The sequence below is a fragment of the Salisediminibacterium halotolerans genome (assembly GCF_003814815.1).
GTDB classification, from domain to species: domain Bacteria; phylum Bacillota; class Bacilli; order Bacillales; family Salisediminibacteriaceae; genus Salisediminibacterium; species Salisediminibacterium halotolerans.
In genome coordinates, this window is sequence record NZ_RKQQ01000004.1 from 57,052 (window position 1) to 172,394 (window position 115,343).

The following is a 115,343-nucleotide window of genomic DNA, read 5'->3' on the forward strand; positions in this document are numbered from 1 at the left end:
GCAACGATTCTTGCCCGGCAAATCGGCGCGAAGCATGTAGTGACCGGTGTGTGCCAAACGGACTTCAGCGGGTATCCGGACTGCCGCGATATGTTTATTAAATCGCTGAATGTCACGCTGAATTTGTCGATGGACGACGAGTTTGTGCTGCATACCCCGCTGATGTGGCTCGACAAAAAAGAGACGTGGGCACTTGCTGATGATCTCGGCGTCTTAGAGACGGTGCGCGAACAGACACTGACTTGCTATAACGGCGTTCCCGGCGACGGCTGCGGCGAATGCCCGGCGTGTGAACTGCGCAGACGCGGCTTGGAACAGCATTTAGCGGCAAAGGAGGAATCGCGGTAATGTACGGCTTTGAGATTGTCGATAAGCTCGAGAAAATCGATGAAGATATTCAGCGCGATCAGCTGAAGTATCATTCGAAACGCGTGCTTGTCAGTAAAGAATTTACCTTTGATGCAGCGCACCATTTACACTGTTACGAAGGGAAGTGTAAAAATCTGCACGGCCACACGTATACCGTCGTTTTCGGAATCAGCGGCTATACCGAAGCGACCGGTCTGATGATGGATTTCGGCGATATTAAAGAAATTTGGAAAGAAGAAATTGAAATCCATCTCGACCACCGCTATTTAAACGACACGCTGCCGAAAATGAATACGACAGCGGAGAACATGGTCGTCTGGATTTATGAAAAAATGTCTGACGCTCTCAAACGGCGCGATACCGGGCAACAAGAGCGGGTCGAATTCGTCCGGTTGTTTGAGACGCCGACAAGTTATGCGGAAGCGCGGCGGGAGTGGATGGAACTTGAGTAAACTGCCGGTCTTAGAAGTGTTTGGTCCGACGATTCAAGGCGAAGGCATGGTGACAGGACAAAAAACGATGTTTATCCGCACAGCCGGCTGTGATTATGCCTGTTCCTGGTGCGATTCCGCGTTTACTTGGGACGGCAGCGCGAAAGACGATATTAAGCAGATGACGCCGGAACAGATTTGGCAATCACTCAAGGAAGCAGGCGGCGTCCGGTTTTCACACGTCACCATCTCCGGCGGCAACCCGGCGCTTTATCCGCAGATGGGCGACTTCGTGCGGCTTTTGCACGAACAGCGGATCGACGTTGCCCTGGAAACACAAGGGAGCCGCTGGCAGGATTGGTTTGTCGAGGTTGATGATTTAACCCTTTCGCCGAAACCGCCGAGTTCGAACATGACGGCAGATTTCGAAAAACTCGATCTGATTGTCGCTCGGCTTATCGATGCGGGGCGGCAAGCGCATGTGTCGCAAAAGATCGTCGTTTTTGATGAAGCGGACTACGATTTTGCCAAACAGGCAGCGAAACGGTATCCGCAGCTGGATACGTATTTGCAAACCGGCAATCCGGACGTCGAGACCGCTGATGATGAAAAGCTCCGAACAGATTTACTCAGCCGCTATGAAGCGTTGGTCGACCGGGTGATGGCAGATGAGGAGATGAACGATGTCCGCGTTCTCCCGCAGCTTCACACGTTGCTTTGGGGCAATATGCGCGGGGTGTAACATAGAAACAGTTTCCACTGAACAGAACTTGCAAATTCATGACGATTGCAGTATGCTGACACGTAACAGGATATCCACTAGGGGAGCCGATAAGGCTGAGACAGATGAGATCTGGACCCTCTGAACCTGACCTGGGTGATACCAGCGGAGGAAAGTGGCGCATACGATACGGCCGTCCGGCCTGTAACGTTGCTTCTCTTTCTCCGGAAATGAGAAGCTTTTTTCGTTTCCGGAGGTGGGTGTCCTTCATATTATTATGAAGGAGTGAAGGAAATGAAATTTTCTGAACAGCTGCGAAAGGAAGCCGATCCGATTTTTGAAGCGATTTTTAAGCACCCGTTTATCGAAGGAATCGCCCGCGGCGACGTGCCGAAAGAAGCGCTCATTCACTACGTCAAACAAGACTACGAGTATTTAAGCACGTTTTGCCGGATTTACGGGCTCGCCGTGTCACAGTGCGAGTCGCGGGAAGACATGATGTTTTTTCAAGAACAAATCGCGTTTGTTTTAAACGAAGAAGTTCATCCGCATAATAATTTTTGCGAGGTTGCCGGTGTGAATTATGACGATCTCCAGCATGCGCCGCTTGCCCCGACGGCGCATCACTATACGCGTCACATGCTGGAAGCGGCTTCGAACGGTTCGCTCGGCGAGACGCTGGCAGCCTTGGCGCCGTGTCCGTGGACGTATTGGGAAATCGGCGAGCGCCTCACAAAAGAAGTCAAACCGGGAGCGGATCATCCGTTCGCTGAATGGATCTCGTTTTACGCCAATGACGAAGTCGCGCAGATCACGCAGACGTTCAAAGACAAAATCGATAAGTGCGCAGAAAAAGCGAGTGAAAAAGAGCGCGAACAGATGATGGCGCATTTTTTAAAAAGCACGCAGCTAGAGCACCAATTTTGGACAATGGCGTACGAGCAGGAAACGTGGCCGGTTGAGACGAAGCATCCGACGCTTGCGATAACGTCAGAATAAGCCCTCTCCCCCTGAACAGCCGATGTTCAGGGGTTTTTGTGCAAACTGCTCATTCCGGAAGTTGAAAATTGGAGCATTTGTTCATGGCAAACGAGCTGTCCTGCGGTAAAATATGGTTCACATTATAAGGAGGTGCCTGCATGAAAACGGATATGAATTTTAGTACACCAGCGTTGGCAGACTATATTGCGAAACTGTCTGCGATCGGCCGGACACATAATCACGGAACGACACGGCTGTTGTACAGTGAATCATGGATGCAGGCGCAAGAACAGCTCGCCGCATGGTTTGCCGAGAGCGGACTGACGGTATCGTATGATGATATCGGCAATCTTTACGGTCAAATCGCAGGAACAAGGGAAGCTGATCTGCAGGGCTTTCGGGGCTGCGTGTGAATTTCACATCAAGATTTACGATTTTTACATCTTTTCTTAACATGTCCTTAACAATAAACGGGTACAGTGGAGATGTACGATGCACGATGTGAAAAAGGAGGGATCTGCAAATGATGGAAATGCGCGCATTATTTCTCGATGTTGACGGCACGCTGTTAGCGCCGGACGGAACATTGAACACGGTGACAAAAGAGGCGGTGTCTCAGCTTCGCAATCAGGGCGTGAAAGTATTTTTGGCGACCGGGCGTCCGTATGAAGGGACGGTTGCGCTTCATAAAGAGCTCGGGTTAATGACGCCGATGATCTGTTTAAACGGCGCAGGAGTGTACAGTCCGTCATCGATTATTCCGGCAGCATCCCGTTCGATTAAAATCAATCCCAACGCTGTCCGCGGCTTTGCGAATACGCAGACGGACAACGTGATGATTCATACAACGAAAGGGCTCTACTGCCGGAAAATCGATGACGAAATCCGCACTTGGACCGAATCGAGCGGCATCTCACCGCTCGGCGTCGGGCCGATCGATCAGCTGCCGGACGAACCGATTTTGAAATACAGCTTTCGTACGAAACAAGGGATGTCCCCGCTCGCGGAACCTTACGGCTACGGCAACAAGGTGATTCAGTGGCAGGACGGCTTTGAAATTCTCGCTCCGCACGTATCAAAATGGTCGATGATTCGCTCGGTGCTGCATGCATACGGCATCCGCCGCAGCGAGACGGTCGCGATCGGCGACGGTCCGAATGACGTGGAGATGCTTCGGTTTGCCGGCACAGGTGTGGCGATGGGCAATGCGGCTGAAAAGATTAAAGAAGCGGCTGATACGGTGACGCTGTCGAATGCGGAAAATGGCGCAGCTGCGTACATGACGAGCCGGCTCGTGCGCAGCCGGGTTGTGTAAAAAAACAGCGGGCAGTAAGAGGAAAAGCACTGCTGTTCCTCTTAGCTTGTTGATTAACAAAATTTTGACGTAAGCCATACAGCCACTAACCTCCGCTTGCTTTTCCTAGAGGCGTCGGAGGAAGTGGCTGTATGGCTTCTTTTTTATCAATACACTCGCTTCAAAAAAGAGGATGACCTAGCATCCCGGATTTCTCCTGCGGAATAGCGGTGTTATTCTTCTTTGTCTTCGGCTTTTTGTGCGAGCGCTTCGGGGATCATTTCGAAGCCTTCGATCACGGTGTTTTCCGGCACTTCAAGCATGAGGTGGAGTTTGCCGTTCATCTCGATTTGCTTGACGTATTTTAAATCTTGCGGGCTGATGGCGATATCGGCAACTTTCGTTTTGATTTTAATCGATTTTGACGTGTATTTCGGCACGACGTTTTCGGCTTTAAGCTCATATTGCTCGTCATCGATCACGGTTTTAAACGCGTCGCGGACTTTTTCGCTGTCGACTTCTTTGACGCCGCTCGATTGGAGCACGTTTTCGACGTCGCGGCTGTCGAGCGTGCGCGGTTCATCTTCCTCGTGTTCTTCGACGGCGCGGTGAATTTCTTCATACACGTTCGCGAGCGTCTCGGTGTTGATTTTTTCGCCGGCGGCTTCTTTGACGATTTCTTCAAAGACAGCTTTGTCTTCTTGCGCAGTCATCACTTCTTCGGCTGTTAACACGTCGGCGATGAAGTCGGTATCCGGTTCATTCGCTTTCGCCGCAGCGTAAAGAATCCGGTTGACATCGGCGGTGCCTTCGTGAAAAACCGGGAAGAGAAAGCCGGCGATCGGCGCTTGCAAATTGATGATCGGATCGACGACGATATTGTATTTGAACTCTTTTTCGACATAGTCGAAGAGGAGTTCTTTTTTTGGATCCAGGGTCTTATTTATGCTGCAGAGGATAAACGGATTGGCATACACCGCGTCGCGGTCGCTTTCTTCTGTCATCCCGCCGCCTTTTTTCACCGGCCGGTTGTATTCGCCGCGAATGAACGTAATGACGATATCGAAGTCGTACGTTTTGTTCGCGAGCATTTTTTGGACGATTTTCTCCATCTGTGCGGTCCAATCAGCGGACGCATCGCTTAACAGCCCTTGGTGGAGCGTGAGCTGACTGCTGTCGTCAGCGTCTTTTTGAAACGCGAGTTCAAACAGTTTCTCATCGAGCTGGCCGGTGAGCACCTTTTTGAAATTCGTCATAAACATCTCTTTTTGCTCATCTTCCAACAGTTCAAACGGCATCGTTTGCTGATGGTAGATTTCATCCGTCTCTTTCATGACGTAAGCATTGGATATATCCGTGACGGTTAATAAATCGTTATCAAGCTTAAACTGATTGCGCATATGCGCGATATCTTTTTTGTTCAATCCACTCACTCCAACTTTTAAGTAACTTTTTCTGACGTAGTGATTTTAACACACGATAGGCTGCCGGCGAGAAAATATTGATAGTAAATTTTTCTTTAGAAGTGTTTGACATATAAATAGTAATATATTATTATTTAGGTATCTCATCGCAACCGACGGGTTGTGTATCTACCAAAGACTGCAGGATCTACTAAAACAAGGCCTTAGTGCCGGAATTGATCCTGCGGGATCAAAAGGGAGTCACTTTTTAGTGACTCCCTTTTTTCATACATATAAAAGGAAAAAATAGTATTATCACTGTGTATAAAAGATTAATTAGGAGGGTTTCGGATGGCGAATTACACGTTTGGGTTGGATATTGGGATCGGTTCCGTAGGTTTTGGAGTGATTGATGAAGATATGAATATTATCGAATCAGGAGTGAGGTTGTTTCCTGAAGCGGATGTTTCAAACAATGACGGCCGTCGAGCGAAAAGAGGAGCAAGAAGATTGCAGCGCCGGCGAAAACATCGAAAAGAACGCCTAGTGAGGCTTTTGCAGAATTACGGTTTTGATACGGAGCAAGTATCGGAAGAAAACCCTTATGAACTGCGGGCAAAAGGTTTGTATGAACCCTTGAATCAAAATCAACTGATAGCAGCATTGTACCATTTAATTAAACGCCGCGGCGTACATAATGTTACAGCCGATTTAGACGATGAAAAAGCCGCTGATGATTCGCTGTCGACAAAAGATCAAATCAAAAACAATGAAAAACAACTGCAAGAAAAATACGTTGCTGAACTTCAGTTAGAACGATTACAAGAAGATGGCGAAGTTCGCGGACACAAAAACCGGTTTAAAACAGAAGATTATGTAGAGGAAGCAAAAAAACTGTTGGAAACGCAGCAAACAACGCATGGAAAAATTGATGATGCTTTCATAAAACAATATATTGAGCTGCTGGAAACCCGCCGTGCTTATTATGAAGGACCTGGATTCGGCAGTCCGTTTGGCTGGGAGCAAGATACGGAGAAATGGTTCCGGCAAATGATGGGGAAATGTTCATACTTTCCAGAAGAAACCAGGGCGGTTAAAGAGTCTTATAGTGCGCAGCTCTTCAATGTGTTAAATGATTTAAACAACTTAAGTATTACGCGTGACGAGAATGACAGGTTAACAGAGGAAGAAAAAGCAGAGCTTTTGGAAAAAGTATTTAAAGCAAAAGGGAATCCTACCTTAAAAAAGATTGCAAAAATCGTCAAAGTTAAGGAAGAAGATATCAAGGGATACCGAATTGACAAGAAGGGCAAGCCGGAATTTACGGTGATGAAAATTGCGCAGGAATTAAACAAGATTGATGCCAATTTGATGCAAGAACCTGCAGAAACGTTAGATCAATTGGCGGAAATCGTCACAGTTTGGCAAGATTTTGACAACAAGCTCGAGAGAATAAAGACATTGGATTTGAACTATTCGGAACATACATTGGCAAAGCTAGCCGAACTGAATTTTGGCGGAACTCATGCCCTTAGTTTGAAAGCGATTCAAATGCTGCTGCCTGATCTCTGGGCAACGAATAAAAATCAAATGGAGCTGTTTACTGAGTACGGTTTGAAACCGAAAAAAATTGAACTGAAAGGCAAGAATAAAATCCCGCATGATTATATTAACGATTTGATCTTATCTCCGGTAGTTAAACGAGCGTTTGTTCAATCGATCCGGATCGTTAATGCATTGATTGAAAAACACGGTGAACCGAGGGAAATTGTCATTGAGCTTGCGAGAGAGAAAAACAGCAGTGATCGAAAAACATTTTTGAATAAAATGCAAAAACAACACGAGGCGATTAACAAACAAGTTCGCGAAAAACTCGATGCGATGGATCTAGTAGAAAGGGGCGGGATGTTTGATAAATTGCGCTTATGGCATTTTCAAGACGGACAGTGTCTGTATTCGCTTAAGCCAATTGAGCTTGAAGATTTAATCAACAACCCTTCTCGTTATGAAATCGACCACATTATTCCTCGTTCGGTATCTTTTGACGATTCGCAAGCAAACAAAGTATTAGTGCATACAGAGGAAAACCAGAAAAAAGGGAACTTAACCCCTTATCAGTATTTGAAGTCCGGGAACGGCGAGATTACTTACGAAAAATATAAATCGCATGTACTGCAGCTGGCAAAATCATCGGAAAAAATGTCGAAGAAAAAGCGCGAATACCTGCTCGAGGAACGAGATCTAACGAAATATGACGTACAAAAAGAATTCATTAACCGTAATTTAGTTGATACGCGTTATGCGACGCGCGAGATTATGACACTCTTGAAAGCTTACTTCAAAGAAAATGAGAAAGACGTGATTGTAAAACCGATCAACGGTTCATTTACAAACTATTTACGTAAATTGTGGGGCTTAAATAAAGATCGGGATGAAGATTTTAAGCATCATGCTCAAGACGCACTCGTTGTTTCGATGGCTGGTTATTTACTTGAACATAAAGATGATTTCAAACAACAAAACTTGATGATTGACGAAGAACGAATTATTGATAAAGAAACGGGCGAAATTATGAATGAGAAAGATTTCGCTGCATCATTTACAGAACGCATGAATAAAGTGAAAGAAATTAAAGAGTATCCGCATTATAAATATTCTCACCGTACCGATCAAAAACCGAACAGACAGTTGATGAACGATACGATTTATTCGACGCGTGAGACAGATGAGGGAGAATATATCATAGGTAAAATGACTGATCTATATGACCCTGATAATGATAAAATCAAAAAGCAGTTTCATAAGTCACCAGAGGCTTTCTTAATGTTTGAGCACGATGAAAAAACCTTTGAAAAACTGACGACCATCATGAAGCAATACGATGAAGCGAAAAATCCATTAGCTGCTTATTATAAAGAAACTGGGAATATGCTGACGAAATACAGCAAAAAGGATAACGGACCGCCGGTGAAATCATTGAAATACCGGTCAAAAAAGTTAGGGGAACACAAAGATTTGTCGCATAAGTTTGATGGAAATGACAAACGAGTCGTTACATTGTCTTTAAAACCTTACCGGATGGATGTTTTTTATGAAGATAACCGGTATAAATTTGTTACAGTTCGGTTTGATGATTTACACGAGTTAAAAAACAAATATTTTATTCCTGAGAAAATCTATCAAGAAAAAATGGCTGAAAAATCTATAGAGGATTGGGGAAGTTTTCAATTCAGTGTGTTTAAAAATGATATTTTGCGATTAAGCGGACAAGTATATAAGTTTATTGGAGTGAATGAAGATAAGCGAAATGTAATTGAGTGCGATCTTATCAATCAGAAGTCTGATAAAAGGTTAAGAATGACGGTTAAAAAAGAAATTGCCGATTTTCGAAAATTTAATACTAACGTGCTAGGTGATCATTATGTATCAAACAATGAAAAACTCAAGTTAGAAATCCAAAAATAGTTTGGAGAGGAGGGAGTCAATGTCTTGGAGGGTAGTTCATATCACGAATGTTGAGCAGATGTCCCTTCATTTAGACAGTTTGAAGATTAAGCGCGGTGATGAAGAACTGAAAATTCCATTGGCTGATATTTTTTCCGTGATTATTGAAGATTTAACTTGTAAGTTGACGAGTCGTTTGATGGTTGAATTGTCGAAAAACAATATTCTTGTATTAATTTGCGGCCAACAGCATTTGCCGGAATCACAAATCCTGCCGATATCCGGGCATTTCGGCCAGCATAAACGAATGATTCAACAGTTAAACTGGAATGAAGACCAACAGGCGGAGTTATGGGGAAAAATTATTGGTCAGAAAATTTATAACCAAGCGAGAGTGATGGAACGTAACCAGATTGAACAGCAACGTGTGAATCGGATGTATAATTTAATCTCTGAAATACAGCCTTGGGATCAAGAGAATTGTGAAGCGCAGGCCGCGAGATTGTATTTCAACTCATTTTGGGAAGGTGAGTTCAGCCGTAATGACCCTGATAAAATCGAGAATGCGGCTTTGAATTACGGCTATGCGATTTTTCATGCAGCCTTAGGTCGAACGATTACGGCAAAGGGCTTGTTACCGGGGTTGGGGATCTTTCATAAAGGGGAACGAAACCCGTTCAACCTTGCGTCAGATTTAATTGAGCCATTGCGGCCGATTGTTGATGCTTTTGTTCTTGATAACCCGCCAGAAGATTATTTAACTAAAGAGTACCGATTGCAATTAATTAATTTGCTACACGCGAGAGTTATGATCGACGGAAAGCTGCAAACCGTCATTCGAACGATTGATATTTATCTGGGCTCAATCATCGAATATTTCGATACAGGCGGAAAACTGGAAAAATTGAAAATACCGAACACCCATAAGATGAAACTGTATGAGTTATAGATTTATGCGTGTATTTATTATGTTTGATCTGCCTGTAGAAACGAAAGCCCAGATTAGAACGTACACGAAATTCCGCAAACAATTGATACAAGACGGCTTTTTAATGATGCAGTATTCGATCTATATCAAATCATGCATCAATAAAGATGCCGCGAATCAAACCGTCGCAAAAGTCAAAACGTATTTACCGAAGGACGGTCACATTCGCGCGATGATTATTACGGAGAAACAGTTTGAAAAAATGATGATTCTTGTTGGTGAGGAAGATAAAAATATCGAGCTTCTTGGAGATAATCGCACGATTGAGTTTTGAAAGGAGTTGACTTTTATGCCTTGAAAGATTCGTTATGCCGAGCAAGAATTAGATATCAATATCTCCTCGTACACGTGTATATTGGATAACTATACGTTCAATGAAAGAGGCATGCTCGATTTGTTGACGGAATACTTTCAGCCTCGGAGCAAAGTGAAAGAAGAGATGCGTGTCTCAGATTTAACATCTGACCAGGATTTGACCCATCATCAACATCAAATATTTAAAATGAGCAATATGGAGTTGCTGGAAGAAACGCAGCTTGGTGCAAAAACGTTGCTGAAAACGAGACTGAAAGAAGATTTATTGAATGAATTAGAGTTTGAAGGGTACGTCCAAACAGTTAACAGCTTGTTAGAAGATTTGGTCGAATTAACGTCTTCTGATTTGCCCTTATATGTCAAGAAATTAGATGCGGAAGCGATCATTAAACTTCTGGGTGTCGATTTTGGCCTTGCTGAAGATGAATATGATTACGGTTTTTTGTTCAACCGTTTAACAGTCATTCTTCCTGTTATTGAAAGAACAATTTTAACAAACGCGAAAACATCACCAATCTTTGTTTATTATTACCCCGAGCATTTATTGAGTCCCAGGCAGCAAGTAATGTTCAAAGAGTATTTACTGCAAGTTTCTGAAAAAATGAACGTTCTTGTTTTGTCTAAATCGCGATATTTTCTATCCGATGAATTGATGGGAAACAATGTGATTGCGAACGGAAAACAAATTATAACCGAAGATTTTCTCGAAGAGCTGGAATGGCGTGCTCCTGTTAACTATTCGATCGATCAGCTAAAGCAATCATGTACCGATTTACTAAAATCCTATGCGATGAATTTTGAAACGTTTCCGGTTATATCTAACTGTAAGTTAGCTGATATTCATGTCTTTGCAGAAGCGGATCTTTATGTAATTATTGAGTTAATGGAAGAATTTAATTTTGAATATGCTCTGGAAATCAATTATCAAAAGCTCTCGCGGCCGGTTTCCAAGTATGTTCAACAATTTGAAAGGAGGTGATGAAAAATTTTCACGGCAGGTTTTAGTACCCTGCAGTTTTAGGTAGATATGAGATTTTATGTTGGATGAGGATATGTTTCAGGACGTTTTAGTACCCTGCAGTTTTAGGTAGATATGAGATTCACAGGCGCTAGACGGATGCACAACGGTGGTTTTAGTACCCTGCAGTTTTAGGTAGATATGAGATACATTGTCACCGTAAGCTTTCTCCACTTCTGTTTTAGTACCCTGCAGTTTTAGGTAGATATGAGATTTCCGGGTGGAGATAATATTACTCTAAGCAGTTTTAGTACCCTGCAGTTTTAGGTAGATATGAGATTCTGCACTTTCGTAAGTTTTTAATCATGATGTTTTAGTACCCTGCAGTTTTAGGTAGATATGAGATACCGGAACGTGAAACAGGTGATTGCGAAAGGTTTTAGTACCCTGCAGTTTTAGGTAGATATGAGATCATCATCGAAGGCTTCTTGAAACTCCTGTAGTTTTAGTACCCTGCAGTTTTAGGTAGATATGAGATGTATTCCGATTCCTTTTCCTGTTGCGACCCGTTTTAGTACCCTGCAGTTTTAGGTAGATATGAGATCATTTTCCAGCGCCTCCAATAACAACGCCGGTTTTAGTACCCTGCAGTTTTAGGTAGATATGAGATCCGAACTTGAGTGTATTTAATGATCTGGAGTTTTAGTACCCTGCAGTTTTAGGTAGATATGAGATAACGTGAAACAGGTCATCGCGAAAGAGGGTGTTTTAGTACCCTGCAGTTTTAGGTAGATATGAGATACCAGTCTAACTGGAATTTAGTGCTCGAAAGTTTTAGTACCCTGCAGTTTTAGGTAGATATGAGATACAAATACATGTTCTTCCTTTTCCTTCTTTGTTTTAGTACCCTGCAGTTTTAGGTAGATATGAGATATATATCGAACTTAGAGATGAATTTGTCCAGTTTTAGTACCCTGCAGTTTTAGGTAGATATGAGATAAAGTTTGTGCGCTTGAATACGCGGCTCAAGTTTTAGTACCCTGCAGTTTTAGGTAGATATGAGATTCGCAATCTCACCGGCCCGTAACGAAAGCGTTTTAGTACCCTGCAGTTTTAGGTAGATATGAGATAAAATAAACTCGAGATTCGTATAATAAGTAGTTTTAGTACCCTGCAGTTTTAGGTAGATATGAGATATTTAAACGCTGATTATACGTTTGAAATTGGTTTTAGTACCCTGCAGTTTTAGGTAGATATGAGATGAGTGTTCGTGCAAAAGGAACGACACACGGGTTTTAGTACCCTGCAGTTTTAGGTAGATATGAGATTCTCTTGCCGCCTCTACTAATTCCCCTTTAGTTTTAGTACCCTGCAGTTTTAGGTAGATATGAGATGAAAAACTTGCGGGGTTGCAACGGAAATCAGTTTTAGTACCCTGCAGTTTTAGGTAGATATGAGATACGTAAAACTAATGCCTCGCAAACTAAACGGTTTTAGTACCCTGCAGTTTTAGGTAGATATGAGATCACCTGCCTTTTTTGTACGCTTCGAACGCAGTTTTAGTACCCTGCAGTTTTAGGTAGATATGAGATTCGTGTTAAAAGTCTTTGAGTTGATGGATGGTTTTAGTACCCTGCAGTTTTAGGTAGATATGAGATCTCAGATGCATAATGGCATCTTTAGAGACGGTTTTAGTACCCTGCAGTATTAGGTAGATATCAGATTTAAGTGTTGAAATTTAAAAAAGACGTACATTCAGTTTTAAGACGATGACCTTCTAATACAACGGTCATCGTCTTTTCTCTATCTGCTTCTCTGAAAAAACACTTGGTCATCGATATTCCGAGTGCGTTTTCACAATCTTTTTTTCCAAAAAATGATATGATTTTTACATGAAGTTTTAAATTGGGGTGAGTGTGATGAAGCGTATTTGGGTGAATGGGTTGCTCGCTGTGTCGGTCGCGGGGTTGGTTATGTTCGCCGGCAGTTTCGTATATGCATTGGCGGACGAGGCGTTAGCGGGCAACAATCCGTCTGCTGAGGAGCGTGTCGGAGGTGCGTTGCCGGAGCGGCAGTTTGCGATGCAGCCAATGGCGATTGGCGATAATGACGGCGATGCTAATGCTGAGACAGCAGAGGACGGAACGGTGCAGCTTCTCGGCCTCGGCGATTCGCTGACGAGCGGTATGGGCTCTTCAGACGGCGAGGGTTATCTTCGTTATGTCGAGGAATCTTTTTTTGAGAGCAATGACTTGGAATTGACGGTGACGAATGCAGCCGTTGACGGTCACCGCACGGAAGATGTTTTACGGGATATCGAACAAGCGGATTTAAACGGGCAAGTGCGTGCTGCGGATGTGATCGTAATGACGATCGGCGGCAATGATTTGTTTCAAGGCGGACAAAGTTTACTTAATGATGATCCTGAGTTGAATGAAGATGCGCTCGACGATTTTTTAGTGAATCTTGACGATCTTTATGACGAATTAATCGAGCTAAATCCCGAGGCGCGCGTCTATCACATCGGGATTTACAATCCGTTTCGGGAATTCGGTTTGTCTGCAGCCGATGACCAATTTGTCCGCGAATGGAATTATGCGACGCTTGAGAGCGCCGCGGAGTATGATCAAGTCACGTATGTTCCGGTGGAAGACATGTTCGAAGAAGACGTCGGAGCTTACTTATCAGGAGATTTCTTCCACTTAAACGATGACGGCTATCAGCGCGTCGCGGACCGGTTAATGACTACTTTGCGCTGGCCGGAAGAGGAGGAAACGTCATGACGGAAGAACGGCCGGTTTTGTCAGTGCAAAACGTCAGTAAAACGATCGAAAAGACGCCGATTATTCACGATCTGTCGTTTGATTTGTATCCGGGCGAAGTGTTTGGGTTTCTCGGTCCGAACGGCTCGGGGAAAACGACAACGATCCGGATGATTGTCGGGCTGATCAAACCGACGGAGGGGGCCGTCACGATCAGCGGGCACGATGTGCAAAAACAGTTTGTCCAAGCGATGCAAAATATTGGGTCGATCGTCGAAAACCCGGAGATGTATGATTATTTAAGCGGCTGGGAGAATTTGAAGCAGTATCAGCGGATGATTCCGGGGATCACAGAGAAACGCATGCATGAAGTGATTAAACTCGTCGGCATGACCAACCGGGTGCACGATCTCGTGCGGACGTATTCGCTCGGCATGCGCCAGCGGCTCGGGATTGCGCAGGCGCTACTGAACGAACCGAAAGTGCTGATTTTAGATGAGCCCGCGAACGGTCTCGATCCGAAGGGGATCCGGGAAATGCGCGAATTTATCCGCACGCTTGCGGAAGAGGAAGGCTTAAGTGTGCTTGTCTCGTCGCACTTACTGAGTGAAATACAGCTGATGTGCGACCGGGTGGCGATCATTTCGAAAGGGAGGATTTTAGCGGTTGACCATGTCGATGCGCTCCTGGCAGAAAAAGGCCGGGTTATTTGGCAAGCGTCGCCTGCAGAAAAAGCACGGCCGATTATCGCAAAGCACCTGCAAGTGATCGAAACTGCTGAACAGCAGCCGGAAGCCGAGCAAATCGTGACGCTCGATGATCAATCCGATTTGGCGATCGTTAATGAAGCGCTCGTCGCGGCCGGCGTGAAGGTACATTTGATCGAACGCCGGCTCCCTTCGCTTGAAGATTTATTCCTCGATCTGACAGGCGGTGAATCGATTGATTAACTTGATTTATAATGAATGGATAAAGCTTGTCCGAAAAAAACGGTTTTACGTCGTCGGACTGATCGTTATTTTATTTATCGGCATGTTTGCGTACGCGCAGCTCGTCCAGGAACGAAATGCGGAAGAGCGCTTCGGATCTGACGTTGCTTGGGAAGAGCAATTAGAAGAGGAAATCGGCAGTCTCGAATCGCGTCTGGAAGACACAGAAATGCCGGAAGGGTTTGCCGAGAACTTTGCCGCGCAAATTGAACAGCAGCGCGTGTACCTAGAAGAAGGCGTGAATCCGAACGAAACCGGGGCGGCGATGTTTTTGCGGATGTTTTTAGATAACTCCGGGGATCTGTTCATCCCGCTTCTCGTCGTCGTCGTTACTGCTGATCTTGTCTCTTCGGAGCGGAGCAGCGGAACGATTAAGATGCTTTTGACAAGACCGGTCGAGCGCTGGCGGATATTATTAAGCAAGTATTTGACGATGGTTTTATCTGTTTCGTTAATCGTGTTGTTTATCAGTTTGGTCTCCATCGTGATCGCTGGCAGCCTGTTCGGTTTCGGCGGCTGGACGCAGCCGATTATTACCGATTTCAGCCTGAGCTCAGCGGAACTGACGATGATTCCGCATTGGCAATACATTCTCACGGCCGCGGGGCTGACGTGGTTTGCCGCTGTTGCGGTCGGCTCGCTGACGTTTTTGTTATCCGTGTTATTAAAGGGGACAGCTGCTGTGATGGGATTTATGCTTGCAGCTCTCATTTCCGGGACGATTTTATCCGTTTTCGTATCGAATTGGGAAACGGCGAAATACTTGTTTATGGTCAATTTAAATTTAACGAATTATTTAAGCGGGCAGCCGCCGCCGGTCGAAGGGATGACACTGCTTTTCTCCATCGGAGTTCTTTTCGTGTGGGGTGCCCTAGCAACGTTATTAGCGTTCCGGCGTTTTCAGACGATGGATATGCTGTAAACAGGTTGATCGAGTGCAATCCCTCTGAACTGCGCTCAATTGTGACAAAATTAAGAACAGAATGGAAAGAAAAAGTGAAATCAATAATTATATGAAGCGCTTTCATTAAGAATTGTGATATGCTGAACATAATTTAATACATTCTCTTGAGATGATGAGACCGCAGGAATGAGTCCGGGTATTGCTGAGCAATCCTTTGGACGGCTTATTCTGCGGTTTTTTTATGTCTTGCCGGCTGCGATTTTTTAATATTGGGCTGCACGTACTTTTGATACCAATCTGAAAGGGGAGATTAGAAAATGTATGATGTTGTCATTATCGGCGGGGGGATTACCGGCACAACGATTGCCCGGTCCTGCGCAACGAAAAATCTTAAGACCGTCCTGCTGGAAAAAAGCAACGATGTTGCGAACGGAACAACGAAAGCGAACAGTGCGATTGTCCATGCCGGATTTGACTGTATCCCTGGAACGAATAAAGCGCGGACGAATGTAAAAGGGAACCGGATGTATCCATCGCTTTGCCGCGAGCTCGACGTGCCGTTTCAGCAAAACGGTTCACTCGTGCTTGCGTTTACAGAAGAGGACCGGTTGCATCTCGAGCACTTATTCGCGCAAGGAGAACAAAATGGGGTGCCAAGTCTTCAAATACTGGAGCAAAAAGAGCTCAGAAGAATGGAGCCGAACGTGACGAAAAACGCTGTCGCAGCGTTGTATGCTCCTTCCGCCGGGATTGTCGGCTCTTACGAACTCGCGATTGCTTGTATGGAAAATGCTATGGATAACGGCGTTGAACTTCGTCTTAACCATCAAGTGACAGCGGTCGAAGCGAAAAAAGGAGGCTATAAACTGGTTGCAGGCAACGAGGTGATCGAGGCGAAAACAGTCGTCAATTGCGCCGGTCTTTATGCGGATGAGATCGACCGTCTGCTTCACGGTGAGAGCCGCTATGACATTTTGCCGTTCGCCGGCGAATATAATTTGTTTGATCAGTCCACAGGGAATTTCACAGCGGCGACCGTCTTTCAGCCCCCGTCAGAAAAAGGGAAAGGCGTTGTTGCTTTGCCGACGGTGGAAGGGAATTACCTTGTCGGTCCGACTTCTGAAGGACCAAAAGCAAAGGACGACCTGCGCACGACCCGTAAAGGGTTACAGGAGCTTCGGGAAAAAGGCATGCGGGCGATTCCCGATTTTCCGTTTCAGAAAGTGATTACCTCTTTTACCGGGCTGCGAGCGAAAACGTCAGGCGGCGATTTTATCATCGAGGATTCTGAGAGGCATCCTGGTTTTATCAGTGCCGCCGCAATTGATTCGCCGGGCTTAACCGCAGCGCCGGCGATTGCTGAAGAGATCCTCGAAAAACTTATCGCTTATTTTCCAAATACGGGTGATAACCTTTCGTTTAATCCATACCGACGTCCTGTCAAGCGCTTTATCGAAGCGCCGCCTCTAAACAAGCAGGAAATGCTTGCAGAAGATGAGCGCTTTGGCCGGATTATTTGCCGCTGCGAAGCGATTACTGAAGGCGATATAGTCGATATGATCCACCGTCATGCCGGAGCCGAGACGCTTGACGGGGTGAAACGAAGAATTCGCGCAGGAGCGGGACGTTGTCAAGGCGGCTTTTGTTCACCGAGAGTCATGGAGATTCTTGCCCGCGAGCTTGGGCGCGAAATAACGGAAATCGTGAAAGACGGTCCGGATTCGTATGTCCTGATCGGCAGTACGAAGGCGGAACAAACCGATTTTTCGCCTGAACCGGTAACAGCAGATGAAAAGGGGGGATGACTTGTGAAGGCAGATCTGGTAATCATTGGCGGAGGGCCTGCGGGGCTGGCTGCAGCGATCGAAGCATACGAGAACGGTGTCGAATCGATTCTTGTCTTAGAGCGGGACCGGGAATTGGGCGGAATTTTGCAGCAATGCATTCATAACGGCTTTGGTCTGCACCGTTTCAAAGAAGAATTGACCGGGCCGGAATATGCAGAGCGCTTTATCGAAAACATGAAAGAAAAGAACATTGAATACAAATTGGACACGATGGTGCTTGATGTTACCGAAGAAAAGCTGGTTACGGCAGTGAATACAGCGGATGGTTTGATCCAAATTGCAGCGAAGGCCGTCGTGCTTGCGATGGGCTGTCTCGAGCGGACGCGCGGGGCAATCAATATTCCCGGGACTCGTGCATCAGGGGTGTTTACAGCCGGGACAGCACAGCGCTATGTCAATATGGAAGGATATATGGTCGGCAAAGATGTTGTCATCGTCGGCTCCGGTGATATCGGTTTAGTCATGGCGAGACGGATGAAGCTTGAAGGCGCGAATGTTCATGCGGTGGTAGAACTCATGCCTTATTCGGGAGGGTTGGCCCGAAATATCGTTCAATGCTTAAACGATTATGATATCCCGCTTTTACTGAGTCATACCGTAACGGAAGTCAGAGGAAAGGAGCGGGTTGAAGAAATCGTCATTCAAAAAGTCGATGAAGCGATGAACTTGATCCCCGGAACAGAGCAAACGATTCAATGCGATACGTTGCTGTTATCGGTCGGGCTTATCCCGGAAAATGAGCTGTCCAAGAAGGCGAACATCGTTTTAAATCCGCTGACAAACGGTCCCGATGTCAACGAATCGATGGAAACATCGGTTCCGGGAATTTTTGCCTGCGGAAACGTTGTTCATGTGCACGATTTGGTCGATTGGGTAACAGAAGAAAGCTGCCGTGCCGGACGCAGCGCTGCCCGCTATGTAAAAGAGACGTTAAAGTCGGGAACAGGTTCGCTGAATACCGTTCCTTCCTCGGGGGTGCGCTACGTTGTGCCGCAGTATATCGAACCTGAAAACATTGATACAAATAAATTGACGTTGATGTTTCGAACAGACAGCGTATATGAGAATGCGCGAATCGTCTTGATGAACAACGGCGAGAAGATTAAAACGGTCAAAAAACGGCATATGGCTCCGGCTGAAATGGAATCAATTGTTTTAAAAGAAAAAGATCTCGCTAAGATGTCGCGCGGAGAAGTCACGGTTAAGATCGAAGTCGAGGAGGCGGTGCGGTCATGAAGGTACATGAATTTACCTGTATTACGTGTCCGATCGGATGCGGACTTGAAGTGACGGAAGTGACAAAGCCGGAAGGAACCACGTATCAAGTAGACGGGAACACTTGCAAGCGCGGGGAAAAATATGCGATCGATGAATTAACCAACCCGCTGCGGATGGTAACGACGACAGTACAAATCGAAGGCGCCCATCTCCGAAGAATACCTGTAAAAACTCTTGAGCCGATCCCTAAAGGTGAGATTATGGCTTGTATGACTGAACTGAATGACGTTGTTCTCGAAGCACCGGTTGACTGCGGCGAAGTCATTGTCGCAAGTGTCTGCGGTACGGAGGTACCGATGGTGACGACAAGGTCGATCGAACGGGTGTAACAACAGAGCAGCAAGCCCAGACGGTTGCCCAGTGTATGAAAATACCGGGCAAGCGTCTGTTTGTTTTTCATTGACTGTAAGGATTAGAAAAACATTCAATTAGTCGTTCTCAAGCTAAAAAACGGGTATACTATACGTAGTTGCGTAAAGTATTGCATGCAGAGTTTTTTCTGTTTCTGTAAGAGAGGGGCTGATCTAATGTCGTTCGTTCCGTTTCTCGTCGGGATTGTCTTTATTTTAATTCATTTGCTTGCCAATGCATTACTTCCTGCGGAGCGAATTAAACGGATGAAATGGTTCTCTTTTTCCGGGGGACTTGCCGTCTCGTATATTTTTATTTATTTATTGCCGACCCTCCACCGGGAGCAGGCGATGATTGAAGGGCCATACCGCCGCTTAACGATGGAGTCGGAAATTTATATCGTCGGGCTCGTTGGCGTCGTTGTTTTTTTAGGTATTCAAATTATTATCAGCCGCAGAGAAGCCTCGCAGATTGCTTCATTTTGGACTGCCGTATTATTTTATGCACTTTATAATGCGCTTGTTTCTTTCGTTGTTTTGTCCCTGGAAGTTTCCGGAGTGCAGGCGATTTTTTACAGTTTTGCAATCGGCCTGCATTTTATCGCGATCGCCCATGATATGTGGCGAGGTTTTCCGGATGAATATAATCAATACGGACGTCAAGTTTTAGCTGCTGGGATTGTTGTCGGCTGGGTGTTTGCCTTAACGGTTGAGCTTGCTCCGATTGCGAAAGCAATTATTTTTGCCTTTGTCGCCGGAGCGATGATTTTCAATGTCTTTAAACATGAGCTTCCAAATGTTAAGGAGATCCACTTTTTCACCTTTTTAATGGCGGTGGCGCTTTATTCGGCGATCACGATCTCGTTGAAATTCTTTTTTGAATGGTAGTGAAGATCGTTGTACGATGTAAACAAAATTTAACAAAACTTTCAGATATTTTTTCTTCAGAAGGGGTATATGAACCTGTGCGTCAACAGTTTTAAATCTTTCTAGGAGGGATTTATCGATGAAAGCAGCAGTGTGGCATAAGGCGAAGGATTTACGTGTGGAACAGGTGGACGAGCCGTCAGTCAAGGGCGATCATGATGTCAAAGTGAAAGTATCTTGGTGCGGGATTTGCGGCAGTGATTTGCACGAGTATGCAGCGGGGCCGATTTTTATTCCCGTCAATGCACCGCATCCGATCAGCGGTGATAAAGCGCCGATCGTGATGGGGCATGAATTCGGCGGCGAGGTGACCGAAGTCGGCAGTAAAGTCACGAAAGTCAAACCGGGTGACAGAGTCGCGATTGAACCGATTCTTGCTCCGAATGAGAACGGCCGCTATATTGCGGAAAAGTACAATTTGACCGAGCTGCTCGGTTTCCATGGCCTCTCCGGCGGCGGCGGCGGATTCTCTGAATACACCGTTGTCGGCGAGCATATGGCGCATAAAATGCCGGACAGCTTGGCTGATGAGCAAGCAGCGCTCGTGGAGCCTGCAGCGGTCGCACTGCATGCAATTCGCGAAAGTTCGCTGAAAGCCGGCGACACAGCTGCCGTTTTCGGTACCGGTCCGATCGGTTTGATGGTGATTGACGCGTTAAAAGCCGCCGGTGCTTCAACGATTTATGCTGTGGAAATTTCCGCTGCGCGTAAACGGAAAGCTGAGCAGCTCGGCGCGGTCGTGATCGATCCGTCGGAAAAAGATGCGGTCGAAGAAATTCATCGTCTCACCGGCGGCGGAGTCGATGTGGCGTTTGAAGTGACCGGGATCCCGAAAGTGCTCAATCAAACGATACACAGCGCGCATCGCGGCGGGGAAATCGTTGTTGTAAGCATTTGGGAATCCGAAGCCTCGTTTCAGCCGAACGATATCGTTATTCAAGAGCGGACGATGAAAGGAATTATCGCTTATCGCAACATTTATCCGCAAGTGATGGAGCTGATGACTCAGGGTTACTTCAGCGGCGATGATATGATTACCGCCCGGATCGGCATTGACGATGTTGTCGATAAAGGATTCGAAGCGCTCTTAAACGATAAAAGCCATGTCAAAATCATGGTTAAACCGGAATAAAAAAAGTTTGATTTCCGCCCCTTTCTGCACAAAAAATCGATAGAAGCTTATTATAATAAAGGTAACTTAAATGAAAGGGGAGGTTTCAAATGAAAAAAAGATTTATGTCTGTCCTGCTCGGGTCAGGGGTTATTCTCGCCGGGCTAGGCATCGGCGGTCAAGTATTTGCAGATGACGCGAACGAAAACAATGAGGGGACGTTCAACTGCCCGTTCGGCGGTGGCGGTCCGGGCTCCGGCCAACCGGGGGAATTTTCGGAACGCGGCCAGCATATGCAGGAATACTTTGATATCGATGAAGAAGAATTTGCCGAGTATATGGAGGAACACCATCAAGAAGGTTTTCGCCATCATAACGGTGAAGGACATCACGGCGGGATGATGAATCGCGGAAACGGCGAAAGAGGATGGGATAATTAAACAACAACCACGGTCAGCACCAGCTGGACCGTGGTTGTTTATTTATTTCAGCAATTTCGGCTCAAACGGAAAGTCGGAAAAGTTCTCGGTCCCGCTTTCCGTCACGAGCAGCTGCTCTTCAAGCTTGACGCCTTCTTTTCCGCCCGGACTGCCGATATAACTTTCGACAGACAAGACCATGTTCGGTTCGATCCCCCCGTCGTAGCCTTTTTCTTCAAAATCTTGCGGATAGACGATATACGGGTATTCCCCGCTTAAACCGGTTCCGTGCGCGACGGTAAAGTAGCGGTTCGGGAAAAATTCGTCGGGAATCTGCCAGCTTTTCTCCGCGTATTCACGGAAGGTCATGCCCGGCTGCAATCGTTCAATGTTCGTTTGAATTTGTTCGTATGCGGTTTGATAGAGGCGTTTTTGTTCGCCGGTCGGCTCGCCGTCACCGCAGTAAAACGTTCGGCTGATATCGGTGAAGAAACCGAACGGCCCGTTCATGTCGGTATCGAACGCGACGAGTTCACCGTCTTGGATAACTTTGTCGCTGCATTCTTGAAACCACGGGTTCGTTCGGCTGCCGGAGTTTAACAGCCGCGTTTCAATGTAGTCGCCGCCTTGCGCGATGTTCGTCTGATGAAGCTGCGCCCACAGTTCATTTTCGGTAATCCCCGGTTCGAGCGCTTCCTGCATGCGGATCATCCCTTCTTCCGCGGTGCGGACAGAGATCTTCATCGCTTCGATTTCCTGTTCGCATTTAATGCTCCGCGCATGTTCAATCGGTTCTTGTCCGTCAACGACCTCGATCCCCTGTTTCGCCAGTTCAATTGCGCCGACGGCCGGAACGTAATCAATCGCCAGCTTTTTGTTGCCGCCGCCGTGCTGAGAAACAAGCTCGGCAATTTCTTTTGCCCACGAAGCAGCATTGTCGTAAAGATTCTCTCCGGACGCGACGTACGAGAGCGTCGTTGCTTCGCGCACGTCATCGATCGTTTCGATTCCTGCAGAAAGATGCTCGCAATTCGGGAAGTCAAACAGCGTCACAGGCCCTTCAACGGGAATGTAGACGTAGCGCCCCGGATTGCGCAGCATAAACACTTGCATGTTGCGGCTTCCTGTCGCGTAGCGAAGGTTGACGGGATCATAGACAACAATTCCGCCGGCACCGATCGCTTTCACTTGTTCACGCACCCGGTTCAAACGGTATTGCCGCATGCGCACGATATCGATTTGTGTTTTCGCATGCCGGATGCTTGTCAGTTTATTCATCTTGACACCTCGTTTAAGTAATGGAGTGCCTTCTTGTTTGCATCATACTACTGTCACAGCAGGTTTACAACGGCTTAATATTGGAAATTCTACTCGCGCATTTTTAATGCGGCGGGATGAATTACGAGGCTTTGTACGATTAATGAGAGAATAACAGCGCTGAACGCGATCGCGGTAATCAGCTCTGTATCGGCGACGGCTTGTTCCTGCACCTTTAAAATGAAATACACAGACACCGCGCCTTTTACCCCGGTGAGACTGATGAGAAACGATTCTTTGTTTGTCGGAGAAGGGTTTGACGGCAAAAGCGAAAGCAACCCGGCTACGACAAGCCAGCGGGTAAAGAGAGTGATGATAAAGATGATAACGACTGCGAGCCAGTAGCTATGCACTAAATAAGGAGCGGCAGTGATGCCGATCAGCAGAAATAACAGCGATAAGACAGAAATCTCAATCGTTTTCCAAAAGCCGTCAAGCGATTCGCGGAAATGATCTTCGCGGTGACTGCGGCTGAATGTCAAAGATACAATCAGCCCGGTACTGATCACCGCTAAAACCCCGGAGGCGTGTACGGCTTCAGCCGTGAGAAACACCCCGTAAACAAGAATGATGCTGAGCATTACTTGGTACAAGCGTTCGTGCGTCAGCGGCACAGCTCTGTTATACAGCCACCCGCCTGCTGCACCAACGGCAATACCGCCGGCCGATACGAACAATAGCTCCAGCGCTGCTTGCGGCAAAGTCATTGCCGATCCAAGATAAGCCTGAAAAATGAACGTGAATGCGACGATGCTCGTCCCGTCGTTTAGCATGCTTTCCCCCTCGACCGTTGTCGAGACGAGTTCATCGTTTAAATCTTTTGATAAGATTTGCACAACGGAAACAGGATCGGTCGGCACTAAGACGGCAGCGATCAAAAAAGCAGCAAGAAGCGGGAGGGAGAGAAACAACGAAAGCGAAGAGAAAATGAACAGTCCGGTGACGACAGCGGTTGCGAGCATGCCGATCGTGCCGAGTACAAAAATATTTCCCGCATAGCGCTTCAGCTTTTCGATCGGAAACTCGTAGGCGCTGACAAATAAAATCGCCGGAAGCATGACGTGATAAATTAAGTCGGCGGTGATATCGACCGTTTGAAAAAACGGGATAAACGAGAGGACAATGCCGATAAAGACGAGCACCGGAGGAACCGGGATGACTTCTTTATGCCGGTCAAATGTGTAAACGACGTAACCGATGAAGAGCAAAAAAATGTACGGAGCGATCGTCATCACCGGTTCCTCCTTTTTACATGATAGTAAGCTATACCGCGAAACAAGGCATGATAAACAAAAAGAATCTCCCGCGTTTTCAAGCAGGAGATTCTTTTAACCATTATCCTTGGTTGTTCGGCCGGACGATGACTTCGTTGACATCGACATTTAACGGCTGATTGGCTGCATAATAAATCGCTTCAGCAATATCCTCGCTTTGTAACGCCGCAAATTGCCCGAAACGTTTTTTGAGCATTTCAAGGACATCCTCGTCGGTGATCGTTTCAGTCAATTCAGTATCGACGACGCCAGGTGAAATCGTCGTTGTCCGGATGTTGCTTCCGGCGATTTCTTTACCGAGCCCCTCCATAATAACACGGGCGGCGAATTTCGTTCCGCAATAGACCGCTCCGGACTGCATTACTTCATGCCCGGCAATCGAGGAAGTGGTCATGATGTGGCCGGTATTGCGTTCAAGCATATGCGGCAAAACGGCCCCGACGCCGAAGAGCACGCCCTTAATATTGACATCAACCATCTTTTCCCATTCGTCGACGTGTTTGTTTTTCATGAAGCTAAGCGGCATAATGCCGGCATTATTTAATAAGAGATCCACTTGCCCGTACGTATCAATTGTGAATTGTACAAGGTCTTCCACGTCTTGTTGTATTGTCACATCCGTCGTTTTGATTGCAAGCTCGCCGGGCTGGCTGCCGAGCCGGTCTTTCAATTCGTTCAGCCGGTCTTCTCTGCGGGCAGCGAGTACAACGTTCGCTCCTTCGCCGGCAAATTTTGCCGCCGTTGCTTCACCGATTCCGCTGCTTGCACCTGTTATAATGACGGTTTTTCCGTTCCAATCGCCCATGAGCAATCCCACCTTAATCGAAATAATCTTGCCGTAGTCTTGTTCCCTCTGCTGACGAGCCTAAAACGCCGATCGGAGTGGAAGAAATAGAACTCATTGGAAAAAAGAGGAGTTTATTTATCCGGCGGCGAATATACCATTATCTTGAAAAAGGGAGTGTGGATAATGCGAGAGAAGAAAAAAATCGATGTGTCACTTCTGAACGGTATTTTTGACAAGTTTGCCTCTGCGCGAGATGTTTCGTTTGTTTATGGTGATCCGATCACGCTCGAGCATAAAACGATTTTGCCGGTTGCCAAAGTAAAATACAGCGTCGGTGCCGGGAGCGGCTATGAACAAGGAGAAGACGGTGAGAACGATGAGAGCCGCGGTGAAGGAGGCGGCGGGCAATTTTCAATCAAACCGGTCGGTGTTTACGATATTACTTCTGAGAAAACGACGTATAAACCTGTCGTTCCTGTCGGGCTTGTCCTGTTTGTACCGATTGCCGTAACCGCCGCTGCCATGCTTATCGGCATGTGCAGTGAATCAGATTAAGTTCATTATCTTTAAGAAATAAGTGTTTCAGCAGCTGACCGGTTTGTTTAAACCGGTCTTTTTTATGGAGAAAAGAGGAAAAAACGCCTTCAGTGTCAAAGTATTACAGTATAACGGAAAGCGATATCAAGTTGAAGCAGGGGGGAAGAAAATGAATGAACGAGAATATCAGCACCGGCTGTCTGTCCACAGACTGGAGCCTGAAGATTTGCGCTCAGAGAGCAGCCCTGATCAGTTCCCTTTTGATACAACAGAGGATATGAAGGGCGAGGATTACGGAATGATCGGGCAGGAACGCGCAGAACGCGCGATGTCGTTCGGACTTGCGGTAAAACAGTCAGGATATAACTTGTTTGTGGTCGGACCGACAGGAACAGGGCGAATGACTTACACACAAAAGCGCGTTGAAGAATTGTCAGCATCGCAAGAAGTGCCGTGTGACTGGTGTTACGTGAATAATTTTGACGATCCGGACCGGCCGCTCATTCTTTCGTTTCCAGCGGGCGAAGGCCACGAATTCCGCAAAGAAATGGAGACGCTGTTACTCGACATTGAGCGGGAGATTCGCCAAGCGTTTTCAAGCGATTCGTACGAAAATCAAAAACGGATGATGCTGGATGACTTGCGTTCGCAAATGGATGAACTGTGGAGACAAGCGGGCGATTTTGCCTTGGAGCGCAACTTCAAACTGGAACAGACACACAGCGGAATTAACACAGTGCCGCTCCGTTTCGGCAAACCGATGAGCGTAAATGAATACAATCAATTGTCGAAACGGGACAAAGACGATTTGAAAGAACGCGAGAAAGAAGTTGAAACAAAGCTGTCTGAGACCGTTCGTGAAATCAATAAAACCGAGGCGCAGTTTCGAAAAGACGTCCAGGCTTTTATGATGACAACCGCGTCCAATGCTGTTAACGGTCTGTTTAAGCCGCTTCGCGAACAATATGCAAATAATGAGCATGTTCTCTCGTATTTAAGCGCTTATGAACGTGATGTCGTGGAACATTTCTCGTTCTTTTTTTCTGAAGGCGATGAGCAGGAACAAATTATGAGTGCAATCGCCGGATCAAAAGAGCGGCAGTATCAGCGTTATACCGTGAATCTTTTAGTCAATAACAAACATTGCGAAGGGGCGCCGGTCATTTTCGAATCGAATCCGACGTATCACAACCTTTTCGGCAAGGTCGAATATCAAGGTCAGATCGGCAATCTCGTGACGGATTTTTCGTTAATTAAGCCGGGAGCGCTTCATTTGGCCAACGGCGGCTATTTGATTTTACAGGCGATCGATCTGCTGCAGCAGCCGGAAGCCTGGAACGGGCTGAAACGAATGCTTCAAACCGGCCACGTTCATATTGAGAACCCTCACGAAGGCCGCGGGCTCTTCCCGACGAGCGCGTTAAAGCCGGAACCGGTGCCGCTGCAGACGAAAGTAATCATCATCGGCTCCTATCCGATTTACGATCTTCTGTCTCGCTGGGATGAAGAATTCGATAAACTGTTTAAAGTGAAAGTCGAATTTGACACCGTCATGACCAATGATGAAGAAAACAGCTGGAAGATGGCGAACTTTGTGAAAAAGCACGCTGAAGAAGAAGGGCTTTTGCCTTTTCACAAACGGGCCGTCGCAAAAGTGATCGACTACAGCTCCCGGCTTGTCGATGAGCAGGAAAAACTGACGACGAGGTTTCAGGATATTTCAAAGCTGCTAGTCGAATCGAGTTTTTATGCCGCTCAAAGAGAACGGGCGTACGTCGATGAGGAAGATATTTACGAGGCGCTTGAAGAAAAAGTGAAACGGTCCAATCATGTGCCGGAGCTTTACCGCGAACAAATTCATAAAGGGACGATCATGATTGAGACAGACGGCTACCGCGTCGGGCAAATCAATGGTCTCGCTGTGATGGGGACGCGCGATTCGGTGTTTGGCATTCCGACAAAAATCACCGCGCAAACGTATGCCGGCAAGAGCGGTTTTATGAACATTGAACGGGAAACGGCGATGAGCGGACAAATTCATCATAAAGGGATGATGATTTTAACCGGCTTTTTGTCCGGGCAGTTTGCAAAAAACCGCCCGATTCCGCTGGCAGCAAGCATTACCTTCGAACAGACGTACAGCCTGATTGACGGAGACAGCGCTTCGAGCACGGAGCTGTACGTGTTGTTGTCGTCGCTTTCAGAAGTGCCGATCTACCAAGGCATCGCTGTAACCGGTTCGGTGAACCAATGGGGCGAGATTCAGCCGATCGGCGGCGTGAACGAAAAAGTCGAAGGGTTCTTCCATATTTGCGAGGAAAAAGGCTTAACCGGACAGCAAGGCGTAATTATTCCGAAGCAAAACGTTCGCAACTTAATGCTGGAAAAAGACGTTGTCGACGCTGTCAACGACGGCAAGTTTCATGTTTGGGCTGTCGGCCATGTCTGTGAAGGCATTGAGATTTTAACGAAGGTCCGCGCCGGGCATATCCGCGGCGATGACGGCCGCTTTCCGGAAGGGACGGTATTTGCCAAAGCGGAACAGCGCTTTGATCGGATGTATGAAATTGCCCGCCAGCAGCAAGCGGAATTGAAAGAGAAAACGAACAACGATAAGAATGAGACGTAATTTGTTTGGATAAATTAATCCCGAGACAAAGACGGGCCGGCTGAAAAGCCGGCCGATCTTGAGTTTGAGTCTCCTCTAAAAAAGAAAGGAATGCGTTCAAAATGACGGAAATGTTTACAGACCGACTGTACCGGAAAGCAGCACCGATTTGGGATGCTTATTTGGAACACCCATTCGTGAAAGGGATCGGCGAAGGCTGGCTTACTGAAGAAAAATTTAAGCATTTTATGAAACAAGACTATCTTTATTTAATCGAGTATTCACGGATTATGGCGCTTGGAGCAGCAAAAGCACCCGATTTAACAACGATGAGCATGTTCGCGAACCTTCTGCATGAAACGCTCGAAACAGAAATGCAGCTGCACCGGGAGTATGCCGGGCGCTTCGGAATTACTGAAGACGAACTGGAAGCTGAAGAGCCTGCAGCGGTAACGACGGCTTACACGAGCTATATGTTGAACGTGTCGCAGATCGGCGGTGCGGAAAATGTGATAGCTTCTGTTTTAGCATGTGCTTGGAGTTATAATCATATCGGCAAAATACTCGCCGGGTGGCCGGGCGCGCTCAAGCATCCGCTTTACGGAACGTGGGTGGAGATGTATGCTTCAGACGAATTCACAAAGCTCGCCGAGGACTGTAAAACCTTGATGAATCAAGCAGCTGAAGGGCGGACAGAAAGAGAGCTTAAAACTCTTGAAGACATTGTCGTGAAGACGAGCCGGTTTGAATACATGTTTTGGGACATGGCAGAACACTTGGAAACATGGCCGACGGAAAAGTTTGAACGAGAACGATAAACTCGATATTGATTATGAGGACAACCACGGTTTCAAATCTTTTAAGGGAGTGACCGGTATGAGGGCGACGAAGATATTGATCTGCGGAGCGGGACCATTTGGCAGTTTGTTTGCAGAACGGCTGACAGAGGCAGGGCACGATGTCACGTTAATGGCACGGGGCGAACGGCTGAAAGAGCTGGAAGAACACGGCGTGGTGATTGAAAACAGTAAAACAGGCGAAAGCACGGCGGTTCGGGTGCCGCTCACCGAGAGGCTGGAACCGGATGATGCGTTCGATTTGGTGATCGTAACGATGAGGAAAAATCAGGCGCTGGAACTGCTTCCGCAATTGGCTGAAAATGACCGGGTGCCTGTCTTTTTATTTATGATGAACAACGCTTCCGGTTTTGAAGAACTCATCCGCAAGCTCGGGCGGGAGCGGGTGATGATCGGCTTTCCGCTTCCGGGCGGCGCGCGGTCCGGTGAAGCGATGAAGATGCTTCCGGTTGACGAAAAAAACCCGTGGACGATCCCGCTCGGTGAAGCGGACGGTTCAATGCGGATGCGGACGGTGAAGGTTGCGGAAATTCTCGCTTCGATGCGCGGCTATAAAGTTCAGCTCCGTTCAGACATGGATGCATGGCTGAAAACGCATGTCGCGCTCTTAATCCCTGCTTTTGTTCCTGCTGTCTATGCAGCCGGTACTGATTTAGAACGTTTTACCCGCACGCGCGATGCACGGATTCTCTGTGTGCGCGGCATTAAAGAAGCGCTTCGCGAACTGCGGGCATCCGGAACGCCGATTACGCCGAAGGAATTGCGTATACTCGAATATATTCCAGAGCCGACGCTGGCGTTTTACCTCGGTCAGGCGGTCAAACTGGATATGTTTAAAGTCAGCTTGGAGCATTTGAAAGCAGCTCCGGATGAAATGGCGCAGCTCGCCGATGAATTTAACCGCTTGACCTCAGGAGTGAAAATGACGTCACCGGCCTTAGATCAGCTCTCCGGTTATTTTGACGGGACAGAGCCCGAGCTTAAAGACGGTGCGAAGGATATTCCGGTGAAGTGGAGCGGGTTTGCCGCATCGGCGCTGTTGAAAACCGCGGTGATTGCCGGGGGATATTACCTTTGGCGCCGGTCGCGAAAAAATCATCATGATCATTGACGATGGAAAGCAGACGTAGTACAGTGCAAAGTAGAACGGTCATTCTACTTTGAGGGGCTGAAACGAACGATGTCAATTAAACGCGAGAAGATTCTGCGCACGGCAGACCGGCTGTTTTACGAGCACGGTTTTCGCGGCGTCGGACTGAAACAAATCATAAAAGAAGCCGATGTGGCGACGATGACACTTTACAATCATTTTGATTCAAAAGATAAACTCGTTGAAGAAGTATTGCTTACCCGCGAAGAAAGGTATTGGTCTTATCTCGACCATGACGTGGAAGAAGGGGGCGAATCGCCGTTTATTGCGGCGGTTGCGGCGCACGGCCGTTTTCTGAAGCAGGAATCGTACAAAGGCTGCATGTTTTTGCGGGCGATTCAGGATTATGCGAATACAGATAATCAGATTGAACAAATCGCCCGCCAGCATAAAACGAAGCTGTTAACGTATTTTCAACAGTTAGCTGAGCGAAAAGGCAAAACACAGCAAAAAGAGATTGCTTACCAAATGACGCTTCTCCTTGAAGGAGCCACCTCAATGACTGAGCTGATCGGAGCTGAAGCGGCGACAGCTCACTCGATTACGATGGCGCGGATGATGATCCGGGAATCATCGTAATTTTTTTACACTAAAATTAGAAAGGTCGTTCTATCTAATTCAAGGAGGGTCGAGTATGAAATTCACCCGGCTGGTTTTTCCGGGAATTGCGATGATCGCTTCATCTTACGGTCTCGCTCGCTTCAGTTACGGACTTTTGCTGCCGGATATTAACGAGTCGTTGGCGATGACGGAGTTTGCTTCCGGGGTTGTCTCGGCACTTTTTTATTTATCGTACTGTTTCATGATTGTTATTTCGACGGTATTGACGACAAGGGACGGCCCGCGGGTCATGATCCTGGCGGCCGGGGCATTGGCGGTTGTCGGCATGGCAATCATGAGCGCAGCGCCGTCCGTTTGGCTGCTCGCGCTCGGAGTTTTATTTGCCGGCGGGAGCACCGGGCTTGTTTCACCGCCCTACGGTGCAGCGATTTCGCTCTGGATTCGCCGCAAAGACCAAGGGCGCGCGAATACATGGATAAACTCAGGTACGAGCATAGGCATTGTCTTAACCGGTCTGGGCGCGATATTGCTCACCCCGCATTGGCGGCTGACGTATTTGATTTATACCGTCATCGCCCTGATCGTTTTATATTGGAGTTACCGGACGATTCCGAAAAGTGAACCGGATGTTTATTTTGACAAAGGTCAGTTATCGCTTCGCGGAGCAGACACGCCTGGGCCGCTCGTTGTCAGTTCATTCGTGATGGGAATTTCGAGCGCCGCTTTCTGGACGTTTTCCCGCTCGTTCATTGAAGCGGCAGGGACGTATACGAATGTGCAGTCGTCCGGTTTTTGGATCATGATTGGATTGTTCGGAATGGTCGGCGGGATCTCCGGCGGGTTTATCGAAAAAGCGGGGCTGCAGCGCGCGTTTATGACCGGCGGATTATCGCTTTCAGCGGCTTCGATCATACTGGCCGTTTTCCCGGAGATCATTTGGAGTTCGTACTTGGCGGCCGCTCTTTTTGGTGCGTCTTATATCTTTTTGACGGGAGTCATTCTTGTTTGGGGCATTCGCGTTTTTTACAGCAACGCCTCGCTCGGAATCGCGATTCCGTTTTTGCTTCTGGCTGTTGGACAAGTCGCAGGCTCGCCGCTTGCCGGCGGCCTGATCGCATTTGCCGGTTATGAAACAGCATTTTTAATATTTGGCCTCATCGGCATTGCCGGGTCGCTCGTACCGACAAAAGAGCGGCCGCAACAATACAGCGAAACCCCTTGATCAAAAGAATCAAGGGGTTCAGACTGTAGACAAAATCATGACATCGTTAGATGTCATGATAAAAGGAACGGATGACGACGCATCGTCCGGCTTCTTTCCGCGGGCGAGCGCCGAGCCGCTTCGGGCTTGGCCCTGCAGGGTCTCGCCTGTCTCGCTTTCCCGCAGGATTAAGCCGGGATGCTGGGTCATCCTCCTTGTTTCAAACATCGCGGTGTCCATATTGTTCTGCAAAGTAAGAAAGCCACGCAACCACTTCCTCCGACGCCTCCGGGAAAGCAAGAGACGAAGATCCGTATTCGGCGGCCTCAGGCCGCCGAATACTAGCTGAGTCCTTGCCCGGGGCAAGCGGAGGTTAGTGGCTGCGTGACACGTGAAAAGAATAATTTGTCTACAATCTAAACCCCTTGATCAAAAGAATCAAGGGGTTTTAGTCTTTCAGCTGCCTGCGTGACGTTCGGCTTCGGTTGTCAGTTCGATGCCGCCGCGCGCAGTTTGGTTCACCGTTACATAGACCGATTCCGGTTCAATCGCGCTGACGATATCATCGGCAATTTGCGCTGCGAGCGATTCGCAAAATGCGCCGTGATCTCGGTACGACCAAAGGTAAAACTTAAACGATTTCGATTCGATGCATTTATGCCGAGGCGTGTAACTTACTTCAACCGTGCCGAAGTCGGGCTGGCCGGTTTTCGGACAAACCGCGGTAAATTCCAAAGCGCGAAACGTAATGCGCGAAACATCCGGAGCGTCAAATGCTTCTTCAGCCAAGATGCGCTGGCCTTCTTCGACCGATTCCGGACGCGGCATCGGTCCGGAGCGGGGTAAATAATAATCTTCTGCCAAGGTGAAGTCCTCCTTTTCGATGATGCAGGTTGATCGATATCGATCCGTTATTATACCAAAAGATTTTTAGAAATGGTGAAAAAATGCTTAAGAATGTTTGCCGGGATGCCGAAAATAATTATGTATGGTTCATTTTAACTAGTAGAGATGCAGCGAAAAAGGGGACTGGTGTTGATGAAGTGGCTGAATGTAAGAAAAAAACTGTTGGGGATCTCTGCGATCCTGCTGCTCGTTCCGAGCTTAATCGTCGGGGGAATTTCGTATTACACAGCGAATGAAAGTTTAAATGACTCCGGTGAGCAAACGATTGAAAACGCCGTGACGATGGCGCTGCAATTGATCGATGCGATGAACGAGAGGGTGGAAGCAGGCGAGCTGGAGCTTGAAGAAGCGCAGGAACAGGTAAAAGTGTATCTGCTCGGAGAAATGAATGAAGACGGCGAACGTCCGATCAATGATGAGATTGACCTGGGCGAAAACGGTTATTTTGTCATTTATGACGAAGAGGGAACAGAGGTGGCGCACCCGACGTTGGAAGGCGAGAATATGTGGGACGCGCAGGATACGGACGGCCAGTATCTTGTCCAGGATCAAATCGAAGCTGCCCAAGCCGGCGGCGGGTTTACGACGTATTCATGGGAATTCCCCGGCGACACGGACCGGGTCGGGGAAAAAATTATGTACAACGACATCGACCCTCATTGGGACTGGGTGGTAACGGCCGGGTCGTATATGGAGGATTACAACGAGGCTTCCAATAACATTCTTTGGGTGATTTTTTGGACGCTCGCCGGTTCGTTGCTGATCGGGACCGTTGTGATTGTCCTGTTTTCCAATCACATTTCCCGGCCGATCCAAGCCGTCAATCAGCAGCTGCAGTCAATGAGCGAAAACGATTTGCGGCTGGACGATCTCCCGGAAGACCGGGGTGATGAGTTCGGCCAGCTGGCGGCAAATATGAATACGATGAAAGCTAACATGCGGGAGATGATTATGCGGATCGTTGATTTTTCCGGCTCGCTCGCGTCGTCATCCGAAGAGTTGTCAGCCAGTTCAGAAGAGACGACAAAAGCGACCGAACAGGTGACTGAATCGATACAAACGATTTCCGAGAATGCATCGGATCAGGCAGAGAAAGCCAACGGCATGCAAGAAGATGTCTTGGATGTATCAGAAGAAATCGCCTATATTCAAAAGAACATGTCCGGTGTCGATAAGGCGATCGAAGAAACGAGCGGGCGGATTGAAGAAGGAAAAGGGAAACTGGCAGAATCATCGGCGAAAATTCATACGATTCAGGATAAAACAGCAACGGTCTCCGAGTCGATCAATCAGCTTGGCGAGAAGTCAGCGGAAATTGAAGGCATTTTGAAACTGATCACCGATATTTCGGAGCAGACGAATTTACTCGCATTAAATGCGGCGATCGAAGCTGCCCGCGCCGGTGAACACGGCAAAGGCTTTGCCGTTGTAGCTGATGAAGTGCGCAAACTCGCAGAACAGTCAAATCACAGCGCCTCAAACATCCGTCAGCTCGTCAGTGACATTCAAGGTGATATTCGAGCGGCGATCGATGTGATGGAAGAAAACAAGGCGGAAGTTGACGAAGGGCAGCGCTCGATTGAGCAAACAGGCGCGGCCTTTGACGAAATCGGTTCATCTAAAGAACAGATTGTCGATTTATCCGGGAAAGTATCTGAACATATTCAAGCTGCCAACGGCAAGACCGGAAAGGTCGTTGAAGCGGTGATGGCAACCGTTCAATCGGTTGAGTCATCGTCGAATGAAGTCGCAACCGTCGCTTCCAGCTCTGAAGAACAAACGGCCTCGATGGAGGAAGTTTCCTCGGCATCGGCGTCGCTCGCGCAAATTGCCGAAGAATTAAACGAGATTGTTTCGTCCTTTTACTTGGATAAAAACAACAAGCAGGATGAAAGAGACACAAAATAGACAGAAAATTCATCGCAGCGATTTTTGCCGTTGTGTTACGATAAAAGAAACAACATCATAAATCGGCCTGATATAAATGAGAAAGCCATAAAAACCGGAACGAACTCGTTCTGTCGTTTTTATGGCTTTTTTTGATTGTTTAGATGAAACAGACAGAAAGGGGAATGCGTGATGACAGCTCGATTTGAAACGGATGTCGTCATTATCGGCGGCGGAGTGACCGGCGCCGGTGTCGTACGGGATTTGACGTTGCGCGGTGTTCGCGCAATTTTAGTTGAGCAGCAAGATGTCGTGCACGGCACGTCTTCGAGAAACCACGGCCTGCTCCATTCCGGCGGACGCTATGCGGTCCGTGATGAGAATGCAGCGATTGAGAGCTACCGGGAGAATTTGATATTAAAAGAGACCGTTCCGGGATCGATTGAACAAACCGGCGGCCTGTTTGTCAAAGTTCCGGGAGATGATGACGATTATGTCCGCCAATGGCTGAAAAGCTGCGAAAAAGTCGGCATTCCGACAGAAGAAGTGTCTGTTAAACAGGCGCTGAAAGAAGAGCCTTACTTGAATCGGGATGCCGAAGCGGTCTTTCGTGTCCCCGACGGTGCGGTCGATCCGTTTACGCTGACGGCGGATGTGATTGCCGATGCGGCGGACCGCGGCGGCGGTCTGCTTCGATATCACGAAGTGACGAGCATTTCCCGGCAAAACGGCCAAGTCGAATCTGTCACCGTTCAAGACCGGTTTACCGGCGAACTGAAACAGATCGAAACGTCAATCGTTATTAATGCGGCCGGTCCGTGGGCAGCACACGTGGCCCGGATGGCCGATGTTCCGATGGAGTTGATCAACAATAAAGGTACACTGACTGTGTTGAATCAGCGTATCAACCGGCAAGTGATTAACCGTCTGCGGATGCCGGGCGATGCGGATATATTTGTTCCGGCTCACAATGTGACGATTTTTGGTACCACAGGAGTGAACGTCGATCGGCCGGATGATACCTCGCTAGATCGCGATGAAATACGTGAAATGATTCAAGAGGGCGCAGCGCTCGTCCCCGAAGTCGAGAACATCCGGATGATACGGGCGTTCAGCGGAAGCCGGCCGCTGTATCAGGAAAAAGCGGACAGCGATGCAAGCGGACGCGGAGTGACACGGGGCATGGCACTTTTAGATCATGAAAAACGGGACGGCCTCGGCGGTTTTATTACGATAAGCGGCGGCAAGCTGACGACGTTTCGCTATATGGCGGAAAAGACAGCCGATCTCGCGGCAGAAAAACTCGGTGTTCAGGCGGGGTGTACGACCGATCGCGAACCAGTGCCGCACCGTGTAACCGATCGCGATTTTTCTAAATGGGATCTCTCCCCGGCAGCGCAAAAAAAGGTCCAATACTGGGCTGGAACAAATGTTGAGCGACTGGAAAAATCATTGCATGAATCCGTCAATGCCAGTGAGGTAATTTGTGAATGCGAACAAGTGACTTGGGCGGAATTAGAGGCGGCTTTTCCTGAAGACCGGCCGTTTCACCTGGGGGATTTACGGCGGAGAACACGGCTTGGCATGGGGACGTGCCAAGGGACGTTTTGTCATCAGCGTGCAGCAGCATTAGCCGTCGAAAACGGTTATGCAACCAATCAAGAAGCTGAAGCGGCGCTTGTGAACGCGCTTGAGACGCGTAAAAAAGGGATGACACCGCTCGGAGATGAACAAACACGGCGGCAGACAGAAATGATGGATGCGATTTACTGCGTGTCGCTTGGAATGCAGAAGGAGGGGGAGTCGAATGTATAATACGGCTGTGATCGGCCAAGGGCTGACGGGGCTCTTTGCTGCGATCTTATCTGCAGAAAAAGGCGGCAAAACGGCGGTAATATCCAATGGAGCGGGCAAATGGCTGCAGTCCAGCGGATTGTTTGATTTCACGCCCGGTTTCGCGGGGGACTACGACAGTTGGAGCAAGCAGTTTGGCCCGGCGGGCAGCGACCCGAAAAAAGCGGTTGATGCGTTTTTACAGCTGACGAAAGAAGTCGGCTATCCTTATGCCGGCTCATTCGAACAGACCGTTTCGGTTGTCACCGGTTCCGGCCATCTCAAACAGACGCAGCTCTACCCGCCGACAATGCGCCCGATACCTGATAAAGGAAACTTCCTAGTTGTCGGTTTTGAAGAAGTGATCGATTTCCAACCGGCGCAGGCAGCCGGCAATTTGCAGCGCGAATGTCCGGGCTGCAATGTATCTGAACTGAAAGTCTCGCTGGGCGAACGCTCGTCGCGTGGAATGTCGCAGACGGATGCCGCCCGTTTGCTCGATCGAAACGGCGTTCGTCAAGCCGTGATCGCCTCGCTGAAAGCGGCATTAAAAGACCGGGACGCTGAAGCGCCGGATGTCGTTGTTTTCCCTGCTTTACTCGGGATGAAAAACTGGGCAGAAGCTGTCAACGATTTCGAAGAAGCGTTCGGTTGCGCTGTTACAGAAGCGCCGGGACTGCCGCCGAATGCGGGCGCGCTCAGGCTTTATCAGCTCTTGAAAAAACGGGCGGTCCGCCTTGGCGTCCGCTTTTATGAGAATACCGCTGTGAACGGGGCAAAGATACAAGGGAACCGTGTCGGATCGTTAGGGATCGAGCAAGGCGTGCGCCGGCAAAACTTGCAGGCCGAACATTTTATTGCTGCAACCGGGGGGATTCTCGGCTCGGGATTAATCGATACACTCGACGGCTTCGAAGAAACGGCGCTGCAGCTCGAGGTTGATGCGAACGGAACGATCATCGAGGTGCCGGAAAATCTTTACCCTGTCGGAGCAGCGGCGGGAATCGATAAAACGCGCTGCGGCATCACGGGCGGAATCTATTCGCTTGTTTCCGGATACGATGCCGTCGATCAAATCACGGCAAAACGAAAGGGCGGTGATTCTCGTGCACTTACAGGGGCTTAATGATCTTGATTACAATTCGTGTTTAAAGTGCAATGCCTGTACCGTGAGCTGTCCTGTCTCGAATGTGACCCTCGATTTCGGCGGCCCGAAACATTTGGGGCCCGAACTGGCGAGATTGACCGAGCAGCAAGAACCGATCGATGATAAGCGAATTGAATTGTGCACGCTTTGCGGCACTTGTGACGCCGTTTGTCCGGAAGGCGTGCCCGTATCCTCGCTTACCGCGAATGTAAAGGCGCTTCACGCAGAAGAAAACGGCACGAAATTCCGAGATTTCGTCCTCAGCCACGCGGAGTACGTCGGGAAAATTGCCTCAGCATTTGCCCCGGCAACGAACTTGACGATGAAAATTAAGCCGGCAAGAAAAGTGATGCAATGGGTAATGGGGATGCACGCCGACCGGCAGTTTCCTGTGTACCGCTTTAATAACTTCAAAAGACGATATACGAAAAAAACAGCGGAAACGAAACGGAAAGTCGCGTATTTTACCGGCTGCTATGCGACGTACAATCAACCGGATATCGGCGACGCATTTGTGAACGTCATGAAACACAACGGGATTGACGTTGCGGTTCCGAAGCAAAAATGCTGCGGCGTGCCGATGTTTGCCAACGGCAGAATGAAAGAAGGAAAGAAAAATGCCGCGTACAATGTGGACAGTTTACTCGCGTATGTCCGTGACGGATACGATGTCGTCGTTACGTGTTCAAGCTGCAGTCTGTCGTTTAAAAAAGAATATCTTCACTATTTAAACAGCGCAGAAGCTGAAGAACTGGCGCAGCATGTTTATGATGCGAATGAGTATTTGCGTTTCTTGAAAGAAAAAGACGAACTAAATGAAGACTTCGGAGCGATCGGGCAGCGGGCCGGCTATTTTTCACCGTGCCATATGAAAGGCCAAGGAATCGGCAATCCGGCGATGGATATGCTTGAACTGATCCCCGGTTATGAGATTCGTGATTTAGCTGCCGATTGCTGCGGACAATGCGGCACATTCGGCTTTAAAGAAGAAAAATATCCCTATTCGATGAAGATGGGTGAGTCGATGAAGGAAGCTGTAAATGAGCTGGACGCTGAAATCACCGTGACTGAGTGCGGAATGTGCAAAACGCAGCTGGACCAGTTAACGGAGAAAAAGACGATGCATCCGATTGAAGTATTGGCAAAAGCTTATGAGACTGTATAATTTATAATGTTGCAAACGGGCACACCCAAAAAGCGGGTGTGCTTTTTCTGTTGTTAAACGATTTGATATGGTAAAATTCAAATTTAGTAAGTAAAGTAAGAACAGGAGCAGATAGCGATGAAATCAAGAGGAATTGTCTTTTTATTTTATATTGCCGGACTGGCGATGCTGACGTTCGGAATCAGTTTAATCATTAACGCCGGATTGGGGGCGGGGCCGTGGGATGCCCTGTTTGTCGGTTTGGCGGCAAACCTCGGTCTGACAGTCGGGAGCTGGACGTTTATTATCGGATTTATATTAATTTTGATCAACGGCGCGCTTTTAAAAGAGCGGCCTGATTTTGCCGCGTTAATTACGATGTTTTTAATCGGTATATTTATTGATTTCTGGCTGCTTATTGTTTTCGGCGGGGTAACGCTTGAAGCGTATACGGTCCGCGGTCTCGTTTTTTCACTCGGGGTTCTTTCGAGCGCTTTCGGGATTGCCAGCTACTTGCAGTCGAATTTTGCCCGCAACCCGATCGATAATGCGATGATGGTGTTTCATGAGCTGACAGGCAAGAGTCTGTCGTTTTCGAAAACCTTTTTAGAGGTCAGTATTTTGATTGTTGCCTTTTTCATCGGCGGACCGATCGGGGTCGGGACGGTGATTGTCGCTTTTGGAATCGGTCCGCTGATCCAGTTGTTCTACCGGCCGATAACAGCCTTTCGTCATCGGCTCGCAGGCGTCTAAATACGAATCGGATGTTAGAAACAAGCGCTGCTTTATTTGTGAAGCAGCGCTTGTTTATATTTCTAATCTTCTGAATAATCCGATATTCAAACGCTTACATAAATGCCGTATAGTGGAAACGGGGCATACAATAGCTGGAAAAACCGTTGCCGGTTCAGGTGTATGTATGCTTACAGGGCAGAAAATGCGGTTTTACTGAAACCGCTTTGGCTTGGCATGGACTACACATTAGCGGGAAGGTGGATGATCGGTATGATGAAAGGTGATTTATTAATTTCATCGATGATTGAGCGGGCAGAGCGTTTTTTTCCGAAAAAAGAAGTGGTTTCTCGGACGATGAACGGGATTCAGCGGTTTTCGTACAAGCAAATCGGGCAAAGGACGCGGAAATTGGCGAGCCGGCTCGACGAATTCGGAATCAGCCGCGAAGATAAGATCGGGACATTGGCGTGGAATCATCATCGGCATTTAGAGCTTTATTTTGCAGTGCCGAGCATCGGGGCCGTTGTGCATACGATCAATATCCGCCTCGCCCCGGAACATATTGTGTATATTATTAATCATGCAGAGGATGAACTGATTTTTGTCGACGAAGATGTCTTTCCGCTTATTGAAGCGACGCATCAAAATCTCCGCACGGTGAAGGCGTTTATTGTCATGACCGATAATGAACTCCCCGAGACGGCCGTGCCGAATGTTTATTCGTATGAGGATTGGATTGCTTCAGGCGATCCGGATTATCAGTTTCCGAAAGATATTGATGAAGAGGCGCCTGCCGGTATGTGTTTTACATCGGCGACGACCGGCAATCCGAAAGGAGTTTTGTACACTCACCGCTCGACGGTGCTTCACAGCATGAGTTTGGCGATGGCGGATACAGTCGGGGCGAGTGAAACGGATGTGAGTATGCCGGTCGTGCCGATGTTTCACGTAAATGCCTGGGGGATGCCGTATGTCGGGACGTGGCTCGGCTCGACGATTGTCATGCCGGGGCCGAGGTTTACACCGAAACTGCTGGCTGAATTGATTGAACAAGAGCGGGTGACGATGACAGCCGGCGTGCCGACGATTTGGCTCGGTTTGTTAAAAGAACTGGAAGAGAACAATTACGATGTCTCGAGTTTGCGGGCGGTCGTCTGCGGCGGGTCGGCAGCTCCGCTCGGAATGATTAAGACGTTTGAAAAGAAATACAACGTGCCGTTTCTCCATGCTTACGGGATGACAGAGACGAGTCCGCTCGCTACAGTTTCACGCTTGAAAAGTTATCAGCACGATCTACCGGAAGATGAGCTGTATGAAGAGCGGGCAAAACAGGGGATTCTTGTTCCGGGCCTTGATATGAAGGTCGTCGGCGCTTCCGGCGAAGTCGCTTGGGATGAAGAAGAAATGGGCGAATTGCTTCTGAGCGGACCGTGGATAGCTGATGATTATTACAAAGATGACCGCGGCGAGGAAGCTTTCATTGACGGCTGGCTTCATACCGGCGATGTGTGCACGGTTGATGAAGAAGGGGTGATCAAAATCGTCGACCGGACGAAAGATTTGATCAAAAGCGGAGGAGAATGGATTTCATCGGTTGATTTAGAAAATGCGATTATGGCGCACGAAAGTGTATTTGAAGCGTCGGTTGTCTCAATTCCGGACCCGGAATGGCAGGAGCGGCCGATTGCCTGTGTCGTTGTGCACGATGGGAAAACGGTGACAAAAGAGGAACTATTCGATTTTCTCCGCCCGCAGTTTGCGAAATGGTGGCTGCCCGATGATGTCCTCTTTATGGAAGAAATACCGAAAACGTCCGTCGGGAAATTTTTGAAGCGCGCGCTTAGAGATGAGGTGCAAAAGCATTACCAAGTTTAACGTTAAACAGAATCAGTAGCGATTGAAAAAAGCAGGCGTCCCGTGAAGGGAGCCTGCTTTTTATAACGTTGTTATTACAAAATCGGTTCGGATAGCAAACGGCCGCGGAAATCGTGACTGCGGACGGGATGGTTCTTAAATAATGAAAGCCCTGCCTCTCTTTCATCCTTGCGGTCCTTGTAACCGCGCCAGTGGAAATAAGGCATCGTATATTGTACACACAGTTTGTTAGATTGTTCGGTATCCAATTGTTCGTAAGTAACGCTGTGCCATGGTCGGCAACATTCTTAATGTACCATGTCGTTGAATGGGTGTCAAGTACATCAGCTACGAATGAGTCTGTCTGCCGCGTTCATACGCTTTTTGATCAAACGTCCAGGCATCCTCGGAAAGGTGTCCGTTTTTCGCTGGATTTCGCCGGATCAACCCGCTTTCTTCAATGTAAGCGAGGTAGCTGTGAACTGCTTCATCGCTTTCTTTATTTCGGAAAACTGCTTCATTCAGCTGTTTTGTCGTCCGTTTTTCGCCGGAAGCCAATTGACGCAAGTGGACGAGGAGCTTTACGCGTTTTTGTTGGCGCCGGTCTTCTTTATAAGCGCCGGTAAATAATTTTTTCAGCGGCTCAGCGGCAATCACGCCTATCGTGATGCCGATCACGACGAGCAGAAAATCATAAAGAATCATTGCTTGTTCTCCTTTCATTTACATCATAAGAATCGTATCACGAAAATTTGGGAATAAAAAGAAGAAGTTGCGTTGTTCTGATTGAATTTTCTTGCATTTACTGAGATACTAAAATAAACCGACAAAGTGAGGCTAAAGGTATGGGGAAAACGGCGATTTTTACTGGTTTTATCTCGTTCGCTTTACTGCTGTTTTCCTCTGCTGTCTCAGCGGCGGAGACAGTGCCGCTTGACGGGACAACCGACGAAAAAGATCTGAGTCCATACATTGAAATATTACCCGATGAAGACGGTGAGTGGACGATTGACGATGTCAGTTCGGCCGGATTTCACGATGAATTTGAACTAAACAGCGGCGGGGCACCGAGTTTTGGTTACACCGAGACCGTTTATTGGGTGCGAGTCCGACTGGAAAACCGCAGCGATTACAGCAATTGGCGGATTGAATTAGATAATCCGCCGATGGACCGGGCGGATTTTTATTCGCCGACGCTGGATGAAGCAGCTTGGAACGTCGAACGGACGGGCGATTTACGGCCGTTTCATGAACGCCCGTTTATCAACCGGCAATTCATCTTCCCGGTGGAAATACCGGAAGGCGAAGAACGGATCTTTTATCTGCGGCTTGAATCTGAAGGCGCGATGCAAATTCCCTTAACGCTTTATAATCAGCAGCGGTTTATTCAGCACACGCAAGTGGATTATCTCATTTTTGGTTTGTTTATCGGCCTCGCTGTCGTGATGGCTTTGTACAATTTGTTTATTTACTTTTCTCTGCGCGAGCGGAGCTATTTGTATTACGTTTTATTTATCGTTGCCAACATTTTCACGCTCCTCGCATTTTCCGGGCTTGCTTATCAATATTTATGGCCGGAGGCGGTCTGGTGGAACAATCGTTCGATTATCTTTTTTATGGCGACAGCGAATATTTTTGCGGTATTTTTTGCCCGCAATTTTTTAGAAGCTGAAGGCGTCGTACCGTGGGAGAAAAAAGGATTTATCGGCGCTGTCGTTGCGAATGCAGCGATTCTTGCGGTGCTTGCGTTCAGTTATCCGCTTGCCCTTGATTTAATTGTGCTCGCTTCTTTAATGACGGTCGGGATTATTATTACCTTGGCTTATAAAATGCTCCGAAGCGGATTTCGTCCAGCTCGCTTTTTCTTTGCTGCGTGGATTGTCTTTATCATCGGCGTGTTCGTTTCAGTGTTCACAGACCTTGGAGTATTGCCGTTTTCGTTCATTACAAAATACGCCTGGCAGCTGACAACAGCGGTCGAACTCGTTTTGCTCTCCTTTGCGCTCGCGGATAAAATCAACACGATTAAACAGGAAAAGAAAGAAGCGCAAGCAGAAGTTTACCGGCATCAGCAAAGGATGAATGACTTTCTGCGCAAACAAAATGAACGTCTTGAAGAAAAAGTGAACGAACGGACGGAAAAACTGTCGAAATCGAATCAAATATTAAACAAACGAAATACAGAATTGCAAAAAGCCGAACAGTTTCGCGTGGAACTGCTGACGAATATTTCCCATGAACTAGGGACGCCGATGACGTATTTGCAAAGTTACGTTCAAACGGCACGGGAAGGTATCATTGATGCGAATGATGAAAAGTTTTTAATGACGGTTGAAAGTAAAGTGAAACTGCTCGACAGGCTGATTCATGACTTGTTTGAACTCGTTAAATTGGAGTCCGGGAAAATCAGCATGATGCTGGAAACAGTTGATGTATCAGACTGGATTGATGATATTCATTGTCATTTCCGTCAGGACGTTGAAAAAGCAGGAATCCGGTTTCCAGAGCCGGTTATTGACGGTCTTATTCCTTCTGACAAAAACGTGCTCGCAACCGTTGATCGGACCCGGCTGCTGCAAGTATTTACGAATCTTTTGTATAACGCAACCAAGCATACACCGAAGGGCGGCAGTATAAGCATCGTGTTAAAAGTGGAGCAGGGACATACGGATCCCGATTTTGACGGCAAAGCCGTGATTGAAATTCGTGACACAGGTGAAGGGATCGATCCGGATTTCCTTCCGCATATTTTTGAGCGTTTTTTTCATAAAGTCGATCGAAACGCAGTAAGCAGCGGAACAGGGCTCGGTTTGGCGATCACAAAAGAAATTATCTCGTATCACCGCGGAGAAATATGGGCTGAAAGTGTTCAAGGTTCTGGAACGTCGGTCTACTTTACACTGCCGGTTATTTTTGAATGAGCAGCCGAAAAGAGGTGATATCTATGACCGGAAACAAAATTGCGATTATTGAAGATGATGAAGATATTCGTGAATTGACGGCACTTTATCTCGAAAACAAAGGCTATTCTGTTGTGGGGGAAGGACATGGTGACAAAGCTCTTGCGCTGATTCATCAAGCAGGGCCGGATCTGATCTTGCTGGATATGATGCTGCCGGGAAAAAGCGGCGAAGAACTTTGCGCTGATATCAGCGCCTCGTATGATGATATACCGATTATTATCATGAGCAGCAAACGGTCCTCAGAAGACAAAGTGCGCGGATTAAATGCCGGCGCAAACGACTACATTACAAAACCGTTCGATATGGCGGAGCTCGAAGCGCGGATTAAAGCAAATTTGCGTCGTAAAGGGGCCGGAACAGCGCAGGCAAACCATCAGCTGCGGGCGGGAGATATTGTTATTGATACTGAAAGTTTTGACGTCACCGTTGCCGGCAAACCGGTGCATCTGTACACGAAAGAACGTCAGCTGCTGATTTATTTTATGCAGCATCCCGGTCAAGTGTTCAGTGCGGAACAGCTGTATGACCGTATTTGGGGTGAAGATTATTTTGGCGATTTGAAAACCGTGTCGGTTCATATCCGCAATTTACGAAAAAAAATCGAGCACGATCCAAAAAACCCGCAGTATGTCATTACGGTCCGCGGTTTCGGCTACAAATTTTCAAAAAAATTCGAATTTGTTCAAGAAGTTTAACCTGTTTTTAACCTTGCCGTTCTATAATCGACCTATACACTTAAACTTGTCACTAAGTCCAAGTACCTCCTAATTCGAGAAAGGCAAACTCTCTGAAAAGAGACGACGCAAAGTTATGGGTCTGTCGGAGATATTCCTACGATCGCCAAACTGCCGATTAGGTATTCGATTTTAAGGAGGCAGAACGTTATGGAGGAAGTCAGACGGATTGAAGCAGAAGAAACGTGGGAAGAACTGATCGTTCAGGCGCAGGAAATCGGATTGTCGGCAGAAGAGGTACGGATCTTTTTGACAAAAAAGAAAATTGAACAACGTCGGCAGCGTGCACAAACGCCATTGCGGAATTATCAATAATTTATTGAAAAAACCTGATTAGAGATAGGGCCTCTAATCAGGTTTTTTCTGTTTGCTGCTCCGTTTCATCGCGGTCAGCTTAAAAGTTGTTTGATCGCTTTTACAGTCGGGACTTTTCCGCTTTCTTTGACTTCGCCGTCGACGACGAGCCCCGGTGTCTTAAATACTCCGTATTCCATGATTTGATCGAGTTCTTCTACTTTCACCACTTCAGCTTCAAGTCCCAGTTCTGTGACGGCTTCATTTGTTCGTTCCTCAAGCCGCTTGCATTTAGAGCACCCTGTTCCGAGAATTTCGATTTTCATCGTTCATCATCCTTTCCTCAAGTTGATAAATTAAAAGAACACGATCCCGGTAATCAATGCGGCTGTCGCTGAAATAAACGTGACGAGTGCAATATAAGTCAGCGTCTTCTTCAACCCCATAACGCGGCCGACAATAATCATGTTCGGCAGACTCATCGAAGGGCCTGCGAGCAAAAGAGCCAAGGCCGGTCCTTTAGCCATACCGAGATCGAGGAAACTTTGTACGATCGGCACTTCTGTTAAGGTGGCGAAGTACATAAACGCCCCGAAAATCGAAGCTAAAAACGTAGCTGCGAACGTATTCTCGCCGGCGGCATTGCTCATAAATGTTTCTGGGATCAAGACGGTAATCACCCCGGCAACGAAAATACCGACTACGAAAAGCGGGACGATTTTTTTGACTAGATCATACGTTTCAAGGCACCAGTCCCACAGCTCATCGCGTTCGAAAAAGAGGACAAGCTGCACGATCAAGAAGATCAAGAATGTTGCTGTTACCCACGGCAAATTCATCCCGGCTAACAGCATGACAAGAAGAGTTATAAAAAACATCACGTTTTGCCACATCGGCCGGTCGCTGCTGTCGTTGACGTGAAACATGTTACTGTTGCGGCTGTCTTCCGTTTCGCTTTTGTAAAATAACACATGCATCAACAGGCCGATCACAACGGCGAGAATGATCGCGGTAACAACACGGCTGATTCCAAGCCCAATGCCGAGAAAACTGAACGTAAACGTAATCGCCAAAATGTTAATCGCCGGTCCGGAAAACAAAAAGGTGACGGCCGGACCGATGCCGGCTCCTTTTTTCCAAATACTTGCAAACATCGGAAGAACAGAACACGAACATACGGTCAAAATCATTCCGGAGACCGACGCCATCGTAAATGCTGTCGATTTTTTCGCATTCGGTCCGAAATATTTCAACACCGCGCCTTGGGATAAAAATTGCGCAATCGCGCCGGAAATGAAAAAGACGATCGTCAGTGTGATGACACGCGGGAGCGTAAAATAATCAAGCAGAAACTGCCAGCCGGCCAGCAAAACCTCCATCATAATGAGATTCCTCCAAGCCAAACATTGACTTGTTGCCGATCTGCCTGGAGCTGGTAAATGGTATACTTCCCTTTCCGCTCTCCTTTGATCAGTCCCGCCCGTTCAAGGATCGACAAGTGGTGAGTGATCGTTGAAGGAGCGCCTTCGAAAGCATCGAGCAGTTCACACTTGCAACAGTTCCTCTGTAACAGCATGCCGAGCATTTCCAAACGCAAAGGGTCCCCGAGGGCTTTGTATATGTTTGCTGTTTCGGCTGTTTTGTCTTCGCGAAAAACAGCATGCTGCTTATACACATTTTGCAAAAGCATTTCTGCTTCTTGTTTGTTTAAAATGGTGATTGTTTCTCCCACGGAAATCCCCTTCCTTTCTTAATTTAAATGTAGCATAAAAAAACTATAAAACTAGTTATATAAATGTGAAGATTTTATTACAGATAAAAGGTTTTTCAATTAGCGCATTTATGATACACTAATTTTATTAGTATGACACAATTAACGAGGTGATGAGGTGAATAAGACGTATCATTTATTTATTGTCTCTGATTCTGTCGGCGAGACAGCGCATCATTTAGTTCAAGCAGTATCGGGACAATTCCCGCAACAACAAACAGTCTTTCACCGCTATCCTTACATGAAGCGGCTTGAAGAGATTGACCGGGTGATTGCCGAAGCGAAGGATTATCCGTCGTTAATCGTTTTTACGGTGATAGTGCCGGAATTAAAAGAATATTTGCTCCAACAGGCTGAACATTACGGAATCGAAGCAGTGGATGTCATGGCGCCGTTAATGAACGCGTTCGGCAAAGTGTTCGACAGCTCACCGAAGCTCGAGCCCGGATATATCCGCCGGTTAGGCGACGATTATTTTCGGCGGATTGCAGCGATCGAATTTGCAGTGAAATACGATGATGCACAAGAGATGTCGGGAATTAACAATGCTGATATTGTACTGGCTGGTGTGTCGCGGACGTCGAAAACACCGCTGTCCATGTACTTAGCGAACAAAGGTTATTATGCGGCGAATATACCGATTATTCCCGAGGTGCCGCCGCCGAAAGATATTTTTTCAATTCCAAAAGAAAAAATGATCGGCTTGATGATTTCTCCGGAGAAATTGTTGGATATCCGCCGGGAACGCTTGCGGGCGCTCGGTTTGAAACAAGATTCTTCTTACGCGGACCGAAAGCGGATTTTAGCTGAGCTCGATTTTGCTGCGGATGTGCTGAATCAGATCGGCTGTCCGGTGATCGATGTATCAAACAAGGCTGTTGAAGAAACAGCGCAGGATTTATTGGAGCGAATGACACCAACAGGAGGCGGGATTGTATGAATAAGCATGTCTTTATGTTTGACGATACCGATGCAAACGGAAAGGAACTTCTCGGAGGAAAAGGGGCGAACCTCGCCGAAATGACAAGAATCGGCTTGCCGGTGCCATACGGGTTTACGATTTCAACGAAGGCGTGCAACGCCTTTTACGAAGCGGGTGAACAATTGCCTGCGGATGTAAAAAAACAGGTGGATACAGCACTGGAGAAACTTGAGACGACGACTGGCAAAGGATTGGGCGACACAAAAAATCCATTGCTCGTGTCGGTCAGATCAGGCGCGGTGTTTTCGATGCCCGGGATGATGGATACCGTGCTCAATTTGGGGATGAATGACGAGACGGTTGTTTCAATGGCTGAGCTGACAGGGGAACCGAGGTTTGCTTACGATTCATATCGGCGCTTTATTCAAATGTTTTCCGATGTTGTCCTAGGGGTGGACAGTGAAAAGTTTGAACGTAAAATTGAAACGCATAAACAGCTGCATGGATTTTCAGCTGACCCGGATCTGTCGGCGTCTGATTGGAAGACATTGATTAAGCAGTTTCAAACGATTGTCGAACAGGAGACGGGCCGGGCGTTCCCGCAAGACCCGCGCGAACAGATGATTTTGGCGATTCAGGCCGTCTTTGGTTCGTGGAATAATGACCGGGCCCAGCTGTACCGAAAATGGCACGGGATTCCGGGGCATCTCGGAACAGCTGTGAATATTCAAAGCATGGTATTTGGAAATACCGGTAATGATTCCGGGACGGGTGTGGCGTTTTCCCGCAATCCGTCGACCGGGGAAAGCAAGCTCTACGGTGAGTACTTGATCAATGCGCAAGGAGAGGATGTCGTCGCGGGTATTCGCACCCCGCAAGCGATTGAAACGCTTCGTGATTCGATGCCGGACGTTTACCAAACGTTTGCTGAAACTTGCCGACGCCTGGAGAATCATTACCGGGATATGCAAGATATTGAATTTACAATTGAACGGGGAAACCTGTTTATTTTGCAGACGAGAAACGGCAAGCGGACGGCAGAAGCGTCTGTCCGCATCGCTGTGGATATGCATGAAGAGGGGATTTTAACGAAAGATGAAGCGTTAATGCGGGTTGATCCGGAACAGCTCGGACAGCTATTGCATCGGCGTATTGATGAAACGTCTTCGTTTGAAGTTCTTGCGAAAGGGTTGCCGGCTTCTCCCGGGGCAGCGACAGGGAAAGTCGTGTTTTCAGCTGATGATGCAGAAGATAAAAAAGCAGCCGGGGTTCCGGTTATTCTCGTGCGGCCGGAAACAACACCAGACGACATTCACGGAATTATTGCTGCAGAAGCTGTCGTCACAACGCGCGGAGGAATGACAAGCCATGCGGCCGTCGTGGCAAGAGGGATGGGGAAAGCGTGTATCTCCGGATGCAGCGACGTTTCGATTGATTTAGCGAATCAGACGTTTGCTGTTGGCAATACGGAAGTCGCTTACCTGGATACTGTGACGATTAACGGCGGTACCGGAGAATTAATGCTCGGCGAACTGACGATGGCAGACCCGGAACTGTCGGATGAATTTCACCGTCTTCTGTCTTGGGCGGATGACCGTAGACACTTAGGGATTCGGACGAACAGTGATACACCGGATGATGCCGCACGTGCACTTTCCTTCGGAGCAGAAGGAATCGGTCTTTGCCGCACAGAGCATATGTTTATGGATCCGGAGAGGATTCCGGTTGTCCGGGAAATGATCTTGGCTTCGACATCTGCCGACCGGCAACAGGCGCTGGACCGATTGCTGCCGATGCAGGCGGATGATTTCCGCGGTATTTTTGAAACGATGGGAAGCCGCCCGGTGACGATCCGCCTTCTTGATCCCCCGCTGCATGAGTTTCTGCCTGATAAAGAGGAACTAATTAAAGAGACCGCTCAGCTGGAGATCACCGACCCGGCGTCAAGTGAATTAAAGACGAAGAAAGAGCTTCTCCGGGAAGTGCGCCGGCTCGATGAATCGAACCCGATGCTCGGTCATCGCGGCTGCCGTCTCGCCATGGTTTACCCGGAAATATACGCGATGCAAGTGGAAGCGATTATACACGCGGCGATTGACCGGGCGGCAGATGGAGCGGCTGTCCGTCCGGAAATCATGATTCCGCTTGTCGGCCACGTCAATGAGTTAAAAGCGATGCGCCGGCTCGTAAAAGAATCAGCAGACAGAGTACTCAACGAAACAGGTGAATACGTCGCTTATACGATCGGAACGATGATCGAAGTCCCGCGCGCAGCGCTGACTGCGGATGCGATTGCCGCCGAAGCTGATTTCTTTTCGTTTGGAACCAACGACTTAACGCAGACAACGTTCGGTTACAGCCGGGATGATGCCGAAAATAAATTTTTGCAGCGCTACATCGATGATGAAACATTAGCAAATAATCCGTTTATGGTGTTGGATAGCGAAGGTGTCGGGGAACTCGTGAAAATCGGTGTCGAAAAAGGCCGCCGTGTTAAAGAGCAATTAAAAACCGGCATCTGCGGTGAACACGGCGGAGAAACATCCTCAATCGCTTTTTGCCATGCACAACGGCTGGATTACGTCAGCTGTTCGCCTTACCGCGTTCCGCTTGCCCGTCTGGCTGCAGCACAAGCGGCAGTCGTGGAGCAAACGGGGACGGCGAAAGAAAAAATGAACGTTTAATCCTCGCTGCATAAAAAACCCTCTGCTGTCTAAATCAGGACAGCAGAGGGTTTTTGCGTTTCATCCTTACGTTTGTTTTCCTTCTGACGCGCGGTCGGCGCGGCGGAATTTGTCCGCGTATTTAACTTCTTGAGCGGAGCTTAATCCGTTCTCGCGTTCGTTAATTTGACGGTGCGGTTGCTGATTTTTTTCCATTGGAAATGACTCCTTTCATTATCTGTAAAGTTAGGAATCCTCTTCCCGGCTGAAAAACTGTTTAAACATCCGGTCCGGTTTATTTAAAGCGCCGCGTTCCGAACAGAAGCCAAAGCAAGGTGAACAAAACGACTGCGGCTCCTTCCATGCCGAGAATATACCAAGGATGCGGACCGAGGATGTCGAGCAAACTTCCTCCGGCCGGTTTTTCCATGATAAACCAGTAATTACCTCCGGTCAGCAGATTAACGCCGTAAATAAAGGGAAGCAGGATGTTCAAAAAGATCATTGCTTTGATTACACTGATAAAGGGAAGCGGGTAAGCGCGGTGCCATAAGAAATAAAATACGACCCAGATGACAGCGATATGCGTATAAAAGAAGTGCCAGTAACGAAAATGAGGGAAGCCGTATCCGAGTACAGGGGTCACGATCGCTTGTATCGCCCCGCCGATCGCAATTAAGAAGACGATTTGAAACAGTTTTTCATTTCGGTACAGTAACAAGACTATCGTTAAAATAACACTGGAACTGCTGAGTTCCAGCGGTAAGGAAAACCGAACGTCCCAATTACCGTGAAAAACCGCCCAGATATGATAGCCTGATTCGAACAGGATGAGTGAAACGGCAATGCCGACTTCGATCGGCCGTTGAAGCCGGGGAGCGATCAGTCCGCGCGTAAGGTAAACAACGGTGCAGCCAAACACAAAAACAACGATCATGATATTGTGCTCGGCTCCCAATGTCGTGAAAGGCACCTCAGAGTTGTCACCGGCAAACCACATGAGATTCTCCTCCTGTCTTAAAAATCATATTTCGTATACAATGGAACTATCAATATTTTATCAAAAAGGCGGATGGTTCGATGTTGTTATGGATATCAATGGGAATAACAGTGCTTACGCTGTTGATTGTCGGCGCTACGATTATCTATATTTTGAAAGGGAACGGTTAAGATGCTGCCTGATTGGAAAGACCGCGGCATTGTTGCGGGAGGCTGTGTGATCGCGATACTTATTCCCGTACCGGTGATTAATATCTTAATTGTCTATGCGCTTTATCAGCGGTTGCGTACCGACCGCCCATTTGTTGACCATCAACTGCGGCAAAACGTCAACTTTCAAATCAGTATGCAAGTTTATCTTGCCGGGGCGTTTATCTTGCTGTTTGCGCTGCCGTTTCTGCCGGGTTTGTTTTTTCCCGGATCGCTTGATTGGCTGCGGATTCCCTTGGGGCTGGGAATGATCGGGACAAGTGTTTTACTGCTTTTTATCTGGTTTACCATTTTTACGGCGGCGCTAATTTTTGCCGTTTCAGGCCGATGGTTTCAATATCCCTTTTCACTTCAATGGCTCAAATAAAACGCCTTGAGACAATTTTGTCTCAAGGCGTTTTATATTGAAAGTGAATCAGCAAAATGAATCTTTCGGTTTTGGGACAGACAGGCCGAATAAAGGACGTAAAAACAAGGCAAGAAATGTTCCGGCCATCGCAACGACGCCCCATATATAGCCGTGCATGCTGAACGATGCAATCCCGCCGAAATAGGCGCCAATGTTACAGCCAAAAGCGAGCCGCGCGCCGTAACCCATTAACAGACCGCCGATGACAGAAGCGGCAGCGTTGCCTTTTGTAATTTTGCTCAGTTTGAACAGTCCGCCGGCAGCGGAGGCGAGAAACGCACCTAAAATCACACCGAAATTCAGTACCGTCGTTGTGTCAGCAAAAATTGATTGCTGCAGAGCTTGAGCGCTTTCTCCTTGCCAATATCCCCAGCTTGCCGGGTCAAAACCGATCACTTCGGCTCCTTTGGAACCCCAAAGTGCCAGAGCGGAGGTGACCCCCCACGGCTCACCGCGGGTCATCAACGTCAACGCGTTTAAAACCGCTAATACAACGGCTGCAATCACAAGCGGCCAAGCCCCGCGGAAAATCCGCTTAATCCCGGATTCTGTCGGAACGTCGGCCATGCGCGGAGCATTGCGCCGCCGTTCGACAACGAGTGTAATCCAGGCAATCAACCCAAACAAAATGATCGAAGCGGCCCATGCGCCGCCGTAGCCCCAGCCAGTCGTTGTTGCCAGAGAGATCGGTTCAGCGGCAGGCATTTCTTCGGTCCAAAACGGCAAGTGATAGGCGCCGATGGTTGAACCGACAATAAAAAATAACAGTGTAATGAACATAACAGATCGACCGCCGCCGACAGCATAAAGCGTACCGGACGCACAGCCGCCGCCGAGCTGCATGCCGACCCCGAACATAAACGCACCGACAAGCAGGCTGACGCCGACAGGGGCGACATATCCGGCTACCTCCACATCAAAAAAGGAGAGACCGAACGCAAGAATCGGCGCGAAAAGTGTCACAGCGACCGCGAGCATGACCATGTGCGAGCGCAACGCTTGGCCGTTTCCGACCGCCATCAAGCGCCGAAATGCGGACGTGAAACCAAATCGGGCATGAAACAGTGTATAACCGAGCAAGAGGCCGATGATTAACAGAAGCGGGTGCATCGCCTCTTGGCTTGCCATTAAATAAACCAGTAAAACACCGGTTACAATCAACCCGCCAATGATTAATTTTATTTGCGGCGGGCCGAGCGGAGGTGCGCTGGAAGCCAGCGTTTTCGTTTGTTTTTCAGCAGCAGATGTTGTCAATGGATATCCTCCTAATCCTTATTATATTGATCGGAATTATTTATTTATAGTAAAACGTTAAATTTCATTTGTCAAAAAAAACGTGTGATTTTTTTATTTTACTGTTGCAACGGATTAAAGCGAGGCGTAAAATAATGCATTAGATTGAAAAATCTGAGCATTTGAAAGGAGTATAATGAATTATGAAAGGACTTCAGCTTGCAGGTTCGTTTATGAGCCGTTATTTTGCTATTATCGTTATTTTTGTATCTGTTATTGCTTTCTTTACACCTGATGCTTTTGTCTGGATTGCACCGTACATAACAATCCTTTTAGGCGTTATCATGTTTGGAATGGGGACGACAATGCGGCCGGAAGACTTCAAAATTGTTCTGCAAAAGCCGTTTCCAGTTTTATTCGGCGTCGTTGCGCAGTTTGTTGTTATGCCGCTTGCGGCATTAGGGATCGCTTATGCGATGCAGCTGCCGCCGGAACTGGCAGCTGGTCTTGTTTTAGTTGGAGCCTGCCCGGGAGGAACTGCATCGAATGTGATGGTTTACCTCTCCCGCGGTGATGTCCCGGTGTCTGTGGCGATGACATCGGTTTCGACGATGCTTGCGCCGGTGTTGACACCGTTGGCAGTTTTTCTTTTAGCGGATCAATGGCTTCCTGTCGGGTTTGCTGATATGTTCATGAGTATCGTTCAAGTCATTATCATACCGATTGCACTCGGTTTGCTTGTGAGCAAACTCTTGCCGGCAGCAGTCGATCGGGCTCAGTCGGCTTTGCCGATGGTTTCTGTCACGGCGATTTTATTGATTGTTGCCGCAGTCATTTCCGGCAACACAGAAAATCTCGTCACATCAGGAATTGCTGTGTTTACAGCGGTGATCTTGCACAACAGCTTTGGCTTACTGCTCGGTTACTTTACGGCTAAGAGTGTCGGGCTTGATGAAACAAAACGCCGTGCAATTTCAATTGAAGTCGGCATGCAAAACTCAGGTCTCGGCGCTGCACTCGCTACGGCGCACTTTACGCCGATGGCAGCCCTGCCGAGCGCAATATTCTCCGTTTGGCATAACATTTCCGGTCCTGCACTCGTTTCTTTTTGGAACAAAGGCGGATCAGAAGAAATTAACGGCAATGAAAAGGACAAGAGCTGATCAGCTCTTGTCCTTTTTAGTAGCTCGGATACACATACGGCGAGTCAGGTTCGGATGCCCGTTCGATGTCTGCATCTTTAAGTACAGGTACAGTCTCGCCGTTTAATTCCGTTGTGTCGAGCACACCGCTCGCGGTAAACCAGTCATCATCCTCTTTATGAATACACTCGCTTCAAAAAAGAGGATGACCCAGCATCCCGGCTTTCTCCTGCGGGATAGCGAGATAGACGAGACCCTGCAGGGCGTCAGCCCGAAGCGGCTCGGCGCTCGCCCGCGGAAAGAAGCCGGACGATGCGTAGTCATCCGTTCCTTTTAATAGGACATCAATCGATGTCATGACTTTGTCAACACTCTGAGTCCTCGACAAAATGTCGAGGACTCAGGGTTTACGGCAAATAAGCGATGCCGTCCGGATGAATGCCGACATCAATCCGTTCCGTTTCTTTCAACGTTTCCAGCGAAATGACAGAGATGTCATTCGTTTTATTGTTTGCCACGTAAGCATGTGTGCCGTCCGGGTGAAATACAATGCCGCCGGCCCATTTTCCAACCGGAAGTCGCTTGATTTCCCACGGGCGTATTTGACCGTTAATCCGCTGTTCAGTCTGAATGATTGAAACGTCGTCTGATTCGCGGTTGGCAATGAACGCATACTGCCCGTCCGGTGAAAACACGAGGCGGACGGGGATGTGCCCGACGCGCCGTTTGTAGTTCACTTCATAGTCTGTCGTATCCATAATCCAAAGAGTGTCATCATCCTGGTTAGCGACGTAAATCTCTTCGCCCGATGGATGAACAGCGACCCCTTCCGGCCCTTTGCCGACCGGAAAATGATTGACGATTTCTTCTGTTTCCGTATCGATCACCGTAATGTTATCACTGCCGATATTCGGAATGTAGGCGGCTTTACCGTCTGGCGAGAACGATATCATGTGTGAATACGTTTGGTACGTCGGAATAATTTTTCGAATTTCATCTGTTGAGGTATCAATCAAAAAGATTTTTTCACTGAACGTCGAAGCGAGGTAAAGCGTCTTGCCGTCATTCGTTATTCCTACGCCGTGCGGAAAATGAAACTCCTCGTGTGAAATATGACCCGTTATTTCGAAGGTCTTATTATCCATAATATCGACGGTGTTGCCTAGTGAACAGGCAATGTATGTTTTTTGCCCGTCATGGGAAACGACAACTTCATGGGGGTTGTGACTTGTGGCGACAGTCTGTTCTACCTTAGAAGAACGCAAGTTTACAACCGATAAATTGTCTTCATCTTTATTTAATACAATCAGCTTTCCTGTCATCTAATCATCCTTTCAAATGGTTTCGTTGATTTTACCATATGCAGTTCACATTTCGCATCACGAAATAAACACCCTTATGAGTCTTTGTGCTTAATGTAAATCTGGTAAATTTATGTTAAGATGAGCTCTCATTATTTTGAAAAAATGCCTTTACGTTTGGAGGAAAGAAATGCCGATTACACCAGAACAGCTGGCACACCTTTTTCTTGAAGGCAAAGAAGACGAAGCGTTTGATGCGGTAAAGGCCTATCAAGAAACCTATTCAGAGATTGAAATGCTCGAGGAATTTATCACCCCCGCGATGTATGAAGTGGGGTTCTTGTGGGAAGCAAATAAAATCAGCGTAGCAGATGAACACCTTGCGACAGGGATTTGTGATTTTGTCCTGACAGCAGCGGTGAAACCCCGTGCGAAAACAAATTCGTCCGGAAAAACAATCGTTTTGTTTGGGGCGGAAAACGAGGAGCATTACCTCGGGTTAAAAATGGTCGCAGCCGTTTTTCGTGTGAACGGCTGGCAAGTGTATAACATGGGACCGAATATGCCGATTGCCGATGCCATCGCAGGTGTAAAACGCTGGGAGCCTGATGTTGTCGGTGTTTCGACCGGGTTCGCGCCTAATGAAGAGCGGACAGAGCGTTATTTAAATAGATTGATGGCAGCATCGCCAAAAACAGAAATTATTTTGGGCGGACGCTATTCCCGGTTACACAGAAAATTTGAACAAGACAGCCGGCAAGTGACCGTAATCGACCGATTAGAAAATGTGAACAGCTGGCTCAGACAAGATGAAAAAGGAGTCCGTCATGCAACAAGTTAAATCCCCGTGGCCATTTCCAATATTTAAAGTAGATAAAAAGCTGACTGTCATCGAGCAGTCGAGTGATGCGCAACGATTGTTTGGACAGGTATCTTCATTACAAAGCCTCTTGGCGGAAGGCAGCCGGGAAAAAGCTGCATCATTTATCAGCTCGGAGGACGATCATGGTCCAGTTGAACTTTATATGTACAATAAAGAAGGAGAAATGACGCTCGTAGACGGTTACATGTCAAAAGAGAACGATTTGCAGGTTCATCTGATGGTCATTGAAAAAGACAGCAAAATTAAACAAGTCAGCGACCGTCTTACTGAATTGCGCAAGGAGCTGGAACGAAAAAATGAAGAGCTTCTTGATGAAAAAGAACGTGCAGAGAAAATGTTGGCGGAGAATCAGCGCCTATCAGCGCCTTTTATTGAAGTAAGTAAAGGGGTCGGTCTGACACCTCTTTTCGGTGAAATCGATCAAGACAAAATGATCGTTGTCACGCAGCACTTGCTTGAAAGAGCAAATGAAACGAAATCGAAACAAGTGATCATCGATGTGACAGCGTTGGACACGCTGGATATCGAAGGCGTAAAAGCGTTGGAAAAACTGTTTGTCTCGCTCGATGTGATGGGTGTCAATGTGACGGTATCAGGGATTCAAACTGAGCAGGCCAAGAGTATGCAATTGATGAATACAAACGCCAGCGTTCGATATATTTCTTCCCTTGAGAAGGTTTTTTCGTACCAATCTTCATAACAAATCCCCTGCGGCTGTATGACTCAAACAGCTGCAGGGGATTTTTATTCGCCGTTTCACTTGTCATCAGTTTGGGCATCAGGATCTTTTGTTCCCTCACGCTCATCCCATTCCTCATCGGTCATCGGACGGGTATTGTGCAGGAAGAAGGCCAGGATAAGTCCGATAAACGTTAAGACGGTAATCACGAGTGTTGCGATATTTACCCCGACAATATCAGCAGTTGTATCAGCACTTTCTACATGCACTGTTTGCGCAGTTGTCGTCATGATCGTGACTAACAGCGCTGTGCCGACAGATGCCGCAATTTGCCGCATCGTATTATTCATCGCTGCTCCGTGCGGAATTAATTTTCGCGGCAATTCATTTAAGCCGGAAGTTGTCACCGGCATCATGACCATAGAAAAGCCGAACATTCTCAGTGCAAACAAAATCGCGAGCACAGCCATCGTTGTATGCAAATCGACGAAAACAAATCCGGCTGTTGCGACGGTCATGATTGTTAAACCGGTAAATGCAAGCGCCCGGGCGCCGATTTTGTCAAAAATGTACCCGGTAATCGGCGACATAATCCCTGACAGCATTGCTCCCGGGAATAACACGAGGCCCGCTTGCATCGCTGTGTTGCCGAGCATATTTTGCATGTAAAGCGGTATGATCGTTTCCAGCCCGATCAAACCGAGAAAGCCAATCATCCCGATAATCGTCGCGAGTGTAAATGTCCGCAGCTTGAAAACGCGAAATTCAAGCATCGGATGCTTCATTCCGAGCTGGCGGCGGATAAAGAGATAAAGAGCGACAGAGCTTACAGCAAACGACATGAGTGTCATATTTTCTGTCCAGCCAAAGTTGCCGGCGCTTGTAAAACCGTAAAGCAGTCCGCCGAAACCGATCGAAGACAAAATAATTGAGATCGGATCAACTTTCGGGTTTTTCAGGTCGGTAACGTTTTCGAGAATACGGTAAGACACGGCGGTAATGATCAAAATCATCGGCAAAATCAGCCAAAAAAGATAACGCCATTCAAGCGTTTCCGTAATGACCCCGGAAAGCGTCGGTCCGATTGCCGGTGCAAAAGAAATTGTTAAACCGACAAATCCCATAATCGTCCCGCGCTTTTCAACCGGGAAAATCAGCAGAAAGACCGTCTGCATAAGGGGGAGCATCACCCCGGCGCCGGCGGATTGAATGATTCGTCCAATCAATAGAACTTCAAAATTCATCGCGATCCCGCCGATAACCGTTCCGACGGCAAACGTGCCCATCGCAGTTAAAAACAGTTGCCGCGTCGTAAACTTTTCGATTAAAAATGCACTGATCGGTATCATGATACCGTTAACGAGCATAAAAACGGTTGTCAGCCACTGGGCTGTGTTGGCGGTAATGTTCATTTCCTGCATGATCGGCGGAATCGCTGTAATCATCAATGTTTGATTTAGCACCGTGACGAATGCGCCTGACAGGAGCAATGCAGCAATTAATTTTTTATTTGGTCGGCCTGATGCCATATAGCGTGGTCCTTTCTTTCTACTATTTCGGGTTACTAAACTTATGCAAACCGTCATCATTTTATCATTCATGATTGGAAATCGCTACTACAAGAAAACAGTGATTCCGCTTACACATCTCAGTTATGTATGCTAGAATTGCCTTATTACGTGTAAAGGAGCTAGAGCGATGACCTATTGGATGAAACGTTTTTGGACAGCTTTAATCGCTGTACTGACAGTCGGCCTCTACATCCCGCAGCTGGATGCTGATGCGGATACCGATGTAAAAGAAGCCCCAGTGAATCCGTATGATGAGTCGCTTTACACGGGCGAAGAAGACGCCTTCGCCGAAGTGTCTGATACGTCACATCTGAACGAAGACGAAACCGATTTTTCCGCATTAGTCGCTGATGAAGATATATTGCAGTTATTTACAGAACGGGCGAAAGAAGAAACGTTGACCAAACTTGGGCCGAAGATTTCCGGAAAAGTCGAAGATCATATTGCAGAAGAAATTTTTCCGACGATGGAAGAAGCGATTCATACCATTTTTGATGATTGGCCGTCGGATGATTTAACCGTCCTCGAACTGAGAGAACAAAAATCATCGTATACAGGTGAGAAAATTTTTCATATCGTTGATGGCGATAAAAATGAAGATATTGCCCGCTTTCATGTTCGGCGGGATTTAAAGCCGAAAGAAGGATATTGGTTTAATTTTCACTATCATACGCATGATGATAATTTCAGCGGTCATCATGAAATCGGCGAAATCTATTGGGACAAAAACACTCCGCCGAAATGGATGTCATAAAAAATCTTGAGACACAACAAAAGTTGTGTCTCAGACTGTAGACAAACTATATTTTGATGTCAGCCATGAATCCACTACCCTCCGCTTGCCCCGGGCAAAGACTCAGCTAGTATTCGGCGGCCTCGGACCGCCGAATCCGGATCTTCGTCGCTTGCTTTCCCGGAGGCGTCGGAGGAGTGGATGCATGGCTTCTTTTTTATGAATACACTCGCTTCAAAAAAGAGGCTGACCCAGCATCCCGGCTTTCTCCTGCGGGATAGCGAGACAGACGAGACCCTGCAGGGCATCAGCCCGAAGCGGCTCGGCGCTCGCCCGCGGAAAGAAGCCGGACGATGCGTAGTCATCCGTTCTTTTTAATAGGACATCTGACGATATCGTTACTTTGTCTACACTCTGAAAACACAACAAAAGTTGTGTCTTTTTTTAATTTGACTCATTTTTCCTGTGCTTATTTGCTATAATAGTAGGAAATTATGCCTTGATCAGAACTGAGGTTTTCACAGTGAAGCGCTTCTTGCGACCTATGATTGTATTGATAGACAAATTAAAATATCCTGAGAAGTTCACGGTGATCGCGCTGCTGGTGCTTATTTTTGCCGGATCTGTTCTGACTCCCTACGTACAAGAACTGCACGACAAACGTGAGGCGCTCGACGAAGGGATCGATGGAATCGAGATGATCAGCGATGTGCGTGACTTAATCGAAGAGCTGCAGACGCAGCGGGGATTAATGCAAGTCCATTATCAGAATCCGGCCGCTGCAGAAGACTATCTATCTGCCCGTAAGCGAATGTTGAGTTATCTGCGTGAGATTGATGATCATTGGCTTGAAACGATCAGTGATTACGGGGTGCTTAATGAATGGCTGTACATCTATAATGACCTTCACCGTCTTTACGATGAACGTCAAGGTGAACTTGAAGCCCCGTTTCAGCTGTTTGAAGAACAATCGGCTCTTATTCAGCAATTGATCAATTTAATCCACCTCGTTAAAAATCAAACGCTGTATGCGATCGAAACCGACATTGAATCAACCGTGTTAATTAACGAAATGACGAATACGATTTTAAGAGGGGCTGAAACATCGGCCCGTTTGCGCGGAATGGTTTCCGGGCAAATGGCTCACGGTATAGCTCCGGACGTTTACGAAGATGAAATCCGTGTTCAAAAAGGTGTAATTAATAATCTTCGTGAAACGTATATATACGGTAACAGTGTCATTTTTGCTTCTTTTTTAACACATGAAGATTTGCACAAATATTTTTCGGAAAATCAAGACTCGTTAAATGAGCTGTTTTTACATATCGGCAGTTTTTTGGCAGATGGAACGATTGGCGCGGGAGCCGGTGATTTTTTTGCCGAGTCTACGGAGTCGGTGGATTCGTATTACAGCATTTTCGATGAAATTATCCCGCTGATTGAAACGGATCTTGCTGAACGCTCGGCAGCGGTTGATCGGAGTCTGCTGTTTTCGTTCGGGGCATTCGGCTTCGTTATGTTGGGACTTCTCTATGTTTTTGCCGGTTTCTATTACTCGGTCGTTCGGACAGTATCTGAATTATCCTCAACTTCTGAGCAAGTGGCAGCCGGAGATTTTACAGTCAGAGCAGCGTTAAATACAAACGATGAAATGCAAACGATCGGGACGACGTTTAATCATATGATCGGACAAGTCGATGGTTTGTTTTCGGAGAATTTGAGCGTGTTGCGGGATTTGCAGTCAAGCGAACAGCGTTTTAAGTCTTTGTTTGACTACAACCCTGAGCTTGTCGCCCGTTTTGACAAGGAAGGGAAAGTTCAAGAGCTGAATCCGGCTTTTCAAAAACGAATCGGTCTTGATGTTGAAACCGGCAGCGACCTCTCTGTTTTTGAAAAATACATCAGCCGCGAGGATCGTATCAATGCGGGACGCTGCTTTTACCGTTCATTTCAAGGGGAAACGGTCGAGTATATGCTCAAAGTTGTCAATCGCAGAGGGGAGCTTTTACATTTAGATGTTATGAATGTGCCGATTATTGAAAACGGGGAAGTTACCGGGCTTTTTTGGCTTGCCAAAGACGTGACATCGGAGTATGAGCGGGAGAACCGTGAAAAACAGGTGCGAAAGCGGACGCAACAGCAAAATGAGACGATCTTGGCACTGTCGTTATCATCGAACTGGGACAGCGAAACGATGATTGATGAGATTGTTCACAGCGTCTCGAATGTTTTGCACCGTGAACGAACAACAGTTTGGCTCGAAGGAGCCGACGGTTTTCGTTTAGAGACGCTCTATGATCCTTACAGTACTGTCAGCGAAAAAGGTTTGCACGTCCCGGAAAACGAATTGCGAAAACTGCGAGACGATTTTTTGCGCGGATTAAATATTCAGCTGGAAAATGTCGATGAAATCATCCGGACACAGCCGGTTGCCGGACAGTACTTTGATGCAAACGGAATTAAAGCCGCGCTGATCACTCCGGTCCATACAAAAGGAGAAGTGCGCGGCGCGGTTATTAGTGAATCGCGGATTGATGGGAAAGTATGGGAAAAAGACGAAGAACGTTTCGTCCAATCTGCTGCACAGCTGATTGCGACCGCTTTGGAGAGACAGGCGACGCGTGAACGGGAAAAAGAAGTGCACAAGATGGCGTTTTTTGATGAATTAACGGGTCTGCCGAACCGGCGGCATTTTCAGCAAAAGTTAGAGAAGGAATTAACGGCCAATCAAGATGAAGAGACAACGAAGGCTGTTTTATGCTTGGATTTGGATATGTTCAAACATATTAATGATACGTGGGGGCATTCAGCCGGGGATGAATTGCTGCAAGTTGTTACCGCACGCTTGCAGCAAGAATCAGGCGAAGGTGTATTTGTATCGAGGTTTGGCGGAGATGAATTCATGCTGATCATTTCCCCGGCCCGCAGTGATAAAGGTGTCTATGAACAAGTTGAACATCTAAAGCAACTGTTCGACAAGCCGTTTAAATTGGGAGATGCCGACGTTTATACAACGTCAAGCATGGGGGTCAGCCTGTTTCCCGGCGACAGCAGCGACGCGGAAGAACTGATCAAAAATGCTGATATGGCGATGTACGAAGCAAAGAAAAACGGCCGGAACAAGTACGTGTTTTTTCATCAAACGTTGTACGAAAGCCGGTTGAAACGGATTGAACTTGAGGGTGATCTGCGCAGAGCCGTCGCAAACAGCGAGTTGCAATTGCATTATCAGCCGCAAGTCAATTTACAAACCGGAGAATTAAGCGGTGCCGAAGCTCTCGCAAGGTGGCACCACCCTAAACTAGGCGAGATTTCACCGCAAGACTTTATTCCGCTTGCCGAAGATACAGGTTTAATCATCCCGCTCGGGAACGGATTGATTTATGAGGCGTGCCGCTCGCAACGGCAGTTTCTCGACTGGAACTTGCCGCCGGTTCCGCTCAGTGTTAACGTATCGGTAATTCAATTAATGGATGAAAGGATCGTCGACGAGTTCCGCACCAATCTGGCCCGCTTTCACCTCGATCCGTCGCTTATTTGGCTTGAAGTGACAGAAAGTATCAGTGCAGCCCATTTCGATACGATCAAAAACTGTCTGGAGAAAATCAGACAGATCGGTGTGAAAGTATCGATTGACGATTTCGGGACGGGACACTCTTCACTGAGTTATTTGAAATCATTTCCCGTCGATGTCTTGAAAATTGACCGCTCGTTTATCGAGACGATTCATGAAAGTGAAGAAAATCAGGCGATCGTTCGCTCGATCTTCGAGATGGCCAAAGGACTGAAGCTTACCGTCATTGCTGAAGGAATTGAAACATCCGCTCAGTTGACTTGGATTCGTCATGAACAAACGATTTACGGCCAAGGATATTACTTTTCCAAGCCGCTCTCTGCCGAAAATTATCGCGATTATGTGCATCATAACCATTTTCTAAATACGTAAAACCAGCCGGAACGTTTTATACTGAACGTTCCGGCTGCTTGATTCAAAGTGAATTCGTGAAAAATCTCCTGAAATCCGCTAAAATAGAATAAGCGATGACCGCTTGATCACAAACGGAGGGACAGTATGAAAGCATTAAAGGAGATAGCGAAAGCACAAACAAAAGAACGGGCGATACTTATTGCCGGATCGTTGTTGATGGGAATAACGATTGTTGCAATGGCTTATTTTATTGTCGCCGTCGTTGATTTAGTCTTTTTACAGGGAGCGTCTTTTCACGAAACGACGGGTTACCTCTTCGGATTAGCTGCTGTTTTACTGTTGCGTGCACTTTTGACTTACTTAAACGGCCGAACCGGCATTTATATGGCTGCGAAAATCAAAGCGCGCTTTCGTAAAAATCTCGCCGATACATATCGGAAAAACCCGCTAGAAACGGCGATAACAGGTCAAACAGGGGAAAAAGTCAGTGTTTATGTCGATGCTGTCGATGATATTGACGGTTATTTTCGCAATTACTATCCTCAGCTGATGCAATCATCGGTAGTACCCCTTGTTTTACTTGGGGCGATTTTTTATGCGAACTGGATCTCGGGACTGATCATTCTCGTTACAGCCCCTTTTATCCCGATTGCGATGATTGTTGTCGGCAAAAATGCCGAGAAAAAATCGGAAGAACAAATGGAAGAATTGAACCGGTTTTCCGGAACATTTCTTGATATATTGCAAGGACTCGCTACGCTGAAGTTTTTCGGCCGTTCAAAAGAAAAAGCGGATGTGCTGGAAAAAAGCAGCCTTGCTTATCGTGATCAAACGATGGGCGTATTGCGTGTCGCCTTTTTAACATCGCTGATGCTCGAATTTATTTCCATGCTCAGTATTGCGATTGTGGCGCTTGAGGTCGGGTTGCGCCTCGTCATTTATGACCAGTTAAGCTTTTTTACCGCTTTTTTCGTGTTGATTTTAACTCCGGAATTTTTTGCTTCATTAAAAGAACTCGGCACTGCCTTTCATAACGGTAAAGCGAGCACCGGTGCTGCGGAACGCGTTATGGGCGAGTTGAACAAGGACGATAAAGAACCGCAGAGAGCGAAAAAAGATGTGCAATATCGAATAGAATCAAAAGACACCCCGCCTGAAATCACGCTTGAAGCAGTGCGTTTTTCATACCGTGATGATTCAGCAGTCATTAAAGGGGTTGATGCGGTGATTCCGAGCGGTTCGCAAACGGCGGTCATCGGTCCGAGCGGGGCCGGGAAAACGACTGTTTTGAACCTTTTGGCCGGTTTGGCACAACCCGATGAAGGAACGGTTTCCGTTAACGGCGTCGATCTTCAGGCGATCTACGAAGAGGATTGGTTCAGGCAAATCAGTTACATTACACAAGAACCGTATATTTTTTCTGGGACGATTCGTGAGAATGCTGTCATCGGGATGGATGCTGATGTTTCCGGGCCAGAACTGGAAGAGGCTGTTGAGAAGGCAGGAATGCGGCCGGTGATTGAGGAACTCCCCGACGGTTTTGCGACCGTTGTCGGCGAAGGAGGACGGCAGCTCTCCGGCGGAGAAAAGCAGCGGCTCGCGCTTGTGCGCGCGTTTTTAAAAAAGCCCTCGGTCATTCTGTTTGATGAGCCGACGGTAGGTTTGGATCTGCGTACAGAACGGATTTTGCGGCGTTCGATCGAGGAGTTATCACAGGGGGCGACGATGATTACTGTTGCGCACAGACTTCATACGATCCGTCATGCTGACCAGCTCCTCTATTTAGAAGGCGGTATTTTACAAGGGCAAGGGACGCATGAAGAGCTGTTAGCGAAGTTGCCGGCTTATCAAGAAATGGTTCGTGTTCATCGAGGAGGTGCCCAGCAGTGAAAGCATTAAAAACGATTACACAGCTGATGTTTACGGAGAAAAAAGACTTGCTTCTCTCCATTTTATTTGGTGTCCTCGCAGGCCTCGGCGCAGTTGCACTGTTTGCCAACAGCGGCTATTTAATTTCAACGGCCGCTATTATGCCGCCGTTTTATGTTTTGACGATCAGCATTGCGATGCTCCAGCTCTTCAGCGTCACCCGGGCCGTGACTCGCTACATCGAACGCTTGTATTCGCACCGCGGGACGTTTACGATTTTAAGCAAACTGCGGATGTATTTTTACTGGCGGCTTGAACCTCTTGCACCGCGCATTTTTGAACGCTACCGCAGCGGAGAACTGCTTGCAAGAATTGTCGGCGATGTCGAGAGTTTGCAAAATTACTTTTTACGGGTGATTTATCCGCCCGTCGTAGCGATCATCGTATTTTTAGCAACGATCGCGTTTGCCTCGGTTTTTTCCTGGGAAATTGCGCTTTTGTTATTGATCGGCCTGACCGTTACGAGTGTGTTAGTCCCGGTTTGGTTCAGTTACCGGCAGAAGGTGACAGCGAATAAACTCCGGCAGCGCCGCGGAGAGTTGTCGACGGAAACGACAGAATTTCTTTACGGGTTTCGTGACTTGAAAATCAATCAAAAGCTTAAACATCAGCAAGACAAAATGGAAAATGCATCAAACCAACTGATCGAAGGGCAATCGGACGAAGCGAAACAGACACTCTTTAATCAGACAGTGAATCAAGCGTTTGCGTTTATCATTTCTGTTGCCGTCTTAGCCTTAGGCGCATATCTGACTGCCGCCGGCGAGATGCAAGGTGTATATCTCGCGATGCTTGTGATGGTTTCTTTAACCGTTTTTGAAAATACGACGCCGATCGCATCGGTTCCGGTATATTTTGAGGACAGCCGCAAAGCATCGGACCGGCTGTTACACGATGTGGCGGAAACCGATCAAGAAAATCAAAGCGCACAAGACACTGAGAACGAGTGGACGCCGCAAAACCCGGTTTCGATTACAGCTGAGCGGGTTTCATTGCCGGGGGATCGTCCGGGAAAACCGATCTTAAAAGATCTTTCCCTTCATGTAGAAAAGGGAGAACATGTAGCTGTAGTCGGACCGAGCGGCGCCGGTAAATCGGCGCTTCTCCATACGCTCCTCGGCATCTTCACTCCCGCTGAAGGGACGGTCAAGTGGGGAGATCAAAAGATTGCGGCGTGCGCGCAGGAATCTTTGTGGCAAGGAGCGAATATTATCGCGCAGACAAGCCATTTCTTTTACGGAACAGTCCGGGATAATTTGCAGCTTGCCGGCGATCATTTGCATGATGATCAGCTGCGCTCGGTGCTAGATAAAGTACAGCTTTACGACATTGCACTTGATGATGAGATGAAAGAAAAAGCAGCTAATCTTTCCGGCGGAGAGAAACAGCGTCTTACACTTGCCCGTGTACTGCTGAAAGCGAAGCCGAACTGGTTTTTTGATGAGCCGCTGTCGTCTGTCGACCCGGTAACAGAACAGCGTCTTCTCCAAGACTGGCTGGCCGCGGCGGCGGGGGAAACAGTTGTTTATATCAGCCATCGGCTTGTCGGGCTTGAACAAATGGACCGGATTATTGTGATGGAAGACGGAGCGATTATCGAAGAAGGTTCATTTTCTGAGCTGATTGCCAGAAAAGGCGTCTTTTATGAGCTGAAAGCGATCGAGGATGAAGTCATACCGGCGCTTAATTAAAAAGTGAAGCCTCCGCTTATTCAAGCGGAGGCTTCAGAGTGTTGACAAAGTCATGACATCGTTAGATGTCCTAATTAAAAGGAACGGATGACGACGCATCGTCCGGCTTCTTTCACCTGAAGGTATCACTGCGACATCGGCTCAAAAAGACTTCGCCGTGTCTTACTAGTACGCGGGCGAGCACCGAGCCGATTCGGGCTGATGCCCTGTAGGGTCTCGCCTGTCTCGCTATCCCGCAGGAGAAAGCCGGGATGCTGGGTCATCCTCTTTTTTGCAGCGAGTGTATTCATAAAAAAGAAGCCATGCATCCACTCCTCCGACGCCTCCGGGAAAGCAAGAGACGAAGATCCGGATTCGGCGGCCTCAGGCCGCCGAATCCTAGCTGAGTCCTTGCCCGGGGCAAGCGGAGGATAGTGGATTCATGGCTGACATAAAAATATAGTTTGTCTACAGTCTAAAGCCTCCGCTTTTTCAAGCGGAGGCTTTTGTTGTGCGGTTATTAAAGAGCCCATTTTCGGTCACTTGTAAAGGCGATCGTCAACCACAGCTTGCTGTCCTCATTTAACAGCTTATTATTTAACATTTCGCGGACACGGTCTTGATCTTTAACCGTCTGCACTTTTGAATCGGGCTGGACGACAAAATCTATTTCAACCCAAAGGGTGCGGCCGATTTTGGTCACCCGGACGAACGATTCAGCCAGTTTGAAGCGTTCTTCCGCTTCGGCGACAAATGTGTCAATATGCGAAGTGATTTGTTTGTCCGGCTTCATTTCCAGCACTTCCTTTAATGCTGTCCGCATTTCCCGAACGGGGTATTTCAAAAAGTAAACGGACACGAGTATGAGCATGACCGGATCGACGTACGGTACCCACGGATTTAAAGCAGGAATATATTGAAACACCGAGGCAAGAATAAATCCTGCGAGCACGCCGGCTGTGATCAATGTGTCCATCAGCCATTGATTGGCTTCGGCTTTAATTAAGCCGGAAGCTGTTTTTTTAGCATGTTTGTTCAAATATAAATAGTAACCGTAACAAGCTGCTGTTCCAAGTGCTGCATAAAGTAAAGCAATACCGACTGCCACGTCTCTGCCGCCGGTGAAAACAGCATGAACAGCTGAGAGCAGCGACAGGATGACTAATAAAAGGATGACGCTGTATTTAAATAAAATCACCAGCGGTTCTACCATGTTTTTGCCGAAAGGGAAACGCTCTTCATCGTTTTTCCCGATAAAAACGGCAGCAGCGAGTGAAAGGTAGGAGAGCGCAACGATGATCATCGAATATAAGCCGTCAAATAAGACAATATGCGAACCGGACAGGACGCCGAGAAAAATGCCGGCAAATGAAAAGGCAACAGCGCCAATGACCGACATCGCTAATACATTGCGTTCGATTTTAACGTTTGGTGACATGTGCACTCCCCCTTTTTTAAGATCATGATTAAAAAATGTTACGGCTGCAATGCTCTGCGTAAAAAGACGAAGCATTCATGCTTCGATTGTTCTGGGTTTTCACTTAAAGCGCCGGATAAATAAAACGATTCAGCTGCGTGTTCGATAAAGCCGACGGTGTAGTTGGCGGCGTAAGCAAACGGCGTGTCGGTCTGAATCTCACCGGTATCTTGAAGAGAGACGAACTTTGACATCAGCCATTCGTAATACGGCGCATAAATTTGCTCCCATGTTTCAAAGGAATGGTAAAACGCCATACCGGAATAAATAAACGTAATCAAATCTTTATATTCTTCAGTGATCGTATAGGTAATCTCAATCAGCTTTTTAAGAAGTTCATCCAATGAAGCAGGTTCTTTTGGAAAGGCTTCTTTCGTGCGATCGAGCTGTATATCAAAAATTTCTCTCGCGATCGCCGGGATCAGTTCATTTTTGGTTTTGAAATAAAGGTAAAAGGTTCCTTGGGCCACTCCTGCGCGGCCGACAATCTGTGAAACGGACGTTTTTTCAAATCCTTGTTCCCGGATAACATCAATGGCCGTATTGATTAACAGGCTGCGTTTATCGGCGGACATCGCCATTCCTCCTAAACATTTGTGACTGACTGTCAGTCAGCGAATTCTTATTTTACGGTATTTATGCCGGATTGTCAAATGGAAAAGACCCCGCTGATAGGAATCAGCGAGGTCTTGCGTATAGACGGATTTATACTTTTTCAGCTGTTCCCTTTGCGACAACGGCATAGATGTTGTTTTTCTCGCTGCTTTTTTCGATCAGCGTGTGACCTGTGCTTTTACACCAAGCATCGACATCGCGAATGAAGCCCGGGTCAGTGACGGTGATTTTGACTGTTTGCCCTTCGTCCATTCCTTTTACAGCTTTGTGTAAATTCATGATCGGTCCCGGGCAGGACAGTCCGGTGGCATCGATTGTTTGATCGGCTTGCTGATGTTGATACGCGGCGAAGTCAGCTGCATTTTCTTCACTTTCCGGCGCTTCTTCAAGCGAGGAAGGGGAACAATCGTTGTTTACACACGCATACGTTTTGTAACCGCCGCTTAAGTTCACTGTTTCCTTGCCGTGCTGTTCTAAGATGCGTGTAGCAAGGTAACCGCGAAGACCGACTTGGCACGTGATATAAACAGGTTGATCGTCCGGAAATTCGCTGATCCGGTCACGGATCTCATCGAGCGGGATGTTAACCGATCCTGGTATAGCGCCCATGTCGACTTCGAGCGGATCACGGACATCGACGAGAAAACCTCCGTCAGCAACGATTTGATCAATTTCGTCGTGATGGACGATCGTTAAGTCTCCGTCGGCCACGTGACTTGCAACGTATCCGAGCATATTTACAGGGTCTTTCGCCGAGCCGTAAGGCGGAGCGTAAGCCAGCTCCAGTTCAGGCAGATCAAAAACAGTCAGTCCGCCTTTAATGGCAGTGGCTAAAACATCAATCCGTTTATCGACTCCGTCCATACCGACGCCTTGAACGCCGAAAATTCGTCCGTCTTCCGGGTCGAACGTCATTTTAAGCGAAACAGGCGATCCGCCCGGATAATAACCGGCGTGCGAAGCAGGATGAACATGGACAGCTTTATAAGACACCCCGAGCTTTTTCAACGTTTTCTCATTGTTGCCGGTAGCTGCTACCGTGTAATCAAAAACTTTAGCGATCGAAGTGCCGAGCGTTCCTTTATAACGGGTTTTCTTGCCGTAAATCGTATCTGCGACGATGCGCCCTTGGCGGTTGGCCGGCCAAGCGAGCGGTACCATCGTCGGCGTCTTTTGATTGTAATCTTTCACTTCTACGGCGTCGCCGATCGCATAAACGTGCGGGTCATCGGTTTGCATGTAGTCATTCACAACGATGCCGCCCCGATCGCCGATTGCGAGGTCGGCGTTTTTCGCCAGTTCATTTTCCGGCTGTACACCGATCGAGAGAATTGTCAGGTCGCTTGTCAGCGTCTCTCCGCTTTGCAGCTGAATTTGACTGCCTTCATGTTCAAACGATTTTACGCCGTCGCTTAAAATTAAGTTGGCTTTCGTGCGAATATGTTCATGCACGATTGACGCCATTTCATAATCGAGCGAGGCCATGACTTGGTCGGCCATCTCGACGACGGTGACTTCGATACCTAGATCATGCAAGTTCTCAGCCATCTCTAAACCGATGAATCCGCCGCCGATTACGACAGCTTTTTGCGGATTGCGGCCGTCAACCCAGGCTTTAATTTGATCGGTATCCGGCACGTTGCGGAGCGTAAAGAGCTGCTTCGCTTCATTTAAACCGGGAATCGGCGGAACGATCGGCCGCGCGCCCGGTGAAAGAATCAGTTCGTCGTAGGCTTCTGTATATGTTTCACCGGTTTGAACGCGTTTAACTGTCACCGTTTTTTCGTTACGGTTGATCGCGGTAACTTCGGTTAAATTGCGGATGTCTAAATTAAACTTGCGTGACATTCCTTCGACGGTTTGGACGAGCAGTTTTTCCCGGTCGTCTATTGTGCCGCCGATATAATAAGGCAATCCGCAGTTAGCAAAAGAAATGTGTTCTCCTTTTTCAAACATAACAATATCCGATGTTTCATCAATTCGGCGCAATCTTGCAGCAGCGGTAGCTCCGCCGGCAACCCCGCCGACAATAATAATTTTTTTACTCATGAATAATGACCTCCTTGATCATTCAAACACTATTTGTGAATGGTTTAACTTGATACCCTAATAGGTATAATAAAGCAATTCGCCTGCAGTGTAAATACGATTTGCCGCGGAGATATGTCAATTCGGTGAAAAATATTATTTGGCAGTTCGGTCGAAGTTTTTCGCTGAATTTGTCATAATAGATATAATAAAGGGTGTTATTAAAGTATCAATTTGGAGGTTATCCGCATGTTTGATGTTTACTGGCCTTCGATCGGCTTATTGCTGTTGACGGTAGTTGTGTTGATCAGTTTGAGCGTCTGGCTGATATATAGGAGCAGAAGATAATGATAAGCATCTTGATTGTGTCTGTTTTGTGAACGCTGATATAATACTCCGTGGTTAAATCCACGATTTTTCATTGATATGAGGAGGAAGATGATTTATGAGTGAGACAGCTTTTACACACGATGTCGGTCTGTTTCAGACGATGGAAGAACGGCATTCTGTCCGCAAATATGATCCGAAAGCCGTTATAACGGATGAAGAAATTGAAGATATGCTCGAAAAAGCGTCGACGGCTCCGTCGTCATGGAATTTGCAGCACTGGCGTTTTCTCGTGATTGATGACGAAGAGAAAAAACAGGAGCTTTTGCCGATCGCTTATTATCAGCAGCAAATTGTTGACAGTTCTGTGACAGTCGCGATTTTAGGCGATTTACAAGCAAATTTGGAAGCCGATACGATCTTTCAAGAAGCGGTCGACAACGGATTTATGACAGATGAAATAAAAAATACGATCGTCACTCAAATTCACGGCGCTTATGAAGGTGAAACACCGTTTGCACGCGACGAGGCGGTGCTGAATGCTTCTTTGGCAGCGATGCAGCTGATGCTTGCAGCGAAAGCGAAAGGCTATGACACTTGTCCGATGGGCGGATTCCAGCGTGAGCCGTTTATCGAGGCTTTCAACATCCCCGAGCGCTACGTTCCGGTAATGCTTTTGACAATCGGAAAGCCGGCGAAAGAAGCCCATGCCTCAGCACGAAAAGCGGTCAGCGAAGTGACAGTAAAAAATTCATTTTAACGAAGAAAAGCGGGCTGTCTGATAATAAAGACAGCCCGCTTATTTATTCACATCCGCGTGCGGGCGTAAACGCCGGCGGCAAAACCGAGAACAAAATTAAACAGCATTAGCATGTAAGAAGGATACATGATCATTTCCTCAGTGACAACAGTATTGTCAGCGGCTTCAACTACCAGGGCGGTAATCGGCGTGTACGCAGTCACATAAACTTGCGCGAGGGCTGCCATGATCACCGAGCGCCCTTCTTCGGTCATGATTTGAAACTGATGGAAAAAAAGCAGCAATGATAACAGCCAAAGGCTGTTTCCGAGTAAAAAACCTTTCCAAAGCGGCGGGATTGCCCGCCCGAAATAAAACCCGGCAAATGTCCAGAACATAATCATTGCGATCGAATAAAAAGCATAGATCGACTGAAAAAAGCCGATAAAATAATTGAATAAAAGACCGGTGAGAAGAGGAGCCAAAACAATCAGTACAATCCGGTTTTTGTGTGTTGTATGAATTCCTTGCTGGGAGCTAAACGCCGGCATGGACGACCAACCTTTCTGAACAATATTCTTTTCTCACTTTATCACAGCTTATGGCAAAAAAGAAAAAACCGGTCTGTCTTTTCACGAGACAAACCGGTTTGTGAGTCATTTTCGGCCAAAATACAACATTCCAAAAATCATCCAGAACAGCGTGATGACAAGAGCACCGATAAAAAACGGCACAGCGCCAAACTGGAAGATCAGCGGCATGGAAGCTGCTGTGACCAAACCTCCGCCGACGAACGGTTCGAAAAGGACCTGTTTATACCCGAAACCTTCAAACGCCGGGGTATCGGTTTCAGGGTCGGCTACTTTCATTAAGAGCAGCCCTGTGGCAGCAATACCGGTCGCTTGGCCGAAATCACCGATTCCCCGCTCAAACCAGTAGGCAGGGATCATTTTCGGCGCTAAAAACAGAAACGCAATGACGTTCCAGGCTACCCCGACGGCAGCCAAGGACAAGAACGCGACAATGTTTTCGCCAATAACAGAAACCGAGATCGTCGCCAGCGCGCTGACGATCAAAACGTCGAGTGAGAACCCGCCGATCCGGTCAATCATGCCTTTATCAATCACGCGGAATTTATCGAATTTGTCAGAAAAGCCTTGGACGATAATGCCGCCGACCATGGCAAGCGGGAAAAGCGGTACGTATTCAAACAAATACACGTCCGTCTGCCCGCCGTATGTTGCATCTTCCAACCAGACGAGCGCTTCTAAGAGCACCCAGCCGATGCCGATCGCTAGTCCGACATAGGCAAAGTGAAGAGATAACGGATCAACAGATTCAGGGCGGGTGGTCATCTCGCCGCTTGAGTACCGGTTGTTCAGTTCAACGATCCCGTTGCGTCCTTTACTGGAAAACGTCGCCTTGCCGCCGACATACGGAGCTCTGCCGGTGCGCGCGCCCCAATTGATTAAGATGATACCGATGATAACACCGCCGAGAATCCCGATCGTCGCGAGTCCGACAGCGAGGTCTTGTCCCTCGGCGAAACCGAGATCGGCAAACGTATCGCCCAGTCCGGCGGCTGTGCCGTGTCCGCCGACGAAGCTGATTTCAATCAGCGCGCCTGCAAGCGGATTGGTGCCGAAAAACGGTGTTAGAATAAGCAGGACAAGCAGAATACCGATAACGTACTGTCCCCAGGAAACCATTTGCCCCATCGCGACTTGCGGACCGCCGGTAAACCAGACTTTTTTCAGACTCGGAAGCGTCGTCCCTAAAAACAGCGAGGCGAAAACGATGCTGATTAACAGCCCCGGCAGGGCCGACCAAACTTCGATCACGTTCGGAGGAATAAGACCTTCCGCGAGAGCATGATCAGCGGAGAAAACTGTTTCAGCTATTGCTCCGAGCACTTCGGGACCGGCCAAGAGTGCGAGCAGTCCGGCGATAATCGATGAAGGCAGAAAGAGCTGCTGCAACAAAGGTGAAAAAACACGAATCCACTTGCCGATAATAAGAAAAAATCCGAGAATAATAAACGCAAAGCCAATTTGATCAGGAGTCATCGAACTCCTCCTTTATGTATAGAAATGTTCACTAATCGTCCGTCAAATTATAGATGAAAAATATTATTCTGTCATCGTTTTTTATGTGAAATATGATGTGAAATCTATGGTTTTGTTAGAAAAATATAACGTTCCAATACGTAATAGCCGTTGGAAGTAAAAGTGTCCCCATTCATGATATGATAATAAGCAAGATTTTATTCGTCTGAAACGGAAAGCAGAGGAGGCCTAACCATTGAGCGAGAATCAGCAAAACCACGTTTCACTTCATCCCGCAATTGATCAACTGATCACAAATATTGAGACAGTCGTTGTCGGAAAAACACGTGAAATTGAATTGAGCATCGTTGCTCTTTTAAGCGGCGGTCATGTGCTCTTAGAAGATGTTCCCGGGGTCGGTAAAACGATGCTTGTACGGGCGATGGCGAAATCAATCGGAGCCGACTTTAAACGGATTCAATTCACACCTGATCTTCTTCCGTCAGATGTGACAGGGGTTTCTGTGTTTAATCAAAAAACAATGGAATTTCAATTTCGTAAAGGCCCCGTCATGTCACATATCGTCTTAGCAGATGAAATTAACCGTACGTCTCCGAAAACACAAGCTGCCCTTTTGGAAGCGTTGGAAGAAGGCAGTGTAACGATTGACGGCGAAACAAGGATGCTCCAAAGTCCGTTTCTCGTAATGGCGACGCAAAACCCGATCGAATACAGCGGAACTTACCCTTTGCCTGAAGCCCAGCTGGATCGGTTTTTATTTAAATTCCGGATCGGCTATCCAACTAAATCGGAGGAATTAGATATGCTCGGCAGGGTGGAAAAACATCATCCGATTGAGAACATTCAGCCGGTTTTGTCATTGGAAGATATTCTGGCGATGAAAAAAGAAGCGGCTGAAGTAACTGCTTCTGAGAAAGTTAAAGAGTATATCATTGATCTAGTCAGTGCGACGAGAGAGCATCACAATGTTTCACTTGGAGCCAGTCCGCGGGCATCGATTGCATTAATGAGCGCCTCGCAAGCCTATGCTTACGTGCAAGGAAGATCTTACATTATTCCTGATGATGTGAAATACCTTGCTCCTTACGTTTTGCAGCACCGGATCATTCTTCATTCTGATGCGAAGCTTTCGAGTACGACGAATGAGCGTGTGATCAAAGATATCATCGAACACATCAGCGTGCCGTTCGGTGATAAATGATGATAAAGCCCAAGTTCCGCATCGCGAGTTTGTTATTTCAGTTGAAACGGGTGTTCAAGCTGCTCTTGTTCATCGCAGTGTTGGCAGGGTTGTACAGCTATGCGATGTTTCAAGGCGGCTTTGTCAGCTGGTTTCTATTTTACAGTGTGACAACGTTAATGATCTTGATGATCCTCTATGCAGCTGTTCCGCTCGGCGCGCTTACCGTTGAAAGGGATGCGGGAAACGATGCGCTTCCGGCGGGAACGGATGTCCAGGTAACGCTGACAATCAGGCGTAAGATCCCGTTTCCGTTTTTATATTTAGCCGTTGAAGATAAAATGGAGAGCCGTTTGCAAAACCAGACACCGGCAAACAGCACACGGATCATTTTTTATCCTGGTTTTAAACGGACGCTGCAGTTTACGTATGAGATTCCGGCAGTTAAACGCGGGGAATACCAATTTCTCGGAACGTATTTTGCTACGAGTGATTTTTTCGGGATGTTCAGAAAACGAAAATTCATCAGTCAGCCGGCGCTTTTGCTTGTTTTCCCGGGTTATTATGAACTGAATCACTGGTCGGTTTTTGAAAAAACAGCGGAAGAAACGTCTCGCTCCAGACAAGAGTTTGTCGAGGACCGGACATCCATCGCCGGTGCGCGCGAATATGTTCCGGGCGACAAACTGACAAGCATTGATTGGAAAGTGACTGCCCGTTCGGGAAAGCTCATGACAAAAGAGTTTGAAGAACATACAGACCAGCAATTTATGATTCTTTTAAACAATCAGCTGAGAGAGCAATCCTTTGCTCAAGAAGAAGCATATGAACGGGGGATTGAGCTTGCAGCCTCTTTTGTGATGCACTGTTATAAACACCAGCTCAAAGTCGGTCTGACAACGCTTGATGCTCAGGGGGATTATTTCAGTATCGATGCGGGGGAAAAGCAGCAGACAAAGCTGATAAAACATCTGGCCCAAATTGAACCGCAACAGCCGTCTGATTCTTTGCCGAGTCTTTTTCGCGACGGACCTTTCAGTGCCGGCGGCGAGATCATTTTATTTATTTCTGCCGAGCTGACCGATGCAGTCATTGAACAAGTCAATCGGCTCCATCAACGCCGGCTGTCGATTTATTTTTTTATCGCAGAAAGAGAGAGCGGATTAAACGAGAAAGAAGAAGCGGGGCTAAAAGGGTTGCGACAATCAGGGGTTGAGGTATACCGTCTTGCTCCGGGAGCTCCTGTTTTTCGGCAGAACGATCGTGAAAAGGGGCGGGTAGAATGAATCGCGGCGTAATCAGTTATTCGCTGTTACACCTGTTTGTTTATATTTTGGCGCTGTTTATTCTCTGGGAGTGGCTTCGTCCGATTCCGATCGTAACAGATACAGCGGAAATCGGCTGGTTTGTAGCATTCGCGTTTGTTTCGGCCGCGCTCATCTATTTGCGAATACCGCTTTATGTAATGCTGCCGCTGTTGTTTCTTTTCAGCTTATGGGGGCTGCATGAATTATTCGGCGAAGGGACGTTGTTTTCCCGCGAAGGTGCGAGCGCTGTTATTTGGCGGTTTATCGAAGAATTTCGTCAGAACGCTTCCGTCATATGGGGCGGCGACTTTTCCGGCTTAACGAACTTTTTCCGGACCTTTTTATTGTTTGTACTGATTTCACTGATCACGTATTTGCTTTATTATTGGGTGTTTCAAACGAGGCGGGTTTTCTTTTTTTTACTTGCGACAATTGTTTATATTACGGTCCTCGATACGTTTACGGAGGCTGATGCTTCACAGGCGGTTGTCCGTATTGTCGTGATTGGCTTTTTTATGATCACCCTGCTTCATTTGTCAGGCATTCAAGAAGAAGAACAGATGATTGGACGGCGAAGCAAAACGTTCGTGCCGGCTGCTTGGCTGTATACCTTGATTATTATGGCAACGGCTGCGGTAGCGGTCGGAATGTTCGCACCGAAACCGGAGCCGCAATGGGATGACCCCGTTCCTTCCATGCAGGCATTTGTTACCGGTGATGGGGGAAGCGAAACAGTCAGCCGTGTCGGATACGGCGATAATGATGAAGAACTCGGCGGCGGTTTTATTCAAGATGAAGGCCCTGTGTTTGAAGCGTTAGCAGAAGAACCTGTCTATTGGCGAGGCGAAACGAAAGATGTGTATACAGGACGGGGCTGGGAAACATCGAATGAAGATTTTCGCGACAGCCTGACTTACGGTGCAGAAGGGCAAATTGATTACTATTTATATGATTTTATTGAACCGCCGGATTTTATTGATGAAGAAGACGTTTCCCGTCGATCTGCAGAGATTGCCATGGCTGATGAGGCTGAGTTTTCGCATCTTTTTTACCCGGGTCAGCTCTTAAATGCCGAGATCGGCAATATCACAGCTGAGACCGGCGGTGAAACGATCAGCGGCAACGATCTCGATTTTCAGACCGATCGGCTCAACGGCCGGATTAATGCGTCTTCGGCCGGTGCAGATGCACATTTGCAAAATTACACGTTGGATTATATGGATGTGACCTTTCCGATTCATGAACTCCGTGAACTGTCAGAAGATGACCCCGACGGCATTACCGGCCGGTACTTACAGCTTCCGGATGACTTGCCGGAGCGGGTGATTGATCTCGCAGCTGAATTGACCGAGGATGAAGATAACCGCTACGATCGGGCGGTTGCTGTGGAAGACCATTTGCACGGCCCCGATTTTGATTATGTTACGGAAGACGTCGCCGTGCCTGGAGAAGATGAGGACTATGTCGATCAGTTTTTATTTGAAACGCAAGAAGGGTATTGCGATAATTATTCGACAGCGATGGTCGTCTTGCTTCGTGCTGCTGATATTCCCGCCCGTTGGGTGAAGGGGTTCACAGCGGGTGAAGAAATTGAGAACGGCGAAGATATGAATCGTTATGAAGTCACAAATGCCAACGCTCACTCATGGGTGGAGGTTTATTTTCCTGAAGTCGGCTGGATTCCGTTTGAGCCGACGCAAGGTTTTGATAACTATGCGGATTTTGAAGAGGATTTCGACATTGATATTGATGACACGGAAGATGAAAATGACGAGCAGCCTGGAGAACAAGAAAACGATCCGTTTTTAAATGAAGATACCGCTGACAATGAGCGAGAAGGTGCTGAAGGAATCGGTGCAGCGGTTGATCGTTTTGCGGGAACCGGATTTACCGAGCTGATTATGATCACGCTTGCCGTGGTGATTTTGAGCATCGGGATGTACGTGAATAAACACCGGATTTTGCGGCGAGTATACATGCAATACTATTCTGTTTTTAAGCAAGATAAAACATTCGATGCAGCATACAGCCGTCTCCTCTGGCTTATCGGCGACCGCGGCTATCCCAAACGTTCAGATGAAACCCTGCGGGAATACGCACACCGGATTGACAAGGTGTTTCGGACTTCGGAGATGACCAAGCTGACAGAAGTATATGAACGCCGTTATTACGGCGGGGTGACGACTGACGATGATTGGCTGTCCAATAAAGACCGGTGGGAATTTATGATGGAAAAAATCAATTGACCGGCAAGATACGAGTTGGTAAGATATCATTCATGAGTAAGAATAGCGAAAATAGAGCTTCATATATCCTCGGGAATACGGCCTGAGAGTCTCTACCGGGTTACCGAAAATAACCTGACTATGAAGGCGGAACGTGACGTTTATAAACGTATAAACGGAATTTCGCCTTCGTATATCCTTTTGAGGTTTGCGAAGCGAAATTCCGTTTTTTGTTATCAGCACACAAGCTGAAATATCGATTGAGGAGTTATGAAGATGGAAGAATTAAATGAACGCATTATCGTGCTCGATTTTGGCGGTCAATACAATCAGCTTATTACCCGGCGAATTCGTGATCTCGGCGTATTCAGTGAATTGGTCAGCCACAAAATTACTGCCGAAGAAGTGCAAGAAATGAATCCCCAAGGAATCATTCTTTCCGGCGGTCCCGGAAGTGTTTATGCGGATGGCGCACCGCAGCTCGATCCAAAGATTTTGGAATTAGGTGTTCCGATATTAGGAATTTGTTATGGCATGCAGCTATTGACACATCATCTTAACGGTAAAGTCGAAAAGGCCAATCACCGTGAATACGGGAAAGCGCAATTGGAGATTGTCAATGACTCAGACTTTTTTGGCGATCTGCCGAAAACGCAGTCGGTCTGGATGAGTCATGGTGATTTAGTGACAGCGCCTCCGGCCGGTTTTCAGGTTGACGCGGTGAACGTCTCCTGTCCAGTGGCAGCGATGAGTGACCGGGGACGCGGGATTTACGGGGTGCAGTTCCACCCGGAAGTACAGCATACCGATTACGGCAATGATATGCTTCACCACTTTATTTACGATGTTTGTAAGGCAGAAGGCAATTGGTCAATGGAGCAGTTTATCGAAATTGAAACAGAAAAAATCCGTCAAGCAGTCGGCAACAGCAAGGTGCTTTGTGCCTTAAGCGGCGGTGTGGACTCCTCGGTTGTCGCTGCTCTTCTGCACGAAGCGATCGGCGATCAGCTCATTTGCATGTTTATTGATCACGGGCTGTTGCGAAAAAATGAAGCCGACAGCGTTGTGAAAACATTCGGCGACGAATTTGATATGAATTTGATCAAAATCGATGCTCAAGAACGGTTTCTTTCGAAATTAGCGGGAGTAAGCGACCCAGAAGAGAAGCGGAAAATTATCGGGAACGAATTTATTTACGTGTTTGAAGAAGAAACGTCGCAGCTGGATGACGTCGATTTCCTCGCGCAAGGGACGCTTTATACCGACGTGATTGAAAGCGGCACTGACACAGCGCAGACGATCAAATCACATCATAATGTCGGCGGACTGCCGGAAAAAATGTCGTTTGACTTAATTGAACCGTTAAATACGCTGTTTAAAGATGAGGTGCGTGAAGTCGGCACTGAGCTCGGCTTGCCGCATGATATCGTTTGGCGTCAGCCATTCCCCGGTCCGGGTCTCGGGATTCGGGTTTTAGGCGAGATCACCGAAGAAAAGCTGGAGATCGTTCGTGAATCGGATGCGATTTTACGTGATGAAATTAAAAAAGCCGAATTAGACAAAGTTATTTGGCAATACTTCACAGCGCTGCCGGATATGCGCAGCGTTGGAGTTATGGGTGATGAACGGACGTACGATTACACGGTCGGCGTCAGAGCCGTCACATCCGTTGACGGGATGACTTCAGATTGGGCGCGGATTCCGCATGAAGTATTAGAACGGATTTCCACTCGGATAGTTAATGAAGTTCAAAATGTAAACCGAGTCGTCTACGATATCACGTCGAAACCGCCGAGTACGATTGAATGGGAATAAAACCGAATGATTTTCAGAAATTTATTTTTAATGTTCGTTTTTAGCTTGACGTCAGTTCGACACGTTGCTAAAATGACAGCATAATTTAATCAGAATGTTCGTATAATGTCGGTAATATGGATCGATCGTTTCTACCGGGCCGCCGATAACGGCCCGACTACGAACAATAAACAAACTCAGCTGAGCAGAGGCCTGTTCGGCAAGTTTGTTTGTTGTTTTGGAAACTTCGCGCTATGGCCCGGCTGGGTCATAGCTTTTTTTATGACTGAATACGAGCGAATAAGGAGTGAAAAGTCATTGAACCGTTATTTTCAATTTGATGAGTTAGGGACAAGTTACACGAAAGAAACTCTCGGCGGAATCACGACGTTTTTGGCAATGGCGTATATATTATTCGTCAATCCGAATGTGCTTGAGCCGACAGGCATGGATACCGATGCGGTATATGTAGCGACGGCTTTAGCCGCCGCGCTCGGAACACTGATCATGGGGCTGGTCGCCCGCTATCCGATTGCTTTGGCCCCGGGAATGGGCTTGAATGCATTTTTTACTTACTCGGTCGTCATCGGTATGGGAATTCCTTGGGAAACGGCTCTTCTAGGCGTGTTTATATCTGGAATTATTTTTATCATTATTACTGTCGTCGGAATTCGCGAATTTATAATTAATGCGATCCCGGCTGAACTGAAGTTTGCAGCAGGAGCCGGAATCGGTTTGTTTATCGCCTTTATCGGGATGCAAAATGCCGGGATTGTCGTGGCTTCTGAGGCGACATTGGTAGAAATCGGCGATCTCGCTGTCCCGTCTACATTGTTGGCCATTTTCGGTGTTGTTATTACCGTGATTTTAATGAGTGTAGGTTTGCGCGGCGGGATCTTTTACGGGATGATCATTACCGCGATTGTCGGAATGATTTTTGGCACCGTGCCTGTGCCTGAACAAATCGTCGGTTCGATTCCAAGCTTGGAACCGACGTTTGGAGCCGCGTTTTCTCCTTTTGCCGAACAAAGCCTTGGCGAAATATTCACGTTGAATTTACTGATCGTTATTTTGACATTTTTGTTCGTCGACTTTTTTGATACAGCGGGGACGCTTTATGCCGTTGCGAATCAAGCCGGCTTTATTAAAAATGACAAACTGCCGCGCGCTCAGCGGGCGCTCTTATCAGACTCCTCGGCGACGTCGATTGGCGCTTTGCTCGGCACATCGACAACAACGGCGTACATTGAATCGACAGCGGGTATTGCAGCCGGTGCGAGAACCGGATTTGCTTCGATTGTGACCGGGATTTTGTTTTTAATCGCTCTGTTATTTTCGCCGCTGCTTGTCGTCGTAACTGAAGCGGTCACGGCACCGGCGCTGATCGTCGTCGGCGTTCTTATGGCAAGGTCGCTTGCGAATATCGATTGGAAACAGTTTGAAATCGCTGTGCCCGCCTTTTTGACGATTATTGCGATGCCGCTGACGTACAGTATCGCTACCGGCATCGCGCTCGGGTTTATCATGTATCCGATCACGATGGTCAGTAAGGGCCGCGCGAAAGAAGTTCATTGGATAATGTATATTTTATTCTTTGTATTTATATTTTACTTCGCATATCTCGGTGAATAAATATCAAGCGGGAAAGCACGGATGATAAACATCCGTGCTTTTAGAGTGTTGACAAAGTCATGACATCGATCGATGTCTTATTAAAAGGAACGGATGACTACGCATCGTCCGGCTTCTTTCCGCGGGCGAGCGCCGAGCCGCTTCGGGCTTGCCCTGCAGGGTCTCGTCTGTCTCGCTATCCCGCAGGAAAAAGCCGGGATGCTGGGTCATCCTCCTTCTTTGAATCGAGGTATTCATAATAAAGAAAGCCAAGCATCCACTCCTCCGACGCCTCCGGGAAAGCAAGAGACGAAGATCCGGATTCGGCGGTCTGATACCGCCGAATCCTAGCTGAGTCCTTGCCCGGGGCAAGCGGAGGGTAGTGGCTGCGTGGCTTACGTCAAAATAATAATTTGTCTACAATCTGAAAGCACGGATGGAAAGCATCCGTGCTTTTTTTTTATTTATAAGGTCAAAAAAGATCAAATAATTCCTTGACCATCTTTGACCTTCGTATTATAATACAATTATAAAAGATCAAAGATAGTCAAAGTCAAACTAAATGTCGGCTGTAAGGAAGTCATAAAACGAAACAGAAAGAAGGAGGAATTGTCATGACTTGTCAATATTGCGGACAGCGCCAAGCAACGATTCAATGGCGCGTTCAAGTAAATGGTCAAGAACAATCAGCAAAACTATGTCAGACTTGTTATGAACAGCTGTCGATGCAGGCGCAGTCGCAGCAAATGAATCAGCAGCCTGGTGGAGTGCCGGGAGGATCTTCGCCAGACGGGGGCGCAACGGCTCACGAAGAACAAAATGAGCGCATGCTCGATCAATTCGGAAGGGATGTCACGGATCAGGCGAAGCGCGGCTTAATTGATCCGGTCATCGGACGGGACGTTGAAATTGAACAAATGACGGAAGTATTGAACCGGCGCAACAAGAACAACCCTGTATTAGTCGGGGAACCCGGTGTCGGGAAAACGGCGATTGCCGAAGGGCTCGCGCTGAAAATCAGCGAAAATGATGTGCCGGCGAAACTGCAAGGCAAACAGATTATTTCCCTCGATGTCGCTTCACTCCTGTCAGGGACGAGTTACCGCGGACAGTTTGAAGAAAAAATGAAGCAGATCGTTAAAGAACTTGAAGATGACCAAGATGTGATTTTATTTATTGATGAAATTCATCAAATCGTCAATGCAGGCAAGACAGAAGGATCAACCGATGCGGGCAACATTTTAAAACCGGCGCTGGCCGGCGGGCAGATTCAGGTGATCGGTGCAACAACTTTGGATGAATACCGTAAAATTGAAAAAGACGCAGCGCTGGAACGCCGTTTTGAGCCGGTTCATGTGCATGAACCGAAAGTCGAAGATATGATCGATATTCTTAAAGGTTTGGCGCCCAAATATGAAGCGTATCACGGTGTCGTTTATCCGGATGAAACATTGGAAGCTTGTGCGCGGCTTTCGCACCGTTATATTCAAGACCGGCGCATGCCGGACAAAGCGATTGATTTAATGGATGTTTCCGGAGCGCGGCTAAATCTGCAAAACGGAAGCGGAAACCGCGAGGATTTAGAAGCAAGGTTGAAAACGATTGAAAAAGAGAAGCGCGAAGCAGCCGAAAAGGAAGAATACGAAAAGGCTGCCAAGCTTCGTCAAGAAGAACTGCAAATTCAAGATCAGTTAGCGGAAGCAAAAGATCATCGTCAGTCAGAAGAAACGACAGTATCTGTTGCAGATATTCAACAGATCATCGAGCAAAAAACCGGTATCCCGGTACAAAAACTGGAACAAGCTGAACAAGAAAAGCTCCAGCACCTAAGTGAGCGGCTTTCTGCCAGAGTGATCGGCCAAGATGAAGCTGTAGATGCAGTGTCCAAAGCCGTTCGGCGCGGCAGAGCAGGATTTCGCCGGGAGGGGCGTCCGATTGCTTCGTTTATGTTTCACGGCCAAACCGGTGTCGGAAAAACCGAACTGACGCGCGCGCTGGCTGAAGAAATGTTCGGCGACCGTGAAGCGATGCTCCGGCTTGATATGAGTGAATATATGGAAAAGCACACCGTCTCTAAACTGATAGGCTCCCCGCCGGGCTATATTGGACACGACGAAGCTGGACAGCTGACCGAACGCGTCCGTCACCGGCCGTATTCGATTATTCTTTTAGATGAAATGGAAAAAGCTCATCCGGACGTGCAGCATATGTTTTTGCAAGTGTTAGAAGATGGGCGTTTGACAGACAGTCACGGCCGAACGGTCAGCTTTAACGATACGATTATTGTAATGACGACAAATGCAAAGCCGCTTGAGGGCTATTTCAAACCGGAATTTCTGAACCGGGTTGACCGGGTTGTTGAGTTCGGAACATTGACTCAAGACGAGCTCGTAAAAATTGCCAAGCTTATGGTCAAAGAGGCAGCTGAACACAGCCGTGAACAGGGAATTGAGCTGACGTTCAGCGAAGAAGCCTACCGTTGGCTTGCAGAGCACGGTTATGATGAAAAATACGGAGCCCGGCCGCTTCGCCGGACGATTCAAGAGCATGTCGAAGATCCGCTTGTTGATTTAATGCTGGAAAATGCCGACCTTGAATCTGTTCATGTCGATACAGAAGACGGCTCTCTGACTGTCCGACCGGCAAAATAAGCTATCCGCCCCGCCAACCCAGGCGGGGCGGTTTTTCTTTCGGCATAGACGGCGGGATTGCTCTTTCTTCTGCAGCGAGGAAGGCGTATAATAACAGTAGATTCCAAACGAAAGGTGACTATCGCAATATGGGGAAAAAGAAAACGAAACAGACGTTTAAAGTCGGCCGCGATGAAACCGTTGACGACTGTCTTAATCGAATGAAAAGCGAAGGTTTTGTCCCGGTTCGGCGGATGGAAGAGCCAGTATGGGAAGAAGTCGACAGCGAAGGCGGGAAGCAGACTGAAATTGCCTACCAGCAAATCATTTTTGAAGGAAAACCGAAGTCTGATTAGTCAAATCCGAACATTTAAGCTGACAAACCTCTATAATGTTCGAAATTCAATTGACCTGCTTGCCAAAACCTTGCTACAATATAAACAGATCAATAATACCTCATATAAGTCGGGAATACGGCCCGAACGTCTCTACCTGCTGACCGTAAATCGGCGGACTATGAGGGATGATCGTGCATGCGTTTTTTCTGCGGTTTCCTGTGTTTATAGGCCAGGAAGATCAACATTGTGCGGAAATTTTTGTCCGGCGTGTCTGATGATCCCTCATGATTTTTCATGGTGGAGAATTCAGGCACGCCTTTTTTGCTTTGAAAGAAAAACTGACAATCAGCTCGATAAGAGAAGGGAGATCGTTAAATGACGCTGAAAGTTGGAGTGATCATGGGGAGTACGTCAGATTGGGAGACGATGAGGTACACGGCTGAAACCCTTGCTGAACTTGGTGTCAGCTATGAGACAAAAGTTGTCTCAGCCCACCGGACACCGGATCTCATGTTTGAATATGCTGAAACGGCGAAAGAACGCGGAATCAAAACGATTATTGCCGGTGCCGGCGGGGCTGCGCATTTGCCCGGGATGGTGGCGGCAAAAACGGTGTTGCCAGTCATCGGCGTTCCTGTGCAGTCAAAGGCGCTTGACGGGATGGATTCACTTCTGTCGATTGTACAAATGCCGGCAGGGGTTCCAGTGGCGACTGTCGCGATCGGCAAGGCAGGCGCGATCAATGCGGCTTTGCTTGCGGCTTCGCAGTTGGCAGCGTTTGATGATGATTTATCGAGCAAAATCGAAGCACGCCGCGAAGCAAAACGAGACGAGGTATTAAATACGGGGGAGTTGCAATGACAGATCAACGGATTGAACCGGGACAAACGATCGGTATTCTCGGCGGCGGACAGCTCGGCCGGATGATGGCGCTTGCGGCAAAAGCGATGGGGTACAGAACGGCGACGCTCGAACCGAAAGCAGATTCGCCGTGCGCACAAGTCTCCGATACAGAGGTGATTGCAGATTATACCGACCGCAACGGGGCGGCGCGGCTTGCCGCTTTGAGCGATGTTTTAACGTACGAATTCGAAAATATTGACTCAGATACTGCTTCGTGGCTCGAATGGGAAACGTACTTGCCGCAGGGGGGCGACTTGTTGGCGATAACGCAAGACCGCTGGCAAGAAAAAAAGGCGGTCCGTTCGTTCGGCGTTCCGACCGTGCCGTACAAAACGGCTGAAACGGCGGATGAGCTGCAAAAGGCCGTTGAAGAATTGGGGACGCCGTGTGTCATGAAAACGGCGCGCGGCGGTTATGACGGCAAAGGTCAGCAGGTGATTACCGATCGGACGGATTTAACGGAAGTTTGGTCAGAGATGGAGGCGAGCCGTCCGTTTGTGATCGAAGCCTGGATTCCGTTCAAAGCGGAAGTGTCTGTTGTCGTTACCCGGACAGCGGCGGGGGAGGCGGCTGCTTTTCCGCCTGCCGAAAACATTCATAAAAACGGGATTCTTCATACCTCGATCGTTCCGGCGAGACTCGAGCCGAAAGTCATCGATCATGCAAAAAAGACGGCGCTTTTATTGGCGGAATCCTTTCATCTGATCGGAACGCTGGCGGTTGAAATGTTTGTCACGGATGACGGCTTTTTGTATGTCAATGAATTGGCGCCGCGGCCGCATAATTCCGGACATTATACGATTGAAGCCTGTGAAACGTCGCAATTTGAGCAGCATATCCGCGCCATTTGCGGCTTGCCGCTCGGACCGGCCGGCTTGTTGAAACCGGCAGTAATGGTGAATATTTTAGGCCAGCATGTGCAAAAAGCGCGCGAAAAACGTGATCTGTTTCCCGACGGACATTGGCATGAATACGGCAAGGACGAAGCAAAACAAGGCAGAAAGATGGGCCATGTCACAGTATTGACCGACGATGTTGCCGGCACGTTAAAGCGGCTTGATCAATCAGGAATATGGCGAAACGATACGTAATCAGAGCAGGAGGACGATACAATGATCGAACGTTATACCCGTCCGGAAATGGGCGCGATTTGGACCGAAGAGAACCGTTTTCAAGCATGGCTGGAAGTTGAAATTCTTGCTTGCGAAGCGTGGGCAGAAAAAGGGCATATTCCCAAAGACGATGTAAGAAAAATCCGCGAAAATGCCGGCTTTGATGTTGCGCGGATTCAAGAGATTGAAGAGGAAACGCGTCATGATGTCGTTGCCTTTACACGCGCCGTATCAGAAACGCTCGGGAGCGAACGAAAATGGGTTCACTACGGCTTGACGTCGACTGATGTTGTGGATACAGCGCTGTCTTATTTGTTAAAGCAGGCAAATGACTTGATCGAACAAGATTTGCTCCGTTTCATCGCCATTTTGAAAGAGAAGGCAATCGAACATAAATATACGGTGATGATGGGCAGGACCCATGGCGTTCACGCTGAACCGACGACGTTCGGCTTGAAAATGGCTCTCTGGTATGAAGAAATGAACCGCAATCTCGAACGGTTTCGTCAGGCGAAAGAAACGGTGCGCGCCGGAAAATTATCAGGTGCTGTCGGAACGTATGCGAATATTGATCCGGATATCGAAGCGTATGTTTGCGAAGGTCTTGGCCTTCAAGCGGCGCCGATTTCAACGCAAACGCTCCAGCGCGACCGCCATGCGCATTACGTCGCGACGTTGTCACTCATTGCTTCATCGATCGAAAAAATGGCCGTAGAGATTCGAAATTTACAAAAAAGCGAGACGCGCGAAGTAGAAGAGTTTTTTGCGAAAGGACAAAAAGGGTCTTCAGCGATGCCGCATAAACGCAACCCGATCGGCTCAGAGAATATGACAGGGCTCGCCCGTGTACTGCGCGGCCACGTGACAACAGCCTATGAAAACATCGCTCTTTGGCATGAGCGCGATATTTCCCATTCATCAGCGGAACGGATTATTTTACCTGATGCGACGATTGCGCTTAATTACATGCTGAACCGTTTTGGCTCGATTGTGGAAAAATTGACCGTTTTCCCGGAAAACATGCAGGCAAACATGACGAAAACATACGGATTGATTTATTCACAGCGCGTCCTGTTAACGCTTGTTGAAAAAGGGATGACACGCGAAGAAGCATACGACCTCGTGCAGCCGAAAGCGATGGAAGCATGGGAGAAAGGAATCGCATTTCGCAAGCTTGTTGAAGATGACGGTGAGATTACCTCGCGCCTTTCAGCAGAGGAGCTTGATGATTGTTTTGACTACCGCCATCATTTGCAGCACGTCGACACGATATTTGAACGGCTCGGATTAACACAGACGTAACCGGGTTTAACGGAATGCCGCTGAAAGATTTGCGAAAGGGGCTTAAAAGGTGAAAAAAACAGAACTGCTGTATGAAGGGAAAGCCAAGAAAGTATTTCGCACAGATAACGACGACACGCTCCATGTCGAGTACAAAGATGATGCGACCGCTTTTGACGGGAAAAAGAAAGAGATGCTTAGCGGAAAAGGCCGTCTGAATAATGAAATCAGCGCACTGATTTTTGCCAAGCTTCATGAATTGGGGATTCCTAATCATTTTATTGAGCGGATTTCACAAACTGAGCAGCGCATCCGCAAAGCCGAGATGATTCCGCTTGAAGTCGTTGTCCGAAACCGAGCAGCGGGGAGTTTAGTCAAACGGCTCGGCCTGGAACGCGGGCAGGACATGACGCCGCCGGTGATTGAATGGTATTTAAAAGATGACAACTTAGGTGATCCGCTCATTAATGAAGAGCATATCCGCGTTTTAGGGGCGGCCGCTGCGGATGAACTGACGGAAATGAAGGCGCTCGCCTTGCGGTGCAACACCGCGTTAATCGAACTGTTTCAAAACGCCGGGCTTATTCTTGTTGACTTCAAACTGGAATTCGGCCGCGATCACAGCGGACGGATTATTTTAGCGGATGAAATCTCGCCGGACACGTGCCGGCTCTGGGATGCAAAGACCGGCGACTCGCTCGACAAAGATTTGTTCCGTTTTGACGGCGGAAATTTACAGGCGGCATACGAAACGATTTTTTCACGGCTTGGAGGGCTGACAAATGACGTATGATATTCAAGTGTTTGTAACATTGAAAGAGGGCGTGCTTGATCCGCAAGGAAACGCCGTACAGACATCGCTTACCCGCTTAGGGTATGACGGCGTACAAAATGTCCGCATCGGCAAAAAGATGGATATTCGCATGGAGAGTGAACCGGAAAAGGTTGAAAGTGACGTTCGGGAGATGTGTGAGAAACTGCTTGCCAATCCTGTTATTGAAGATTACGAGTACACGATTGAGGAGGCGCTGTCCGTATGAAGTTTGCGGTGATCGTGTTTCCCGGTTCAAACTGCGATAAAGATATGTATTATGCTGTCAAAAATGAACTCGGTGAAGAAGCAGAGTATGTGTTTCATGACGAAACATCGCTCGACAGGTTTGATGCGGTGCTGCTTCCGGGCGGTTTTTCTTACGGCGATTACTTGCGCTCCGGAGCGATCGCCCAATTTTCGCCGGTGATGGAAGCCGTGAAAAAAGCAGCTGCAGCAGGCAAGCCTGTTCTCGGTGTTTGTAACGGGTTTCAAGTGCTTTTAGAAGCCGGACTGTTGCCGGGGGCTATGCGCCGTAACAAAGGGCTGAAGTTTATTTGCAAGCCGGTGACGCTTCGGACGGAAGAAAACGCGACGATGTTTACATCGGAATACAAGCAAGGCGAAATGATCACAGTTCCGGTAGCTCACGGCGACGGGAATTATTATTGCAGCGATGAAGATTACCGGATTTTAAAAGAAAACGGCCGGATTGTCTTCACGTATACAGATGATTTGAACGGTTCAAAAGCAAATATTGCCGGCATATTGAATGAATCCGGAAATGTTCTCGGGATGATGCCGCACCCGGAGCGGGCAGTCGATACACTGCTCGGTTCCGCCGACGGCCTTCCGCTTTTTCGATCCATCGTTGCCAACTGGAGGGAAACACATGCCGTACATCGATGAAATAACACCCAAGACGATTGAAACGGATAAACTGTATCTCGACATGGGTGTGACAGAAGATGAATTCAGCCGCATTCAAACGATATTAAACCGCCTCCCGAATTATACCGAGCTCGGTCTCTTCTCTGTTATGTGGTCAGAGCATTGCAGTTACAAACATTCGAAAGCCGTTTTGAAAAAGTTCCCGGTTGAAGGTGATCGGGTTTTGCAAGGGCCGGGCGAAGGCGCCGGAGTGATTGATATCGGCGACAATCAAGCTGCTGTTTTTAAAATGGAAAGCCATAATCACCCGTCAGCAATAGAACCTTATGAAGGAGCCGCGACAGGGGTCGGCGGAATTTTACGCGACATCTTTTCGATGGGCGCCCGTCCGGTAGCATTGTTAAATTCGCTCCGGTTTGGCGAATTAACGAACCCGCGCGTCAAGTATTTGTTCGAAGGTGTCGTGTCAGGAATTGCCGGTTACGGCAACTGTGTCGGGGTTCCGACTGTCGGAGGCGAAGTTCAATTTGACGACTGTTACGAAGGGAATCCGCTTGTCAATGCGATGTGTGTCGGTTTAATTGATCACAGCGACTTGCAACAGGGGATAGCCAAAGGTACAGGCAACCCGGTGCTTTATGTCGGAGCAGGAACCGGTCGCGACGGCATTCACGGCGCGACGTTTGCTTCGGAAGAGTTGTCAGAACAATCGGAGTCGAAACGTCCGTCAGTGCAAGTCGGCGATCCCTTTACCGAGAAGCTGCTGATTGAAGCTTGCCTGGAGGCTGTTCGTCATCCGCAATTAGTCGGCATTCAAGATATGGGCGCAGCCGGACTGACGTCGTCTTCAGCTGAAATGGCGAGTAAAGCCGGCAGCGGTATTCATTTAAACCTTGATGATGTACCGCAGCGGGAAGAGAAAATGACGCCTTACGAAATGATGCTGTCAGAATCGCAAGAGCGTATGCTTCTAGTGATTGAACAAGGGAGCGAAAAAGAGTTTACCGACTTGTTTGAGCGTTGGGGATTACAAGCAAAGGTGATTGGCGAAGTAACGGACAATCAGCGTATGACGCTCTCCTTTCAAGGTGATACGGTTGCTGATGTCCCGGTCGATTCATTGGCGGAAGACGCGCCGGTGTATCATCCCGATTCTGTTGAGCCTGAGCGGTTTCGCGCTTTTCAAGCCGCCGGTCAGCCGAATTTGACCGCAGAAGACCCGGAAGAAATACTTCTTACCCTTTTACAGCAGCCGACGATCGCAAGCAAGGAATGGGTTTACGAACAGTATGACTATATGGTGCAGACAAACACGGTTGTGCAGCCGGGATCGGACGCTGCTGTCTTGCGTATGAGAGGCACGGATAAAGCGCTGGCGATGACGACGGACGCGAACTCACGATTCTTGTATCTCGACCCGTATACCGGCGGACAAATGGCTGTTGCTGAAGCAGCGCGCAACCTCGTTTGTTCCGGCGCGGAACCGCTCGGGGTAACAGATTGCCTGAATTACGGAAGTCCGGAAAATCCGGAAATATACTGGGAATTAGAGCGCTCCACCGACGGCTTGTCCGAAGCTTGCCGGGCGCTGAACACCCCGGTTGTCGGCGGAAATGTCTCATTGTATAACGAAACGGCCAAAGGAGCGGTTTATCCAACTCCGGTTGTCGGTATGGTCGGTTTAATTGACAAGCTCGATCATATTACGACACAGACGGTGAAAAACGCTGGAGATGCGGTTTATTCGCTCGGCAAAGCAGGCAATGATTTCGCCGGAAGCGAGCTGCAAAAAGTGACGGAAGGCCGAATTTACGGACCTGCGCCAACGTTCGATCTGGCAGCCGAAACCGAGCGGCAAACAAAGGTGCTTACAGCGATTCGCAAGCAGACGGTACAATCAGCGCACGATATTTCTGAAGGGGGCTTTGCTCCGGCATTGGCCGAAAAACTCTTTTCCAGCGGGCTGGGTGTTGATGTCACGCTTACGCAGAGTGAAAGCCTTACAGCGTCGCTGTTCAGCGAGACCCCGTCCCGTTATATTATTACAGTCCGTGAAGAAGACCGCGAGCGCTTTGAAAAATTAGTGCCTGAAGCGGAAATGATCGGACGTGTCACCGAAACACCGCAATGTATGATTCGCGGCAATGACGGCACCCCGCTCATCAACCGGTCGGTACAAGAGCTAGAAAACGTTTGGAGAGGTGCGATTCCATGTTACCTGAAATCAGAGGATTAAACGAAGAATGCGGCGTTTTTGGCGTGTGGGGACATGTTGACGCGGCGCATATCACTTATTACGGCCTGCACAGTTTGCAGCACCGCGGCCAAGAAGGAGCAGGAATTGTTACGAGCGACCGGGAACGCCTGAAGATTCATAAAGGCATGGGGCTGGTAAATGATGTGTTTGACGCGGAGACATTGAACCGGCTCAGCGGCGACGGCGCAATCGGTCATGTCCGCTATACAACTGCGGGAACGAGCGACTTCATCAACTGTCAGCCTTTGCAGTTCAATTCACAAACCGGAAGCATTGCGCTTGCCCATAACGGCAACATTGTCAACGCGAACATGCTGAAGCGGCAAATGGAGCATCAGGGCAGTATTTTTCAAACGACGTCTGACACGGAAGTGATTGCCCATTTGATGAAACGAAGCGGCTATCCGGGGATGAAAGATTCGATTCAAAGTGCGTTATCGATGGTAAAAGGCGCGTACGCGCTTGCGTTTCTCGTCGAAGATTGCATGATGGTAGCGCTCGACCCGAACGGTCTGCGTCCGCTGTCAATCGGCAAGCTCGGCGATGCCTATGTCGTCTCGTCAGAAACGTGCGCGTTTGATATTGTCGGCGCGGAATACGTACGTGACGTGCAGCCCGGTGAATTTATTCGCATGGATGACAACGGGATGCATATTGAGACATTCTCTTCGTCGACCCGCAAGACGATCTGCTCGATGGAGTACGTTTATTTTTCCCGGCCGGACAGCAACGTGGAAGGAATCAACGTTCATCATGCACGAAAAAACCTCGGGAAAGTACTCGCCAACGAGGCGCCGGTAGAAGCAGACGTCGTCACCGGCGTTCCGGATTCGAGCATCTCTGCGGCGATTGGCTTCGCTGAAGAGTCCGGCATCCCGTATGAGCTCGGTCTGATTAAAAACCGTTATGTCGGCCGCACGTTTATTCAACCGTCGCAAGCACTTCGCGAACAAGGTGTGAAAATGAAATTGTCCGCTGTGCGCGGTGTCGTCGAAGGAAAACGCGTCGTTATGATTGATGATTCGATTGTCCGCGGCACGACGGCAAGCAGAATCGTGAAGCTGCTTCGGGAAGCAGGGGCGAAAGAGGTGCACGTCCGTATCAGTTCACCGCCGATTATCAATCCTTGTTTTTACGGGATTGATACGTCGACGAAGGGAGAACTTGCCGCGGCGGAAAAAACCGTCGAAGAAATCCGTGACGATATGGGCGCCGACTCGCTGTATTATTTATCCGTAGACGGTTTGAAAGAAGGGCTCGGCCGCGGACCGATCAACGAAGATTGCGGACAGTGCCTGGCTTGTTTCACCGGTGATTATCCGACGGAAATTTACCCGGAAACCGACCACCCGTATGATAAAGTATTAGGGGGAAAATAATGTGTCTAAAGCATATCGATCTGCCGGTGTAGATGTAGAAGCCGGGTATGAAGCGGTAAAGCGAATGAAAAAACACGTTCAGTCAACCTCCCGTCCCGAAGTGATCGGCGGTCTCGGCGGTTTTGGCGGGATGTTTGACTTTTCAGCTTTGAAGATGAAAGAGCCGGTGTTAGTTTCCGGGACGGACGGTGTCGGGACAAAACTTATGATCGCCAAAGAAGCGGGGCAACACGACACTGTCGGAATCGACGCTGTCGCCATGTGCGTCAATGATATTCTCGTTCAGGGCGCTGAGCCGCTGTTTTTTCTCGATTATCTGGCACTTGGCAAGGCTGACCCTGAACAGATCGAAGCGATTGTCGCAGGAATCGCCTCCGGGTGCCGCGACGCAGGCTGTACATTGATCGGCGGTGAAACAGCGGAAATGCCCGGGATGTACGATGCGGATGAGTATGATATTGCCGGTTTTGTTGTCGGAGCGGCGGAAAAGCCAGACCTTTGGCATCCGGAGCGTGTGGAAGCGGGGCAGGCATTGATTGGACTGCGTTCGTCCGGGCTTCACAGCAACGGCTTTTCACTCGTGCGAAAAATTATTTCTGAGCAAAATCTTGCCTGGAATGACCCGGCACCGTGGGACGCAGAGATAACGGTCGCTGAAGCATTATTAACACCGACCTCGATTTACGCCGGTGCGCTGAAACCGTTTTTCGGAACCGAACAGGTAAAAGCAGCTGCACACATTACCGGCGGCGGCCTCGTTGAAAATGTGCCGCGTATGCTTCCTGACGGGGTGAAAGCGGTGATTGACGAATCAGCTTGGAAACTTCCCGCGGTTATGCAGTGGCTGCAAACAGCCGGGAACTTAACGGATGATGACGTACGCGAAACGTTTAACACAGGGATCGGGATCGTGCTGGCTGTCGCTGAAAAAGATCGTGAAACGGTGCTGGATACATTAAAACAATCGGGTGAAACGGCTGTTATCATCGGGCGCACAGAACGTGGAGAAGGAATCGAATTTGAAGGGACGTGGAACCGATGAAAATAGCCTTGTTTGCCTCGGGAGACGGGAGCAATGTTCAGGCCGTGCTCGATGCCTGTCAGACAGACTGTATGAAGGCAGAACCGGTGCTGATTGTCTCAGACAATCCGGAAGCGTTTGTTTTGACGCGGGCAGAGAAAGCGGGCGTTCCGACATTTTCTGCCCGTCCGAAAGATTTGGGCGGAAAAGAAGCGTTTGAACGAGAAGTGCTGCAAACGTTGCGCAGTTACGGGGCGGAATGGCTTGTTTTAGCCGGTTACATGAGGCTTTTAAGTCCGGTTTTGCTCGTTCCTTTTGAAAAGCGGATTATCAATATTCATCCTTCTTTGCTTCCCTCTTTTCCCGGACTTGATGCCGTCGGACAGGCTTTTCAAGCCGGCGTGAAGATAACCGGTGTAACGATCCATTTTGTTGACGAAGGGATGGATACGGGTCCAATTATTGAGCAAGAACCTGTTAGAATAGAGAAGACAGATACATACGACACGCTGTCAAAGAAGATTAAGCAGATCGAACACCGGCTTTATCCGGATGTGATCCGCCGTGTCATTGAAGAAGAATAGAGGAGTGTGAGAAATTTGGCAAAACGGGCATTAATCAGCGTTTCTGATAAAACAGGAATTACAGTTTTCGCGGAAGAACTCGCCGCGCTCGGTATCGAATTGATCTCGACCGGCGGCACGAAACGGGCCTTGGAAGAAGCAGGGTTGAACGTAACCGGAATCGAGGAAGTTACCGGGTTTCCGGAAATCATGGACGGACGCGTAAAAACATTGCATCCGCTGATTCACGGCGGACTGCTCGGCAAGCGGGACGAGCCTGCCCATACTGATGCGATGAAGGCACAGAAAATCGCACCGATTGATATCGTTGCCGTTAACCTTTACCCCTTCCAGCAAACGCTGGAAGATCCGGAGAAGACGTTTGACGATGCGGTGGAAAATATCGATATCGGCGGACCGTCGATGATCCGTTCGGCAGCGAAAAACCATCAGGATGTCACGGTCCTCGTCGACGCAGCAGATTACCCGGATGTATTGAGCGAGCTGAAAGAAACAGGCGGCAGTCCGTCGTTAATGACGAAACGCAAACTGGCGGCGAAGGCATTTCGGCACACTGCCGCATACGATGCGCTCATTGCCGAGTATTTAACGACGAGTGTCGGCGAGGAATCGCCGGAGAAATTAACGCTAACGTATAATTTAAAGCAATCGCTTCGCTACGGAGAAAACCCCCATCAAAATGCCGCTTTTTATGAGCGTCCGCTCGGCAACCCTGCTTCGTTAGCGAAAGCGGAACAATTACACGGCAAAGAACTGTCTTACAATAATATCAATGATGCCGATGCGGCCATGGCCGTCGTGCGTGACTTTAAAGAACCGGCTGTCGCTGCCGTCAAGCATATGAACCCTTGCGGCGTCGGCATGGGCGCTTCCGTATATGATGCCTGGACGAAAGCTTACGAAGCGGATTCGACCTCGATCTTTGGCGGAATCATCGCGTCGAACCGTGAAATAGACGGAGAAACGGCGGAAAAAATGAGCGAGATCTTTTTGGAAATCGTCATTGCTCCGGGATTTTCTGCGGAAGCGCTGGCGGTTTTGACGCAAAAGAAAAACATCCGTCTGTTGAAAATCGATTTGCCGAATCACCAAACGAGTGAACGGCGGGTGACGACTGTCGCCGGCGGCGCCCTTACGCAAGAAACCGACACAATCAGCTATGAAGATGTTGAAGCAACGATTCCGACGGCACGCAAACCTTCCGACCGTGAACTGGAACAAATGAAGCTCGCTTGGAAAGTCGTCAAACATGTGAAATCAAATGCGATTACGCTAGCGAAAGATGATATGACGATCGGTGTCGGAGCAGGCCAAATGAATCGCGTCGGCGCAGCGAAAATTGCTCTTGAGCACGCCGGGGAGAAAGCGGACGGCTCGGTGATGGCCTCTGATGCATTCTTTCCGATGGCGGATACGGTTGAAGAAGCGGCCAGAGCAGGTGTGCGGGCAATCATCCAGCCGGGCGGTTCCAAACGCGATCAAGAATCGATCGATAAGGCGGATGAATACGGGATTGCAATGGTCATGACCGGTGTGCGTCATTTTAAACATTAGACGGTGAAAGATATACTAAGCAGGAAGGGGAATAAAACCGATGAAAGTGTTGCTGATCGGAAGCGGCGGGCGTGAACATGCGCTCGCTTGGACGATGTCAAAATCGGCGAAAGTCAGCGAGATTTTAGTGGCGCCTGGCAGCGACGCGATGAGCTATGTTCCCGGATGCCGGGTGATTGAAATCGCTGAAAGCGACCATGAAGCGCTAAAAGAGCTGGCACTTGCAGAGAAGGTAGACTTAATCGTTCCAGGGCCGGAAGGGCCGCTTGTCGAAGGGATTACCGATGTTTTTCAAGAGGCCGGTCTGCGTGTGTTCGGGCCGACAAAAGCGGCGGCGGAAATTGAAGGAAGCAAGGAGTTTGCGAAAAAAATCATGGACCGCTATCAGATTCCGACAGCAGCCTATCAGTCCTTTTCCTCCATTGCTGAGGCGAAAGCGTACGTTGATACATGCGGCGCGCCGATTGTTGTGAAAGCGGATGGTCTTGCTGCCGGCAAAGGTGTCGTTGTCGCGGAGACAAACGAGGAAGCATATCATGCGCTTGATGACATGATGACAGCCAAAGCGTTTGGTGATGCTGGGCGATCGGTCGTGATTGAGGAATGTCTGAGAGGAGAAGAGCTTTCTGTCATGGCGCTTGTACATGGCGAGACGGTTGTCCCGCTCGTCAGCGCGCAAGATCATAAACGCGCCTGTGACGGCGATACCGGACCGAATACCGGCGGGATGGGGGCCTACTCACCGGTGCCGCATTTAGACGCATCGTATACAGACGAGATTATGCAAAAAGTTCTCCGCCCGGCAGCACGCGGGATGTCAAAAGAGGGTCGACCGTTTACCGGCGTTTTATATGCCGGGTTGATGATTACAGAAAAAGGTCCGAAAGTGATCGAATTTAACGCCCGATTCGGCGACCCGGAAACACAAGTTGTGTTACCGCGGTTAAAAAGCGATTTATTTCTCGCGATGATGCGTATTCTTGCCGGGGAAGAAATTGAGCTAGACTGGACAGAAGAATCGTGCGCGGGTGTTGTTGTGGCCTCTTCCGGTTACCCCGGACCTTATGAAAAAGGCTGGCCGTTTCAGCTTCCTTCCTTGGTTGAGCCGACTGCCCAACAATGGTTTCACGCCGGGACAACAAAAGATGACGAATCAACCGGCGGCGACGGGGCGTGGAAAACAGCCGGAGGCCGTGTACTTTTGCTTGCAACCGTTGCACCGGCGCTTGATGAAGCAGTAAAAAAGACGTATCAGGTGCTTGAAGCAGGCGAGTGGGAAGGGATGTATTACCGCAAAGATATTGCCGGCAAAGTGTTAAACTGACATTGCTGAAGGCTTGAATTTTAGTACCCTGGGGTGTATAGTGGCAGGAAAAGCAACAAGGAGGAAATAGTATGAACTCTGCAGACATTGCAATTATCGGCGGGGGAATCGCCGGTTTATCCGCAGCGATTTACACGGCTGAAGCGGGATTTTCTACGGTTGTGTTTGATCAGAATAAATCACAGCTTCGCCCGATTGAACATGTACAAAACTACCCGGGTTTTCCTGAGGCGATTACCGGAGACGAATTGTTAAGCCGGATGCGAAAACAAGCCGAATCTTTTGGCGCTGAACTGAAAAAAGAAAAAGTTGCCGCCGTTAAAACCGGGGAAACTAACGGCAGCCGGTTTCTATTGACTGTCGCGGATGCGGAAGGCAACGAACGCTCATTTTCGGCAAACTACGTGATTGCCGCGTCCAACATAAATAAAAAACCGCTTGAAGATCTCGGTATAGAAACTGAGGTCAGCCCCGCTGTACCAAGCGGGAAAATTTCCCGGATAAAAGGCGGCTCTTGGAGCGGGGAGACAAATGTTCCGGGATTTTATGTCGCCGGTTTGTTATCAGGCGTGCCGACGCAAAGCATTATTGCCGCAGGCCAAGGAACACAGACGGCGATGGAAATCATCTCGAAAGAAAAAGGCAAAGCCCATGTGTGGCATGATTCATAAGCGCTAAAGTTTCAGTGTTTAGACAAACTATCATTATTTTGACGTAAGCCGCGCAGCAACTAACCTCCGCTTGCTTTTCCTACAGGCGTCGGAGGAAGTTGCTGCGTGGCTTTCTTACTTCGCAGAACAATATGGAAACGGCGCAGTTTGAATCGAAGAGGATGACTGCGCATCTTTCGGCTTATGGCTCTGTAGGGTCTCATCTGTTTGGCTATCCTGTAGGGAAAAATCCGGGATGCTGAGTCCTTGCCCGGGCAAGCGGAGGGCAGTGGATTCATGGCTGACATCAAAATAATCGTTTGTCTACAAGCTGAAACGCCCTCCTGAAATGCAGGAGGGCGTTTTTGTCTTTATCAGCCAGTGTATTCGATTGGTGAACCTGGTCCAAGCGGCAGGCCTAAGAGCATCCAAATAATCAGCATAATCGTCCAGGCGATGGAAAACCATACGGTGAACGGGAACATAACTGAAATCATTGTACCGATACCCATATTTTTATCGTATTTCTGGGCAAACGCGATAATCACGGCGAAATACGTCATCAACGGTGTGATGATATTCGTCGTCGAATCGGCGATGCGGTAAGCCATTTGGGTCATTTCCGGCGAATAGCCGAGCTGCATCATGATCGGCACAAACACCGGAGCCATCATTGCCCATTTGGCGGAGGCGCTTCCGACAAACAAGTTAATGAAACCGGCAACGACGATGAAGCCTAAAATCAACGGAATTCCGGTTAAATTGGCGGCTTCAAGGAATTCAGCGCCGTAAACACCGAGGACAAGTCCCATGTTAGATTCAGAAAAGTAAGCAACAAACTGACCGGCAGTAAAGGCCAACACGATAAACATACCCATCGAAGCCATCGTGTCAGACAATTGATGCGCAACGTCTTTGTCGTTTGTGATGTTCTTTGTCACGATTCCGTAGACGAGTCCGGGAATAAAGAACAGTAAAGCAATGATCGGCACGAGTGAGGCCATAAACGGCGATTGAATAATTTGCTGCACGGTGTCGCCTTCATCCCCGCGAAGCGGTGCATTCGGCAAGGCAACGAGCAGAACCGCACCGACAAAGCCGAGCCCCATTGCGGTAACAGCCCAGATAATTCCTTTTCGCTCAATCGGTTCTAATCCGTTTAAATCTTCTTTATAATCCCCTTCGTACGTGCCAAGACGCGGTTCAACGACTTTTTCCGTGACGATCGAACCGACGATCGTCAGCAAAAAGACAGAGGCGACGATGAAATAATAGTTCATCGCGATGTTCATTGTTTCAGCATAGCCTTCATCGATGATCGCAGCTGCGTTAATTGTCAGTTCTCCGAGCATCGGGTCAGTTGCTGATAAGAATAAGTTTGCGCTGAATCCGGCTGATACACCGGCAAACGCGGCAGCTAAGCCGGCGAGCGGGTGGCGTCCGAGCGCGGCAAAAATGACCGCACCAAGCGGCGGAAGAACAACGTAACCGGCGTCTGATGCGACACTGGACATAATCCCCGCGAAAATAAGGCCGCCGGTAATCAATTTTTGCGGCACCGAAAGGACAAATCCGCGCAGTACAGCACTGATTAGCCCGGTGCGTTCAGCTAAGCCGATTCCTAGCATCGTCGCAAGTACAACACCAAGCGGGGCGAAGCCGATAAAGTTATCGACCATACTTGTAAATATGTATTCGACCCCTTCGGCGTTCAACAAGTTTTGAACAGAGACCATCTCGCCTTCTTCGCCCGGATGTTCTACAGTAACCCCTGTCCAAGAAATCAGTGCGGATAACACAAGCACCATGCCGGCGAGCATGGCAAACAGGGTGATCGGATGCGGAAGCCGGTTACCGGTACGTTCAATCATGTCCAGAAACCGCTGAAAAAAGCCTCTGCGTTCTTTAGCCATCATAATTACTCCTTTCGTTAGTGGAAATTTTCTGAAAAAAAGTTTTGAATAAAGACGTACTCAATACGGGGAAGTATACATTTTTTCAAAAGAATAATAAATACTTCCATAAATTGATGAAATAATGAAACTATTCTAAAAAATTATTCCTGAGACGATGGTTGTGTGTGAAAAAGAAAAAAGTCCTTGCCGTTTGGAATGGATAAAAAAAGCCCGTAACGGTGCAAAGCAAAGATATGTTAAAATTATGTAAGCGTTTACTGGTTTTCTCCGGTTCTACGCTATTTTTGCGATGTGTAAGCCGAACAAGGCGGCAATTTTTTTGTAGGTCTTTCGATCTTTTTTTTTCAAAGGAAGGTGAGAAGCGGTGCAGAGCATTTCACGGTATTGGACGAAAAAGCAAATACGCCGGCAGTTACATATCGTCAGCGGCGAAGAGCAGCCGACAGCTGTGATTGAAAACGGGACTTATTTAAACAGCATGCGAAAAATTTGGCAAAAAGGACATATTTGGCTGGACGGAAGCCGGATCGTTTATGTCGGAGAAGCTCTGCCTTCTTCAATGGATGGAATCGAGCGGATCGATGCTGAAGGATTTTATTTAGTTCCCGGCTATATTGAGCATCATGCCCATCCGTTCCAGCTTTACAACCCGCTCACGCTCGCCCGCTTCGGTGCAGAGCGAGGAACGACGACATTTGTGAATGATAACTTACCGTTTATTCTGCATTTGGAAACAGCTGACGCGCTCCGTTTAATTGAGGAAATTCAGCAAACCCCGGCTGTCATGCTCTGGTGGGCGCGTTATGACGGTCAGACTGCTTTAATTAACCAACATCATATATTCTCCTATTCGGCGATGAAAGCTTGGCTCGATCACCCCTATGTCGTTCAAGGCGGTGAATTAACTGATTGGCCGGGAGTTTTAGAAGGAAATGATGAAATTTTACATTGGATGCTGGAAACGAAACAAGCCCATAAGCCGATCGAAGGACACTTGCCCGGAGCCGGCAAAGAAACGTTGGCGAAAATGGCTTTGCTTGGTGTCGACGGTGATCATGAATCGATGACAGCTGAGGATGTGCTTGCCCGGCTTGATGCCGGGATGACAGCATCGCTTCGCTATTCATCAATCAGGCCTGATTTGCCGGCAATTATCAGCGGACTGCAACAAACAGGCAAGGTCGGTTACGACGATCTGATGATGACGACAGACGGATCGCCGCCGCACTTTATCAAAGAAGGATTGATGGATATGCTGATTGATAAAGCAGTGGCTGCGGGCGTGCCTTTTATTGATGCCGTTCTCATGTGCACAAAAAATCCGGCGCGCTATTTTCATCTTGATGACACGATCGGGATAATCGCTCCCGGCAGGCTGGCAAACATTAATTTTCTGCCGGAACTTACGTCGGCTAAACCGACTGACGTCCTGGCGAAAGGCGAGTGGGTGCGAAAAGATAACCGGCCTGTCTTTCCAAAAAGAGGGATCGACTGGGCTTCATTTGGCTTCACCCCGTTTAATCCTGAGTGGGAACTGACGTGGAATGACTTGCATTTTTCCATCCCGCTCGGTGTTGAAATGGTGAATGAAGTCATTATGAAGCCGTATCAAATTCAGCTTGATATGACAGGCGATTCATTGCCCGATGACTGCGATGAATGCTTTTTATTGTTAGTGGACCGCTTTGGCAAGTGGTCGGTGACGACCCTGATAAAAGGTTTTGCCGCACATATATACGGGTTTGCGAGCAGTTACTCGACTACGGGAGACATCATTTTAATCGGCAAATCGAAACACGGTTTGCTTCAAGCCTTTCAGGCATTAAAAAAACAGCGGGGCGGGATCGTGCTGCTTGATCAAAACGGTCCGGCTGCTTCGATTCCGCTTACGATCGGCGGTACTTTCTCGGAAAAACCGATTGACGGCGGTTTAACCACGGAAGAAAATCATTTGCGCGCTGAATTGTTTGCACGGTGTTACCCGTTTAATGACCCGATTTACAGCTTGCTGTTTCTGTCGTCAACGCATCTTCCGTACGTCAGAGTCACACAAAAAGGGATTTATGATGTAAAAAAGAAAAGGGTACTCTTTCCTTCGATTATGCGTTAAACTATGAAAGTAACAGCAGATATACTACAATACAGAGGTGAACGGTGCATGCGGAAAACACGTTCGTTTATCTTGCTGCTTTTGCTTCTCGCAGGCGCCTGCAGCAGTGCTGATAACAGCGCTTCTGGCAACGGCAATGCAGGTGCAAGTGTAAACAGTGAAGCTGATCAGCCGGATGACAAGGATGAAACAGAAGAAAACGACCCCGTTTCATCGAATGATTCAAATGAAGATAAAGAAAATATGTATCCCCTTTCAGGGAAGAAAACGGACAACAGCGTCGACCATCGCGCTTTTGGCCTGATGATCGAGGATTCGGCATTATCGAGACCGCAACAGGGGTTAAATGATGCGGATATTGTCTATGAAGCATTGACGGAAGGGCGAATTACCCGTCTGCTGGCGGTTTATCACAGTCAAGAAGCGGAGAGAATCGGCAATGTGCGCAGCGCGCGCAGTTACTTTGTCAAAGCAGCTGAACAGCTGAACGCCGGCTTCGTTTCCGCAGGAGGCAGTCCGGATGCCCGGACCCGCTTAGAAAGCGGAAATGATTTTGTCGATGCGCTGCAATATACGGATTATTTTGACCGAATTGACAGCCGTCCTGCGCCGCATGACGTCTACACGTCTGTCGGAGGTGTATTTTCTGCAGCCGAAGAGGCGGGTGTAGCAACAGACGGACCGAAACCGCCGGAACTGCCGTTCACAGACGAACTTTCAAACGCGCAAGGCGAACAAGCTGAACATGTTCATATAGATTTAAACAGCGCTGATAACAATGTTGAGTGGGAGTTTGACGAAAGATACGGATACATGCGGACTGTCGGGGGCGAGGCAATGAAAGATAAACAATCAGGATCCCCGCAATCAGCGCGCAATGTGCTGCTGGTTGAGACCGGTCATGACGTTGTCGATGATCAGGGGCGAAGAGACATTGATATCGAATCGGGCGGTAAGGGCCTGCTCTTGCAGGAAGGCCTTGTTCGAGAAGTATCCTGGCGAAATGAAGACGGACTGATCTTGCCTTATAAAGACGAAACTGAACTGAGTTTGCTTCCGGGTCAGACCTGGGTCCACTTCATCGAAAAAGCTGGCGGCGGTCTAAACGACCGGGTTGATTTTTAAACGAAGCAGATTTTTAACGTGAATACGTATGAACAGAAAGGGCGGATGAGAAAGATGCAAATTGATAAATTGCGCGGAAAAGAATTGGATCAGCTGTTTGAAGCGATTTTAAGCTTAAAAGATAAAGAAGAATGCTATCAGTTTTTCGATGACTTATGCACGATGAACGAAATTCAATCGCTCGCGCAGCGTTTAGAGGTTGCCCGGATGCTTATGGACGGCGATACGTATCAGCATATTGAAAAAGATACCGGTGCCAGTACCGCGACGATTTCCCGGGTGAAACGCTGCATTAATTACGGCAACGAAGGGTACAGGTTTTCGCTTGACCGCGTTTATCAAAAGCATGAATAAAAGAACGTCTGACTCGGAGCGAATCGGCTTCGGGTCCTTTTTTATCTCGAGAACGGCGGTGATTTTTGATATACTGTTTGAAGAAATGAGAATGAAACGATGAAGGGGAAATTTTAACGATGAAACCGTACTACGAATGGCGTCACGTCTTTAAACTGGATCCGGCTAAGCCGCTGTCTGATGATGCATTGGAGCAGCTGGCCGAGTCAGGAACAGATGCAATCATTATTGGCGGAAGCGACGGCGTAACGGAAGAAAATACATTGGATTTACTTATGCGCGTTCGTCAATACAGCGTCACGTGTGCTTTAGAAGTGAGTACAATTCAAGCTTTGTCGCCCGGCTTTGATTATTATTTAATTCCGTCCGTTTTAAATGCCGCTGAAGTAACTTGGCTGAACGGCTTGCATCACCGGGCGTTGAAAGAATACGGACATATGATGCCGTTTCAAGAAGTGCTTTCAGAAGGCTATTGTGTCCTGAATGAAGACTCAACGGTTGCCCAGCTCACCGGAGCGAACACGAATCTGGACACAGAGGATGTGGTTGCTTACGCACGGATGACTGATCAGCTTTTTCATATGCCGATTTTTTATTTGGAATACAGCGGGACGTACGGCTGTCCAGAGACAGTAGATGAAGTAAACCGGACGCTTGAACAGTCGCAGCTTTTTTACGGCGGGGGAATCGCCACGCCGGAACAGGCGGAAGAAATGGCTGCCAGCGCGGATACGATCGTTGTCGGCAACGTGATTTACGATGATCTCAAAAATGCGTTGAAAACTGTCGGGGCAGTCAAAACATACGCGTAACGAACCGATCGGCAGCCGCTTTGGCGGCTGTACTTTTTGTCGAAAGTCAAGTAAACTGCAAATATAAGAACGTATGTTTGGATGGTGATCATAATGAAAGAAGCAATGTTAAAGGGGCTCAACCCTGAACAGCAAGAAGCCGTGCAGCATACCGATGGGCCGCTATTGATTATGGCCGGTGCCGGAAGCGGAAAAACACGGGTATTAACGAACCGGATCGCGTACCTTATCGGCGAAAAAGGCGTGCCGCATTGGTCGATCTTGGCGATAACGTTTACGAATAAGGCTGCGCGCGAAATGAAAGAACGTGTTGCGAAAAATGTCGGTCCGGAAGCGGAAGAAATGTGGGTGTCGACGTTTCACTCGATGTGTGTCCGCATTTTGCGGCGGGATATCGACCGGATCGGTTTCAGCCGCAATTTCACGATTTTGGATGCGAGCGACCAGCAGACGGTGTTGAAGCGGATTGTTAAAGAGTTGAATATTGATTCAAAAAAATTCGATCCGCGCACATTGCTCGGGTCGATCAGTTCGGCGAAAAACGAACTGAAAACAGCTGCTGATTACGGCAAAACAGCGAATTCCTACTACGAACAAACTGTGCAGCAAGTGTATGAAGCTTATGAGCGCGAACTTAAGCGCAATCAGGCGCTCGATTTTGACGATCTGATTATGACAACGATTAAACTGTTTAAACAAGTATCCGAAGTGCTGGAATACTATCAGCGCCGGTTCCGCTACATTATGGTCGACGAGTATCAAGACACGAACCGTGCCCAGTACGTGCTCGTTAACCTGATGGCTGAACGTCACAAAAATTTGTGCGTTGTCGGGGATTCCGATCAGTCGATTTACAAATGGCGCGGCGCCGATATTCAAAATATTTTATCGTTTGAAAAAGATTATCCGGACGCGAAAGTCGTCATGCTTGAAAAAAATTACCGTTCATCTAAACGGATCTTGGATGCGGCGAATAAGGTCATCGATCAAAATCAAGGCCGGAAGCCGAAAAATCTTTGGACGGATAATCATCCGGGCGAAAAAATCGTCCAATATGAAGCAGGCAACGAACACGAAGAAGCCCGCTTTATCGTCGGTGAAATTCAAGAAAAGATCAAGCAAAATGAAGCAACCCCGGCTGATATTGCCGTATTGTACCGCACAAACGCGCAGTCGCGTGTGATGGAAGAACTGCTCGTAAAGTCGAATATGCCGTACACGATAGTCGGCGGGACGAAGTTCTACGACCGTAAAGAAATCAAAGATTTGCTCGCCTATTTGCGCGTGATTGCCAACCCGGATGATGATATCAGTCTGCGGCGGATTATCAATGTTCCTAAACGGGGGATCGGCCAGTCAACCGTCGATAAATTAGACCGTTATGCAGCAGACCGCGATATCAGCTTAATGGAAATGCTTGATGAAGTCAGTCAAGTCGGACTGAGTGCACGGTTCACCCGGAGTCTCGAAGCGTTCCGCGATCATATGCGCAACTGGATACAAATGCAGGACTATCTTCCTGTCAGTGAGCTGATTGAAGAACTGTTAGAAAAGACCGGTTATCGCAAAGTGTTGAAAGAGGATCAATCCCTCGAATCTGAAGGCCGATTGGAAAATATTGATGAATTTTTGACCGTTGCTAAAGAATTTGAAGATGCGAGCGAAGACAAAACATTAATTGCTTTTTTAACCGATCTGGCACTTGTCGCGGACATTGATAAAGTGGAGGAAGAAGACGAAAAAGAAGAAAAAGTGCTGTTGATGACGCTGCATTCTGCCAAAGGTCTCGAATTTCCGTACGTTTTTCTCATCGGGCTTGAAGAAGGGGTATTTCCGCACAGCCGTTCTTTGATGGAAGAAAAGGAAATGGAAGAAGAGCGCCGCTTGGCGTACGTCGGCATTACCCGGGCGGAAAAACAGTTGTATATGACAAGAGCAGCAAGGAGAACAATGTTTGGTAAAACAAATGCGAATCCTGCTTCCCGCTTTTTAAGCGAGGTTCCCGACGAACTGATTGAACGAAAAGCAAAAGATGGCGGGCTCCCGAAAGATAAAGATTTGCCGTGGAAAAAAGAAGCGGCGGAGCGCTCCGATGCAACCGGGGCGCGCGTTGGAGCACAGTCTGCCCGAAGTCCGAAACCGCAGCCGACATCGACCGGAGGCGCGTCATTTGAATGGCACGTCGGCGATAAAGCGAAACACGGGAAGTGGGGAGTCGGCACTGTCGTCAGCGCCCGCGGAGACGGGGAAAATACGGAGTTGGATATCGCTTTTCCTGAAGTCGGCGTCAAACGGCTGGCAGCGAAATTCGCACCGATCACGAAAGAATAAGGAGCGACGACAATGGCTACAGACGAGTCTTCAATAAAACAGCAGATCAATCGGTTAACAGATGAGTTGAACGGTTACGCACACGATTACTACGTTCTTGATGATCCGAAAATTTCCGATGCCGAATACGATCAGCTTCTGCGCGAATTGCGCGAGCTGGAAGACAATTATCCGCAATTTAAACGGGCCGATTCGCCGACAGAGCGCGTCGGCGGCGAGCCGCTTGAGCAGTTCCAAAAGGTGAGACACGAACGCCCGATGCTCAGTCTTTCCAATGCGTTTGATGCCGGAGAACTCCGCGATTTTGACCGCCGTGTTTGCGAAGGGCTCGGCGATTCACCGGAATACGTATGCGAAATGAAAATCGACGGGCTCGCAGTGACGTTAAAATACGAAGACGGTGTATTTGTGCAAGGTGCAACCCGCGGTGACGGCGATGTGGGTGAGGATATCACGGCAAATTTAAAAACGATCCGTTCGATTCCGCTGAAACTTGCCGAACCTGTTACGATTGAAGTTCGCGGCGAGGCGTTTATGCCGAAAAGATCTTTTCACGATCTGAATAAACGGCGGGAAGCCAATGGAGAACAGGTTTTTGCCAATCCGCGCAATGCTGCCGCAGGTTCGCTCCGGCAGCTTGATCCGAAAATCGCGGCGAAGCGTCATCTGGACATGTTTGCCTACGCGATTGCGGCGACAGAAAACACGGCGATTCAATCGCACGAAGAAGCGATTAACTATGTCTCTGAACTCGGTTTTAAGACGAACGAGGAGATCAGGCGCTTTGATAACATTGAAGATGTGATCGCTTTTTGTGAATCCTGGGTGGAAAAACGGGCAGACTTGCCGTATGAAATCGACGGCGTCGTGATTAAAGTGAATAACTTAAGCGAACAGGATAAGCTCGGTTACACGGCGAAGAGTCCGCGCTGGGCGACATCGTTTAAGTTTCCGGCGGAAGAAGTGATTACAACGCTGACTGATATCGAGCTCAGCGTCGGCCGCACCGGAGTGATCACTCCGACAGCGATTCTTGAACCGGTGTCGGTGGCGGGCACGACCGTGTCGCGCGCTTCGCTGCATAATGAAGATCTCATTCGTGAGCAGGACGTAAAAATCGGCGACAAAGTTACGATTAAAAAAGCGGGAGATATCATCCCTAAGGTCGTCAACGTTTTAACAGGTCAGCGCAGCGGCGAGGAACGCGATTTTTACATGCCGGAACACTGTCCGGAATGCGGGGCAGAAACCGTGCGTCTGGACGGAGAAGTGGCGCTTCGCTGCGTGAATCCGGCCTGTCCGGCGCAAATTCGTGAAGGGCTGATTCATTTTGCATCACGCGATGCAATGAATATTGACGGCCTCGGCGAGCGTGTCGTCACACAGCTGTTTGAACATAACTTAGTCCGCAGTGTGGCCGATCTGTATCGTTTGGAAAAAGCTGAACTTATTGCGCTTGAACGAATGGGTGATAAATCAGCGAGCAATTTGCTCGAAGCGATCGAAACAACAAAGTCGAATTCACTCGATAAGCTGCTCTTTGGTCTCGGGATTCGTTATGTCGGTTCGAAGGCCGCCCGCACGCTCGCGGAACGCTTCGAAACGATCGACCGTTTAATGGAAGCGGGCACAGAGGAGCTTGAAGCGGTTGATGAAATCGGTGAAAAGATGGCCTCAGCAATCGCAGCTTATTTTCAGCAGGAGAGCGTCCGTGAGCTGATTGAAGAACTTCGGCAAGAAGGCGTTAATATGACGTATACCGGTCCAACATCGAATCAGGCACAAGAGGCAGATTCAGCTTTAACCGGCAAAACGGTCGTCATTACAGGAACGCTTCAGACATACAGCCGCAAAGATGCCAAAGCAGCTGCAGAAGCTCTCGGCGCGAGTGTGACGTCTAGCGTTACAGGAAGCACAGACATTTTAATCGCCGGAGAAAAAGCCGGATCCAAACGTGCTAAAGCGGAAGAGCTGGGGATTGAGATATGGGATGAAGAAACATTCCGTGCAGAAACAGCGAACAACTAGATGCTGAAAACTCTTGCTGCCTCCTGGTAGACCGCTTTGCCAGATTGTGAGAAAATAAAACTGTCTTAATTGTAACCGGGAGAGTGTAATCATGAAAAAAATCACAGGCACGGTTTTCTTCTTTGCCGCCGGGCTCGCTGTTTTAACTGGCTGCGCGCCGGATGTGAATCAAGCGAACGAAGAGGAAAATGAAGACGATGTCATCGTCGTTGAGGAAACAGAAGAAGAGGAAGAAGAGCCGGAATACAGAGTGACGCCTACGATTGATTCACCGGACGATTTCTACCGCAACGTTTTGCGCGACGGGACTTACGAGCGCAGCGAAGCGCGGGGAAATGTGGCTCACGCGATGGGCAACCGAATCGATATCGATCAGTTTGAGATGGGTTTAATGGAAATAGCGACAGACCGGTTCAGCCCGGATGACTACTATTTTTCTGAAGGCACTTTTTTATCCGGAAATGAAATTAATTATTGGCTTCGGCGTCAAGCGGACGAAGAAGGCTATGAATTCGGATTGAATCCGTCTTTGGGAGACGGTGACGACCAAGAAGAACAAATGCGTGATCAGCCGCTCGTCATTTCGCATATTATGGAGCATAATTATTATTCCGGAAACGGCGATGACGATGTAAGCTTAAGCGGGATTGTCCTCGGGGTGTCGATCCGTTCTGTTTATTATTTTCAAACGGAAGATGACGACGGCGGCCTGTATTTTCATGAAGAAAACGTAGATGAAAACTACGCTGATGAACATGCTGAACAGGCTGCCCAAGTGATGGTTGAACGGATGCGGGCAAAAGAAGGTGCTGAAGAGGTGCCGATTCAAGTCGTTTTCTACCGTGAAGAAGAACGCGGAGCGGTTGCACCGGGATCATTTTATCAAATGGCAGATGTTCCCGAAGGAGAAACGGAGATTACTGAATGGGAAGCGATCAGCGAAGAACAGCTCGTTTTCCCGTCTGCGGAGGCGCGTGAGAAAGACGCCAACCTGTCGGCGAATTTTACTCAGTTTACAGAAGGGATCGATGAGTTTTACGGCCGTACAGTCGGTGTTATTGGGAACGGGCGCTATAAAGACGGCAACTTGGATCAAATGGTGATCGATATAAACCTTCAATCACCGGGACAAGCAGAAGTCATCGCTTTGGCACAATTTATCGCCGGGGAACTGGAGGACACCTTAAACGCTCAAGTGCCTGTTCATTTATATTTGAATTCTGTCAACGGCTCTGAAGGCATTGTCATTCACCATCCCGGTCAGGAACCTTATATTCATATTAACCGATCGTAACGAACGGCAAGCTGCTGAACATCGTCTTGTTCAGCAGTATTTCTTTTGGGCAGGATTGCCTGCATTACAGCAATTTGATATGATCAATTCATTGCTGACAATTCAGATAACAACAGCCTATTAAACGGAGGTGGAGAGATGTCCCGTATAACGAAAGAACAAATCGAGCATGTTGCTCATTTAGCCCGTTTGTCTTTTACTGACGAAGAATTGAATGAATTCACTGATACGCTCGGTCAAATTATTGAATTTGCCGAACAGTTGAACGAAGTTGATACAGACGGGGTCGAGCCGACGTCGCACGCAACAGAGGTGCATAACGTTTTGCGCGAAGATGAAACGAAGCCGTCCCCTGCACGTGAAAACTCAATGAGAAATGCGCCAGATCAAGAAAACGGCCAGTATAAAGTGCCGTCCGTTTTGGAATAGGGAGGTGACGATAAATGATAGACCAATCAATAAAGACAATGAAAGAAAAATTAGCTTCAGGCGACATCACTGTTCGGCAGCTCGTTGATGCATCGATCGAACGGATTGAAGAAGTGGACGGAACAGTCGGAGCATTTTTACGGCTTGATAAAGAAGGTGCCCGCCTTGAAGCAGACCGCCTGGATATGCAGCTGATGGACGGAAAGATGACAGCATCTGCGGTATTAGCGGGCATTCCGGTCGGCATCAAAGACAATATTGTTACAAAAGATATTACGACGACGTGCGCAAGCGCGATCTTGTCAAACTTCGATCCGATTCATAATGCAACCGTAGTTAACCGTCTCCACGAAGCTGGAACGGTGACGATCGGCAAGTTAAATATGGATGAATTTGCCATGGGTTCCTCGAATGAAAATTCATCGTTTCATGTGGTGAAAAACCCTTGGAATCTTGCGAAAGTTCCCGGCGGTTCAAGCGGCGGTTCGGCAGCAGCTGTTGCAGCCGGAGAAGTACCGTTTACGCTCGGAAGCGATACAGGCGGCTCGATTCGGCAGCCGGCCTCTTACTGCGGTGTGACAGGATTAAAGCCGACGTACGGCAGGGTGTCACGTTTCGGGCTCGTCGCTTACGCGTCTTCGCTCGATCAAATCGGTCCGATTACCCGCTCAGCCGAGGACAGCGCCTATGTTATGCAGGCGATTGCCGGGCACGATGCCGCGGATTCGACGAGTGCAAATGTCGATGTTCCCGATTACACAGAAAAATTATACGCCGATGTCAGCGGCTTAAAGGCGGCGGTTCCGGCGGAATACTTAGGCGATGGCATTGATGAAGGGGTTAAATCCCGGGTGAAAGAGGCGATCGCAGTTTTAGAAGAACAAGGGATCGCTTGGGAAGAAGTGTCGCTCCCGTATTCGAAATACGCGCTGCCGACGTATTATATTCTTGCCTCATCAGAAGCTTCGGCAAATTTGGCCCGTTTTGACGGGATTCGTTACGGCGTGCGCCACGAGTCGGATAATTTAATTGATACGTATAAAAAATCACGAAGCGAAGGGTTCGGCGAAGAAGTTAAACGCCGGATTATGCTGGGAACGTTCGCTTTAAGCACCGGTTACTATGACGCTTATTACAAAAAAGCGCAAAAAGTCCGGACGTTGATTAAACAAGATTTTGATAAAATTTTCGAGCGTTTTGACCTGATCATTGGACCGACAGCGCCGACGACAGCGTTTGGTCTCGGGGAAGAATTGGACGATCCTTTAACAATGTACGCGAACGATATTTTGACGATCCCGGTTAATCTCGCCGGTGTTCCTGCGATCAGTGTGCCGTGCGGATTTTCTGACAGCTTGCCGGTCGGCCTGCAAATCATCGGTAAACATTTTGACGAAGCGACTGTCTTGCAAGTTGCAAATGCTTATCAACAACAGACCGATTTCCACACGGCAAAGCCGGATCTGTAAGAGAGGGGGAGACGTATGAATTTTGAAACGATCATTGGACTTGAAGTGCACGTTGAACTGAAAACGAACTCGAAAATATTTTGCAGCTGTTCGAACGCTTTTGGCGCTGAACCGAATTCAAATACATGCCCTGTATGTCTCGGTCATCCCGGCGTATTGCCTGTTTTGAACCGGGAAGCCGTGAACTTCGCCGTTAAAGCAGCGATGGCTTTAAATTGTGAAATCGCTGAAGAAACGAAATTTGACCGGAAAAATTACTTTTACCCGGACAACCCAAAGGCTTACCAAATATCGCAATTTGATCAGCCGATCGGAGAAAACGGCTGGATTGATATTCACGTCAACGGTCAATCTAAACGAATCGGGATTACCCGGCTTCATTTAGAAGAAGACGCAGGAAAACTGACGCATATGGAAGAGGATGGTTATTCGCTCGTCGACTACAACCGTGTCGGAACCCCGCTGGTCGAGATTGTCTCAGAACCGGACATTGAAAGCCCGGAAGAAGCTTATGCGTATTTGGAAAAACTGAAGGCGATTATGCAGTATACGGAAGTTTCCGACTGTAAAATGGAAGAAGGTTCGCTTCGCTGTGACGCGAACATTTCCCTGCGTCCGAAAGACACAGAGCCGTTTGGCACGAAGACCGAGCTGAAAAACTTAAACTCGTTTACGCACGTGCAAAAAGGTCTCGCCCATGAAGAAGAGCGGCAGGCAGAGGTGTTAAATGAAGGCGGCGAGATTCTCCAGGAAACGCGCCGTTGGGATGAAGGACTTAAGAAGACGATCTTGATGCGTGTGAAGGAAGGTTCGGACGATTACCGTTACTTCCCAGATCCTGACCTTGTCAAGCTGAATATAGACGAAGCTTGGAAAGAAAGCATCAGAAAACAAATTCCTGAACTTCCTGATGCGAGACAAAAACGATACATTGAAACGCATGGGCTGCCGGCTTACGATGCGGAAGTCATAACGAAACAAAAAGCGATGAGCGATTTCTTTGAAGAAGTGCTCGCTGAGGGCGGCCCGGCTAAACAAGCGGCGAATTGGCTGATGGGTGAAGTGAACGCTTATTTAAATCAGCACGAGTTAGAGATGCAAGATGTTCCGCTGACACCTAAAGCGCTCGCGGACATGATCAATATGATTGAAAAAGGAACGATCTCATCAAAGATTGCCAAGCAAGTTTTTAAAGAACTGATTGAAAACGGCGGCGATCCTGAAACAGTCGTGAAAGAAAAAGGTCTCGTACAAATCAGTGATGACGCGGCGATTCGCGCGATGGTCAACGATGCGCTCGATCAAAACCCGCAGTCGGTTGAAGATTACCAAAACGGCAAAGATAAAGCGATCGGCTTTTTAGTCGGTCAAGTGATGAAAGCAAGCCGCGGCAAAGCGAATCCGCAAATGGTAAACGAACTGTTAACTGAAGAGATAAAGAAACGCTGATAAGTAAAGCCGCTTCCGACACACTGTGCGATCGGATCCCCAAAAGCCAGATCAACGGATCTCACTTTTGGGGATCGCCACAATGCGGAAGCGGCTTTTGTATGTATTACGTTTTGCTTAATTCATTTCAGATAAAGGTGAACGGCATTCAAAGTCAAGGTCTAACGGAAACCAAGATTGTTCGATATTCGGCGTGCCTCCTGTTTCCTCGCAAAGGTTTTCCGCTTCGGCAAGGTTTTGCTGTGTTAAGTATGAGAGACCGGCGAAAATTGTGATAAGCAAGAGCGCAGTTACGAGCAGCCAACGAAAACGAGATGTCAACTTATCCCTCCTTTCTACTTGTAATGTAACATGGTTTAAATTGTATGTCTGTAAAAAATACTGAAAAGTTGAAAAAGTTATTATTTTCAAGGAAAATCGTGAATTTTTAAGAATGAAAGAGATAATCGCTGCAGAAATAAAAATCTGAATATTTACAATTATTAATATATTGTGTACGCTACCACTAAGCAATAAAGATTGCTTAAATTTGTCGAAGGAGGGAAGCCGTCGTAATACCTGCAACCATCATGTAAAGGAGGGCAGCGATACGTTTAAGT

At 48.0% G+C, this 115,343-nt stretch carries 101 protein-coding genes, 1 CRISPR repeat array and 5 riboswitches (1 of these 107 running past the window's edge); of the genes, 76 read left to right on the plus strand and 25 right to left on the minus strand.

The window, feature by feature from the left end:
• The 6 genes from queC to EDD67_RS08495 all read left to right on the plus strand — a co-directional run.
• Positions 1–348: the 3' portion of a 7-cyano-7-deazaguanine synthase QueC gene (queC, locus tag EDD67_RS08470; protein ID WP_121440291.1), read on the plus strand. The gene continues 318 nt to the left of window position 1, outside the view; the window shows 348 of its 666 coding nt (coding positions 319–666); its start codon lies off the left edge, out of view; it ends in the stop codon at positions 346–348.
• A complete protein-coding gene (gene queD / locus EDD67_RS08475) occupies positions 348–821 on the plus strand; it encodes a 6-carboxytetrahydropterin synthase QueD (protein ID WP_121440292.1) in 474 nt (157 codons plus the stop codon). Before queC ends, queD begins: the two co-directional genes overlap by 1 nt.
• Positions 814–1,542, plus strand: a complete 729-nt coding sequence (gene queE / locus EDD67_RS08480; RefSeq protein ID WP_121440293.1) for a 7-carboxy-7-deazaguanine synthase QueE — start codon at positions 814–816, stop codon at positions 1,540–1,542. Before queD ends, queE begins: the two co-directional genes overlap by 8 nt.
• 69 nt (positions 1,543–1,611) lie before the next feature.
• A riboswitch (TPP riboswitch) is annotated at positions 1,612–1,712 on the plus strand.
• 103 nt (positions 1,713–1,815) lie between these two features.
• The gene (gene tenA, locus EDD67_RS08485; RefSeq protein WP_121440294.1) at positions 1,816–2,520 is read left to right on the plus strand and encodes a thiaminase II; all 705 of its coding nucleotides are present in this window, start codon (positions 1,816–1,818) and stop codon (positions 2,518–2,520) included.
• A 140-nt stretch (positions 2,521–2,660) separates the two neighbouring features.
• The gene (locus EDD67_RS08490; RefSeq protein ID WP_121440295.1) at positions 2,661–2,915 is read left to right on the plus strand and encodes a hypothetical protein; all 255 of its coding nucleotides are present in this window, start codon (positions 2,661–2,663) and stop codon (positions 2,913–2,915) included.
• A gap of 110 nt (positions 2,916–3,025) precedes the next feature.
• Complete coding sequence (locus EDD67_RS08495; protein WP_121440296.1) at positions 3,026–3,817, plus strand: HAD family hydrolase; 792 nt, start codon at positions 3,026–3,028, stop codon at positions 3,815–3,817.
• A gap of 212 nt (positions 3,818–4,029) precedes the next feature.
• Here the strand turns inward: EDD67_RS08495 and EDD67_RS08500 are convergent, their stop codons facing one another.
• The gene (locus EDD67_RS08500) at positions 4,030–5,220 is read right to left on the minus strand and encodes a DUF4317 domain-containing protein (protein WP_121440297.1); all 1,191 of its coding nucleotides are present in this window, start codon (positions 5,218–5,220) and stop codon (positions 4,030–4,032) included.
• 330 nt (positions 5,221–5,550) lie between these two features.
• Between EDD67_RS08500 and cas9 the strand changes: the two genes are divergently transcribed.
• The 13 genes from cas9 (at position 5,551) to EDD67_RS08565 (ending at position 21,512) form a co-directional block, all read left to right on the plus strand.
• Positions 5,551–8,664: a type II CRISPR RNA-guided endonuclease Cas9 gene (cas9, locus tag EDD67_RS08505; protein WP_121440298.1), complete on the plus strand. Its 3,114-nt coding sequence runs from the start codon at positions 5,551–5,553 to the stop codon at positions 8,662–8,664.
• A 19-nt stretch (positions 8,665–8,683) separates the two neighbouring features.
• Entirely contained in the window at positions 8,684–9,592 is a 909-nt protein-coding gene (gene cas1, locus EDD67_RS08510) for a type II CRISPR-associated endonuclease Cas1 (RefSeq protein WP_121440299.1), read from the plus strand.
• A complete protein-coding gene (gene cas2 / locus EDD67_RS08515) occupies positions 9,582–9,905 on the plus strand; it encodes a CRISPR-associated endonuclease Cas2 (RefSeq protein ID WP_242006043.1) in 324 nt (107 codons plus the stop codon). Before cas1 ends, cas2 begins: the two co-directional genes overlap by 11 nt.
• 120 nt (positions 9,906–10,025) lie before the next feature.
• Positions 10,026–10,925: a hypothetical protein gene (locus EDD67_RS08520; protein WP_123875825.1), complete on the plus strand. Its 900-nt coding sequence runs from the start codon at positions 10,026–10,028 to the stop codon at positions 10,923–10,925.
• 19 nt (positions 10,926–10,944) lie between these two features.
• Positions 10,945–12,628: direct repeats of the CRISPR family, unit length 36 nt; unit sequence GTTTTAGTACCCTGCAGTTTTAGGTAGATATGAGAT.
• Positions 12,629–12,823: 195 nt separating this feature from the next.
• Positions 12,824–13,687 (plus strand): GDSL-type esterase/lipase family protein, encoded by an 864-nt coding sequence (locus tag EDD67_RS08525; protein WP_121440302.1) that lies wholly within the window; start codon positions 12,824–12,826, stop codon positions 13,685–13,687.
• Positions 13,684–14,616, plus strand: coding sequence for an ABC transporter ATP-binding protein (locus EDD67_RS08530; protein WP_121440303.1), 933 nt, complete (start codon positions 13,684–13,686; stop codon positions 14,614–14,616). Before EDD67_RS08525 ends, EDD67_RS08530 begins: the two co-directional genes overlap by 4 nt.
• Entirely contained in the window at positions 14,609–15,577 is a 969-nt protein-coding gene (locus EDD67_RS08535; protein ID WP_121440304.1) for an ABC transporter permease subunit, read from the plus strand. Before EDD67_RS08530 ends, EDD67_RS08535 begins: the two co-directional genes overlap by 8 nt.
• Positions 15,578–15,876: 299 nt before the next feature.
• The gene (locus EDD67_RS08540) at positions 15,877–17,364 is read left to right on the plus strand and encodes an NAD(P)/FAD-dependent oxidoreductase (protein WP_121440305.1); all 1,488 of its coding nucleotides are present in this window, start codon (positions 15,877–15,879) and stop codon (positions 17,362–17,364) included.
• Positions 17,365–17,367: 3 nt separating this feature from the next.
• Positions 17,368–18,642 (plus strand): NAD(P)/FAD-dependent oxidoreductase, encoded by a 1,275-nt coding sequence (locus EDD67_RS08545; protein WP_121440306.1) that lies wholly within the window; start codon positions 17,368–17,370, stop codon positions 18,640–18,642.
• Complete coding sequence (locus EDD67_RS08550) at positions 18,639–19,013, plus strand: DUF1667 domain-containing protein (protein ID WP_121440307.1); 375 nt, start codon at positions 18,639–18,641, stop codon at positions 19,011–19,013. The genes EDD67_RS08545 and EDD67_RS08550 overlap by 4 nt, the downstream gene beginning before the upstream one ends.
• Before the next feature lie 198 nt (positions 19,014–19,211).
• The gene (locus EDD67_RS08555; protein ID WP_121440308.1) at positions 19,212–19,922 is read left to right on the plus strand and encodes a hypothetical protein; all 711 of its coding nucleotides are present in this window, start codon (positions 19,212–19,214) and stop codon (positions 19,920–19,922) included.
• A 118-nt stretch (positions 19,923–20,040) separates the two neighbouring features.
• Entirely contained in the window at positions 20,041–21,093 is a 1,053-nt protein-coding gene (locus EDD67_RS08560) for a 2,3-butanediol dehydrogenase (RefSeq protein ID WP_121440309.1), read from the plus strand.
• An 89-nt stretch (positions 21,094–21,182) separates the two neighbouring features.
• Positions 21,183–21,512 carry a hypothetical protein gene (locus tag EDD67_RS08565; protein ID WP_121440310.1) on the plus strand — a complete coding sequence of 110 codons (330 nt, stop codon included), beginning with the start codon at positions 21,183–21,185 and terminating at the stop codon, positions 21,510–21,512.
• Between the two features lie 42 nt (positions 21,513–21,554).
• Here the strand turns inward: EDD67_RS08565 and EDD67_RS08570 are convergent, their stop codons facing one another.
• The 3 genes from EDD67_RS08570 to EDD67_RS08580 all read right to left on the minus strand — a co-directional run bounded on the left by EDD67_RS08570 (position 21,555) and on the right by EDD67_RS08580 (position 24,887).
• On the minus strand, positions 21,555–22,769 hold the full coding sequence (locus EDD67_RS08570) for a M24 family metallopeptidase (RefSeq protein WP_242006044.1): 1,215 nt from the start codon (positions 22,767–22,769) through the stop codon (positions 21,555–21,557).
• Positions 22,770–22,858: 89 nt separating this feature from the next.
• Positions 22,859–24,040 carry a cation:proton antiporter gene (locus EDD67_RS08575; RefSeq protein ID WP_121440311.1) on the minus strand — a complete coding sequence of 394 codons (1,182 nt, stop codon included), beginning with the start codon at positions 24,038–24,040 and terminating at the stop codon, positions 22,859–22,861.
• A 103-nt stretch (positions 24,041–24,143) separates the two neighbouring features.
• Complete coding sequence (locus EDD67_RS08580; protein ID WP_121440312.1) at positions 24,144–24,887, minus strand: SDR family oxidoreductase; 744 nt, start codon at positions 24,885–24,887, stop codon at positions 24,144–24,146.
• Between the two features lie 165 nt (positions 24,888–25,052).
• On the opposite strand from EDD67_RS08580, the gene EDD67_RS08585 reads away from it, so the two are divergent.
• From EDD67_RS08585 to EDD67_RS08610, 6 genes are all read left to right on the plus strand, one after another.
• Entirely contained in the window at positions 25,053–25,424 is a 372-nt protein-coding gene (locus EDD67_RS08585) for a GerW family sporulation protein (RefSeq protein WP_093073354.1), read from the plus strand.
• Positions 25,425–25,575: 151 nt separating this feature from the next.
• Complete coding sequence (locus tag EDD67_RS08590) at positions 25,576–28,035, plus strand: Lon protease family protein (RefSeq protein ID WP_121440394.1); 2,460 nt, start codon at positions 25,576–25,578, stop codon at positions 28,033–28,035.
• 101 nt (positions 28,036–28,136) lie between these two features.
• The gene (gene tenA, locus EDD67_RS08595; protein WP_121440313.1) at positions 28,137–28,832 is read left to right on the plus strand and encodes a thiaminase II; all 696 of its coding nucleotides are present in this window, start codon (positions 28,137–28,139) and stop codon (positions 28,830–28,832) included.
• 58 nt (positions 28,833–28,890) lie between these two features.
• A complete protein-coding gene (locus EDD67_RS08600; RefSeq protein WP_121440314.1) occupies positions 28,891–29,982 on the plus strand; it encodes a ketopantoate reductase family protein in 1,092 nt (363 codons plus the stop codon).
• A 69-nt stretch (positions 29,983–30,051) separates the two neighbouring features.
• Positions 30,052–30,600, plus strand: a complete 549-nt coding sequence (locus EDD67_RS08605) for a TetR/AcrR family transcriptional regulator (RefSeq protein WP_093073362.1) — start codon at positions 30,052–30,054, stop codon at positions 30,598–30,600.
• Positions 30,601–30,655: 55 nt separating this feature from the next.
• On the plus strand, positions 30,656–31,804 hold the full coding sequence (locus tag EDD67_RS08610; RefSeq protein WP_121440315.1) for an MFS transporter: 1,149 nt from the start codon (positions 30,656–30,658) through the stop codon (positions 31,802–31,804).
• 18 nt (positions 31,805–31,822) lie between these two features.
• On the opposite strand, the gene EDD67_RS13920 is transcribed toward EDD67_RS08610, so the two are convergent.
• Entirely contained in the window at positions 31,823–31,993 is a 171-nt protein-coding gene (locus tag EDD67_RS13920) for a hypothetical protein (RefSeq protein ID WP_154718767.1), read from the minus strand.
• 246 nt (positions 31,994–32,239) lie between these two features.
• On the minus strand, positions 32,240–32,647 hold the full coding sequence (queF, locus tag EDD67_RS08615; protein ID WP_121440316.1) for a preQ(1) synthase: 408 nt from the start codon (positions 32,645–32,647) through the stop codon (positions 32,240–32,242).
• A 174-nt stretch (positions 32,648–32,821) separates the two neighbouring features.
• Between queF and EDD67_RS08620 the strand changes: the two genes are divergently transcribed.
• The 6 genes from EDD67_RS08620 to EDD67_RS08645 all read left to right on the plus strand — a co-directional run bounded on the left by EDD67_RS08620 (position 32,822) and on the right by EDD67_RS08645 (position 41,310).
• Positions 32,822–34,597, plus strand: coding sequence for a methyl-accepting chemotaxis protein (locus EDD67_RS08620; RefSeq protein ID WP_158638242.1), 1,776 nt, complete (start codon positions 32,822–32,824; stop codon positions 34,595–34,597).
• Positions 34,598–34,768: 171 nt separating this feature from the next.
• A complete protein-coding gene (gene glpA, locus EDD67_RS08625; RefSeq protein ID WP_121440318.1) occupies positions 34,769–36,391 on the plus strand; it encodes an anaerobic glycerol-3-phosphate dehydrogenase subunit GlpA in 1,623 nt (540 codons plus the stop codon).
• Positions 36,384–37,535, plus strand: a complete 1,152-nt coding sequence (locus EDD67_RS08630) for an FAD-binding protein (RefSeq protein ID WP_158638243.1) — start codon at positions 36,384–36,386, stop codon at positions 37,533–37,535. Before glpA ends, EDD67_RS08630 begins: the two co-directional genes overlap by 8 nt.
• The gene (locus EDD67_RS08635) at positions 37,471–38,721 is read left to right on the plus strand and encodes an anaerobic glycerol-3-phosphate dehydrogenase subunit C (protein WP_121440395.1); all 1,251 of its coding nucleotides are present in this window, start codon (positions 37,471–37,473) and stop codon (positions 38,719–38,721) included. Before EDD67_RS08630 ends, EDD67_RS08635 begins: the two co-directional genes overlap by 65 nt.
• A 117-nt stretch (positions 38,722–38,838) precedes the next feature.
• Entirely contained in the window at positions 38,839–39,453 is a 615-nt protein-coding gene (locus EDD67_RS08640) for a YczE/YyaS/YitT family protein (RefSeq protein WP_121440320.1), read from the plus strand.
• A 252-nt stretch (positions 39,454–39,705) separates the two neighbouring features.
• Positions 39,706–41,310, plus strand: coding sequence for a long-chain fatty acid--CoA ligase (locus EDD67_RS08645; RefSeq protein WP_121440321.1), 1,605 nt, complete (start codon positions 39,706–39,708; stop codon positions 41,308–41,310).
• A 327-nt stretch (positions 41,311–41,637) separates the two neighbouring features.
• Here the strand turns inward: EDD67_RS08645 and EDD67_RS08650 are convergent, their stop codons facing one another.
• Entirely contained in the window at positions 41,638–41,994 is a 357-nt protein-coding gene (locus EDD67_RS08650; RefSeq protein WP_121440322.1) for a hypothetical protein, read from the minus strand.
• Between the two features lie 140 nt (positions 41,995–42,134).
• Here EDD67_RS08650 and EDD67_RS08655 point away from each other — a divergent pair, with 140 nt between their 5' ends.
• The 3 genes from EDD67_RS08655 to sinI all read left to right on the plus strand — a co-directional run bounded on the left by EDD67_RS08655 (position 42,135) and on the right by sinI (position 45,301).
• Entirely contained in the window at positions 42,135–44,210 is a 2,076-nt protein-coding gene (locus EDD67_RS08655) for a sensor histidine kinase (RefSeq protein ID WP_121440323.1), read from the plus strand.
• A gap of 23 nt (positions 44,211–44,233) precedes the next feature.
• Positions 44,234–44,947 carry a winged helix-turn-helix domain-containing protein gene (locus EDD67_RS08660; protein ID WP_121440324.1) on the plus strand — a complete coding sequence of 238 codons (714 nt, stop codon included), beginning with the start codon at positions 44,234–44,236 and terminating at the stop codon, positions 44,945–44,947.
• Positions 44,948–45,019: 72 nt separating this feature from the next.
• A riboswitch (cyclic di-GMP riboswitch) is annotated at positions 45,020–45,105 on the plus strand.
• Positions 45,106–45,136: 31 nt separating this feature from the next.
• Complete coding sequence (gene sinI, locus EDD67_RS08665; RefSeq protein WP_121440325.1) at positions 45,137–45,301, plus strand: DNA-binding anti-repressor SinI; 165 nt, start codon at positions 45,137–45,139, stop codon at positions 45,299–45,301.
• Positions 45,302–45,375: 74 nt separating this feature from the next.
• Here sinI and EDD67_RS08670 read toward each other — a convergent pair whose 3' ends face one another.
• From EDD67_RS08670 to EDD67_RS08680, 3 genes are read right to left on the minus strand one after another with little or no spacing between them, the layout of a single operon-like run.
• Complete coding sequence (locus tag EDD67_RS08670; protein WP_093073382.1) at positions 45,376–45,606, minus strand: thioredoxin family protein; 231 nt, start codon at positions 45,604–45,606, stop codon at positions 45,376–45,378.
• Between the two features lie 30 nt (positions 45,607–45,636).
• Positions 45,637–46,662: a permease gene (locus tag EDD67_RS08675; protein ID WP_121440326.1), complete on the minus strand. Its 1,026-nt coding sequence runs from the start codon at positions 46,660–46,662 to the stop codon at positions 45,637–45,639.
• Positions 46,659–47,012, minus strand: a complete 354-nt coding sequence (locus EDD67_RS08680) for an ArsR/SmtB family transcription factor (RefSeq protein WP_121440327.1) — start codon at positions 47,010–47,012, stop codon at positions 46,659–46,661. Before EDD67_RS08680 ends, EDD67_RS08675 begins: the two co-directional genes overlap by 4 nt.
• A 157-nt stretch (positions 47,013–47,169) precedes the next feature.
• On the opposite strand from EDD67_RS08680, the gene EDD67_RS08685 reads away from it, so the two are divergent.
• Together EDD67_RS08685 and ppdK are read left to right on the plus strand one after the other, a co-directional pair.
• Positions 47,170–47,991: a pyruvate, water dikinase regulatory protein gene (locus EDD67_RS08685; protein WP_121440328.1), complete on the plus strand. Its 822-nt coding sequence runs from the start codon at positions 47,170–47,172 to the stop codon at positions 47,989–47,991.
• On the plus strand, positions 47,988–50,657 hold the full coding sequence (gene ppdK, locus EDD67_RS08690; protein ID WP_121440329.1) for a pyruvate, phosphate dikinase: 2,670 nt from the start codon (positions 47,988–47,990) through the stop codon (positions 50,655–50,657). The genes EDD67_RS08685 and ppdK overlap by 4 nt, the downstream gene beginning before the upstream one ends.
• 66 nt (positions 50,658–50,723) lie before the next feature.
• On the opposite strand, the gene EDD67_RS08695 is transcribed toward ppdK, so the two are convergent.
• Positions 50,724–50,852 (minus strand): YfhE family protein, encoded by a 129-nt coding sequence (locus EDD67_RS08695; protein WP_121440330.1) that lies wholly within the window; start codon positions 50,850–50,852, stop codon positions 50,724–50,726.
• Positions 50,853–50,931: 79 nt separating this feature from the next.
• Complete coding sequence (locus EDD67_RS08700; protein WP_121440331.1) at positions 50,932–51,636, minus strand: YwaF family protein; 705 nt, start codon at positions 51,634–51,636, stop codon at positions 50,932–50,934.
• Positions 51,637–51,807: 171 nt separating this feature from the next.
• Between EDD67_RS08700 and EDD67_RS08705 the strand changes: the two genes are divergently transcribed.
• Positions 51,808–52,212 (plus strand): magnetosome magnetite crystal formation protein family, encoded by a 405-nt coding sequence (locus tag EDD67_RS08705; protein WP_121440332.1) that lies wholly within the window; start codon positions 51,808–51,810, stop codon positions 52,210–52,212.
• 48 nt (positions 52,213–52,260) lie between these two features.
• Here EDD67_RS08705 and EDD67_RS08710 read toward each other — a convergent pair whose 3' ends face one another.
• The gene (locus EDD67_RS08710) at positions 52,261–53,508 is read right to left on the minus strand and encodes a YeeE/YedE family protein (protein WP_318272098.1); all 1,248 of its coding nucleotides are present in this window, start codon (positions 53,506–53,508) and stop codon (positions 52,261–52,263) included.
• 182 nt (positions 53,509–53,690) lie between these two features.
• Here EDD67_RS08710 and EDD67_RS08715 point away from each other — a divergent pair, with 182 nt between their 5' ends.
• The gene (locus tag EDD67_RS08715) at positions 53,691–54,650 is read left to right on the plus strand and encodes a bile acid:sodium symporter family protein (RefSeq protein WP_121440333.1); all 960 of its coding nucleotides are present in this window, start codon (positions 53,691–53,693) and stop codon (positions 54,648–54,650) included.
• 16 nt (positions 54,651–54,666) lie between these two features.
• On the opposite strand, the gene EDD67_RS14220 is transcribed toward EDD67_RS08715, so the two are convergent.
• The 3 genes from EDD67_RS14220 to EDD67_RS08720 are packed head-to-tail and all read right to left on the minus strand — an operon-like array spanning position 54,667 to position 55,951.
• Positions 54,667–54,813 (minus strand): TIGR03943 family putative permease subunit, encoded by a 147-nt coding sequence (locus EDD67_RS14220; protein ID WP_338420266.1) that lies wholly within the window; start codon positions 54,811–54,813, stop codon positions 54,667–54,669.
• 9 nt (positions 54,814–54,822) lie between these two features.
• The gene (locus EDD67_RS13925; RefSeq protein WP_154718768.1) at positions 54,823–54,987 is read right to left on the minus strand and encodes a hypothetical protein; all 165 of its coding nucleotides are present in this window, start codon (positions 54,985–54,987) and stop codon (positions 54,823–54,825) included.
• A 49-nt stretch (positions 54,988–55,036) separates the two neighbouring features.
• The gene (locus EDD67_RS08720; protein ID WP_121440334.1) at positions 55,037–55,951 is read right to left on the minus strand and encodes a YncE family protein; all 915 of its coding nucleotides are present in this window, start codon (positions 55,949–55,951) and stop codon (positions 55,037–55,039) included.
• A 169-nt stretch (positions 55,952–56,120) separates the two neighbouring features.
• Here EDD67_RS08720 and EDD67_RS08725 point away from each other — a divergent pair, with 169 nt between their 5' ends.
• Both EDD67_RS08725 and EDD67_RS08730 read left to right on the plus strand, forming a co-directional pair.
• Positions 56,121–56,771, plus strand: coding sequence for a cobalamin B12-binding domain-containing protein (locus EDD67_RS08725; RefSeq protein ID WP_121440335.1), 651 nt, complete (start codon positions 56,121–56,123; stop codon positions 56,769–56,771).
• Positions 56,758–57,513 carry an STAS domain-containing protein gene (locus EDD67_RS08730; protein ID WP_158638244.1) on the plus strand — a complete coding sequence of 252 codons (756 nt, stop codon included), beginning with the start codon at positions 56,758–56,760 and terminating at the stop codon, positions 57,511–57,513. Before EDD67_RS08725 ends, EDD67_RS08730 begins: the two co-directional genes overlap by 14 nt.
• Before the next feature lie 56 nt (positions 57,514–57,569).
• On the opposite strand, the gene EDD67_RS08735 is transcribed toward EDD67_RS08730, so the two are convergent.
• Positions 57,570–59,021, minus strand: a complete 1,452-nt coding sequence (locus EDD67_RS08735; RefSeq protein ID WP_121440337.1) for an MDR family MFS transporter — start codon at positions 59,019–59,021, stop codon at positions 57,570–57,572.
• Between the two features lie 169 nt (positions 59,022–59,190).
• Here EDD67_RS08735 and EDD67_RS08740 point away from each other — a divergent pair, with 169 nt between their 5' ends.
• Positions 59,191–59,817 carry a YpjP family protein gene (locus tag EDD67_RS08740; RefSeq protein ID WP_121440338.1) on the plus strand — a complete coding sequence of 209 codons (627 nt, stop codon included), beginning with the start codon at positions 59,191–59,193 and terminating at the stop codon, positions 59,815–59,817.
• A 213-nt stretch (positions 59,818–60,030) separates the two neighbouring features.
• On the opposite strand, the gene EDD67_RS08745 is transcribed toward EDD67_RS08740, so the two are convergent.
• Positions 60,031–60,225 (minus strand): hypothetical protein, encoded by a 195-nt coding sequence (locus EDD67_RS08745; RefSeq protein ID WP_123875826.1) that lies wholly within the window; start codon positions 60,223–60,225, stop codon positions 60,031–60,033.
• A gap of 70 nt (positions 60,226–60,295) precedes the next feature.
• Between EDD67_RS08745 and EDD67_RS08750 the strand changes: the two genes are divergently transcribed.
• The 3 genes from EDD67_RS08750 to cydC all read left to right on the plus strand — a co-directional run bounded on the left by EDD67_RS08750 (position 60,296) and on the right by cydC (position 67,344).
• A complete protein-coding gene (locus EDD67_RS08750) occupies positions 60,296–63,742 on the plus strand; it encodes an EAL domain-containing protein (protein WP_123875827.1) in 3,447 nt (1,148 codons plus the stop codon).
• Positions 63,743–63,868: 126 nt separating this feature from the next.
• The gene (cydD, locus tag EDD67_RS08755) at positions 63,869–65,614 is read left to right on the plus strand and encodes a thiol reductant ABC exporter subunit CydD (protein WP_121440340.1); all 1,746 of its coding nucleotides are present in this window, start codon (positions 63,869–63,871) and stop codon (positions 65,612–65,614) included.
• On the plus strand, positions 65,611–67,344 hold the full coding sequence (gene cydC / locus EDD67_RS08760) for a thiol reductant ABC exporter subunit CydC (protein WP_121440341.1): 1,734 nt from the start codon (positions 65,611–65,613) through the stop codon (positions 67,342–67,344). The genes cydD and cydC overlap by 4 nt, the downstream gene beginning before the upstream one ends.
• A 499-nt stretch (positions 67,345–67,843) precedes the next feature.
• Here the strand turns inward: cydC and EDD67_RS08765 are convergent, their stop codons facing one another.
• From EDD67_RS08765 to EDD67_RS08775, 3 genes are all read right to left on the minus strand, one after another.
• Positions 67,844–68,761: a cation diffusion facilitator family transporter gene (locus tag EDD67_RS08765; protein WP_158638245.1), complete on the minus strand. Its 918-nt coding sequence runs from the start codon at positions 68,759–68,761 to the stop codon at positions 67,844–67,846.
• A 38-nt stretch (positions 68,762–68,799) separates the two neighbouring features.
• A complete protein-coding gene (locus tag EDD67_RS08770) occupies positions 68,800–69,375 on the minus strand; it encodes a TetR/AcrR family transcriptional regulator (RefSeq protein ID WP_158638246.1) in 576 nt (191 codons plus the stop codon).
• 130 nt (positions 69,376–69,505) lie between these two features.
• Positions 69,506–71,464, minus strand: a complete 1,959-nt coding sequence (locus EDD67_RS08775; protein WP_121440345.1) for a CoA-disulfide reductase — start codon at positions 71,462–71,464, stop codon at positions 69,506–69,508.
• 424 nt (positions 71,465–71,888) lie between these two features.
• Here EDD67_RS08775 and EDD67_RS08780 point away from each other — a divergent pair, with 424 nt between their 5' ends.
• Complete coding sequence (locus tag EDD67_RS08780; protein ID WP_093073424.1) at positions 71,889–72,530, plus strand: nitroreductase family protein; 642 nt, start codon at positions 71,889–71,891, stop codon at positions 72,528–72,530.
• Positions 72,531–72,577: 47 nt separating this feature from the next.
• On the opposite strand, the gene EDD67_RS08785 is transcribed toward EDD67_RS08780, so the two are convergent.
• The gene (locus EDD67_RS08785; protein WP_121440346.1) at positions 72,578–73,060 is read right to left on the minus strand and encodes a hypothetical protein; all 483 of its coding nucleotides are present in this window, start codon (positions 73,058–73,060) and stop codon (positions 72,578–72,580) included.
• A gap of 105 nt (positions 73,061–73,165) precedes the next feature.
• The gene (locus EDD67_RS08790; RefSeq protein WP_121440347.1) at positions 73,166–74,575 is read right to left on the minus strand and encodes a sodium/glutamate symporter; all 1,410 of its coding nucleotides are present in this window, start codon (positions 74,573–74,575) and stop codon (positions 73,166–73,168) included.
• A gap of 235 nt (positions 74,576–74,810) precedes the next feature.
• Between EDD67_RS08790 and EDD67_RS08795 the strand changes: the two genes are divergently transcribed.
• The 21 genes from EDD67_RS08795 to EDD67_RS08895 all read left to right on the plus strand — a co-directional run bounded on the left by EDD67_RS08795 (position 74,811) and on the right by EDD67_RS08895 (position 99,448).
• Positions 74,811–75,776, plus strand: a complete 966-nt coding sequence (locus EDD67_RS08795) for an AAA family ATPase (protein WP_121440348.1) — start codon at positions 74,811–74,813, stop codon at positions 75,774–75,776.
• Complete coding sequence (locus tag EDD67_RS08800; protein WP_162843801.1) at positions 75,776–77,041, plus strand: DUF58 domain-containing protein; 1,266 nt, start codon at positions 75,776–75,778, stop codon at positions 77,039–77,041. Before EDD67_RS08795 ends, EDD67_RS08800 begins: the two co-directional genes overlap by 1 nt.
• Positions 77,038–79,308: a transglutaminase TgpA family protein gene (locus EDD67_RS08805; RefSeq protein WP_121440350.1), complete on the plus strand. Its 2,271-nt coding sequence runs from the start codon at positions 77,038–77,040 to the stop codon at positions 79,306–79,308. The genes EDD67_RS08800 and EDD67_RS08805 overlap by 4 nt, the downstream gene beginning before the upstream one ends.
• 39 nt (positions 79,309–79,347) lie before the next feature.
• Positions 79,348–79,449, plus strand: a riboswitch (purine riboswitch).
• Between the two features lie 114 nt (positions 79,450–79,563).
• Entirely contained in the window at positions 79,564–81,102 is a 1,539-nt protein-coding gene (gene guaA / locus EDD67_RS08810) for a glutamine-hydrolyzing GMP synthase (RefSeq protein ID WP_121440351.1), read from the plus strand.
• A gap of 78 nt (positions 81,103–81,180) precedes the next feature.
• A riboswitch (purine riboswitch) is annotated at positions 81,181–81,282 on the plus strand.
• Between the two features lie 117 nt (positions 81,283–81,399).
• Positions 81,400–82,713, plus strand: a complete 1,314-nt coding sequence (locus EDD67_RS08815) for an NCS2 family permease (RefSeq protein WP_093073438.1) — start codon at positions 81,400–81,402, stop codon at positions 82,711–82,713.
• Positions 82,714–82,806: 93 nt separating this feature from the next.
• Positions 82,807–83,043, plus strand: coding sequence for a hypothetical protein (locus EDD67_RS08820; RefSeq protein WP_123875794.1), 237 nt, complete (start codon positions 82,807–82,809; stop codon positions 83,041–83,043).
• Positions 83,044–83,306: 263 nt separating this feature from the next.
• The gene (locus EDD67_RS08825) at positions 83,307–85,343 is read left to right on the plus strand and encodes an ATP-dependent Clp protease ATP-binding subunit (RefSeq protein WP_121440352.1); all 2,037 of its coding nucleotides are present in this window, start codon (positions 83,307–83,309) and stop codon (positions 85,341–85,343) included.
• Between the two features lie 128 nt (positions 85,344–85,471).
• Positions 85,472–85,678 (plus strand): NETI motif-containing protein, encoded by a 207-nt coding sequence (locus tag EDD67_RS08830; protein ID WP_121440353.1) that lies wholly within the window; start codon positions 85,472–85,474, stop codon positions 85,676–85,678.
• Positions 85,679–85,758: 80 nt separating this feature from the next.
• Positions 85,759–85,859: riboswitch (purine riboswitch) on the plus strand.
• Between the two features lie 176 nt (positions 85,860–86,035).
• Complete coding sequence (gene purE, locus EDD67_RS08835) at positions 86,036–86,521, plus strand: 5-(carboxyamino)imidazole ribonucleotide mutase (RefSeq protein ID WP_093074088.1); 486 nt, start codon at positions 86,036–86,038, stop codon at positions 86,519–86,521.
• Positions 86,518–87,654, plus strand: coding sequence for a 5-(carboxyamino)imidazole ribonucleotide synthase (gene purK / locus EDD67_RS08840; protein WP_121440354.1), 1,137 nt, complete (start codon positions 86,518–86,520; stop codon positions 87,652–87,654). Before purE ends, purK begins: the two co-directional genes overlap by 4 nt.
• Positions 87,655–87,675: 21 nt before the next feature.
• The gene (gene purB, locus EDD67_RS08845; protein WP_093074092.1) at positions 87,676–88,977 is read left to right on the plus strand and encodes an adenylosuccinate lyase; all 1,302 of its coding nucleotides are present in this window, start codon (positions 87,676–87,678) and stop codon (positions 88,975–88,977) included.
• Between the two features lie 49 nt (positions 88,978–89,026).
• A complete protein-coding gene (purC, locus tag EDD67_RS08850; RefSeq protein ID WP_121440355.1) occupies positions 89,027–89,749 on the plus strand; it encodes a phosphoribosylaminoimidazolesuccinocarboxamide synthase in 723 nt (240 codons plus the stop codon).
• A complete protein-coding gene (gene purS / locus EDD67_RS08855; protein WP_121440356.1) occupies positions 89,739–89,996 on the plus strand; it encodes a phosphoribosylformylglycinamidine synthase subunit PurS in 258 nt (85 codons plus the stop codon). Before purC ends, purS begins: the two co-directional genes overlap by 11 nt.
• Entirely contained in the window at positions 89,993–90,676 is a 684-nt protein-coding gene (purQ, locus tag EDD67_RS08860; protein ID WP_093074098.1) for a phosphoribosylformylglycinamidine synthase subunit PurQ, read from the plus strand. Before purS ends, purQ begins: the two co-directional genes overlap by 4 nt.
• On the plus strand, positions 90,660–92,894 hold the full coding sequence (gene purL, locus EDD67_RS08865; RefSeq protein WP_121440357.1) for a phosphoribosylformylglycinamidine synthase subunit PurL: 2,235 nt from the start codon (positions 90,660–90,662) through the stop codon (positions 92,892–92,894). The genes purQ and purL overlap by 17 nt, the downstream gene beginning before the upstream one ends.
• A complete protein-coding gene (purF, locus tag EDD67_RS08870) occupies positions 92,870–94,294 on the plus strand; it encodes an amidophosphoribosyltransferase (protein ID WP_093074102.1) in 1,425 nt (474 codons plus the stop codon). Before purL ends, purF begins: the two co-directional genes overlap by 25 nt.
• Position 94,295: 1 nt before the next feature.
• Positions 94,296–95,336, plus strand: a complete 1,041-nt coding sequence (gene purM, locus EDD67_RS08875; RefSeq protein ID WP_121440358.1) for a phosphoribosylformylglycinamidine cyclo-ligase — start codon at positions 94,296–94,298, stop codon at positions 95,334–95,336.
• Positions 95,333–95,899 (plus strand): phosphoribosylglycinamide formyltransferase, encoded by a 567-nt coding sequence (gene purN / locus EDD67_RS08880; protein WP_121440359.1) that lies wholly within the window; start codon positions 95,333–95,335, stop codon positions 95,897–95,899. The genes purM and purN overlap by 4 nt, the downstream gene beginning before the upstream one ends.
• A gap of 15 nt (positions 95,900–95,914) precedes the next feature.
• Positions 95,915–97,453, plus strand: a complete 1,539-nt coding sequence (gene purH, locus EDD67_RS08885; protein WP_121440360.1) for a bifunctional phosphoribosylaminoimidazolecarboxamide formyltransferase/IMP cyclohydrolase — start codon at positions 95,915–95,917, stop codon at positions 97,451–97,453.
• Between the two features lie 40 nt (positions 97,454–97,493).
• A complete protein-coding gene (gene purD, locus EDD67_RS08890; RefSeq protein WP_121440361.1) occupies positions 97,494–98,777 on the plus strand; it encodes a phosphoribosylamine--glycine ligase in 1,284 nt (427 codons plus the stop codon).
• A 71-nt stretch (positions 98,778–98,848) separates the two neighbouring features.
• Positions 98,849–99,448 carry an NAD(P)/FAD-dependent oxidoreductase gene (locus EDD67_RS08895; protein WP_121440362.1) on the plus strand — a complete coding sequence of 200 codons (600 nt, stop codon included), beginning with the start codon at positions 98,849–98,851 and terminating at the stop codon, positions 99,446–99,448.
• A gap of 353 nt (positions 99,449–99,801) precedes the next feature.
• On the opposite strand, the gene EDD67_RS08900 is transcribed toward EDD67_RS08895, so the two are convergent.
• Positions 99,802–101,340 carry an AbgT family transporter gene (locus EDD67_RS08900; RefSeq protein ID WP_121440363.1) on the minus strand — a complete coding sequence of 513 codons (1,539 nt, stop codon included), beginning with the start codon at positions 101,338–101,340 and terminating at the stop codon, positions 99,802–99,804.
• Between the two features lie 367 nt (positions 101,341–101,707).
• On the opposite strand from EDD67_RS08900, the gene EDD67_RS08905 reads away from it, so the two are divergent.
• The 10 genes from EDD67_RS08905 (at position 101,708) to gatB (ending at position 114,744) form a co-directional block, all read left to right on the plus strand.
• On the plus strand, positions 101,708–103,453 hold the full coding sequence (locus tag EDD67_RS08905; protein ID WP_121440364.1) for an adenine deaminase C-terminal domain-containing protein: 1,746 nt from the start codon (positions 101,708–101,710) through the stop codon (positions 103,451–103,453).
• Between the two features lie 48 nt (positions 103,454–103,501).
• Positions 103,502–104,578 (plus strand): DUF3048 domain-containing protein, encoded by a 1,077-nt coding sequence (locus EDD67_RS08910; RefSeq protein WP_158638249.1) that lies wholly within the window; start codon positions 103,502–103,504, stop codon positions 104,576–104,578.
• Positions 104,579–104,632: 54 nt separating this feature from the next.
• On the plus strand, positions 104,633–104,932 hold the full coding sequence (locus EDD67_RS08915; RefSeq protein WP_093074162.1) for a YerC/YecD family TrpR-related protein: 300 nt from the start codon (positions 104,633–104,635) through the stop codon (positions 104,930–104,932).
• 119 nt (positions 104,933–105,051) lie between these two features.
• Entirely contained in the window at positions 105,052–105,744 is a 693-nt protein-coding gene (gene pcrB / locus EDD67_RS08920) for a heptaprenylglyceryl phosphate synthase (protein WP_121440366.1), read from the plus strand.
• A 93-nt stretch (positions 105,745–105,837) separates the two neighbouring features.
• Complete coding sequence (gene pcrA / locus EDD67_RS08925) at positions 105,838–108,075, plus strand: DNA helicase PcrA (protein WP_242006046.1); 2,238 nt, start codon at positions 105,838–105,840, stop codon at positions 108,073–108,075.
• A 12-nt stretch (positions 108,076–108,087) separates the two neighbouring features.
• Complete coding sequence (ligA, locus tag EDD67_RS08930; RefSeq protein ID WP_121440367.1) at positions 108,088–110,103, plus strand: NAD-dependent DNA ligase LigA; 2,016 nt, start codon at positions 108,088–108,090, stop codon at positions 110,101–110,103.
• 91 nt (positions 110,104–110,194) lie between these two features.
• The gene (locus EDD67_RS08935) at positions 110,195–111,397 is read left to right on the plus strand and encodes a CamS family sex pheromone protein (RefSeq protein WP_121440368.1); all 1,203 of its coding nucleotides are present in this window, start codon (positions 110,195–110,197) and stop codon (positions 111,395–111,397) included.
• 138 nt (positions 111,398–111,535) lie between these two features.
• Positions 111,536–111,826, plus strand: coding sequence for an Asp-tRNA(Asn)/Glu-tRNA(Gln) amidotransferase subunit GatC (gene gatC / locus EDD67_RS08940; protein ID WP_093074128.1), 291 nt, complete (start codon positions 111,536–111,538; stop codon positions 111,824–111,826).
• Positions 111,827–111,840: 14 nt separating this feature from the next.
• Positions 111,841–113,295, plus strand: coding sequence for an Asp-tRNA(Asn)/Glu-tRNA(Gln) amidotransferase subunit GatA (gene gatA / locus EDD67_RS08945; RefSeq protein WP_121440369.1), 1,455 nt, complete (start codon positions 111,841–111,843; stop codon positions 113,293–113,295).
• Positions 113,296–113,310: 15 nt separating this feature from the next.
• Positions 113,311–114,744 carry an Asp-tRNA(Asn)/Glu-tRNA(Gln) amidotransferase subunit GatB gene (gatB, locus tag EDD67_RS08950; protein WP_093074132.1) on the plus strand — a complete coding sequence of 478 codons (1,434 nt, stop codon included), beginning with the start codon at positions 113,311–113,313 and terminating at the stop codon, positions 114,742–114,744.
• A gap of 117 nt (positions 114,745–114,861) precedes the next feature.
• Here gatB and EDD67_RS08955 read toward each other — a convergent pair whose 3' ends face one another.
• Entirely contained in the window at positions 114,862–115,065 is a 204-nt protein-coding gene (locus tag EDD67_RS08955; protein WP_093074134.1) for a hypothetical protein, read from the minus strand.
• Positions 115,066–115,343 lie beyond the last annotated feature (278 nt).

Excerpts from the sequence above, each read along its gene's own strand:
- purN (WP_121440359.1), top strand. The coding sequence starts at position 95,333 with ATGAAAATAGCCTTGTTTGCCTCGGGAGACGGGAGCAATGTTCAGGCC.
- EDD67_RS08555 (WP_121440308.1), top strand. The coding sequence starts at position 19,212 with ATGTCGTTCGTTCCGTTTCTCGTCGGGATTGTCTTTATTTTAATTCAT.
- EDD67_RS08610 (WP_121440315.1), top strand. The coding sequence starts at position 30,656 with ATGAAATTCACCCGGCTGGTTTTTCCGGGAATTGCGATGATCGCTTCA.
- glpA (WP_121440318.1), top strand. The coding sequence starts at position 34,769 with ATGACAGCTCGATTTGAAACGGATGTCGTCATTATCGGCGGCGGAGTG.
- EDD67_RS08770 (WP_158638246.1), bottom strand. The coding sequence starts at position 69,375 with ATGTCCGCCGATAAACGCAGCCTGTTAATCAATACGGCCATTGATGTT.
- EDD67_RS08720 (WP_121440334.1), bottom strand. The coding sequence starts at position 55,951 with ATGACAGGAAAGCTGATTGTATTAAATAAAGATGAAGACAATTTATCG.
- EDD67_RS13925 (WP_154718768.1), bottom strand. The coding sequence starts at position 54,987 with ATGACATCGATTGATGTCCTATTAAAAGGAACGGATGACTACGCATCG.
- EDD67_RS08900 (WP_121440363.1), bottom strand. The coding sequence starts at position 101,340 with ATGGCTAAAGAACGCAGAGGCTTTTTTCAGCGGTTTCTGGACATGATT.
- EDD67_RS08910 (WP_158638249.1), top strand. The coding sequence starts at position 103,502 with ATGCGGAAAACACGTTCGTTTATCTTGCTGCTTTTGCTTCTCGCAGGC.
- EDD67_RS08775 (WP_121440345.1), bottom strand. The coding sequence starts at position 71,464 with ATGAGTAAAAAAATTATTATTGTCGGCGGGGTTGCCGGCGGAGCTACC.
- sinI (WP_121440325.1), top strand. The coding sequence starts at position 45,137 with ATGGAGGAAGTCAGACGGATTGAAGCAGAAGAAACGTGGGAAGAACTG.
- cas2 (WP_242006043.1), top strand. The coding sequence starts at position 9,582 with ATGAGTTATAGATTTATGCGTGTATTTATTATGTTTGATCTGCCTGTA.
- EDD67_RS08490 (WP_121440295.1), top strand. The coding sequence starts at position 2,661 with ATGAAAACGGATATGAATTTTAGTACACCAGCGTTGGCAGACTATATT.
- EDD67_RS08495 (WP_121440296.1), top strand. The coding sequence starts at position 3,026 with ATGATGGAAATGCGCGCATTATTTCTCGATGTTGACGGCACGCTGTTA.
- EDD67_RS08700 (WP_121440331.1), bottom strand. The coding sequence starts at position 51,636 with ATGTGGTTTGCCGGTGACAACTCTGAGGTGCCTTTCACGACATTGGGA.
- EDD67_RS08735 (WP_121440337.1), bottom strand. The coding sequence starts at position 59,021 with ATGGCATCAGGCCGACCAAATAAAAAATTAATTGCTGCATTGCTCCTG.
- EDD67_RS08560 (WP_121440309.1), top strand. The coding sequence starts at position 20,041 with ATGAAAGCAGCAGTGTGGCATAAGGCGAAGGATTTACGTGTGGAACAG.
- EDD67_RS08620 (WP_158638242.1), top strand. The coding sequence starts at position 32,822 with ATGAAGTGGCTGAATGTAAGAAAAAAACTGTTGGGGATCTCTGCGATC.
- tenA (WP_121440313.1), top strand. The coding sequence starts at position 28,137 with ATGACGGAAATGTTTACAGACCGACTGTACCGGAAAGCAGCACCGATT.
- EDD67_RS08765 (WP_158638245.1), bottom strand. The coding sequence starts at position 68,761 with ATGTCACCAAACGTTAAAATCGAACGCAATGTATTAGCGATGTCGGTC.
- EDD67_RS08675 (WP_121440326.1), bottom strand. The coding sequence starts at position 46,662 with ATGATGGAGGTTTTGCTGGCCGGCTGGCAGTTTCTGCTTGATTATTTT.
- EDD67_RS08825 (WP_121440352.1), top strand. The coding sequence starts at position 83,307 with ATGACTTGTCAATATTGCGGACAGCGCCAAGCAACGATTCAATGGCGC.
- purQ (WP_093074098.1), top strand. The coding sequence starts at position 89,993 with ATGAAGTTTGCGGTGATCGTGTTTCCCGGTTCAAACTGCGATAAAGAT.
- EDD67_RS08590 (WP_121440394.1), top strand. The coding sequence starts at position 25,576 with ATGAATGAACGAGAATATCAGCACCGGCTGTCTGTCCACAGACTGGAG.
- EDD67_RS08790 (WP_121440347.1), bottom strand. The coding sequence starts at position 74,575 with ATGACTCCTGATCAAATTGGCTTTGCGTTTATTATTCTCGGATTTTTT.
- purE (WP_093074088.1), top strand. The coding sequence starts at position 86,036 with ATGACGCTGAAAGTTGGAGTGATCATGGGGAGTACGTCAGATTGGGAG.
- EDD67_RS08525 (WP_121440302.1), top strand. The coding sequence starts at position 12,824 with ATGAAGCGTATTTGGGTGAATGGGTTGCTCGCTGTGTCGGTCGCGGGG.
- EDD67_RS08935 (WP_121440368.1), top strand. The coding sequence starts at position 110,195 with ATGAAAAAAATCACAGGCACGGTTTTCTTCTTTGCCGCCGGGCTCGCT.
- purB (WP_093074092.1), top strand. The coding sequence starts at position 87,676 with ATGATCGAACGTTATACCCGTCCGGAAATGGGCGCGATTTGGACCGAA.
- EDD67_RS13920 (WP_154718767.1), bottom strand. The coding sequence starts at position 31,993 with ATGACCCAGCATCCCGGCTTAATCCTGCGGGAAAGCGAGACAGGCGAG.
- EDD67_RS08640 (WP_121440320.1), top strand. The coding sequence starts at position 38,839 with ATGAAATCAAGAGGAATTGTCTTTTTATTTTATATTGCCGGACTGGCG.
- EDD67_RS08565 (WP_121440310.1), top strand. The coding sequence starts at position 21,183 with ATGAAAAAAAGATTTATGTCTGTCCTGCTCGGGTCAGGGGTTATTCTC.
- purK (WP_121440354.1), top strand. The coding sequence starts at position 86,518 with ATGACAGATCAACGGATTGAACCGGGACAAACGATCGGTATTCTCGGC.
- EDD67_RS08705 (WP_121440332.1), top strand. The coding sequence starts at position 51,808 with ATGCTGCCTGATTGGAAAGACCGCGGCATTGTTGCGGGAGGCTGTGTG.
- EDD67_RS08660 (WP_121440324.1), top strand. The coding sequence starts at position 44,234 with ATGACCGGAAACAAAATTGCGATTATTGAAGATGATGAAGATATTCGT.
- EDD67_RS08740 (WP_121440338.1), top strand. The coding sequence starts at position 59,191 with ATGACCTATTGGATGAAACGTTTTTGGACAGCTTTAATCGCTGTACTG.
- ppdK (WP_121440329.1), top strand. The coding sequence starts at position 47,988 with ATGAATAAGCATGTCTTTATGTTTGACGATACCGATGCAAACGGAAAG.
- EDD67_RS08570 (WP_242006044.1), bottom strand. The coding sequence starts at position 22,769 with ATGAATAAACTGACAAGCATCCGGCATGCGAAAACACAAATCGATATC.
- EDD67_RS08630 (WP_158638243.1), top strand. The coding sequence starts at position 36,384 with ATGTATAATACGGCTGTGATCGGCCAAGGGCTGACGGGGCTCTTTGCT.
- purL (WP_121440357.1), top strand. The coding sequence starts at position 90,660 with ATGCCGTACATCGATGAAATAACACCCAAGACGATTGAAACGGATAAA.
- pcrA (WP_242006046.1), top strand. The coding sequence starts at position 105,838 with ATGAAAGAAGCAATGTTAAAGGGGCTCAACCCTGAACAGCAAGAAGCC.
- EDD67_RS08915 (WP_093074162.1), top strand. The coding sequence starts at position 104,633 with ATGCAAATTGATAAATTGCGCGGAAAAGAATTGGATCAGCTGTTTGAA.
- purF (WP_093074102.1), top strand. The coding sequence starts at position 92,870 with ATGTTACCTGAAATCAGAGGATTAAACGAAGAATGCGGCGTTTTTGGC.
- EDD67_RS08635 (WP_121440395.1), top strand. The coding sequence starts at position 37,471 with ATGCCGTCGATCAAATCACGGCAAAACGAAAGGGCGGTGATTCTCGTG.
- EDD67_RS08725 (WP_121440335.1), top strand. The coding sequence starts at position 56,121 with ATGCCGATTACACCAGAACAGCTGGCACACCTTTTTCTTGAAGGCAAA.
- EDD67_RS08585 (WP_093073354.1), top strand. The coding sequence starts at position 25,053 with ATGCGAGAGAAGAAAAAAATCGATGTGTCACTTCTGAACGGTATTTTT.
- pcrB (WP_121440366.1), top strand. The coding sequence starts at position 105,052 with ATGAAACCGTACTACGAATGGCGTCACGTCTTTAAACTGGATCCGGCT.
- EDD67_RS08530 (WP_121440303.1), top strand. The coding sequence starts at position 13,684 with ATGACGGAAGAACGGCCGGTTTTGTCAGTGCAAAACGTCAGTAAAACG.
- EDD67_RS08655 (WP_121440323.1), top strand. The coding sequence starts at position 42,135 with ATGGGGAAAACGGCGATTTTTACTGGTTTTATCTCGTTCGCTTTACTG.
- EDD67_RS08730 (WP_158638244.1), top strand. The coding sequence starts at position 56,758 with ATGCAACAAGTTAAATCCCCGTGGCCATTTCCAATATTTAAAGTAGAT.
- gatA (WP_121440369.1), top strand. The coding sequence starts at position 111,841 with ATGATAGACCAATCAATAAAGACAATGAAAGAAAAATTAGCTTCAGGC.
- EDD67_RS08650 (WP_121440322.1), bottom strand. The coding sequence starts at position 41,994 with ATGATTCTTTATGATTTTCTGCTCGTCGTGATCGGCATCACGATAGGC.
- EDD67_RS08645 (WP_121440321.1), top strand. The coding sequence starts at position 39,706 with ATGATGAAAGGTGATTTATTAATTTCATCGATGATTGAGCGGGCAGAG.
- EDD67_RS08540 (WP_121440305.1), top strand. The coding sequence starts at position 15,877 with ATGTATGATGTTGTCATTATCGGCGGGGGGATTACCGGCACAACGATT.
- EDD67_RS08580 (WP_121440312.1), bottom strand. The coding sequence starts at position 24,887 with ATGGGCGATTGGAACGGAAAAACCGTCATTATAACAGGTGCAAGCAGC.
- EDD67_RS08780 (WP_093073424.1), top strand. The coding sequence starts at position 71,889 with ATGAGTGAGACAGCTTTTACACACGATGTCGGTCTGTTTCAGACGATG.
- queD (WP_121440292.1), top strand. The coding sequence starts at position 348 with ATGTACGGCTTTGAGATTGTCGATAAGCTCGAGAAAATCGATGAAGAT.
- EDD67_RS08805 (WP_121440350.1), top strand. The coding sequence starts at position 77,038 with ATGAATCGCGGCGTAATCAGTTATTCGCTGTTACACCTGTTTGTTTAT.
- gatC (WP_093074128.1), top strand. The coding sequence starts at position 111,536 with ATGTCCCGTATAACGAAAGAACAAATCGAGCATGTTGCTCATTTAGCC.
- EDD67_RS08695 (WP_121440330.1), bottom strand. The coding sequence starts at position 50,852 with ATGGAAAAAAATCAGCAACCGCACCGTCAAATTAACGAACGCGAGAAC.
- EDD67_RS08830 (WP_121440353.1), top strand. The coding sequence starts at position 85,472 with ATGGGGAAAAAGAAAACGAAACAGACGTTTAAAGTCGGCCGCGATGAA.
- EDD67_RS08715 (WP_121440333.1), top strand. The coding sequence starts at position 53,691 with ATGAAAGGACTTCAGCTTGCAGGTTCGTTTATGAGCCGTTATTTTGCT.
- cas1 (WP_121440299.1), top strand. The coding sequence starts at position 8,684 with ATGTCTTGGAGGGTAGTTCATATCACGAATGTTGAGCAGATGTCCCTT.
- purD (WP_121440361.1), top strand. The coding sequence starts at position 97,494 with ATGAAAGTGTTGCTGATCGGAAGCGGCGGGCGTGAACATGCGCTCGCT.
- EDD67_RS08895 (WP_121440362.1), top strand. The coding sequence starts at position 98,849 with ATGAACTCTGCAGACATTGCAATTATCGGCGGGGGAATCGCCGGTTTA.
- tenA (WP_121440294.1), top strand. The coding sequence starts at position 1,816 with ATGAAATTTTCTGAACAGCTGCGAAAGGAAGCCGATCCGATTTTTGAA.
- purS (WP_121440356.1), top strand. The coding sequence starts at position 89,739 with ATGACGTATGATATTCAAGTGTTTGTAACATTGAAAGAGGGCGTGCTT.
- gatB (WP_093074132.1), top strand. The coding sequence starts at position 113,311 with ATGAATTTTGAAACGATCATTGGACTTGAAGTGCACGTTGAACTGAAA.
- EDD67_RS08670 (WP_093073382.1), bottom strand. The coding sequence starts at position 45,606 with ATGAAAATCGAAATTCTCGGAACAGGGTGCTCTAAATGCAAGCGGCTT.
- EDD67_RS08785 (WP_121440346.1), bottom strand. The coding sequence starts at position 73,060 with ATGCCGGCGTTTAGCTCCCAGCAAGGAATTCATACAACACACAAAAAC.
- cas9 (WP_121440298.1), top strand. The coding sequence starts at position 5,551 with ATGGCGAATTACACGTTTGGGTTGGATATTGGGATCGGTTCCGTAGGT.
- EDD67_RS08605 (WP_093073362.1), top strand. The coding sequence starts at position 30,052 with ATGTCAATTAAACGCGAGAAGATTCTGCGCACGGCAGACCGGCTGTTT.
- cydD (WP_121440340.1), top strand. The coding sequence starts at position 63,869 with ATGAAAGCATTAAAGGAGATAGCGAAAGCACAAACAAAAGAACGGGCG.
- EDD67_RS08800 (WP_162843801.1), top strand. The coding sequence starts at position 75,776 with ATGATAAAGCCCAAGTTCCGCATCGCGAGTTTGTTATTTCAGTTGAAA.
- EDD67_RS08600 (WP_121440314.1), top strand. The coding sequence starts at position 28,891 with ATGAGGGCGACGAAGATATTGATCTGCGGAGCGGGACCATTTGGCAGT.
- guaA (WP_121440351.1), top strand. The coding sequence starts at position 79,564 with ATGGAAGAATTAAATGAACGCATTATCGTGCTCGATTTTGGCGGTCAA.
- EDD67_RS08575 (WP_121440311.1), bottom strand. The coding sequence starts at position 24,040 with ATGACGATCGCTCCGTACATTTTTTTGCTCTTCATCGGTTACGTCGTT.
- EDD67_RS08820 (WP_123875794.1), top strand. The coding sequence starts at position 82,807 with ATGACTACGCATCGTCCGGCTTCTTTCCGCGGGCGAGCGCCGAGCCGC.
- EDD67_RS08550 (WP_121440307.1), top strand. The coding sequence starts at position 18,639 with ATGAAGGTACATGAATTTACCTGTATTACGTGTCCGATCGGATGCGGA.
- ligA (WP_121440367.1), top strand. The coding sequence starts at position 108,088 with ATGGCTACAGACGAGTCTTCAATAAAACAGCAGATCAATCGGTTAACA.